This is a genomic window from Arthrobacter sp. NicSoilB4, from assembly GCF_019977335.1.
Taxonomy (GTDB): domain Bacteria; phylum Actinomycetota; class Actinomycetes; order Actinomycetales; family Micrococcaceae; genus Arthrobacter.
Genome location: NZ_AP024653.1, coordinates 3,832,453 through 3,944,668, shown reverse-complemented (window position 1 = coordinate 3,944,668; position 112,216 = coordinate 3,832,453). Strand labels below are relative to the sequence as shown.

The following is a 112,216-nucleotide window of genomic DNA, read 5'->3' as shown; positions in this document are numbered from 1 at the left end:
GGTGGGTCCGGCGTCGGCCCTTGTGGCGCTCCGTCCGTCCAGCGGCGCCGTCCTGGCCGCTGCCTCCGGCCCGGGCAGCAACGGCTACGACACCGCGCTGCTGGGCCAGTATGCCCCCGGATCCATCTTCAAGATCGTGGACTCCCTGGCCATGATCCGCAACGGCGGGACCCCTGATTCCACGGTGGACTGCCCCGCAACCCTGACCGTGGACGGCCGGACCTTCAAGAACGCCGAAGGCTACCCGGCGTCCTCGCTCGGCTCCGTGACCCTCCGCGATGCCTTCGCGCACTCCTGCAACACTGCCTTTATCAACGCCCGCGGCAACGTCAGCCAGGCGCAGCTGGAATCCGCTGCCACCTCCCTCGGTGTCGCAGTCGAAGCCCCTGCCCTGGGGGCCGGCGCGTTCCTCGGTTCGGTGCCGGGCGACGCGTCAGGGACCGAGCACGCCGCCTCCATGATCGGCCAGGGGAAGGTGCTCATGTCCCCGCTGGCGGCCGCCATCATGGCGGGCTCGGTCGCAAAGGGTTCGCCCGTGTCGCCGCAGCTCGTCCTGAATCCCGACGCGGGGAAGGCGGCTGCAGGCACCGAAACGAGCGCGGCCGCCACCCCGTCAGCCAGTTCGACGGCGTCGTCCGCCCCCGCCCCCGCGGCGACTTCCGGCACACCGGTCACCGCGGCGGAGGCCGCCGCCCTGGCGGACATGATGCGCGCCGTGGTGACATCCGGCCACACCGGATTCCTCGCGTCCGTCCCGGGCGCCCCGGTGGCGGCGAAGACCGGAACCGCCGAGTTCGGTTCCGACAACCCGCCCAAGACGCACGCCTGGATCGTGGCCGTGCACGGGGACCTCGCGGTCGCGGTGTTCGTGGAGGAAGGCGGGCTCGGCGCAACGGTCTCCGGTCCCCTGCTGAAGGAGTTCCTCACCGCGGCGGGGTAAGGCCGAGGCTCCCGCGGCCGGGCCGCCCGGCCGTGGGAGGATGGAAGTGTGGCTCATATTGACGTTTCCAATATCGATTACTTCCTCTCCGACGGCACCCAGTTGCTCAACGGGGTGACCTTCAAGGTCCCGGACGGCACCAAAACAGCGCTGATCGGACCCAACGGAACCGGCAAGACGACACTGTTCCGGATCATCTCGGGCGACCTCGTCGCGGACGAAGGCGTGATCGGGCGCTCCGGCAACATGGGCATCATGCGCCAGTTTGTCGGCCAGGTCCGTGACGACTCCACCGTCCGCGACCTCCTCGTCTCCGCGGCCCCGCCCGCCCTGGCGGCCGCCGCCCGCGCCGTGGACGAAGCCGAGCTGGCGATGGTGGAGCACGACGACGAGCCCACCCAGATGGCCTATGCCCAGGCCATCGTCGACTGGGGCGACGCCGGCGGGTACGACGTCGAAACCGTCTGGGACGAGGTCTGCATGGCGGCCTTGGGGCTGCCCTTTGACCGGGCCCAGCACCGCCCGGCGTCGAGCCTTTCCGGCGGCGAGCAGAAGCGCCTGGTGCTCGAGGCGCTGTTCGCCGGTCCCGACGAGCTCCTGCTCCTCGACGAGCCGGACAACTACCTCGACGTGCCGGGCAAGCGCTGGCTCGAGGCCAAACTCAATGAGTCCAAGAAAACCGTGTTCTTCATCAGCCACGACCGCGAGCTGCTGAACAACGCCGCGGGCCGCATCGTCACCCTGGAACCGGGCATCAACGGCGCCGGCGCCTGGGTCCACGGCGGCGGCTTCGGCTCCTACGTGGATGCCCGCGCGGACCGGAACGCCCGTTTCGAGGAGCTCCGCAAACGCTGGGACGAGGAGCATGTGAAGCTCAAGGAACTCGTCAACATGTACAAAAACAAGGCCGCGTTCCGTTCCGACATGGCCAACCGGTACCACGCCGCCCAGACCCGGCTGGCGAAATTCCTGGAGGCCGGCCCGCCCGAGGCGCTGCCGATCGAACAGAACGTGCACATGCGGCTCAAGGGCGGCAGGACGGCCAAGCGCGCCATTGTGGCGGAGAAGCTGGAGCTCACCGGGCTGATGAAGCCGTTTTCCACCGAGGTCTGGTTCGGCGACCGCGTCGGTGTGCTCGGCTCCAACGGCTCCGGCAAGAGCCACTTCCTGCGGCTGCTCGCCACCGGCGGCACCGACCCGGAACGGGAGCACCTGCCGGTGTCCGACGTCGAGATCGCCGAGGTCCCGCACGACGGCACGGTGAAACTCGGTGCCCGCATTCGGCCGGGCTTCTTCGCCCAGACCCATGTCCGGCCCGACCTGCTCGGCAAGACCCTGCTGGAAATCCTGCACCGCGGCGACGAGCACCGCTCGGGCCTGGGACGGGAGGCCGCGGCCGGCGCCCTGGACGGGTACGGCCTGGCCTCGCAGTCGGAGCAGAAGTACGAATCCCTTTCCGGCGGCCAGCAGGCCCGGTTCCAGATCCTGCTGCTGCAGCTCTCCGGTGCCACCCTGCTGCTGCTCGACGAGCCTACGGACAACCTGGACCTGCACTCGGCCGAGGCGCTGGAGCGGGCCATCGACCACTTCGAGGGCACGGTCCTGGCCGTCACGCACGACCGGTGGTTCGCCCGGACCTTCGACCGCTTCCTGATTTTCGGCTCCGACGGCAAGGTCTACGAATCGGCCGAGCCCGTCTGGGACGAAAAGCGCGTGGAGCGGGTCCGCTGACCAACACCAACGCGGGGTCACTTAGCGCCCATGCCCGGGGGATTTATGGGCGCTAAGTGACCCCGCGTTGCTGTCCGTACCGGTTGGCGCCATTCTGCAGCGGCGCGTCCGCACCTGCGCTCCTGCGCACGCGGATGATTAAATGATCATGATGCGTTAGCATTTGTGCATGAGTACTGAGGAGCGCCATCGCCGCATCGGTGAACTGTTGCGCCACCGGGAGCACGTAACGGTCGATGAACTCATGACCGAATGTGGCGCCTCGGGCGCCACGATCCGGCGAGACCTGGATGTCCTGGAACTCCACGGGGTTCTCCGCCGCGTTCACGGCGGTGCCCGAAGCCTGGTGCTGCGTGGCGGGAACCCGGAGTACGGCCAGCGCGAACTTGAAGACCACGCCGTAAAGGTCCGCATTGCGGCCGGCGTCGCCGCCCTGCTCAAGGACCGCAGCCACGTCTGGCTGGACAGCGGCACCACGGCCACGGAGGTGGCCCGCCAGTTGCAGCAGCGGGAAATGACCCTGATGCCGATGTCGCTGCAGGCCGTCAACGTGATTTCCGACGGCGGCACGGCTCCTGGCCGGCGTCCCGAACTGCTGTTGCCGGGCGGGAGCCTGACCCCCGGGGAATTGTCCTTCCGCGGGCCCATGACGGAATCCAACATCCGTTCGCTGCGGTTTGATACGGCTGTTGTGACGCCCTGCGCGCTGAACCTCCGGGACGGACTGTTGGCCCACGACCTCGACGATGCGGCGGTGAAGCGGGCGGGCCTGGAATCCGCGGGCAGGGTGGTTGTCGCCTGCTCCGGCACGAAATGGAACGCCAGCGCCGTCGCGCTCGTCGCATCCCTGGCCGCCGTCGACGTCCTTGTCACGGACAGGCACTTGAGCCCCGAAGAACTTGCCCAGCTCGCCCAACACTCGGTGGAAGCAGTGATCGTATGACCCAGACGGCAACCCGCCCGCAGCTCAAAGCCGCCGCCGCGGCGACCTTCCTGATTTTCGGGATCAACGGGCTTGTGTTCGCCAGTTGGGCCGCCCGGATCCCCGCAGTGACGGACATCCTGCACATCTCCTCGGGGCAGATGGGAACCCTGCTGTTGTGCGTGGCGGCGGGATCCCTGATTGCGCTGCCTACTGCCGGCCACGTGGTGGGCCGCATCGGCACGGCGAATGCCGTCAGGGCCGCCGGTCTGGTCGCCGCAGTGGCCGGCGTCGGCGTGGCGCTGGCGCTGCTGGCAGAGTCCGTCCCCGGGACCGGGGTCGCACTGTTCTTCTTCGGCATGGGGATCGGGCTCTGGGACGTGTCCCAGAACATCGAGGGCGCTGACGTGGAACATAAACTCGGGCGCACCATCATGCCGCAGTTCCATGCCGCCTTCAGCGGCGGCGCCTTCCTGGGCGCCCTGATCGGCGCGGGACTCGCGGGACTCGGCGTCGGGCTCCCCGCGCACCTGCTGGTGATCGCCGCCATCGTGGCGGTGCTGACGATGACCGCGCCGCGCTACTTCCTGCCGCATACCCCTGCCCCCGCCCGAGTGGCCGGGGAAGCGAGGGAACCCAAGGGCCGCTCAGCCTGGACCGACGGGCGCACGCTGCTGATCGGCGTCGTGGTGCTGGGCGCGACGCTTACCGAAGGCGCCGGCAACGACTGGATCGCCAAGGCCGCCGTGGACGGACTGGACGCCACGGAGTCCACCGGCGCGCTGCTGTTCGCCGCCTTTGTCCTGGCAATGACTGCAGTGCGCTTCTTCGGCGGCCGGGCAATTGACGCCTACGGCCGGGTGGCCGTCCTGCGCGCCAGCATGGCGGCCGCCGCCGCGGGGCTGGGGCTCTTCGTCCTGGCCGACGACCTCTGGCTGGCCACGGCCGGCGCGGTGCTCTGGGGGGCGGGCGCTGCCCTCGCGTTCCCGATGGGGATGTCCGCAGCAGCCGACGATCCGAAGCACGCAGCCGCCCGCGTGGCGGTGGTCTCCACGATCGGGTACGTCGCTTTCCTGGCCGGCCCGCCGCTGCTGGGCTACCTCGGTGACCTGATCGGCATCCGGCTGGCGCTGCTGGCCATCATGATTCCGATTCTTGGTGCGCTGCTGCTCGCCGGCGCCGCGAAGCCCTTGCACGCCAAGTAAGGAGCCGGCGGGCGTCTGCATTCTCCTGGATGCATATGTTCTCGAATAACAGCCAGAGCAGGAGCACCACCGGGACGGCCAGGCAGACGCCGCCGACGGTGTCAGCGAGCCAGTGGGCGGACAGGTACGTGCGGCTGACCATCATTGCGAGCACGCCAAAACCCGCCAGGACCCACACCCACCCGCGCCCCACGAGAAGAGCCACCACCACCAGGAACGCCGCGGTGCTGGCCACATGTCCCGAGGGGAAGGAACCCGTGTCGGTCAGGACAATCGTGTTTTCCGGCCGGTCCCGGAGAATCCCGGCCTTGAGGATCTGTGTAAAAGCCAGGACGGCGATACCTGCGGCGGCGGCGAAGATGGCCGTCTGCGGGCGTCTCCTCAGCAGGAGCGCCAGCACGAGCAGCCCGTGGACCACCAGGACTCCCCGGTACCCGGCCACGTTGAGGAAACCATTGATTCCGTCCCAGAACGGGCTCTGCAGCGACATGATCCAGCGGGACCAGCCCTCGTCCAGGCCCTGGAAGGGTGGCAGGCTCACGTCCGCCACCAGAAGTCCCCCGAGGACCGCGCCCAGAGTGAGCAGTGCGGTGCTGGCCGCGAGCACGCGGCCCGTTGACAATCGCTGGGGGTCCAGCACTCGGGTCATCGCACCATCCTAGCCAACCGGGCGGCCCTGCCGGCAGAACCTTGCCGGCGCACAATCCTTCGGCCCGCCCGCCCAAGTGACTGCCTGGCGGCCCGCGCCGGCAGTAAGGTGGTCGGATGCGTAGCATGCTGAGGAAAGCGCCGGGCCGGTTCGAGAGACTCGACCGGAAACTGGTCCGCGCCGTGTCCCGCCTCCCCGGTGGCAGCCATGACGAGTTCTTCCGGCGGCTCTCGGCCGCGGCGAACAAGGGCAAGCTCTGGATCGGCATCGCCGCCATCATGGCGCTGTTCCCCGGGAGGACGCGCCGTGCCGCACTCCACGGGCTGTTGGCGCAGGCCGTGGCCTCGGCGGTCACAAACATCGGCTTCAAGACGCTGCTGCCGCGGGCGCGCCCTTTGCCGGAGCACCTTCCGGCGTTCAGGTTTGTGCATCCCCAGCCAACCAGCTCCTCCATGCCATCGGGCCACTCCGCGTCCGCCGTCGCGTTCGCCCTCGGCGTCGGGCTCGTGCGGCCGGGCCTCGGCGCCGCGGTGGCCCCGCTCGCTGCTGGCGTCGCCTACTCACGAGTCCACACCGGGGCCCACTGGCCCTCGGATGTGTTCTTCGGTTCGGCGATCGGGGCGGGAGCGGCCTTGGCGACGCGCAAATGGTGGCCGGTGCGGCCGCCCTTCCCGGAGGTCCGGCGGACCGCAGTGAAAGCCGCGGAGCTTCCGGAGGGCCAAGGCCTGGCCATCGCGGTCAACACGCTTGGTGGCTCCTACGCGGAGGAGACCTCCGCCGCGCTCCAAGAAGTATTCCCCAAGGCGTATATAAAGGAGGTCGGCCAGGACGAGGACCTCGCGGAGGAGATCTCCCGGATTGCCACCCGGCCCGGGGTTGTGGCTTTGGGTGTCTGGGGAGGGGACGGCACGGTCGGCACCGCCGCTGCGGCCGCCGTCGAGCATTCCCTCCCGCTCCTGGTCCTGCCGGGCGGGACACTGAACCATTTTGCCCGGGATGCCGGAACCCCCAACCTCGCGGCCGCCGTAGCGGCCGCGTCCCGCGGCGAGGCCGCGCGGGCGGACCTTGGCCTGGTGGCCGTGGAGCGCGGGCTCCCCGACAGCCCCGAATTGCTGCATCTGACCATGCTCAACACGGCAAGCATTGGCCTCTACCCGAACCTGGTGCGCCGGCGCGAACTGCTGCAGCCGTCGCTGGGCAAACCAGTCGCCGGCGTTGTCGCGATGTTCCGGACCTTTGCCGCCGGAACACCCACCACCCTGATCGTCGACGGGGTGCGGCACAAACTCTGGATTCTGTACATCGGCCGGGGAAGGTACTACCCCCGCGACCATGCCCCGCTGGTCCGTCCGGTACTGGACGACGGTGTTTTCGACCTCCGGCTGATCACCGCCGACGAATCCTTCGCCCGGCTCCGCCTGCTGTGGTCGGTGCTGACTGGAACTGTGGCCACCTCCCGGATCACGCACCTCAGCGAAAGCAGCAGCATCCGGGTGGAACCAGGGGACACCAGCATGGTCCTCGCTGTGGACGGCGAGGTCATGCCGGGGGTCCGCGGCGTCGAATTCTCCGTCCTTCCCGGCGCGCTGACGTACTACTCACCGGCATCCTGATGACCGGCTCCGTCATCCTCCCGGACTACCCTGATTCGACCCTGAATCATCCCTGAGACCGGCGAATTCCGCCCTTCGCCTCGGTAGCGTGGTGTCTACACAAACCCCACTGCTAGGTAAAGGAACGCTTCCATGATCGAAGCAAGAGGCCTGACCAAGGTTTACGGCGAAAAGACCGCCGTGGCCGGAGTCAACTTCACCGTCGAAGCCGGCCGGGTCACCGGCTTCCTGGGCCCCAACGGGGCCGGCAAGTCCACAACCATGCGCATGATCATGGGGCTGGACCGGCCGACGTCGGGAACCGTCACCGTCAACGGCGCACCGTTCGCCCGGCACGCGGCGCCGCTGCGCGACGTCGGTGCGCTGCTCGACGCCAAGGCCGTCCACACCAGCCGCTCGGCGTACAACCACCTCCTGGCCATGGCCGCCACCCACAGCATTCCCAAGAAGCGCGTGCACGAAGTCATCGAGATGACCGGCCTGGCCGATGTGGCCAAGAAGAAGGTCGGCGGCTTCTCGCTCGGCATGGGACAGCGGCTCGGGATCGCCGCGGCGCTGCTCGGCGACCCGCAGACCGTCATCCTGGACGAGCCCGTCAACGGCCTGGACCCCGAGGGCGTCGTCTGGGTCCGCAACCTCGTCAAGTACCTTGCCTCCGAGGGGCGCACCGTGTTCCTCTCCAGCCACCTGATGAGCGAGATGGCCGTCACCGCAGACCACCTGATTGTGATCGGCCGCGGCAGGATCATCGCCGATGCGCCGATCCAGGACATCATCAACGGCAAGGGCCGGATCCGCACCCGGGTCCGCACCGACCAGCCGGACCAGCTGATGCACCTGCTCGCCGGGGACGGCGTCTCCGTGGAGCTGCAGGACCACGAACTGCTCGAGGTCACCGGCCTGGATCCGCGCCGGATCGCCCGCGCGGCCCTGGACAGCCACGTCATGCTCTACGAACTCACCCCGCTTCAGGCCAGCCTCGAGGAGGCCTACATGGAACTGACCAAGGATGAGGTCGAATACCACTCGCTGATCACCACGGGCGCTGCCGCCCCCGCCCAGACCGGAGGCAACTAAGCCATGAGCTCCACCACCCTTGAACCCTCCCGCCGCGGCGCCCACGCCGGCACCCCCGCCGCGACGGACGGCACCAGTGCCGGCCCGGGCCCCAGCTTCCTGCGGGTGCTGAACTCTGAATTCATCAAGTTCCGCACGCTTCTGTCCACACTGATCCTGCTCGGCTGCACCGTCCTGGTCGTTGTGGGCTTCGGTGCCCTCTCGGCCTGGGGCACCGGATCGTTCGCCGAGGCCGCGGCAAGCGATCCGCAGGCCGCCGCCGCGTTCGCCGCCCAGGGCGGGGACCTCGCCGTCGGCGTCCCCACGTCCGGCATCGCGTTCGCCCAGCTGATCCTGGGCTCACTCGGCGTACTGCTGATGAGTTCCGAGTTCACCACGGGCATGGCCCGCTCCACGTTCGCGGCCGTCCCCAAGCGGATTCCGGCGTTCGCCGCCAAGCTGCTCGTGGTGATGGTGACAGCGTTCGTCCTCACCGCGGCCTCCGTGTACCTGGCGGGTCTCGTGTCGCTGCCGATTCTGGACAACTACAACCTGAAACTGGACCTCTCCAGCTCGCAGTCGGTGAAGATGTTGTTGGTCAACAGCCTCTACGTGGCCGCGGTGGCCGCCATCGGCATGGCCCTGGGTTCGCTGATCCGCAACTCCGCCGGCGGCATCATGAGCCTGGTCGGCCTGTTCTTCGTGGCCCCGATTGCCTTCCAGCTGATCCCCGGCGACTTCTTTGTCGAGGCCCGCAAGTACCTGCCCGGGAATACGGTCGAACCGATGACAGCCGTGCAGCACGTTCCGGACACGCTGGAGGCCTGGCAGGCCGCACTGGTGCTGGGCGCCTGGGTCGTGGTACCGGTGGTCCTGGCCGCCGTGCTGCTGAAAAAGCGGGACGTCTAGGCCCTTCGCGCCCACCGTCTAGGCTCAGAGCATGATCGATGCAGTTGCAGTGAGGGACGCGCCGGCCGGCCAGGCCGACGCGTCCTTCGCCGAAATCACCGCCCGGCACCGGGGCCCTGTCCGGCGCTACCTGTTCCAGCACCCGCGGGCCATGGATGCCGTGGTCGTGGTCTGCTATCTGCTGCTGGTCACCCCCACCGCCGCGGAGTCAATGCGCGACGGCGTCTGGCCGGTCGCCGTGCTGCTCGCGGCGGCCGCGGCGGCACTGTCGTTCCGGCGGAGCCACCCCGTGCCCGTGGTGGTAGTGGTGACACTGCTCGAGGTGGGCGTGACGCTGCTTCACCCGTGGGGCTCCAACGTTTCCGCCGGGCTGTGGTTTGCGCTCTACGCCGTCGCGGTGGTGCGAAGCCGGCGTTTCGCGCTGGCCACCCTTGCGGCCGCCACGGCCCCGCTGTTGTTCCTGTACCTCCGGTTGGCAGTCGGCCCGCTGGATGGCCGGCTGCCGGACATGGGAGTCAACACGCCCGAGAACTTCCAGCTCATCACCAGCATTGCGGCCGCCGTGAGCATCGCCCTCTCCAACGTCATTGCCACCGGGATTGGCATCTCGGTCCGGCAGCGGCGCGAGCATGAGCATGAGATTGCCGCCTGGGCCGCGAGGGCCGCGCAACTCGGGTCCGTCACGGAACGCAACCGAATCGCCCGGGAAATGCATGACATCGTGGCGCACTCCCTGACGGTGATGGTCAGCCTGTCGGACGGGGCCGCCGTCGTAGTCAAGAAGGACCCGGCGCGGGCGGCGGACGTCCTCGGGGAACTCTCCCGCACCGGCCGCACCGCGCTGGCGGACATGCGGCGCGTCCTCGGCGTGCTCCGCGACGACTCGGCCATCGGCCGGGCCCCGCGGGAACCGCTCGTGGCCGGGGACAACCTGGGCAAGTTGCTGGAGGGCTTCCGCGCCGCCGGGCTCCCGCTGCACTATACGCACACCGGACCGTCGCTGCCGGACGACGCCGCGTTCCAGCTGACGGTGTACCGGATACTCCAGGAGTCACTGACGAACGTGCTGCGCTACGGCCGTTCGCTGGGCCGTGTGGATGTCGCCGTTGCCCGGGAAGGATCCACCGTCACCATCGACGTCGTCGACGACGGCCGGGGCTCTGTCGACGCGGGCGGCGCGGCCGCGGCGGCACGGGATTCCTCACGGTCCGTGGGCTCCGGCCGGGGCCTGGCCGGCATGCTGGAGCGGGCCCGGATCTACGCGGGCACAGTGGAGGCCGGACGGAGCTCCGACCGCGGCTGGCGCGTGCACGCCGTGCTGCACTGGAACGGCGACAACGAAAGTGAGGGCACATGAGTATGGGGGAACCGGTGAGCGGTAACGGACCGATCCGTATCCTGCTGGTGGACGACCAGCCGCTGCTGAGGATGGGCTTTCGCCTGATCCTGGAGGGCGAGGATGATATGGAAATTGTGGGCGAGGCGTCCGACGGTGCGGAGGCGGTGCACCAGGTCCGACTCCTCGCGCCCGACGTCGTGTTGATGGACGTGCGGATGCCGGTGCTGGACGGGATCGAGGCCACGCGTGCCCTGACCACCGCACGTGCCCGCGCGAAAGTCATTATCCTCACCACCTTCGACCTCGACGAATATGCCTTCGCCGGGCTCCAGGCCGGGGCCTCGGCCTTCCTGCTCAAAGACGTGGCGCCTGCCGAGCTGATCAGCGCCGTCAGGGTGGTGGCGAGCGGCGACGCGGTGGTGGCACCCCGCATCACCCGGCGGCTCCTGGAAACCTATGTCCGTGGCGGAGGGGCGGGTCCAGGGGCAGCGGCCGGCAGCGCCACGGGCAAAGAATCCTCCGCATCATCCGGCGGCGTCCGGGCGGCCGGGGATCCCCTGCTGGAGGACCTGACCCCGCGCGAAACCGAGATGCTTGGGGCGATGGCCGAGGGGCTCTCCAACGCCGAAATCGCGCACCGGTATTTCCTCTCCGAAGCCACCGTGAAAACGCACGTGCGCCGGATCCTCACCAAGCTGCACCTGCGCGACAGGGTGCAGGCCGTTGTGTACGCGTATGAGACCGGCCTGGTGGTGCCCAGCAATCCGGACTACTGATCCCGGGGCCGGTGCGGCCGGCTGGCCCGCGCGGCGAGTCTGAAGGCGTGGTTTCAGGCACATTTGAGAATTGCCTGTGAGGCAACTTCCCTTGCTTCATAGGCCCCATTTCTGGAGCTGTGCCCGGATTGCCCGTCCGTCATTTGTGGGATTGCACAGAACGGGCGGTTCCCCGCGCGGTCTAGGGTGAAACGTCAATGTGGTCCGCCACACAACTTTTATGCTCCACCCGCGGGCCGAACAATCCACGAAGGACGGCGCTTCATGCAGGCTGACCCACAGCTCTCCAAATCCCTGAAACCCCGGCATCTGTCCATGATCGCCATCGCCGGCGTGATTGGCGCCGGACTGTTCGTCGGCTCCGGCGCGGCGATCCAGCAGGCGGGACCCGGCATCCTGGTTGCCTACGCGGCGGCAGGACTCGTCGTCATTCTCGTCATGCGGATGCTGGGTGAGATGGCTGCGGCCAACCCGGAGACAGGATCCTTCTCGACCTATGCTGACAAAGCCCTGGGCCGCTGGGCAGGGTTCAGCATCGGCTGGCTGTACGCCTGGTTCTGGATCATTGTGCTGGGCATCGAGGCCACCGCGGGCGCGGCGATCATGCACCGCTGGGTTCCTGGGATCGACCAGTGGGTCTGGGCGCTGCTCCTGATGGTCCTGCTGACCCTGACCAACCTGGGTTCGGTGAAGTCTTTTGGTGAGTTCGAGTTCTGGTTCGCCTCCATCAAGGTCGCCGCGATCGTGCTGTTCCTGCTGTTCGGCGTCGCGGCGATCCTGGGCTTCATCCCGGGCGTTCCTGCCCCCGGCATGAGCAACCTGCTGGAAAACGGCGGCTTCATGCCCAACGGTCCGGGCGCGGTGCTGGCGGGGATCCTCGTGGTGGTCTTCTCCTTCTTCGGCGCCGAGATCGCCACCATCGCGGCCGGTGAATCCGAGAACCCCGTCGACGCAGTCAAGAAGGCCGTGAAGTCGACCGTCTGGCGGATCCTCGTCTTCTACATCGGCTCCATCGCGATCGTGGTCACCCTCCTGCCCTGGAACTCCGCCTCCGTGGCCAAGAGCCCGTACGTGGCCGTGATCGAGCTGTACGGCATCCCCGGCGCCGGCACCATCATGGACATCGTGGTGCTGACGTCCGTGCTGTCCTGCCTCAACTCGGGCCTGTACACGGCCAGCCGGATGCTGTTCTCACTCTCCCGCCGCGGCGACGCGCCGCGGTCCTGGATGCGGATCTCGAAGCGCGGCGTTCCGGCCGCCGCAGTCCTGGCCTCCACCGTGGTGGGCTTCATCACGGTCGGCCTGAACTACATCGCCCCGGATACCGTGTTCCTGTTCCTGGTCAACACCTCAGGTGCCATCGCCCTGTTCGTGTGGCTCGTGATCGCCGGCTCGCAGCTGATCCTGCGCCGCCGCATGGGGGCCGCGGCCAAGGACCTGCAGCTCAAAATGTGGCTCTTCCCGTACCTGACCTGGGTGGCGATCGTCAGCATCGTCGCGCTGCTGGTCGGCATGGTGTTCCTGGATTCCACGCGCGAATCCCTGCTGCTCTCCCTGGCCCTCGCGGCCGTCGTGGTCGGTGTCGGCGTTTGGCGCTACCGCAGGAACGGCGCGAAGGCCAGTGCGACCGGTGAACCGGGCGATGCCTCCGCCGTAGCGCCGGCAGAAGACGCCACGGTGGGTGCCGGCCCGGCGTCGTAGCTCCCGCAGGGACATGCCCAGTCCCGGGCACACGGCCCGGGGCCACTGGCGAGTCCGCACCACGGGACATGTCCAGTCCTGGGTCTCTGCGGTGGACATGATGGCATGATGTCCACCCGGCGCGGCCAGGGGAGGGCATGTCCCGCGGGTCGGCGGGACATGCCCAGCCTTGGCAGCCCGGGGAGGGCATGTCCGGCGCCCAGCCGCCGGCCGGGACGGCTCCGGCTCGAACCACAGCATGCTCACAGGAAGGCCCTAGCCAGGGCATAGTGCGTCGGTGTTCCATGGACGCATGACTTCAACGCCGCCGCCGCACGAACCGCACCCCAACCACGACCGCGGCCCGGAATTCGACCTCTCCACGCTCATGAGCCGCCGCTCGCTTGGCCTGTTCCTCGGCGCCGGCACGGCCGCGGCCCTCGCCGCCTGCACGCCGGGCGGTTCCTCCACGGGGGCCGCGCCCGCCACGTCCGCAGCCACGGCCGGGTCGACGCCGGCAGCCTCCGGAGCCGCCACAGCCTCCGGCACGGCCTCCGCCTCGCCGACCCTGACCCGCGCGATCGCCGAGTGCGGCGTCGAAATCCCCCACGAGACCGCCGGACCGGACCTTACCCCGGCGACGGCTCCAACGGCCCGAATGTGCTGGCGGCCTCGGGCGTGGTCCGGCAGGACATCACCTCCAGCTTCGGCACCTCCAGCACCACGGCCGGCGGAGTGCCTCTCGCCGTCACGCTGACCCTGCTCGACAACGCCAACGGCTGCGCGCCACTGGCCGGGGCTGCGGTGTACGCCTGGCACTGCGACAAGGACGGCAAATACTCCATGTACGACGCCGGACTCAAGAACGAGAACTACCTCCGCGGCGTGCAGGAGGCCGACGCCAACGGCCAGGTCACCTTCCGGACCATCTTCCCCGGCGCCTACAGCGGGCGCTGGCCGCACATCCACTTCGAAGTCTTCGAGTCGATGGACAACGCGACGGCGGCCGGCCAGGTCCTCGCGGTGTCCCAGATCGCGCTGACGGACGCCGCCTGCAAGGACGTCTACGCCTCGGCCGGCTACGAAGCCAGCGCCCGGAACTTCCCGCGGACCACGCTGAAGTCTGACAACGTCTTCGGCGAGGACGGCGGCATCTACCAGCTCGCCACGATGGCCGGTTCGGTATCCGGCGGGTACACGGCCGGACTCAACGTCACCGTGTAGAGCCCTTCCAGCCGACGGCACGGCGCTAGACTCGGAGCCATGCCTTCACAGCCCAACGCCGCAGCCCACATCCAGGACCTCGGCGCGTATGTCACCGCGTCGCCGTCGAGCTTCCATGCAGTCCACGAGGCCGCCCGCCGGCTGGACAAGGCAGGTTTCACGGCCCTGGATGAACTGCAGCCCTGGGATGCGGGCGACGGCGGCGGGAAGTTCTACGTGATCCGCGACGGCGCGATCATCGCCTGGGTGACGCCGGCGTCGGCCGGTCCCACCACGGGGTTCCACATCCTGGGCGCCCACACCGATTCGCCGTCGTTCAAGCTCAAGCCCAAACCCACCACGGGCAGGTTCGGCTGGCTGCAGGCCGGCGTCGAGGTCTATGGCGGGCCGCTGCTCAACTCCTGGCTGGACCGCGAACTGCAGCTCGCCGGGCGGCTGGTGATGCTGGACGGCACCCAGCACCTCACCGCCACCGGGCCGCTGCTGCGCTTCCCGCAGCTGGCCATCCACCTGGACCGTGCTGTGAACGACGGGCTGGCCCTGGACAAGCAGCAGCACATGAACCCGGTCTACGGCCTCGGGGATCCGGCGGGCGAAGACCTGCTGGGGCTGCTGGCGGACCGGGTGGCCGGCGCGGACGTGGACGCTGCGAAGATCGGCGGCTACGACGTCGTGATCGCAGACACCCAGGCCCCTGTCGTGTTCGGCGCGAAGGGCGAGTTCTTCGCCTCCGGCCGGCTGGACAACCTTTCGGCCACCCATGCCGGGCTCGCGGCGCTGATCAACCACGCCGCCGCTCCCGTGCCGGCCGGGACGCCGATTGCCGTGCTGGCAGCGTTCGACCACGAGGAGATCGGCTCCGCCTCCCGTTCCGGGGCGAGCGGACCCATCCTCGAGGACGTTCTGGTGCGCATTTCCGACGGTCTGGGGGCCTCGGCCAGCCAGCGGCGGCAGGCCTTCGCGGCGTCGTTCTGTGTGTCCGCCGACGCCGGGCACGCCGTCCACCCGAACTACGCCGAGCGGCACGATCCGGCCAACCGGCCGGCCCTGAACGGCGGGCCGCTGCTGAAGATCAATGCCAACCAGCGCTACGCCACGGACGCCACCGGCGCCGCCCTCTGGGCGCGGCTGTGCGCGGACGCCGGCATCCCGTACCAGGAGTTCGTCTCCAACAACGTGATGCCGTGCGGCTCGACGATTGGTCCGCTGACCGCGACGCGCCTCGGCATCCGGACGGTCGACGTCGGCGTGCCCCTGCTCTCGATGCACTCCGCCCGTGAACTCTGCGGCGTCGAGGACCCCTACCGGCTGGCGAAGGTGACCGAACTGTTCTTCCGGACTGCTGCCTAGCCTGGCGTTCCGGCGGGCACCACATACCTGGTGCGGATACCCACAGACCCCGGTGACTACAGCTATGAACAGGGGTTTGGCGTGTCTACGGTTGTCAGACACAGAGGCCAGCTTCGCGTGCAGCCCCCGGTTCCGGACTGCAAAGCGGTAAACCGGCTGGTCCGGTGCGTGGCCCGGCTTCTGCACCGGACGCCGGGGGGCCACGCACTGTTCGCTTTACCGGGACGCCGGCGCGCCATCCGGCCCAACGAGTGGGAGGGACGACACATCCCGTGAACAAGCTAAACGATCCCCGGAGGCTCGGGCGCGAACTCGTTACCCGAACTTTCCTGTTCATGCAGCGACATTCCACGCTCGTACCCGCCGGGGTCAGGCAGCTGGTGCGGGGGCACCTGAGCCGGTCCCTCACGCTGGAGATTGCGCCGGTGGAGGACTGGGCCAAGCCGCTCGTCCCCGCCAGTACTCAGGGGCAAATACAGTGGCCCGACCCGGTCACGGCTGAAGTGGCTCATCCCCCAAACCCTCCGCACGGCCAGGATCAGGGCAGCGCAAATGTCCGGTGCCTGATCGCGACCGAAACGCTGGATGCCGGTGGCATGGACGAGGTGGTCGGATTCCTGGCTCGGGGCCTGCCGCAGTTCGGCCTGAGTGTGGCAGTCCTGCATACTCCCAGGGATCGCGCGACTCCTCTTGGGCGCCTGGGACAGGTCCTCCGGAAGGAGGGCATCGAAATCGCCAGTGTGGGCCGGGAAAACTGCGAAGCTTGGATCCGGGACTGGAAACCCGACGTGCTCAGTATCCATGGCGCCCCCAACTGGGTTCTCGAGGCGGCAGCAAGGTGTTCGGTGCCTGCCATAGAGACGCTGCACGGGATGCATAACGAGTTCAACGCGGCCACGTCGGAAGTCGCGGGACGCCGTCAATTACTTGCAGGGCTGGTGAGCGTCAGCGAAATGGTCCGCCGGCAGTACCTGGCCATCCACAGCGGCTGCGATCCGGCCTCTGTGGTGACCATCCCCAATGGCCTTCCGGCGCACCGTCAGCAGGCGGTGCCACGTGAACAGGCCCGGAAGATACTCGGACTCAATGACGAATATCTGTTCCTGTCCCTGTCACGCCACTGCATTCAGAAGAACACGTACGGCCTCGCCTCGGCGTTTTCGCGGGTTGCAGGCACGGTCCCCCAAGCCCACCTGCTGATCTGCGGGCGCCCCGACGACACGGCCTATGCGGGGCAGGTGGTGGGGTTGAAGGACAGGATGCAGAACGGGGACCGGCTGCACTTGCGGGATCATTCGCCTCATCCGCGCGTCCTGCTGTCAGCAGCCGACGGCTTCGTCCTGGACTCATTTTTCGAGGGATGGGCCCTTTCGTCAATGGAGGCCCTGGTGGCTGGCGTGCCGGTAATCATCAGTGATGTGGGCGGTGCCGTTGAACAGTTGGCCGACCGCCCGGAATGGGGGCGGCTTGTCCCCAACCCGCTTGGCAACCCCCTGGAAGTGGACTGGGAAAGCATGACTGCGGCGCGATTCCAGCGCCAGACCAACGAGGACGAGCTGGTGGAGGCAATGGTCTCGTTTACCCGCGATCAAATGACGGACCGCACAGCTGGAGGCTTTGCAGCGGAGGCCGCGGCGAGATTCGACGGCGTGCTGTGCCTGAGGCGTCACGCGGACGTCCTTAAAGCCGCCGCCCTTGGAGATCCCATCAGCCTGCGACAGCCCGCACAGTGACCGGCGGTCTTGCTCCGTTCCTAGATGGCCACCTTGTACGTGTGGTGGGAGAACTCACTGGCGAAGGTATCGGTGAAGGATCCGTCCACAACACTTAGGGTCCGGTTTTCACCAACGACTTCCACGGTTGAACCGGTGACTCCCGCCGGGAGGGCGAAGGCTTTGGCGCCGGGTGACTGCCCCAGGCCGATGCCTGCGAAGATGTAGGCGGACCCCTTGTACGTCTTGAGCATGGTTTCCGTGGTGGTGTTGAACCTGTGCTGATACGACTGCGTGTTCAGGATCGGGGCGAGGGCCGTGATGCCCTTGTTGATGGCCCGGATAGCGCTGAGTCGTTCGGCATCGCAGTCCACTAGGGAGTAAAAACCGCATCGTGAGCCGTTGTTGTGCTGGAAGTACGCCAATCCCCTCGCCTCGTGAATGATGGCCGACCAGGCAGCCCCTTCCAACTGTTCCACGGAGATGGTCAATGAGCCTTGGTCCGTCAGGAGCGGCATGGCCGACTCGACGAAAATCCAGTTGGGGTGTGTTCCAGCCGGGTCCTGGTACGACCGCATCCGGTCCAGCAACCAGCCATATGCGGCTGAGGTGGCTGGCTTGGCGCCTTCGGGCCAATGCGGCGAATGGACGATCTGGCCATCGACGAAGGGACTGGTATACGCATATTTGTCCACGCTGGCAACGTCAACCACCTCCATCAGCCCCGCCATTGAACCCTGGGCCCAGTAGGTGTCCAGAACGCCATTGGAGTAGTTGGCCATGGCGAAGCGCCCGTCGTTGAGGCCGCGGGTCCTGGCGACCTTTCCCTGCTGGTCGACCAGGTTTGCGGCGGCGTCCGCCCCTGTGCAGCCCAGCCCGATGTCGCATTCGTCAGACACGAACCAACCGACGACGCGACCGTCATCTCCCACCTCGGCGGGTGACCATTCGTCCTGGGCGAGGACGAAGAGTCCGTCGTCCGTGATGGTCGACAGCGCCGAGCCGTCATGCTCAGCCCCCATGTACGTGTTGATGCCCACAGCTTTTAGCTGGGGGGCGTGCTCAGGTTTGCCCATGAAGACGGCGATGGGAAAAAATGCGGGATCATTCCAACCGGCGGCAGACGCTCTGGCAAACTGGTCAAAATACGCCGGTCCTCCTTCCCAGGGGATCCGTGGAAGCTCTGCCAGGGACGTGGCGGAAGTGTCCGCCGGCGCCACCTCGAAGGCCTGGCAGGCGCTAAGCGTCGCCGCTAGCGCAAGTCCGGCGATGGCTGTCTGCGCTACTCTCCGGGATTGGGGGCTCTTGGCGGCCGTTACTCCTCGGGGATGTGTGGACATCTCAACTCCCTGCTGATGCGCCGGACTCGATTACCCTGCGGCTCTGAAAAAATGAGCGGAATGCGATGGGTGGCCTGCGCCGGCTCCAACTTCGGGCTGCTCTGCCCTCGAGGCGATCTCTGAGCGGACCAGTTGCACCAGGACCTCTGCGCTCCGGCGGTGCCCGAAGGCGGTCGTGGCCCGCTCACGGCCGGCGTCGCCAAGGGCACCGCTCAGTTCCGGATCCGTCATCAGCCGCATGAGGGCGCCGGCCAGCTCCTTCGGATTCCCGGGACTGACCAGCAACCCGGTGCCATCCAACACGAGCTCAGGGACCCCTCCAGCAGCTGTTGCCACTACCGGAACCCCCATGCACATCGCCTCCATGATGGCTACCCCGAGAGGCTCTGCGTGGCTCGCGAGAGCGAAGGCGTGGGACCGGTCGAGTTCCTGGCGGATGCGTGAGGCCGGCACAGCGCCGAGGAGCCGGACATGGTGCTGAAGGACGTGAACGTCAATCAGGCGTTCCAGTTCGCGACGGTATCCGCCGCCGCCGGACTCATCCTCCCCGGCAATCGTAAGTTCGACGTCGGCACCGTCCCGCAGCATTTCCGCGACTGCGGCGAGAAGCACGTCGTGGCCCTTGCTGGGATTGAGGCGGCCGCAAGAGAAGAGCCGAAAGGCTTCCTGGCCGCGCCGGGGTGCGTATGGGGTTGCCCTGCTGAACTCTTCGGCATCCACGCCCATAGGGGCGACTGCAATGTGCCGCGGGATTGCCGCTCCCAAGGACCGCCTGACCTCGCCGTTCAATGCGTCGGTGATGACGATCGAGAAAGCGGCATTGGCCCACTTGGGCGCCTGGTTGGGGCCGTAATCGTCAAGGGGTCCGTGCAGAGTCAGACTGTACGGCAGGCCGGACAGGAGATGGGCATACAGGGCGATGTTTGCGGCGTTGCCGCAGGAATGGACGTGGACGTGCTGCCAGCCACGCTCCCGGGCCAGGCCCGAAAGCCGGGCGCCAAGGGCAATCCAGGCCAACTGCCTGGCAAGGGCGCGGAAGTGGCGAGGTCGGGGGAACGGGCGGAGCCGTTGCCCCGACATCTCACTGGCTGCCCGGATGATTTCCGCCATGTGGCTGGGACCCGGCGTCAGCAGCTCCCGCACCATGGACACAAGTTCCGGCAGGGAGGACGGCACCAGGTAGGTGGTGAGGCTTTCGGCCAGCCCACCCCACTCCTGGTTGGCGGAGCCATTACGGGGGCGTCGTGTGGACACGATGTCCGGTTGGATGCGGAGCCGTCTTAGGACGCCGATTTCACGCCAGAAGAAACCATGCGTCTGCCCCGGGAATTCAGGGACAAGGTATCCGAGGTGGACCGGATCCTCCGCAGTCACCTCTGTCATCTCTTGACCCCGGCCAGACGGTGTTCCCGCGCTGCCTTTGGGTTTTTGGATTCGTCCTGGCTGTGTCCTCCGTCAAAGTGTGGGCCCATCACCGCGGGGCTCGACGGACCTGTCTGTTCGTCCCGGAACCTGTCCACCGTTGGTCCCCGCCGACTGTTGGCCCGTCCTTCCGGTTTGGTTGATAGCAGCTTCCGCCGTTCCCTGGACACGGCCATCGAACGGGCAACCGACACGGCACCGAACATCAACACCGCGCCACACAATAAAACGACGATGAGTGCCCGAAGCCTGCTGGAGAATTGTTCCGTTGCTTTATCAGGGGTGGCCACCACGATGGAGGAAAAGAGGTAGGCATCGTCGGCACCATTGACCTTTTGCGCATCGTAGAGGTACTGCTGCAGGAGCTTACCCAGGGCCAGCGTTGTGGCTATGGACTTTTCCGGTGATTCACCCTCGCCGGTTATGTCCACCAGGAAGCCGTTGATACCGCCGACACCCCGACTGACGGTGTAGTGATCGCCCAGACCCTGGGAGGCCAGCAGGTCCGCCGTTGAGGTCGCATTCATCTTCGTCAGCATGACTTGGACAATCAGGGAGGGATCCGATGAACGCAAGTAGGGGTTCTTGGGGTTGAGGTCGCCCAGTTGCGGGTTCTTGACCACATCCAACTCGCTTGGAATGTCCGGATTGATCATGGCGTAGGTCGCGGACGACTCGTATGACCGGGGCGCGAACTGATAGACGTAGATGCTTGCCAGAGCGGTCAGCAAGACGATCGGAATCGCCACAATCCTGTGCTGCCATATCGTCCGGAAGACTGCTATCGGATCCATGGGCCTTCTCCTTTGGGGGGTCGGCCTGCTCCTACGTTTGGGACAGGCAGGGATAGGTATGACTCGTCTCGCACGGCGGACTTTGTCTCGTTCCTGATCATCAGCCACACGGCGCCGCCCAATCCCACGAGGACCGGGTAGGTGAGGGCAAAGACCGGGAAAGACATTGAATCGAACGTCAGGGAGCAGACACCCGCGACGATGGCTCCGGCCCCCACGGCACCGGCCAGTGACCTGAGCTGGGGATCACGAGTGCTGCGCGCAGCCATGATGTTGCTGACGCCGGGCAAAACGAGATAGACGGTAATGGCCACCAGCCCTACCAGGCCCTGCGTAACGGCCGCATTGAGGTACTGGTTGTCGAGGATGTGTATCGCCGAATCCGCAACGTAGTTGCCCGGGCCCAGGCCCAGCCAGGGGCGGTCGGATACCATCGCCTCGACTCGAGGGAAGTTGTTGGTCCGGGTCGTGATGGATGGGTCGGAATCCGACGACGTCACAGTGGAAGTGAGCGTACTGACCAGCCCCGGCACGCCCAGGAAGAGGGCTCCCAGGACCAGCGGTGCCGCCAGCAGGGCCCACAGCCGGGGCGTCCGCGGAAGGAGGGGAATGAACATCGCCAGACCTGTTATGAGCCCGAGGATCCCGGAGCGGGACACTGTGGATGCGATGGCGAAGATCAGCAGTGAGGGCCCCAGCAACCGAAGTATCAGTGGCCTGTGCCGATCGTAGATCACACGCCAGATCGACAGGGGCAGTAGCATCGCCGACACCACGGCCAGTTCGATGGAGTGGAACGTGCTGCCCGCAACGCGGAGCAGGGCTCCACGTGACTGGAACGGAGTGTCGCCGCCGTTATAGTCGAAGCCGGGCATCGCGATGCGGAACCATTCCATAGGGTTGAAATGGAAGAAGAACTGCACCGCTGCGACAAGGCAGCAGAACATGGCGCCGGCCAGCAGCGCCCGGATGAAGACAATGGCGTCGTCCATGGTCCGCACGACTTCGCCCAGGGCAATGACGATGCCTGAGCTGGCCAGCAACAGGATCATCCACCGGTCACCGGATGCGCGGGCCACTTCCGTGCTGCCGCCCGTGATGCCGGCGTACAGGGCCACATAGGACGCGCTGGTTGCGAGGAAGAGGACGCCCACAGCCAATCGGCCGGGATGCCTGACCCGGAGCGGATCATGCAGGCCAAAGATGCTGCTGCAAACCCACAGCCCAAATACAACGACGGCCAGGATCATTGGTACCGTCCCCGCGGCCCCAATGGGTTTGAACACCATTGAGGACGGGAAAAAGAAGATGCAAATAGCCATGGCGCGAATAAGGAACGGAACCCCGGTCGTTGCCTGGACGGCGGCAGGCAGACTGGAACGGCGTCCGCGGGCGGACCGTCCGGGCCCGTCCTCGACTGTCCGGCTCATTTGTGCGCTCCCAGTTCCCGGGCTTCGGGCCGGCTGGTGCCTGGCTCTGCGCAGACCGCCTCGATAGTCTCGGACACCAGCACTGCCGTGGTTGTCCAACCGCGGCCGCCCGGCGCGCTGAGGAGCCGGGCCCGCCCGTCGATATCCGGGGCCGTGACGGCGTTGGACAGCGCACGGGCGATCGCCCGGGGTGTGGGTTTTGCCCAGATGGCGTGCGGGGCGTCCAGGACCGCCCGGGAAAACTCGTGGTCGTTCATCACCGGGACGTTTCCTGCTGCCATCAGCTCTTCCGGGACAAGGCTGATGTTCGTGAAGGACAGAGAGAGGCTGGCAATGGTCCGGTTGTAGAGAACGTTCAGGTCCTTTGGGGTCAGGGACCCGTGGTTGGTGACCGGAACGGACCAGTTTGTAACGCGGTCGCCGACCACGTGGATCTCCTGGTCGGGGTGCTCACTATGGAACTCTTCGAGGGCGAGTTTGGCCAAGAGGTACCCCCGGCGGTCCACGCTGCGTTTCGCGTAATAAACCACGCCGGAGCGTGGTGCTGCCGAGTCGTCCCGTGGCAACAGCCTGTACTGAACGTCGTCGCAGCCGAAGGGCACGACGACGTCAGGTTCAATGCCAACTTCCGTCCGGAGCCTGGTCGCTATCATCTCGCCGAGCGCGATATTGGTGAATCCGAACCGGTACGTGTCCTCGGCGAAGCTGTAGAGCGCCCCTCTCGGGTAGAAGTAGGGCTCGAAGTCCTGGATGAAGTAGAACCTGCTGGCCGTTGTCGGGGCACGCATGGCCACCACGTGGGCGGCCCCCCAGGAACTGGCCACAACCGCGTCCATGCCGGCCATACCGGCAGTCGCGCTGTGGACGCCCGCCTTCAAGCCCGTCCAGTGCTCCCTGATGACAGCTTCGTGCCGGGACACATCATCGGAATTCTTATCGTAGAGGAACAAGGTGCACTCGTGGCCCCGCTGCTCGGCGATTTCAACCATCCGGAACAGCGTGGTGTGGCCGCCTGAACCGGCCGATGGTGGCGCGCAGACCCAGCCGATCCGCATTTTCCTTCCCCCGGCAGCCCTCGCTGCGGCAGGCAGCAGGGCACCGGAGTCGGCGAGGTCCTCGGGACGCACCGGCAGTTCAGCAACTGCCAGGTCCACGCGTTCGTTGATTCTGTCCACCAGGCGTTTCGCCACAGCCGTGGCCACGCCGGCCGTCCCCTGGGTCTTCAGAACCCTCAACAACCCGCTGACGCGGTGCTGGATCGCCGTCATCCTGCACCGCCAGTTTTGCTGCCACTGCCGGACACGAAGTCCGCGAATTCCTGCAGGGCCTGCGCCCGTACGTCGTAGGAGATCCCGGACTTCGCCGAGATCATCACGGACTGCACGGTACCGGCGCCGCGTAGCAGCGCGCTGATCTCGTCGAGATCCAACGGTGTTTCTGCCGAGTAGGCAACACTGTTCATTGACGAAGTCGTCGCTGGCGATCCGCCAAGAACGCCGTCAACATAGGCGCCATAGAGCATCATTTCGGAGAAGTGGAGCTGCGAAGCCGCGGCAGTCTGCCAGGGGATCTGCTGGACATCCTCCACGCGCCGGAGCAGGGACCGCACGGTTTCCCGGTCCCATACGCAGGGCCAGCAGATGTAGTCAGTGAGGTCCTCAGGCCCGGGCTCGTCCAGGCCCAGAAGACCGTGCGATGACTCCAGCCATTGGCGGTGCCGGGGTAGGCCCGCGTGGACGGCACCGGGCTGCCTGTAGAGCTCAAGGGTGCCGTCATGCTGGAACGACTCCAGGTCGGTGGGGGCCACGAGCACCATGTCCGAATCCATGAGCAGCACCGCATCAGCGTCAAGGGCCGCCGCGGCAGCGAGTTTGATCAGCTGCTGTGTGATCCAGCCACGCACGGGATGCCAGGGCCGCCGCGTATTGATCCACATGTTCAGCAGCGGCAGCCGACGGATCGTTGAGGGCAGGAATTCCCTGTCGTCGTGAATGATGGTCCGGTCATTGGCGAGCATCCGGAAGACTGGCATGTCCTGCTTGGGCACAATGATGTGGTGCCGGACGTCCTCCGGAGTCCACCGCAGGACGGAGCGGTTCAGGTCGCGGCAGAGTTCGCTGTCCGGCCCGTAACTGGGCGTGACAACGGCCATGCGCTTCATTCCGGTCGCCACTGATGCCTCCCCTTCACGGCCTGCCATGCGTGACGCGAGCGTCCCGCAAGGTATCGGCCTGAGACGTATGTTGCGTCCGCCGCCCGGCGAAAACTGGTGGTTCGCTCGAGGGCGATGTCATAAAACGTCAACAGTCTGTCGGCCGCTCTCGAAAGCGAGAAACGGGTCAACAGGATTTGGCGCCCCCACTGGGCAAGATCACTGGACCGGGCGAGTGCGAGCGTGGACACGATACTCGTGTGCAAGGAGCTGACTGGATCGTCGACGTTGCCGCGTCCGTAGAAGCCCTCATGCAGGAAGTAGCCAACCGTCTCGGGGGTGAACGGTTTCGAGAATCCACCTTCACCGAGTACCACTAGCGGCTTCTGGAAAGCGAGGGCCCTGAGAGCCGCGCCGCCCATGCCAAGGACGAGGTCGGCGGCACTGTAGGCCGGACTGGGATCTTCCAAAGGTCCGGTCATCACCACGGCGCGCCAACCGAGAGCGGTGTTCACCTCGTCCGCCAGCTGGGTAAGCGCGTGTTGGGCGTCGCCGCCACCAACCACTGCGAGCTGACGTGCCGGATCCCGCGAAAGCTCCATCGTCCGAATCGCATGGGCAATCCCCTCGGCCTTCATATCGAAGTCCAGGCGGGAAACAATGACAAGCAAGGTCGTGGTGCCGCCCACGGACCACTGGTCCCGAAACGCGGCACGCGCCCGCTCGTCGTGCTGGTCAGCGGTCGTGTCGACGGGGGGCTCGAGCAGCCACACCGGTGCTGAGCGCACCGCGCGGGCCGCCACCTCCCGTAACGACTCGGTTCCGAGGATCAGGGGTGTCATCGGTGGCAGGCCCTTGAAATTGTCCATTGTCCAATTGGTCACCACGAGCCCTGTTTCCGGCCGTGACCATAGCGCCAGCGTGGTCGGCTGGGCGAGCCAGGCTCCGAAGACATGGACGATGTCCAGTCGATGATCGCTGACGAGCGTGGCCACATGCCGCGCCTGCAGAAACGGGTTCTTCTCGGCGGGCAGGATATGCAGCGGAATGCCCAGTTTGTCCGCCAGGGGTGCCACTGAGATCAGAGGCGCATCGTGAACTGCAAATGCGACCACCTGGTGTCCCCGTCGGGTCAGCTCCTTAGCAAGATCGAGTGCATTGATCTGACAGCCACCGAACTGCATTCCCGCAAGGCCGATGCCGATTCGCAGGGGACGCTTCCGGGCTGATGTGACGCCCCGAGATTCCTGGTTTCGCACGCTTTCCCTGAGCGCATCGTCAGTATCTCGAACCCTGGGATAGAAGCTGTTTCTCACAGTTTTTTCCTCCGTAGGGTTAGCCAAGCTGTTGGACGGAATGCGGGGCCCCGAAGAAGGCCTCCTGCCGTACCGGGTAGCAGGTCGGCCAGGGCCTGGCGGTTCAGCAGGGTGTAGACAACCAAGCCCACGAATCCGCCAACAAGGAGGGATAGCCCCGTGCCTCGGAAGGGGAGGGTAATAATCCATGCGATGACGGCCGTGATTCCTGCTGACAGTGCCGGAGCCCGAATGGCCCTGAAGAGAACGCTGAGACGGAGAGACGAAGATCGGCGAAGGCCCAGAAGGTAGACCGGAGAAGTGACGGCACCGGCGACCACGATGTGGGCGATGGCGGCGCCCTCAAGGCCCCAGAGGGTTATGCCCGTCCAAAGTGCCGGGATGAGGGCGGCGAGGGCTGCCGCCTGGACGCCGAAAAGGATCACTGTTTTACCCATGGCGATCATGATGTTTGCCATAAACAGCCCAAAAACGAAGAGTACCCCGTAGGCCGCCAGGATCGACAGCACTGGACCGGCGGAAACCCAGGCCGGTCCATAGATGGTCAAGATGAGTTGATCTGCAAATGTAAAAAGGAACGCACCCAAAGGGAAAACGACCAGCGATATAGTCCGTGCGCCTTGCACCATCGCCACCGCCACGTCGCCTCCGTCACGCAGGACCCCGGACGCTGCAGGGAGAACCACGCTGTTGAGCATGGATCCGATCACGGACGTGGGCCACATCGCGATGCCGAAGGCAAGAAAGTAGATTCCGAGATCTGCTGCCGGCAAGAGTTGTCCAATAAAGACATAATCTGCGTTTAGCAGGACCTGGCTCAGGAGATTAGCCGCTGCAAGCGGCAGTCCGAAGGCGAGGAGCGGTCGCAGCAGGGAAGTGTTGAGTGCGGGTAGGTACAAGCGGGAGGAACAAGCGAGGATGACTCCGGCCGTGACCAACTGTCCAACGATTCTGGACCATGCGAACGCCTCTGTCCCGTCTCCCAAGATGGAAAGGACAATCAACGTGGCGCTGCCAGGAATGAACGCGGCCGCTGACGCCCAGAAGTGGATCTTTTGCCTGAATTCGCGTTGCAACAGTGCTCCGGGTACGGCCAAGGGTCCGATTAGGGCGACGCCAATCGAGAGGATTCTTAACGCCGTACCGGCATCTTCATTGCCGACAAATTGGGCGATCTGATCCGCGAAGACAGCCATCGGGGCCGCGAGGACCAAGCTGCTCACAACTGAGACAGTGACAATCGTTGGTGCAATCTTGTCCACATCAAGGTCTGACCGGGCGATGGCGCTGGCAACGCCAAGTTCAGCCATCGTGACGAGCACAGCGTGCACCGTGACGGCCAGGGCGAAGATGCCCAGTTCTTCAGGGGAGACAATCCGGGCGACCACCGCCATAAGGAGGATATTGCCGAGGCGGAGAAAAATCGTGGCTCCTGCGGACCAGATGGCACCCCGCCTCACCGATGCCGTGAGGTTGGATTCCGCTTCGGGGTGTGTGGTCAGGATGGGCAACTGATCCTTCCTGGCCCGGTGTTTGCTGGAATTCACGGTCATGCGGTGCTCACCTTGCCCCCAGGTAGCGCTGCGGGATGGAGCGAACGTTGGCGGGAGCCCGGGAAATCGGCGTATGCCGTCTCAAACGCGCCCTCGGCCTGTGCACCCAGTCCCGGGTTCATTTACCACTTCCGATGCAGAAGGACCCCCGGTCGATAGCATGGGCCGGCATGCACACCCATGTTTCGCCGTCGGGCACGTTACTGAGTACCGCGGCGCCCATCCCCACGGTGGCGAAGGCTCCCACCGAGGTGCGTTCCCGGACGCTGGAATTCATCCCAAGGGAAGCCGCCGTGCCAATCCGGACGCCGCCGCCCAGCGACGCTCCGGCGGCGAAGGTCGCGAAGTCCGCCACATCGTCGTCGTGTGTGAACGTTACCGACGGCATGGCCACCACGTGCGAGCCCAACGTGACGGAGGCTGTCAGCGTGACGTTGCGCAGCAGGATGCTGCCCCGGCCGATCCGGCACCCTTCCGGTATCCGGACCGACGGGTCAATCACCGTGGCGTAGCGGGCGTGGGCAATACCCATGGCGGCCAGGCGGTCCACCACGGTCTTCCGGGCCGGGCCGGAATCCAGGCAGACCAGCACGAACGCGTGCGCATAATTGACCGCGTCATCGATGCGTCCCAGGACCGGGGCGCCGTCGACGTCGATCCCGGACATCTCGTCGTCGAGAAAGCCGGCAACGTCGTACTGCCCGCTGCTGCGCACCGTGGCAAGCACTTCGCGGGCCAGACCGCTCGCTGCGATCAATAGGAGTTCGCTCACCGGGTCACCGCCCGGCTGCTGTCGACGACGTCCGGCAGCATCAGAACCCGGGTTCCGGCAGGCTCGGATGCTGCCAGCTCTCCGTCGTACGTCCCTCGTGCGCCAGCGGACCCGGCAATCCGGCCGGAGGCGGCCGGATGGAACCTGGAATAGGCGGTCCGGGGAGCGGTGCAGGCAAGGGAGGTCAAGGACAATGCAGGCCGAGTCTCCCCCCGCATCGTGTCCAGACGTGCCGCGCGAACAACCGACATTCCCCACCCGCTCTCGTGCCGAACCGTCGCGGCGCAGAGACGCACAGTGCCGGACTTCATTCCTCTTGGAGCCAAGCTAGCCCGGGACGGCGGGGAAAAACGGGAGAGGAGTACTCGGTGTGGTTCGAGCGCGGGAAGTATGTGGGATCTGCGGGATCCAAGTTCCGAGGACATTGGTACTGGCCCGCACCTCAGACGCCCACCGGGGACGTCCCGCGTGCCGGCTCGGGCACCGTTTCCCTGGCGGATATCAGGGAGGTGAGTTGGGACCGAGACTGGACGCCCAGCTTCCGGTAGATCCCGGTAAGCCGCACCTCAACTGTTCGAACGGATACGAACAGTGAGGTGGCGATTTCCTTGTTGCGCCGGCCACGGGCCACCAGTTGCACCAGTTCGCGTTCGTGGTCCGAGAGCAGTAGCAGGGCCGGGTTTTGAATCTCCGGAACAACGACGACGCGGTCGCCGAGGAGCAGCGTGTCCACTTGCTGCGTCCAAGCGGCAGCGCCCGCTTCTTCGAAGAGCGCCTTTGCCCTCAGCAGCGAGTTCTTCGCATCCTTGGGCCTGCCAGAGGTCTTCAGTCGCTCGGCATAGCAGAGCAGCGTCCGGGCCCGCTCGAATATCGAATCGTCCTTCTGCCATGTCTCCAGTGCCTGGGCGAAGAGCTCCAGGGATTGATCACCTTCCGCCACCAAGGCCCTTGAGCGGCATACCGCCAGGCGCAGCCATCTGGACTTCAGGCCGGAGGACCGGTATTCCAGCCTTGTCAGCGTCCGGGAGGCTTCGCGCCGATTGCCCAGCCTGACCAGCACTTCCACCAGATCGGACTCACAGCGCAGAAGCGCGGGGTTGGTGAAGTCCATGCCGATCTCCGCGGCCCGGGCAAGCAGGGCCCCTGCCTCGGCAAGGTCGCCACGCATCAGCGCGAATTGGCCCTGACACGCGAAGAGCTGCGCTGTGGCTTGCGGCGGGGCGTCAGCGCCGGCGAACCGTTGGGCCTCAGCGACCCGGGACCGGGCTTCCACCTCGTCTCCGGCTGCAAACGCGCGCCAAAGGAGGAGGTTTTTTCGCATGCCGCGGTGGTATTGCTGGCTCGTGACTGCGTCGGCAATTTCGTCTACCAGCGCGATGGCTGAGCGAAAATTCCCGGCGCGGATCTCATTGTCTGCTGCGAAGTACCGGGCTGTCTCGCTCCAGTTCGCATCGCTGGCCGTGCTCAAGTTCCGGACGAGGGCAAAGAGGTCACGGGCCCCCTCATAGTTCTCGGCATAGCTGAGGGCACGGCCCTTAAGGAGCATCGACGCCGCTGAGCTGTTGCCACCGACGTCAGCTGAACGCGAGATCCGCTCGATGCCCCCCTTCACGGCGTCGGTCAAAAGCCGGGCTCGCCTGTTCACGGCCAGGGCGTCGCCGGATGCTTCGCCCAAATACTGCTCCGCATCCCCGAGAAGGCCTTCGGCGTCCTCGATCTGCCAGCGTTCTGTCATATGCAGGGCGCCGATGGACAGGAGGCACGCGGAGTAGGCCGGGTCATGGTGCCCGAACTCCTTGATCAGCCGCAGCATCATGCTCGGGCGTACGGAATTGCCCTTCATCAGCTCGATCTGGAAATCGAGTCCGGTGAGGCGCAGGGTCAGGGCGCGGTTTCGCGTAATGCGTTGTGCCCAGTCCAAATAGCGTTTCGCGTGGACAAACTCGCCCCTATGGAACAGCACCTCGGCGATCGTAGCCAGCCGCGCGGCCGTTTCAGCCTCCCAAGGGTTGATCGTGAGCGCCCGTTCGATGTACTCCACCGCCGATTGCATCTCCTCCGCCCTCACCAACTCAATGGCCACGCGCAGCAGACTAAAGGACGTGTCCCGCCGCGCCGCAGGCGTGTAACTCAGATGCCAGGGCCAGGCCAAGGGATCCTCGGTTTCGGCGACCGCAGCCAACGCCTGATGGTTGACGGATCTTTGCTCCGGGGACATGGCCGAGAAAACATGGGAGCGCAGCATTTGTTTCCGAATTTTCACGTAGGAACCGGAGCGGACCGCCAACCCGGCCGAGACCAGCTCCTCAATCCCGGGCCACAAGTCACCGGGCATTTCTTCCAGGAGGCCGACGCGGCTGCGGTATGAAAGGGAAAGAAGGTCGAGAGCCCGCCGTGCGCGGGCCGAAAGTCCCGAAATTGAGGCGGCAAGTACAGCGTCGAAGCTGCCCTTCCAATGCAAGGGGACGGGCAGGGCGTAATGCCCTTGCATTTGGCGCTGCAGCAACTCCTGGTGGAGTTCAATCGACGCCAGCGGATTTCCCTCGGTAAACGCAGCCACAGCGTGCAGCGCTGCCGTGCTGGCTTGCCCTGCCGAAATGGATTCGAGCATAGTCACGGTGTCCCTGTGACTCAGGTCCTGCACGTTTAGGGAAGCAAGCCGGGCGAAGGGGCTTTCCGGCTCCTCGCTGCGCATGCTGACGACCAGTACGATGCCCGTACCCGCCAGTCGCCGGGCCAGGAACCCGAGCACCGTCTGGCTGGCGGAATCCAGTTCGTCGGCGTCGTCAATAACCACGACCGTCCTGGCCGCGGCCCGTCCCCTGAGTGCGGCGAGCAGCATCGGTGACCAGGCAGAAAGGTCCAGTTCGCCTGCCGGTGAGGCGGCGGCAAACTGATCGATGACGGGCCCGAGCGCTGCGTCGTCGATGCCGTTCAGAAGCGCGGCCAATCCGGACAAAGGCCAGGCGGCCTCTGAAGGACTGGCGCGGAAGACCACGGTCCGGTAGTCATGGATGTTCGGGATCTCCGCCAGCAATGCCGACTTGCCGCTCCCGTGGCCTCCCGTGACAGCCATCGCAGACTCCCTGGGACAGCGGATCAGCGCAAGGATCCGCGCAAGTTCCTTGTTGCGGCCGAACAGCACCATGGGTGCCCCCATTCCATCCCCACGAGACCATTCAGCCGGGGCCCCGATGAGAAGCATCAGGTCCCGAACTGACGTATGTACCTCCGCACGCCGATGTTTCCTGCAAAACGAAGGCCCGGGTCACGCTCGGGGATGGAGCGAAGGCCCTGACCAAATGGCTGTGCTTTTGCAAATATAGCCGGGGCCTGCCGGGGGGCCTAGGCCGCCCAAATAGTCGAGTAGGGCATGGGCTGAAGTCGAGTAGTTTTCGTGTGCAGTACTCGTTTTGTCCCGGAAACCGCCAAAGAACCGGAACTCGGGCGGCAGCGAACGGGCAATCTGCCTGACCCTTAGAAGGCCAGGCTGATCACGAGGCTGATGGTCGTGGCGAGGATAACGGTGCCAAAGAGGTAGGACAGCAGGCTGTGCTTGAGTGCCTCCGCCCGGATGCCATGGTTCTGGAGTGCTGTGTCCGAGACCTGGTAGGTCATGCCCAGGCTCGAGGCGAGGTAGGCGAAGTCGGTGTACTGCGGCGGTCCCTCCTGGTTGAAGTCGATGCCGCCCACCGCCGTCCCGGCTTTCCCGTCCGTGCTGTAGTACAGCTCGGCGTACCGCAGCGTGAATAGCGTCTGCACGAGCAGCCAGGACAGGGCCACTGACGCCAGCGCCAGAAGCGCGCCGCCGAGGCCGGACCTTCCCTCGCCGGCATGGGAATCAACGACGACGGCGGCCACCGCGCCCAGGCTGGCGACGTTGGCTGCCAGGATCAGCAGGTCGGTGATGCTGCGGGACGGGTCCTCTGTTGTTGCGTGCGCGCGGGTTTCGGCGGGGTCGAACCGTCCGATCGCTAGCCAGACCCACGCGACGTAGGTCAGGGCGGCGACGCTCCAGCCCGTGGCGGGAGCGGCCACCCAGTGCCCGGTCAGGCCGGTAACCGCGGCCGCCGCGGCGCCCGCGACGAGCATGGCGGCAAAGCGCAGCCGGCTGCGGCGGACAGGGCCGGCGGGCTGGTATCCGGTGGTCATTCCCCGATCATGGCACAGGGTTGTCCACATATAGGCCGACGCGGCTTCCCGGACCTGGCCGGGCGCGCCTACCCTGGACAGGCGTGGAATCGCGGAATCCGGCCCCGATGCACTAAGCTATTGAAGTCTGTGCTGCGCCCTGCCCCCGTTCTTGGGGGAATGCGGGCACATGGCACCGCAAATGAACCTCCTGTTACGGAAATGCCGTAACCGCTTAGCCCAAAGGAGGTGGGTTCACATATGCGTCCTTACGAATTGATGGTAATCATCGACCCCGAGGTCGAAGAGCGTACCGTTGAGCCAACGCTTCAGAAGTTCCTGAACGTCATCACGACCGATGGTGGAACCATCGAAAAGGTTGACATCTGGGGCCGTCGTCGCCTGGCTTACGAAATCCAGAAGAAGTCTGAAGGTATCTACGCCGTGGTGAACTTCACCGCTGAGCCGGCTACCGCCAAGGAACTTGATCGCCAGTTGAGCCTCAATGAGACCATCATGCGCACCAAGATCACCCGCCCCGAAGAGCAGAAGGTTGTTGCTGAGTAATCTCAGCTCCAAATTTCACTCTTCACCCCCGCAGGAACGAACAAGGAGGCAGTAGATGGCAGGCGAAACCACTATTACGGTTATTGGCAATCTCACCAATGACCCCGAGCTGAGGTTCACACCGTCAGGTTCGGCAGTAGCGAACTTCACCATCGCGTCTACTCCCCGCACCTTCGACCGCCAGTCCAATGAGTGGAAGGACGGGGAAACCCTGTTCCTCCGCGCGTCGGTATGGCGTGAGGCCGCTGAAAACGTTGCCGAGTCCCTGACCAAGGGCATGCGCGTGATTGTTTCCGGCCGGCTGAAGAGCCGTTCCTACGAAACCAAAGAAGGCGAGAAGCGCACCGTTATCGAGCTTGAGGTCGATGAAATCGGCCCCAGCCTGCGCTACGCCAACGCCAAGGTCAACCGCACCCAGCGCTCCGGCGGTGGGGGTGCCGGCAACGGTGCCCAGGGTGGCTTCGGCGGCGGCAACAGCGGCGGCGGCTTCGGTGGCGGTTCTGGTGGAAACCAGGGCGGCAACTCGGGCGGAACCTGGGGCGGCAACCAGCCCGCACAGCAGCAGGATGACCCCTGGGCCACGCCCGGGGTCAGCAATGCAGGCGGCGGCTGGGGCAACGGCCCGGATTCCGAACCTCCCTTCTAAACAACATCTAAGGTTCGACGACGGACCCCGCCGGACGCCGCAAGGCGGACGGGTGCTGACCGCCGTCGGATCACCACCATCCCGTGGATCAATATCCACGGGCTCCATCGAATAGGAGCTCCACGATGGCTAAGGCTGAACTCCGTAAGCCCAAACCAAAGTCCAACCCCTTGAAGGCCGCTGACATCACCGTCATCGACTACAAGGACGTAGCATTGCTGCGCAAGTTCATCTCCGACCGCGGAAAGATCCGCGCCCGTCGCGTCACCGGCGTCACGGTGCAGGAACAGCGCAAGATCGCACAGGCAATCAAGAACGCCCGCGAAGTTGCTCTGCTGCCTTACTCCGGCGCTGGCCGCGGCTAAGGAAGGGATTAACTAACATGGCAAAGCTCATTCTGACCCACGAAGTAACCGGTCTCGGTGCTGCAGGCGATGTTGTTGAGGTCAAGGACGGTTACGCACGTAACTACCTGCTGCCCCGCAACTTCGCCCTGACCTGGTCCAAGGGTGGCGAGAAGCAGGTTGAGTCCATCAAGGCTGCCCGCGCCGCCCGCGAGCACGCTTCCCTGGAAGACGCTCAGAAGCAGGCCGCTGCACTCTCCGCCAAGCCGGTCAAGCTCGTTGTCAAGGCTGGCGAGACCGGACGCCTGTTCGGCACCGTCAAGCAGGGCGACGTGGCCGACGCTGTTGAGGCCGCTGGCCTTGGCCGCATCGACAAGCGCAAGGTTGAACTGCCGACGCACATCAAGTCGGTTGGTTCCTACCAGGCCAACGTCCGTCTTCACAACGACGTTGCCGCTGTGATCGAACTCGACGTAGTCGCAGGCAAGTAGTCTTTTCGACTGACTGAACTGCTGGAAGGCCCCCGCCTCCGGATTCCCCTGGGAACCGGACGCGGGGGCCTTCTGTTTAACTCCAACGCGGGGTCACTTAAGGTCCATGTTGGACGGCGTCATGGGCTGTAAGTGACCCCGCGTTGCTTCGGCGGGACTCTCAGCCGTGGTGCAGGACCGTGGTCACGTGCCGGTATCCAATCCGGATCAGTTCGGCCAGCACCGCCTCGTCGACGTCCTGGAGTTTGTTGATGTACAGACAGCCCGCCCCGGTCTTGTGCTTCCCCAGCCGGCCCAGCAGGTCCGCCGCCCCGGGGCCGTACAGCAGTCCGTAGAGCGACAGGCTGGCCTTCCGTGGCGAGAAGCCGACGGCGGCGGCGTCGCCTTCGCGCCCGGTGTCGTATTTGTAGTGGTAGGTGCCGAAGCCGACAATCGTCGGGCCCCACATCTTCGCCGGCTGCCCCGTGATCCCGGACATCATTTCCAGCAGCCGGAGGCCGTCCTCCCGGCGTACGGGATGCTCGACGGCGGCCAGGAACTCCTCGACGGACGCACCGGTTGCCACGGTCTTGTTCTGCGTCTCGTTCTGGGCATCGTCGCGGGTTTTGTTCACAGCCATGTGGGCAGTCTCGCAGACCGCGGCAGCCTTGTCAGCCGCAACGGCGCCGATGATAGCCTGCTGCGGTGACCTCGAATACTGCCCCTGCGCCCCGCCTGCGTCACTTCGGGCAGGTGGATGTCTTCTCGGCCGAGCCCTTCCGCGGCAATCCGCTGGCGGTCGTCCTCGACGCCGAGGGGCTCCCGGCGGAGGCGATGCAGCAGTTCGCCAACTGGACGAACCTTGCCGAGACCACGTTCCTGCTGCCTCCCACGGACCCCGGCGCAGACTACCGGGTCAGGATCTTCACCGGCCGCGAGGAGTTCCCCTTTGCCGGCCACCCCACCCTGGGCTCGGCGCACGCCTGGCTTGAGGCCGGTGGGATCCCGCGGCAGGACGGAGTGCTGGTCCAGGAGTGCGCGGCCGGGCTGGTCAGGGTCAGGCGCGACGGCGGCCGGCTGGCCTTCGCGGCCCCGCCCCTGACCCGCTCCGGGCCCGTGGCAGAGGGGGACCTCGCCCGCATCGCCGCCGGCTTGGGGATGCCGCGGGAGGCGCTGCTGGATGCCTCCTGGCTGGTCAACGGCCCGGACTGGATCGGGGTGTTGCTGGAATCGGCGGAGGCGGTGCTTTCCGTCCGGCCCGACTACATGGCCCTGGCCGGACTGAAGGTCGGCGTGATCGGCCCCCATCCTGCAGGATCCGCGGCCGGCTTCGAGGTGCGGACCTTCATACCGGGCGACGCCGCCGCGGAAGACCCCGTCACCGGCAGTTTCAACGCCGGAGCGGCCCAGTGGCTGATCGGCAGCGGCAGGGCGCCGGAGTCCTATGTTGCGGCACAGGGAACGGTGCTGGGCCGGGCAGGCAGGGTCCACATTGATGCGGCAGGGGACGATATCTGGGTCGGCGGCAACTCGGTGAGCTGCATCGAGGGCTTCGTCCTGCTCTGAGGTCCCCGCGTTGCCCAGCCAGTCCTGGTTGCCATTCCGGCCGGTTGAGGCCCAAAGATGACAGCGCAACCGGGGCGGGAATAAACGGCATTCCCCCCGGCTTCTACAGGTAGATGCAAACGCATGTACCAAGGCTTCGGCCACCGCCTCACACCAGGAGCACCCCGTGGAAACCCGCCGTATCACCGTTCTTTCCGCCGGACTCGGCGTCCCGTCGTCGAGCCGCCTGCTGGCGGACCAGCTGGCCGCCTCCGCCGAACGCCAGCTCGCCGCGGCCGGATACGCCGCCGACATCGAGGTATTGGAGCTGCGGGACCTCGCGGTGGATATCGCGAACAACTTCGTGACCGGCTATGCGGCGCCGAAGCTGGCAGGCGTGATCGCCGGCGTCGAGGCATCGGACGGCATTATTGCCGTCAGCCCCGTTTTCAGCGCGTCCTACAGCGGACTCTTCAAGTCCTTCATCGACGTCCTGGACCCCAAGTCACTGGAGGGAAAGGCGGTCCTGCTCGGCGCCACAGCCGGAACGGACCGGCACCAGATGGTCCTGGACTTCGCCATGCGGCCCCTGTTCACGTACCTGCGCACCCGGACCGCCCCCACGGCCGTCTTTGCCGGTCCCCAGGACTGGGGCAACAACGACGACGGCGGCTCGGCCCTGTCCACCCGGATCGACCGGGCGGCGGGGGAGTTCGTCGGGCTGCTGCGGGGCTCGCAGCCGCAGCCCAGGCAGGCCGCCCTGGAGTCGTTGCCGTTCGAACAACTGCTCGCCGGCATCTCCGGCCGGCACTGATGCCGCCGTCCGGGCCGGCGAACTATTAGTCACGCCGGGTCGTTGTGCGGGACATGAAATGTCCTGTGGATTCAATTGACCTGATTATGAGCGAACGCAGTGGGGTCGAGATCGATTACTGCCCGCAGTGCCGAGGCGTATGGCTGGACCGCGGCGAACTGGACAAGATCCTTGACCGCGCTGCCGAGACCATGGGCCCCGCAGTCCCGGCTCCGCCGCCACCGCACGCTCCGGTGCCGCCCGGCCATATTCCGCCGCCGCTCTACGACCTGGACCCGCGCAGGGACGACCGGCGGCCTGATGACCGCCGCTACGATGACCGCCGCTACGACGAGCGGCGGGACCAGCCGCGCTATGACCAGCCGCGCTATGACGAGCGCCGCCGCCCCAGGAAGAAGGAGGGGTGGCTCGGGGAACTGTTCGACTTCTAGCCCCGCAGGGCCGGGAGGTCAGTCCTCGAGGAGGGCGATAAATTCGCGGGCCTGCTTGATGGAGATGTCCGAGTGGCGTGTGAGGGCCTCGGCGGCGGCCTCGGTATCGCCGCTCCTGGCAAGGGTGCGGATCCTGCCGTAGATCTCGTCGTTGAGCATGTTGCTGCTGACCTCACGCGTGACATCGCCCTTGCTGGCGATTGCCCGGTAACGGTAGGCGAACCGCTGCGGCGCGTCGTCGTCGTCCTCAGTGGGCGCCTCAGCGGGGGCCTCGGGCCGGAATGGCTGCGGATGCGCCGCCAGGGCGCCCACTGCGTCCCGGGAGGCCCGCAGTCCGTCTCCTGTCGCATCGAAGTACAGTTTGATGGCCGCCATGGCCTGCCCCTGGGCGATCAGCGCGTAGAGGCGGCGGTGTTGGTCCTGGCTGAGCTTGGCCGCGGCGGCGCGGGCGAGTTCAAGCGGGTCGCGTGGGGGCTGGGGGGCATTTTCCGGCCGGGGCCGGGCACCGATGCGGGCGAAAGCGCGGGCGCCGATCAGGACGCCGGCACCGACGAACGCCAGAATCAAGAGGGGGACTAGCAGGGATTCCATGAAGCTACAGCCGATCTACAAAATTCTTGGCGGTCAAAAGGTCTGAATGGGTGGCCTGCCGCAGCAGCTTAATGGCCTGGAGCTTCTTGCCGTTCCGGGCCAGCGACTGGAGCTGCAGGGCAAACTGGGGATTGAGCTGGCCTCCGGGCAGGACCGGGCCCTGGTAGCCGGGCTGCCCAACGGCGGGCGCGGACCCCGTCTGGGCGCGCAGCGCCTGTCGGGCGTGATCTGCCTGCTGGGACTGCTGCTGTTCGTTCTGGCTGGGGCGGGTGACCGCCTCCACGCGGGCGCGGGCGGCCGTGGCGGCCTGCACCTGTGCGGCGTAATGGGCCTGCGAACGCGCGGCGAGTTCGTGCTGGTAGCGTTCGGCGTCGGACATGCCGAAGTCGCGCGGCTTCAGGGCCGTGACAAACGCCCAGAGGACTGCCGCCAGGATGAGGGCAGGCAGTATGACCAGCAATACATCGCCCATATGAAGAGCTTATGCCAGATCGCAGTTATCCACAGCACATGCCGCGAAGGGCATCCGGTATGCCGCCGGTCCGGCCAAAGTCGGCCAGCGCCGCCCGCCCAACAGGGGCCACAGTGAGGACCATCACTTAATGTGCATATTTCCGGCCATGTGTGGCCTCATGTGCCGCGCGGTATCCCCAGCCGCGGGCCGGGGGCTGTGGATGAGCCTTGGCGAAAATACTTTTGTGTCCACACGGTAAATGCGGTGTTTCCGCAGGTCAGCGGCATATTACAGCGACAACAAATTTTCTATCCACAGCGGTTCCCACAGGCTGTGCACAAGCAGGGGGCATTAGTGCACAGCTTATCCACAGGGGCTGCGGCCAGTCGGGTTGGTGCCTGCCGGATGGGGGGATACCGTTGCTGGAGATCGACCCTTGGATACCGAAATCCGGTGCTGGCTGCACGACACCTTCCTTTCAACTTCCGGCCCCGCGGGCCGGAGCGGGCTGTGGAAAACCGGCAGCGCCGGAAGGCAGGCAAAGTGTCGGAGCTGGCTGATACTACTTAACCCGTCGGGATACGCCGGGTCGACACCAACGGATACCAAGGCCCTTGGCTACGCGCCGCCGGCGCGGACATTCGCCGCGGCACACAATGGAGGACGGCAGTTTTGTCAGTTACGCATCTGGACTCAGTCGAGGGGACCCGGGGAGCCGAAGGCAGCCGCAAGCCGCCGCAGGACATTCCCGCCGAGCAGTCGGTGCTGGGCGGCATGATGCTGTCCAAGGACGCCATTGCCGACGTCGTCGAGATCCTGCGGGGCGTGGACTTCTACCGTCCTGCGCACGAGACGATCTACGAAGCGATCATCGACCTCTACGGCCGCGGCGAACCTGCCGACGCCGTCACCGTCTCGGATGAACTGACCAAGCGGGGTGAGATCAACAGGATCGGCGGCCCCGCGTACCTTCACGAGCTCATCCAGACCGTTCCCACCGCCGCCAACGCCGGCTACTACGCCGAAATCGTGGGTGAACGCGCGGTCCTGCGCCGCCTGGTCAATGCCGGGACCAAGATCGTCCAGCTCGGCTACGGCCAGGACGGCGAGGTGGAAGACCTGGTCAACCAGGCCCAGGCGGAAATCTATGCCGTGGCGGAGCGCCGCACGGCAGAGGACTACGTGGTCCTCAAGGACGTCATGGAGTCCACCGTGGACGAGATCGAAGCGTCCGGCCACCGCGAGGAGGGAATGACCGGTGTCCCAACCGGCTTCTACGAACTCGATGAGCTCACACACGGCCTGCATCCGGGCCAGATGATCGTCATCGCCGCCCGCCCTGCCGTCGGCAAGTCCACCTTCGCGCTGGACTTCGCCCGCTCCGCTGCCATCAAGAACAACCTCGCCACGGTGATGTTCTCGCTGGAAATGGGCCGGAACGAGATCGCCATGCGCCTGCTGTCCGCGGAGGCCACGATTGGCCTCCAGGACCTGCGCAAGGGCACGATCAAGGACGAGCAGTGGTCCAAGATCGCCACCACGATGGGCCGGATGAATGAGGCCCCGCTGTTCATCGATGACAGCCCCAACATGTCCCTGATGGAAATCCGGGCCAAGTGCCGCCGCCTGAAGCAGCAGCATGATCTCAAGCTCGTCATCCTTGACTACCTTCAGCTGATGAGCTCCGGCAAGAAGGTGGAGTCCCGCCAGCAGGAAGTCTCCGAGTTCTCCCGTGCGCTGAAGCTGCTGGCCAAGGAACTGCAGGTCCCCGTCATTGCCCTGTCGCAGCTGAACCGTGGCTCCGAGCAGCGCCAGGACAAGCGGCCCATGGTCTCGGACCTGCGTGAATCCGGCTCCATTGAGCAGGATGCCGACATGGTCATCCTGCTGCACCGCGAGGATGTCTACGACAAGGAATCGCCGCGCGCCGGCGAGGCGGACATCCTCATCGCCAAGCACCGCAACGGCCCCACCAAGGACATTGTGGTCGCCTTCCAGGGCCATTACTCGCGGTTCGCCAATATGGCGGCCGACGCCGGAGGCGGCGGCTTCTAGCTGTACCCGGCTACGCGCCGCCGGTCCGCAGCAGGTGGTTGGGCAGCCGGTTCCCCGGCGCCCGGCCCCGGATCTCCAGCAGTTCGCGGGCATGGGCGTGGAGCCGCTTGTCCTCCTCGGACACCGGCACCCATTGCGGGATCGGGACGGACGTACCATGCTCGTCGCGCGCCACCATCACGGTCAGGCAGTAGGTCGTGAGCTCCAGCTCGCGCCCCTTCGGATCCCCCGAGCGGACATGGACCGCGATGTGCATGCCCTTGGTTCCGGTGTAGACCAGCCGGGCCTCAACTTCCACCACGTGGCCAATCAGCAGCGGCCGGTAGAAGCGCACCCCGCCGGAAAAGACCGCCACCGTGTCCATCCCGCAGTACCGCGAGGCGCACACGTAGGCCGCTTCGTCGATCCACTTCATGACGATGCCGCCATGCACCTTGCCGCCCCAGTTCACATCCGTGGGGGCGGCCATAAAGCGCAGGACGACGTTCTCCGCCGTTCCGGCATCGGTGTATTCCTGTCCGCTCATCGCCTGGACGATGTCCTCACGGACCTTGATCCGGGCCAGCGCATGGTCCCGCTGTTCGATTTCCTCCGGCGTCACCGGCTCGAACTGCGGCACCGGGATAGGCTTCCCGTCCTCGCCGACGGCCACGAAGATCACCATGCACTGGCTGCGCATCGTGGCCGGGCCGCCCTTCGGATCACCCGACGACACCACGGTGCGGATGTGCATGGAGGACCGGCCCGTGTAGACAATCGTCGCCTCAACGTCGACCATGTCCCCGCTGTTGACGGGATCCGCAAAGTGGATGTTCCCCACATAGGCCGTCACGCAGTAGGACTTGGCCCAGCCCACCGCGGCGGCGTAGGCGGCCTTGTCCACCCACTCCAGCACTGTGCCGGCGTCGACCGACCCGCTGTGGCCGACGTCCGTGGGGGCCGCAAGGAAGCGCAGGGTCACGGAATTGGCGGCGTTCTCGCTCATGGTCAGAGTTTACTGACCGGCCGGGGCTGCGTCGCGGGCGAGGACATAAACGCGGATCGGGATGCCACAAGTGCCCGGCGGGCGGGAACGGTACGACGGCGGGCGGCCACCCGGAGGTGACCGCCCGCTGCCGAGCGCCGCAAGGGCGCCGGGAAATTCCTTAGGCCAGGACGCTGAGCCTGGAGCCGCTGCGGCCGAACAGGGCCTTGTCCACGGAGACCTTTCCTGCGCCGACGAGAGCCACGGCCAGGGCGGCGGCGGCAAGGATCAGCACCAGTTCGTAGCCGCCCGTTTCGGCATAGATTCCCGCCGGGGCATGGACCAGGAACAGGGCGCCGAGCATGTTCACGGCGAGCAGGGCGGCGAACACGCGGGTGAGCACGCCGAGGATCAGCGCGACACCGCCGACGAGTTCCAGCGTGGCGATGACCGGGGCGGCGACGTTGGCGGCCGGCACACCCATCTGGGCGAAGGCGGCCTGGGTGCCGGCAATGGTGAACTCATTGAATTTCTGCCAGCCGTGGGCGGCGAAGAGGAATCCCGCGACGATACGCAGCAGGGTGCGGGCCGAGGTGGTGAGTGTGGACTGGTTCATGGGGGATGCCGTTCTGATGTAGGAAGGCGGCGGGGCGACCGCCACGGATTTAGTTGAAGATTCAACTTCCAGTGTTCCGGGGTGCACTTGAAAAGTCAACTAATGCGAAGCCGTGCGACGCCGGAAGTGCCGTTAGGGTGGTTCCGTGCCTGCCTCTGCCCCGACTCCCGACACACTGCCGTCCTCGGCGGGCCGGCGGCGGGAGATCCTGCGCCTCGCGGTCCCGGCCTTCGGTGCGCTGATCGCCGAACCGCTGTTCCTCCTCGCGGATGCGGCCATCGTCGGACACCTCGGCGTGGCCCAGCTTGCCGGTGTCGGACTCGCGTCGGCGGTGCTGCATACGGTCGTGGGCCTGATGGTGTTCCTCGCCTACTCCACCACTCCGGCCGTGGCGCGTGCGGTCGGCAACGGCCAGCTGGCCCGGGCCCTTGCGGCCGGGCGGGACGGCATCTGGCTGGCCCTTCTCCTCGGCATCGTCCTGGCCGCCGCCGGCTTCCTTGCCGCCGAACCACTCGTTGACCTGATGGGCGCCGGCGCAGAAGTGCGGATCTTCGCGGTGGAGTACCTGCGCTGGTCGATGCCCGGACTCGTGGCGATGCTGCTCATTTTCGCGGGCACCGGCGTGCTGCGGGGGCTGCAGGACACGCGCACCCCGCTCCTGGTGGCAGCAGCCGGTTTCACGTTGAACGTCGCGCTCAATCTCTTTCTGGTCTACGGGCTGCAGTGGTCCGTCGCCGGTTCGGCGATCGGCACCAGCATCGCCCAATGGGCCATGGCCCTGGTCTACGTGGTGATGGTCCAGCGAAACGCCCGCAACCACGGCGTGTCCCTTCTGCCCGATTGGCGGGGCGTCCGTGCCCTGACCAAAGTGGGCTCGTGGCTGATGCTGCGGACGCTCAGCCTGCGCATCGCGATCCTCGCCACGGTGGTGGTGGCCACGGCCCAGGGGTCGGTCAACCTGGCCGCCCACCAGCTTGCAATGACAGTCTTCACCCTCTTGGCGTTCGCCCTGGACGCCCTCGCGATTGCGGCGCAGGCGATGATCGGCAAGGAGCTCGGGGCGTCCCGCCCGTCTGCGGCGCGGGACCTCACCGGGACCATGGTCCGCTGGGGTCTCGCCCTCGGTGTGCTCACGGGAATCCTGCTGGCCGCCGCGGCGCCGTGGGCGGGACTGCTCTTCACCTCCGACGCCGACGTCCAGGCCGCGCTCACGCTGGCGTTGTGGGTGCTCGCCGCCGGCCAGCCGATCGCCGGCTATGTGTTCGTCCTCGACGGCGTCCTGATCGGGGCGGGCGACGCGAAATACCTGGCGATTGCCGGCGTCGTGAATCTCGCCGTGTACCTGCCGCTGCTGCTGGCCGTCGGACAGTCCGGGGCCGCCGGCGGCGCGGGCCTGCTCTGGCTGTGGGCGGCGTTCTCGCTGGGCTATATGGCGGCCAGGGCTGTCACCCTGGGACTCCGGGCCCGCACGGACCGGTGGATGGTCCTCGGTCTGCAGTGACGCACTAAACTGGACGGGTGACTCTCCATGCAGCCCCTGACGCATCCGCCGCCCTGCCCGCCGCGGCGGATCTTTGGAAACCGGTGCTGGTCCGGGCCGCCGTCGCGCTCGTCTTCGGTGCGCTGACCGTGTTCTGGGCTGCGCCGTCACCGGCGGGCATGGGCTGGGCGGGCGGTCTCTACCTGCTGGCCACCGGTGTAGTGCTGCTCTGGAGCGTAAATCGGACCGGGCTCCGGGCCGGGTCCGCGCCGAGCAAGATCCTTGCCGCTGCGGGTGCCGTGCTGACGGGGACCGGCGCCGCGGCCGCGCTCATCCCAAGCAGCCTCGTCTTCGGTGTACTTGCAGCCCTGGGCCTTGGCCTTGCAGGCGCAGCAGAGCTCTATCTCGGCATCACCCACCGCGGCCGGTCCGGGCTCGCGCGGGATTGGATGGCCTCCGGTGCCGTCGCGCTGGGTACCGCGGCCCTGCTGCCGTTCTTCATCGACCTCGGCCCGCACGCGCTTCTCGGGGTCGCCGGCGGCGGCGCCATCATCAGCGGAGTGCTCTGGATGCTTGCCGGCCTGACCTTGCGGCACGATGCGCGGGCCGATTCCGCGGAGGCCGTAAACTAGTAGGGACAGGTTCTACCTTGCGTAGAACGATTGCGGTATCACAACTGCCACGCCTGCCGGCGTCGGCTGCAGGAGGAAAGCACCTTGGCACAACAGAAATCAGGAGAATCGCGCAAGATGCGGACCTCGGTCAAGGGGCCGCTCATGTTCTCCGCTTTCTGGGCTGTACTGGCTTTCATTGCCACGCTCATTTTCGCCTCCGGCGGCACCGCCAAGACTCCCCGCTTTGACCTGGCGTTCATTGCCGCAGGCATCGCCTTCATCGTGATTCTGGTGGTGCTGGCCATGCTTGCGATGGGACACAAGCCCAACGCCGAGCATCTCGGCAAGGGATCCGGGGTCAACCTGAGTTCCAGGAACTCCGGCCACGGCGGCCATCCGGCCCAGACCCGCGCGGCAGCCGACGCCCCCGAGGCCGGCCCCGACAGCAGCAGCCCCCGCGACACCACGGGCGGCCCCCGCTAGCAACCGCGGCGCGCCGTCATCCCGGCGCAACCCTGGACCCGACTCCTGGGCTCCGGGCTCAGCTCGCCGCTTTCCGGGCCCGGTACGCTGCCACGTGGGCGCGGTTGGCGCAGTTCCCGGTGTCGCAGTAGCGCCTGGAGCGGTTCCGGCTGAGGTCCAGCACCACGGCGTTGCAGTCTTCTGCGGCGCACACCAGCATGCGGTCCATTTCCTTGCTGCGGATGACGTCCACCAGGGCCATCGCGGCCTCCGTGCTCATCCGGTCCGCCAGCGGCGCGTCCGGCGTGGTGGCGTGCACATGCCAGTCCCATTGATCGTGTTTGACCAGCTGGGGGAGTGCCCGCGCCTCCCGCAGCAGCCGGTTCAGCGTGTCCACTGCGGCGGATTCGTCCGCGATCCAGAGGGCGGCAAGCTCCCTGCGGAGGCGGTGCACGCCGGCCAGTTCGGCCGCGTCCCGGGTCCGTGAGCCGCCGAATCCCTCGGCCGCCAGGAACCGGTCCAGGTCCTGCGTCGTGGCGAGTTGGTCGTCCCCGTTGGCTGCGGAGTTAATCAGGTTGACGACGGACCGCAGGGCCACTTCTGTGTCAGGGGCAAAAAGCATCTTGACTCCTTACGTGGGCGTGGCGTACTGTCATGAGCATACCCCTACTTTACTCCTGACAGGAGGCAGCCGTGTCTGCCGCACGCCGCATCGCCGAAGCACCGGCCACGACGAATTCCGGAAAGCCCGACGCCGGAAAGCCTTACGCCGCAAAGCCCGGCGCGGCATCAGGATTCCTGGCTTCAGGCCTGGGGGTTGCGTTGTTTTCCTCGGCAGTTTTCGGCCTCTCCGGCTCCTTCGCCAAGGCGCTGCTGGAGACCGGCTGGACGCCCGGCGCTGCCGTCACCGCGCGCCTCACGGGGGCCGCGCTCATCCTGGCCATTCCCGCCATCGTGGCGCTGCGCGGACGCTGGCACCAGCTCAGGGACAACTGGATCACGATCCTGCTCTTCGGATTCATCGGTGTCGCGGCATGCCAGCTGTTCTATTTCAACGCGGTGTCCAGGCTGTCTGTCGGGGTCGCCCTGCTGCTGGAATACCTTGCCCCCGTCATCATTGTGCTGTGGCTCTGGGCCGCCAGCCGCAGGCGTCCGCGGCCCCTGACGATCGCCGGAACACTCCTGTCACTGGGCGGGCTCGTGCTTGTCCTCGACCTCACCGGAGCCGTCAAGATCGACGTCGTCGGCGTGCTGTGGGGAATAGCGGCCGCCGTCTGCTTGGCCATCTATTTCTTCATCACGGCCAAGGAAAACGACACCCTCCCGCCGATCGTCCTTGCCTCCGGCGGCCTTGTGGTCGGTGCCGTCACCATGTGGCTCGCCGCCGCAACCGGCCTGCTGCCGATGGCCTTCAGCGCCGCTGACACGCGCCTCGGCCCGTGGGTTACGCCCTGGTGGGTGGCCTTGGGCGGACTCATCGTGCTGGCCACGGTGCTCGCCTACGTTTCCGGAATTGTGGCGGCGCGGGCGCTCGGTTCCAAGGTGGCCTCCTTTGTCTCGCTGACAGAGGTGCTGTTCGCCGTCATCTGGGCGTGGCTGCTGCTGGGTGAGTTGCCCGGACCCATCCAGCTGCTGGGCGGGCTGCTGATTGTCGGAGGCGTCGTGCTGGTGCGGCTGGACGAACTCCGCACACCGTCCGGCGCCGGTGCCGAGGCGATGCCGGCAGCGCTCGACCACGCGAACGACGTCGAACCCGTCCCGTAAGCGGGTCCGACACAAAACCGGCCCGGACGCTGCTGCGTCCGGGCCGGTTCAATGTCTGCGGGCTTCCTGCCTAGCGGGAAGCGCTTTCCTGTTCGGTGGCGTTGCGGCTGGCCTGCTTGCCGGCCTCCTGCAGCGCCTGGGAAACCTTCGCCAGGGCGGCAACGTGCTGGCCGTTCCACTCGCTGCGGAACTTGTCGGCGTCCGGGCCCTTCCAGTCGGTGCCCTCGAGCACCTTGGTCAGCAGCGACTTCTGCTTGTCGATCTCTGACGAACCCGCCTGCAGCTTGGTCCCGAGAGTCTTGAGCTGAGCAATGTCTGCACCCCAAATAGCCATTCGAAAATCTCCTCAAGTGATAGAAAACGGACCCGGACCCTGCCGGCGTCCCCCTCGGATCCCGGCTGCTCCGGGAGATCCAGTGCCCCCAAACTATCCTGCCGTCCGAAAAGTGTCGATGGGGAGCCCTCCCCATGCCCTCGATCCCGGACGCAAGGACCCCTAGCATGGAGATATGTGCCGAAACATCCGGACCCTTCACAATTTTGAGCCCCATGCCACCTCCGCCGAAGTGGAAGCCGCGGCGCTGCAATACGTGCGCAAGATCAGCGGCAGCACCAAGCCGTCCAAGGCCAACGAAGAAGCCTTCAACCGTGCCGTGCGGGAGATCGCCCACGCCACCGAGCACCTGCTCGACGCGCTGGTGACGCATGCCCCGGCCAAGGACCGCGGGGAGGAAGCTGCCAAGGCCAAAGCCCGGGCTGCCGTCCGCTTCGGCGCGGCCTGAGGGCATCCCGCGGAGAACGCCTACTTGCCGAAGCTGCGCAGCCGCAGCGAGTTGGCCACCACCAGCACGGAGCTTGCGGCCATCGCCGCGCCGGCGATCATCGGGTTGAGCAGCCCCAGGGCGGCCACCGGGATCCCGACCGCGTTGTAAAAAAAGGCCCAGAAGAGGTTCGTTTTGATGGTCGCCAGGGTCCGGCGGGACAGCTCGATGGCCTGGGCGACCTGCCCCAGGTCGTTGCCCATGACCGTCAGGTCGGCAGCCTCGATCGCCACATCAGTGCCGGATCCCATCGCGATGCCGAGGTCGGCCTGCGCCAGCGCCGCGGCGTCGTTCACGCCGTCGCCGGCCATGGCGACAGTGGCGCCGGCGGCCTGCAGCTTCCTCACGGCCTCGACCTTTCCCTCCGGCAGCACCCCGGCGAACACGTCCTCCGGATCGATGCCGACGACGGCGGCCACCTGCGCGGCCACCGCGGCGTTGTCCCCGGTCAGGAGGATCGGCCGGAGCCCGAGCCCGCGGAGCCGTGAGATCGCGGCCGCGGAGCCGGGCTTGACCGTGTCGCGCAGGCTGATTACGCCGGCCGGCTCCCCGTCGACGGCGAGCCAGACCGCGGTGGCACCCGAGCTTTCGGCCTGGCCGAAGGCTTCCAGCTGCGCCGGAGCGGGGACGATGCCGTTCGCCTGCAGCCAGCCCGTGCGGCCGGCCGTGACCAGCCGGCCCTCGACGGTTCCCTGGACTCCGCCGCCTGGCGCGGAGCGGAAGTCGACGACGGCGGGCAGTGCGCCGGCGTCGTTGCCACGGCGTGCCGCCGACAGTGCTGCAGCTGCGACTGCGCGGGCGATCGGGTGCTCAGAGGCGTCCTCCACCGCTCCCGCCAGCCGCAGGACCTCCGCCGGGGTGACGGCCCCGAACGCCGCGGTGCCGTCCACGTCGAGGTGGCCGGTGGTTACGGTCCCGGTCTTGTCCAGCAGGATGGTGTCAACGGTCCGGGTGTCCTCGAGGACCTGCGGGCCCTTGATCAGGATGCCCAGCTGCGCGCCCCGGCCGGTTCCGGTGAGCAGCCCCACCGGCGTGGCCAGGCCCAGGGCGCAGGGGCAGGCGATGACCAGCACGGCGACGGCGGCAGTGAACGCGGCCCGAAGTTCGGCGTCGCTGATGACCGGTCCGGCCGCCAGCAGCCAGGCGCCGAACGTCAGCACTGCGATGGCCAGGACCACGGGGACGAACACCGAGCTGATCCGGTCCGCGAGGCGGGCAATTGGCGCCTTGCCGGTCTGCGCCTGGGCGACCAGCCGGCCCATCTGCGCCAGGGTCGTTTCAGCGCCGACGCGGGTGGCCCGCACCAGCAGCCGGCCGGAAGTGTTGATGGTGGCGCCCGTGACCGGGCTGTCCGGGCCGACTTCCACCGGCACGGATTCGCCCGTGACCAGCGAGGCGTCGACGGCGGACGAGCCTTCGACGACGACGCCGTCGGTCGCGATTTTCTCGCCGGGGCGGACCACAATGACGTCACCCACGGCCAGCTGTTCGGCCGGCAGCTTTTGCTCCCGGCCGTCCCTGAGAACCGTGGCATCCTTCGCGCCCAGGTTCAGCAGGGCCTTGAGGGCGTCTCCGGACTTCTGTTTGGCGCTGGCCTCCAGGTACCGGCCCAGGAGCAGGAACGTGGTGACGACGGCGGCAACCTCGAAGTAGAGCCCTCCCGAACCCATCCCCTCCATGCTGTCCATACCCTGCGGGTGGTCAGTCATCCGCGGGTCCGCCAAAAGCTGCCATGCCGAGAAGCTGTAGGCCGCGGTCACGCCGATGGAGACGAGCGTGTCCATCGTGGAGGCGAAGTGCCGGGCGTTGATGGCGGCGGCCCGGTGGAACGGCCACGCGGCCCAGCTGACTACGGGCAGGGCCAGAAGCCCCGCCACCCAGCCCCAGCCGGCGAACTGGAAGGCCGGGAACATCGAAATCAGGAACACCGGAATGGTGAGAATGGCCGCGACGATCAGGCGCGGGCGGAGCCTGGCTGCCGGGTGGGTTGCAGTGTCGCCGCTGCGCGCGGCCGGTCCGCCATGCTCGGCATGCTCGCTCGTGCCTCGCTTAGTCGCATGCTGCCGCATGCCGGCACCGTCCGCGCGCGTGGGATGCGCACCTCGCCCGGTGTTAACCGGCGCCCCGCTGGGCGCTGGACTTGCCGAACCCCCGGTACCGTCGCCGCGTTCGATGGGTTCACTCGCCGTGTCCGGGTACCGGGGGGTGCGGATTGTGGCCTTGTAGCCGGCTGCCGCTACCGTCGCGGTGATTTGGGTGTCCGTGATGGCTTCGGGGACTGTGACCCGGGCCGATTCCAGGGGCAGGTTGACGGTGGCTGTGACGCCGTCGAGCTTTCCGAGCTTGCGCTCGACGCGGCTGACGCAGGAGGCGCAGGTCATGCCGTCGATGTCGAGCTCAATGACCCGGGTTCCCGGTTGGTCCAGCAGCTGCTCTGTACTCACGGTGTTCCCTGTCTGTTCTGGTGCTGTGCGCCTGTCCGCTGCGCGGGGGCGGTCCGGCGGGTGGTGGTCAGGCCTCGTTGGCCACGACCAGGTAGCCCGCTTCGGCGACGGCTTCGCCAATTTCTGACGTGGACAGGGCGTCGGTCGACGTGATGGTGACGGTGGAAATGCCGCCGGAGTTGAGGTCGACGTCGACCTTCTCGACTCCGGCGAGGGTCTCAAGCTCTTCGCTGACGGAGGACACACAGTGGCCGCAGGTCATGCCGGAAACGTTGACGGTGGTGGAAACGGTGCTCATGGCTTGCTCCTGGTGGGTGGACGGCTGGTTCATCAGCCTGATCGTATGGTGAGTGGTGTTGCCGCTACCGCAGCAGGCGCCCGATGGCATCGGTTGCCTCCTTGACCTTGAAATCGATGGCCTCGGCCCGCAGCGCCGCATCCGGTTCGGAGGCGGCCCCGACGACGCAGTGGCCGATGTGCTCTTCCACCAGTCCGAGGCTGACTGCGTGCAGGGCCTTGGTGACGGCGGCGACCTGAGTGAGGATGTCGATGCAGTATTTGTCCTCGTCAACCATCCGGGCGATGCCACGCACCTGACCCTCGATCCGTTTGAGGCGCAGGAGGTAGGCCTCCTTGTGTGGTGAGTAGCCGTGCTGCGGATGCGGTCCGGCATCGGCGGACTCCATCACGGGGACCGGGGCTTCAGGCTCGTTCATAGGCCCAACATATACCCCATGGGGGTATACGGCAAGTACCCTGCCGGGGTATCGGTGTCTGGCGTCGCGGGTGAAGGTCCGGGCACAAAAAAGCTCCGGAGTGCGTTATTGGGGGATACGCACTCCGGAGCAGTCTTTGGGCAGACCGTCGATCTCTGGCCTACGGATTTAAGCTTACTTGGCAGTAGCCAGGGAAAGCCAGCACCTCGAATAACTACTTTCGCTTTATTTTCCGGGCCCTGCCGCTGGGCCCGGCGGCGCGTCGAAGGACAGTTGGGCGGCATGGAAATCGAAGTGCGCCACGGGGTAGGCGTAGACGTCGGCCAGCGTCATGGTCTCCTTGAAGAACGGGTCCCAGCGGGTCGGGAAGTACATCCGCCTGCCCAGTCCCGATTCCGCCTCCCGGTGCAGCCGCCGTTCCAGCGCCGAGGTCTGCCGGCGCAGCCTGGCTGCCATCCGCCGTCGGTTGAATATCAGGGCTCCTCCTTTGGACCCCCAGTAGTTGACCGCGTCGAACGGTGCCGTTCCGGCATTGAGGAGCCACGCGAAACCGCGATTGATCGATACCGGCAGCCGCCCGAAGATCCGTACCAGCGGAAGCAGGGCCAGCACCACGGTGTAGCCGAACACCATGTGGTACAGGAGCTCCTCGTTGTTCCAGCGGGTGCCCGCGCTGCGGCGCCGCAATGCCTCGGGTGATGCGGCCGCCAGGGCGGCTTCGAGCTCTGCGCAATTGCGCCGGTAGCCGGCGACGACGGCGGCCCGGTCAAGGGGGCCGGGCGCGGCACCCCGGCCGGCTGACTGGTCAGGAATCATGTTTTTGTCCGGTGGTGGACTGGCGCGCGGACTGGAACGATCAGGATTGGACGGTCCTGGTGGTGGCTGAGCCACGCCGCCACCGAACCGTTGAGGGCAGCGGAAATGCGGTGGCCAAGGCCAGGTTCGGGTGTGCCCACGACGATCATCGCGGCACCGACCTCCCCGGCCAGCCTGCCCAGGGCACGGGCGGGGTCCCCGGCCAGTAGCTGGAGGGTCCAGTCGATGCCAAGGGGACTGCAGGTCGAAGCGATGCTGTGCCGCAGCTCCTGGGTCACGGCCCTTATTTCGGCGTTGTCGGTCTCGGGATGGAGGGACAGCCGGTGCGCGGACCGCGCCGGATCCCACTCCACAAGATAGCTCGCCTCATCCACGTAGGCGCAGATCAGCCGGGTGGCGAGAGTCTTTGCGAGTGCGCTCGCAACCTGCAGCACTTCCGGGCTCTGTCCCGGAAGCACGCCGGCCACGAGAGGTGGCGCACCAGGCGTGCTTTCGTCGGACATACTCAATTGTGTTCCCGTCGCCGCGGGCTGAACAGGGACTTACTCCCCGGCCCGGGTTCATCGCCGGAAGATACATCGACGCCTGTCAATGTTGGTGCATAATTGACGTATGACAGCACTCCAGATTGTTGAGCCAGCGGCGGCGGACGCCTGCTGCGCGCCGTCGGGGCTGCCCGTGCTGGGCGCGGAAGAGGCGCAGGGCAGGGCCCAGCTGTTCAAGGCCCTCGCCGATCCGAATCGGCTGCGGCTATTGTCCATCGTCAAGGCGTCCGACGGCGGGGAGGCCTGCGTCTGCGACCTTACCGAGCCGCTGGACCTCGGGCAGCCCACGGTTTCCCACCACCTCAAGATCCTCGTCGACGCCGGCCTGCTGCACCGCGAAAAGCGCGGCACCTGGGCCTACTACTCGCTCGTGCCCGGCGCACTTGAGCGGACCGCAGGCCTGCTGTCGGATCTGTAGCCGGCCAGAGCCGGGCGGCTCTTGAACCCCTCTGGTGCGGGGCCTAACGTTGAAGAACTGACGAAAGGGTGACCGCCGTGGAAATCTTCATGTGGTGGCTGGATCTGGATCTGGCGAGCAAGGAGTGGCTGCGGGAAAACCTGCGCGCCGCCGAGCTGCCGCTGCCTGTGCTGCAGGGCATCGCCGAAGCCGGCGGCCCCCATCCGGATGACGTTGCCGGCGTGCTGACCGACGCCGACTGGGACTTCATCGAGACGCAGTCCGAATTCGTGGACTGACCCCGCCCCCGGGCGCCAATAGGCCGGAAAAACCATTGCGGCGATCTCCCCGGGATGGTTGCATGGGGGGCATGGCTACCGCAGAGAGTTACGTCCTGGCGATCGGCACCAAGAAAGGTCTCTGGCTGGCGACGAGCCCGGACCGCAAAGACTGGTCCCTTTCCGGCCCACATTTCCTGATGAGCGAAGTCCCCAGCATCGGCATCGACACCCGCTCCGGCCGGACCCGGATCCTGGTCGGCGTCCGTTCCGAGCATTGGGGTCCCACGGTCTTCCACTCCGATGACCTGGGCGAGACGTGGAGTGAACCAGAAGAGGGCGCCATCCGCTTCCCCGAGGGCACTGACGCCGCCTTGGAGCGCGTCTGGCAGATCCACCCCGACGCCGAGTCCCGCCCCGGCGTCGTCTGGGCCGGCTGCGAGCCGATCTCGGTCTGGAAATCCACCGACGGCGGAGAACACTTCGAACTCAACCGCGGCCTCTGGGACCACCCCCACCGCGGCGAATGGGGGGCCGGCTACGGCGGCGCCGCCGCGCACTCGATCGTCGTCGACCACACCGGGGAGAAGGTCCATGTCGCCATGAGCACCGGCGGCGTCTACCGCTCGCTCGACGGCGGCACCTCCTGGGAGCCGCGCAACAAGGGAATCTCGGCCTACTTCATGCCCGACCCCAACCCGGAATTCGGCCAGTGCGTGCACAAGATCGCGGCCGATGCTGCGGTCGACGGCCGCCTATACGCGCAGAACCACCACGGCGTCTACCGGAGTGACGACGACGCCGAGAACTGGGAATCGATCGCTGAAGGCCTGCCGGCGGACTTCGGCTTCGTGATGCTCACGCATCCCCGCCGGGCCGGCACCGCCTGGGTGATCCCGCTCAAAGCCGACGGCGAAAGGATCCCGCCGGAGGGCAAACTGGCCGTCCACCGGACCGACGACGCCGGCGCGAGCTGGAAGCGCCTGGACGACGGACTGCCCGAAGCCGAATTCAACTCCGTGCTCCGGGACGCCGCCTGCGTCGACGCCGCAGAGCCGGCCGGCGTGTACTTCGGCACCCGCGGCGGCAGCGTCTACGCCAGCGCCGACGAGGGAGAACACTTCACCGAGGTGGCCTCCCACCTGCCGGACGTACTGTGCGTGCGCGCGTCCGCCGTGTCCGCGGCCCTCGTGCCCGCTTCTTTGGCACCCGGCGTCACCGTGAATGCCTGAGCCCCGTGGCAGGGGTCAGTGTGGTTTTGCCCAGTGTGCTCCAGCCGCTCGCCGGCGGGCAGTCCTTCCTGACTGCGCCCGCAGAAACGGCGGTGACGGTGGAGGGGGTGCTGGACCTGGTGACCGGGGAGTACCCGGCGCTGTCGAGGCGGTTGCGGGATGAGACAGGGGCGATCCGACGCTACGTGAATATATACGTCAACGGGAATGAGATCCGTCGCCTGCAGGGCCTGGCCACCGAGGTTTCCCCCGGCGGGGAGGTTCTGATCATCCAGTCCGTCGCGGGAGGCTAGCCGCCTCAGGCGACCCGCCAGAGGCTGCATTCGTCCGTGTTGATGGCTTTCCGGGTGCCGGACTGCCGGTCCATGATCCATACAACGCCGATCCCGGGCGCGGTTTCCTGGACGCTGCCGCGGCGGATCACGACGTCGTCGTAGTTCGGGCCGACCTTCAGCCGCGCCTCGATCTCGTCGCCGCGGTGCAGCTGATCCAGGGCACGGATGCGGGTCACATGGGCTTTGGCTTCCTTCAACATGGCGGGGACCTCCTGGACTGGAGAGTGGTGCCTGCTCTTGCCGGCACTTCCAGTGTCCTGCGCCAATGTTGCCGCTGCGTTTCGGCCCGGTAAGGGGTGCGTAAGCGTTCGGCGCCGCGGCCGTTACCGGCGGCCGCCGTCCGGGAAGCCCGTCCGGGCGTCCAACTCTTACGTCAGGGCTGGGAGTCTCACGGGATGTGGCGCTCACCCGGCCGCTGGACCCGGAACCAGCGGTGGCCGTAGCGGCCCAGCTCCAGCTTGAAACCGCCGTCGTCCGCCAGTTCAATATCCTCACCGGCCAGCAGGTCCCGCAGGTAAGCGCCCTCGAACCCGGCCTCCGGATTCCCGGCCGCGGCCAGGCTCGCCGACACCGAGGCCGGCTCCGCCCCGAAATTGTGGGCCAGGACCACCGTGGAGCCGGCCCAGGAGCACTTGTGCAGGAGCACCTTCGAGGCAGGGTGCTTGATGAGTTCGAAGTCGCCCCATCCCAGTTCGGGACTCTCCCGGTAGCGCTGGATCAGGGTGGCCATGAAGTTCCACAGCGACTCCGGATCCCTCTTCGCCGCGGCCGCGTTGATGTTCTTCGGCCCGAAGTAGCCGTCCACGACCTGTGCCACCAGGTCCTTCGCCGGAGCCGTGGAAAACCCGCCGTTCTCGGTGTCGTTCCACTGCATGGGGGACCGCACGGCCGAGCGCCCCTTCGCCGAGAGGTCCTCGCCCATGCCGATCTCCTCGCCATAGAACAGCACGGGGGTTCCGGGCAGCGCGAACATCAGCGAGTAGACCATCCGGATCCGTGCGGGGTCGCCGTTAAGCATGGTGGGCAGCCGGCGGCGCAGGCCCCGGCCGTACATCTGCATGTCCTCGTCCGGTCCGAAGGCGGCAAAAACCTCCTCGCGCTCGGCATCGCTGAGTTTGTCCAGGGTCAATTCGTCGTGGTTGCGGACAAACATGGCCCACTGGTTGTCCGGGTGGATCTTGGGGCGGGAGCCGAGCGACTTGGCCAGCGGCCGGGCATCTTCGCGGGCCAGGGACAAATACAGGTTCTGCATGGACAGGAAGTCGAACTGCATGTTGAGTTCGTTTCCTTCCGCCCCGCCGAAGTACTTCAGCTGCTCTTTGTACGGGACGTTGACCTCGCCCAGCAGCAGGCCGCTGCCGTTGCGGCGGTTCAGGAAGCTCCGGAGTGCGCTGAGGTAGTCGTGCGGATCGACTTTGGCCGCGTCTTCCACGGACGTGCCCTGCAGCTCCAGGAAGAACGGGACCGCGTCGAGCCGGAATCCGTCCAGTCCCAGCTGCAGCCAGAACCCCATGGACTTGGCGATCTCGTCCCGCACCAACGGGTTCGCCACGTTCAGGTCCGGCTGGTGCTTCGCGAACATGTGCAGGTACCACTCGCCGGTGGCTTTGTCCTGGGTCCAGATCGACGTCTCCTCACCGGGAAACACCACCTGCTCCGAGGTGTCCGGGGGAGTGTCTTTGCGCCAGACGTAGTAGTCGCGGAACGGGTTGTCCACCGACTTGCGGGACTCCACGAACCAGGGGTGCTTGTCAGAAGTGTGGTTGAGGACGAAGTCCGCGATCACCCGCATCCCCCGGTCTTTGGCGGTCCGGATGAACTCGACGACGTCGCCCAGGTTTCCCAGCCGCCGGTCCACGCCGTACAGGTCTGTGACGTCGTAGCCGTCGTCCCGGTCCGGCGTGGGGTAGAACGGCATCAGCCAGATGCAGGTCACGCCCAGGGCGGCAAGATAGTCCACACGCTGGATCAGGCCGCCGAAGTCTCCGGTGCCGTCGCCGTCGTCGTCGAAGAAGGTCTCCGGGTCCAGGCAGTAGATGACGGCGTTCTTCCACCAGAGGTCCGAGGTCTCGGCGATTCTCACGGCAGGACCTCCGTGTCCTGCCGCGGGTTCCCGGACCCGCGGAGCTGGGGAAGGACGTGTTCGGCGAAAGCCCGGATGAATGGCGCCTGTTCCTGCCCGACATAATGCAGATACAACTCATCGAAGCCCAGGTCGGCGTATTCGGCCAGCCACTGCGCGTGCTGTCCGGTGTCCGCGGAGATGTTCACGACGCTCCGGACCTGCTCCTCGCCGACGCCGGCGCTGACGCCGTCGAAGTGTGCCGCCGTCGGGAGATCCCAGGGGATGGGCGGGGCAAAGACGTTGCTGCGCCACTGGTCCATGGCAACCGCGACGGCGTCCCGCTCCGTCGGCGCCCAGGACAGGTGGACCTGCAGCACGGCGTTGCCCCGGCCGCCGGCGCCGCGGTAGGCGGCGAGCAGATCCCTCAGCTTGGCGTGCGGCTGGTTCACCGTGACCAGCCCGTCCGCCCACGCGGCTCCGCGGCGCGCCGTTTCCACACTTACGGCCGGCGCGATCAGCGGCGGCTTGATCTCCGGCACATCCCAGATCCTGGCCTGCTGGACCGTGACCAGGCCGGCCCGGGTCACCTCCTTGCCGTCGTGGAGTTCGCGGATGATCTGCACCGCTTCCTCGAGTCGCAGCTGGCGGGTTGCCTTGTCCGGCCAGGCGTCCCCGGTGACGTGTTCGTTCATGTACTCGCCGCTGCCCGGCGCCAGCCAGAACCGGCCGGGGAACATGTCCGCCAGTGTGGCCGAAGCGTGCGCGATGATGGCCGGGTGGTAGCGCTGGCCCGGCGCCGTCACGACGCCGAAGCGCAGCTTGGTGGTGGCAAGCGCGGCCCCCAGCCAAGACCAGGCGAAGCCGGAATGGCCCTGCCGGGCGGACCAGGGCTCGATGTGGTCCGAGCACATGGCGGCGTCGAAGCCCGCCTGCTCCGCCAGCTGAACGTCCTCCAGCAGCCGGCCGGGGCTGATTTGTTCGTGCGACGCGTGGAAACCAAAGGTAGCCATCGTCCATGTCTACCGTCGTGTCCGCCGGTTGTCGAGGAAATGGGCCGCCGGTCTTCCCCTGCCCGCCCTCTGGCGGGCGGCGTGGCGGGGGACCAGAATGGGGCCTATGCAACTGCCCCTGATGCCCCCGATCGCGCCCATGCTGGCGAAGGCCGTGACGTCCCTGCCCGAGGGCGACGTGATGTTCGAGCCGAAATGGGACGGGTTCCGGTCCATCATCTTTCGCGACGGCGGGGACGTGGAAATCGGCAGCCGCAATGGCAAACCCCTGACCCGTTATTTCCCTGAACTGGTTGAGGCGCTGAAGGCCAACCTCCCGCCACGGTGCGTGCTCGACGGCGAGATCATCCTGGTCGGCGCCACCGGCGACCGTCTCGACTTCGACGCGCTGCAGCAGCGGATCCATCCCGCGGCGAGCAGGGTCCGGCTGCTGGCCGAACAGACCCCGGCGCGGTTCGTCGCGTTCGATCTGCTGGCGCTCGACGACGAGGACCTCACCGGGCGTCCCTTCGCCGAGCGGCGCGGGGAGTTGGAACGCGTGCTCGCCGGGAGTTCTGCGCCGATCCACCTCACCGCCGCGACCCGCGACAGGGGAACGGCCGAGGAGTGGTTCCACCAGTTCGAGGGGGCCGGCCTCGACGGGATCGTGGCCAAGCCGCTGGACGGGCAATACCTGCCGGACAAGCGCTCCATGTTCAAGGTCAAGCACGAACGCACCGCGGACTGTGTCCTCGCGGGGTACCGGGTGCACACCTCCGGACCGGACCGGATCGGTTCACTGCTGCTTGGCCTTTATGACGACGGCGGCACACTCGCCAGCGTGGGTGTGGTGGGGGCCTTCCCGCTGCAGCGCCGCAAGGAACTCTTCGAGGAACTCCAGCCGCTCGTGACCAGCTTCGAGGAGCACCCCTGGGCCTGGGCCCGGCAGGAGGAGGGGACCCGGACGCCGCGTAATGCCCAGGGCAGTCGGTGGAGCGGGGGCAAGGACCTCTCCTTCATCCCGCTCCGGCCGGAACGTGTGGTGGAAGTGAAGTACGACCACATGGAAGGCGAGCGGTTCCGCCACACGACGCAGTTTGTTCGGTGGCGCCCCGACCGGGACCCGCGTTCCTGCACCTACGGGCAGCTCGAAGAACCAGTCAAGTACGACCTGGGCGCGGTGCTGGCTACCCGCAAAGCCTGAAGCCCGGCCGGTCCTGTGGACACGCCGGGCTTCAGGAGGTGCGGCCCAGAGCAACCGGGCAGGAGCGCTGGACGCGGCTATTTGGCGCCGAGCTGCTTGGTGGGAATCTTGAAGGATTCCTTGGCGGTCAGGGCCGAGACAGCCGAGATCAGGCAGATGACGGCGGTGAAGATGCTGATCTGGACCCAGCCGCCGGGTTTGGTGCCTCCCATGGCTGCGACGATCGCCGGGGCGAAGCCTGCCATCAGGAAGCCGAGCTGGGTGCCGATGGCCAGGCCGGAGAAGCGGACCTTTGTGCTGAACATTTCGGCGTAGAAGGAGGGCCAGACGGAGTTGGCGGCCGCGTAGCCGAAGGAGAAGAAGCCGATGGCGGCCAGGAACATCAGCGGGACGCTGCCGGACTCGAGGCTGAGGAGGAACACCGGCGTCAGGATGGCGCTGGCGACGGCGCCGTAGATGAAGACAGGCTTGCGGCCGATCCGGTCCGCGAGCATGCCGAAGAGCGGCTGGGTGCCGAGGGCCAGGAAGTTCGCGCCGACGACGAGCCAGAGGGTGGTGGTGCCATCCACGCCGGCGACGTTCTTGGCGTAGGCGATGGCGAGCGTGCCGAACACTGTCGAGACGGCGGCGATGAAGGCGCAGGCGACCACGCGCAGGACATCGCGCCAGTGGTGCTTGAGCAGGTCCGCGACGGGGAGCTTGGAGATCTGGGCGTTCTTTTGGGCTTCCTCGAAGGCCGGCGGCTCGTGCAGCGTGCGGCGGATGAAGAACGCCACAATCACCACGACGGCGCTGAGCCAGAACGGGATGCGCCAGCCGATGCCGTACTTGATCTCGTCCGGAAGGGCCAGCACGGGGATAAAGACGAGGGCCGCGAGAATCTGGCCGCCCTGTGTCCCGGTGAGCGTCCAGGAGGTGAAGAACGCGCGGCGGTTGTCCGGGGCGTGTTCCAGTGTCATGGACGAGGCGCCGGCCTGCTCGCCGGCGGCGGAAAGGCCCTGGCAGAGTCGTGCCAGCACCAGCAGGGCGGGGGCCCACCAGCCGATGGTGTTGAAGTCCGGCAGGCAGCCGATCGCGAACGTCGAGGCGCCCATCAGCAGGAGGGTGAACATCAGGACCTTGCGCCGGCCCACCCGGTCACCGAAGTGGCCCAGAATGACCGCGCCGACCGGACGGGCGACGTAAGCGAAGCCGAAGGTCGCGAAGGACATGATCGCCGCGTTTGCGCCGGCGTCGGGGAAGAAGACCGTGGGGAAGATCAGCGCGGCGGCGGATCCGAAGATAAAGAAGTCGTAGTACTCGACGGCGCTGCCCAGGAAGCTGGCGAGGGCTGCCTTCTTCGGCGTCCCTGCGGGGGCGTCAGTGCCCGGAGTCGTAGACGGGAGTGTCTGGCTCATGGTGTTCCTTTGTGTGACGACATTGTCGCGGATGGATCAGGAAGGTCTCAGCCGCCGCAGGCTTTAAGTGTGTGGCAGCGGAAGGTTCGTGGAAAGACCCGGACGAGTAGCCACATGGTGGGAGCTACTTGTGCGATGTAGCAATCATGACTGTGAGGACGATCACTTGTCAACAAAAATAATCACCATCTAGAAATAGCTCTCACCATGTGAGAGCATTGAGCCATGAGTGTGAATCAAGACACAGCTGCCGCCGAAGCCGCAGACGCCCCGCCAGTCCCCGCAGCCAAGGGCACAACGACTCCCGGGAGGGATTCGAAGAATGAGCCCAAGGGGGATTCCCGGACGGACATGGTCGGCAAGGCCCTGGGCCTGCTGGTCCTGCTGGGTGACGAACCGCGGGGCGCGAGTGCCGCCGAGCTCTCCCGCCGGGCCGAGCTTCCCTTCAGCACCACTTACCGCCTCCTGGGATCCCTGACCCGGGACGGCTTCGTGGACTACGAGCCGGACGGGCGCCGCTACCACCTTGGCCTGCGCATTTTTCAGCTCGGGCAGCGCGTATCCAACCACCACGGATTCGCCGGCACGGCCCTGCCGATCCTGCGGCGCGTCACGGAGGAAACGGGGGAGGCCACCATCCTTTCCGTGCGGGACGGAAACCACCACCTCACCGTCAACAAGGTGGACGGCCCGCAAACGTTCCGCGTCACGAGCGACCCCGGGCACCTGGGCGCGCTTCACACCACCTCCGTCGGCAAGGCGCTCGTGGCCTTCGCCGATGACGCGACCCGCAGCCAGCTGGTGGACGGGCTTGCGCTGGAGCCGCTGACCGAGTTTTCGATCACGGACCGGGAGGCCTTCCGGGCCGAGATCGAGCTGGTCCGCAAACGCGGCTTCGCCGTGATGGATCAGGAAAACGAGCTGGGCATGCGGGCCGTCGCCGTCCCGGTGTTCAACGCCCAGGGGCACGCCTTCGCCTCGCTGGCCACCGCTGTCCCGGTCTTCAGGATGAGTGTCGAGGCCCTTGTGGCCCTGGTTCCGCTGCTCCAGTCGGCGGCGGCCGAGCTTTCTGCGCGGCTGCCGCAGCAGTGAGTGTGCCGTGAACTCCATCCATTTGTTCGCTAGTAGAACAACAGTGCAATATACGAACAATTGCGGTAATGTAATTCCCAACACCCGGTCCGCCGCCGGCGCCAAGCGCCTCTCCGCCCGCCGAGTGCCGTTGTCAAAGGAGCTATACGGATGAGCAATCGAGCAGAGTCCTTCCTCGTGGGCCTGATAGGCGATGGCGTAATGCCGTCCCTCACGCCCCCCATGCACGAACGCGAAGGCGATGTGCAGGGCCTCCGGTACCTCTACCGCCCCATCGACCTCACCGAACTCGGGCTTCCCGGCCAGAGCGTCGGCGAACTCCTGACCGGTGCCTACCGCCTGGGCTTCAACGGGCTGAACATCACGCACCCGTGCAAGCAGCTGGTCCTGGAACACCTGGACGAGGTCACCCCCGACGCCCGGCGGCTCGGCGCGGTGAATACGGTGACCATCAGGGATGGCCGCTTCATCGGGCACAACACCGATTTCTCCGGGTTCGCCGCCGCCCTCGCCTCCGGCCTGCCGGGAGCCAGTCTGAACCGCGTGGTGCAGCTGGGTGCCGGTGGTGCCGGCTCCGCCGTCGCCTACGCCCTGCTGACCGCCGGCGTCCGTGAACTTGACCTGGTGGACACCGATCCCGCCCGCTGCGCGGCACGCGCCGCCGAACTTGCCGGATTCTTCCCGGACCAGCTGGTCACTGCGCGGTCGACTGCGGAGCTCCCGCAACTGATGCCGCTGGCCGACGGCCTGGTGCACTGCACCCCGGTGGGCATGGCAGCCCACCCCGGCGTGCCGCTGGACATGTCCCTCGTAACACCCCGGCACTGGGTCGCGGACATTGTGTACCGGCCGATCGAGACCGAACTGGTCCGTGAAGCCCGCGCCAAGGGCTGCGATGTGCTCGACGGCGGCCGGATGGCCGTGGGCCAGGCGGCCGATGCCTTCCGGATCTTCACCGGACGCGAGGCCGACGCGGACCGGATGCGCGCCCACTTCCTGGAACTGGTCGCCTCGGAAGAGGTGGCCGCCTGATGCGCACCGGGATCGCCACCGTCTGCCTCTCCGGCACGCTGCGGGAGAAAATGCAGGCCTGCGCCACCGCGGGCTTCGACGGGATCGAAATCTTCGAACAGGACCTCGTCACCTCCCCGCTGAGCCCCGAGGACGTCCGGAAGATGGCCGCGGACCTGGGCCTGAGCCTGGATCTGTACCAGCCATTCCGCGATTTCGACAGTGTGCCCGCGGACGTGCTCGCCGCCAACCTGCGCCGCGCGGACGCCAAGTTCCGGCTCATGTCCCGGCTCGGCATGGACACCATCCTGGTCTGCTCCAACGTGGCCACCGCCAGCATCGATGACGACGGGCTCCGGGCCGAACAGCTCGCCGCCCTCGCCGCCCTCGCTCAGGACCACGGCGTCAAAGTGGCCTACGAGGCGCTGGCCTGGGGCAAGTACGTCAGCGATTACGAGCACGCCCACCGGCTGGTCGCAGCGGTGGACCACCCCAATCTGGGCACCTGCCTGGACTCGTTCCACATCCTCTCCCGCGACTGGGACACCGCCCCGATCGAAGCCTTCACCCCGGAAAAGATCTTCTTCGTCCAGGTGGCCGACGCCCCGAAGCTCTCCATGGACGTGCTGTCCTGGAGCCGGCACTACCGGGTGTTCCCGGGCGAGGGCGAGTTTTCCCTGGCAAAGTTCCTCGGCCACGTGGTCCGGGCCGGCTACACCGGACCGGTGTCACTGGAGGTCTTCAACGACGTCTTCCGCCAGTCCGACGTCGAACGCACCGCCGTGGATGCCATGCGGTCGCTGATCTGGCTCGAGGAACAGGGCGCCAAGTGGCTGGACGCGAATCCGGCCGCGGAAACCGTCGCTTCCGGTGCTGCGGCAGGCCGCCGCCGGTACCCGATGGAGCTGGCCACGCTTCCGCAGGTGGCGGAGCCCGCCGGCTTCAACTTCGCCGAGGTCGGGGCCGCGGACACCGCAGGCGTGGAAACACTCCTGGGCCAGCTGGGCTTCTCGTTCAACGGGCGCCACCGGACCAAGAACGTGCAATTGTGGACCATGGGCCACGCCCGCGTGATCATCAACGAGGACTCCGCCCGGGAGTCCCGCAACTCCGGGGCCGCGACGGCTCCCGCGATTTCCGCCCTCGGCTTCGACGTCGATTCCCCCGTGGTTGCCGCGGCCCGGGCCCAGCAGCTCAAGGCGCCGGCCGTGCCGCGCAAGAGCCAGGCCGACGAGGAAATCTTCCAGGGCTTCGCTGCACCGGATTCCACCGAGATCTTCCTGTGCCAGGGCAGCCCCGACGGCACCGCCGTGTGGACCCGCGAATTCGGCGAAGGACTCGACGCCGCCGCCGGCCGGGCAGGGGTGCAGAGCGCAGTGATCGACCATGTCAACCTCGCCCAGCCCTGGCAGCACTTCGACGAAGCCGTGCTCTTCTACACCAGCGCCCTTGCCCTGGAACCCCAGCCGTATGCGGAAGTCGCCAGCCCTACCGGCCTGGTCCGGTCCCAGGTGATGGCCACCCGTGACCGCGGTGTCCGCCTTGTGCTGAACCTGGCCCCGCTGGTCCAGCGCGAAGGCACGTTCCCGGACGCGCCCGCAGGCACGGGCCTTGTGGAAAGCAGCCAGCGCCGCACCTACCAGGAACACATCGCCTTCGCGGTGGATGACCTCGTGGCGACGGCCCGCGCCGCGAAGGCACGGGGCCTTGATTTCCTCCAGATCCCGGCGAACTACTACGAGGACCTCGACGCCCGGTTCGGCCTGGACCCGGCCTTCCTGGCGACTCTCCGGGAGCTCAACCTCCTCTACGACCGCGACGCCGACGGCGAGTTCCTGCACTTCTATACCGCCACCGTGGGCAGCGTGTTCTTCGAAATGGTCGAGCGCCGCGGGGCGTACGACGGCTACGGGGCGCCCAACGCCCCGGTGCGGCACGCCGTCCAGTACGACCACCTGCACCAGCTGAACCCCACCCCCTGACTCCCTGACCGACCCGGCAACACCAACACCCAACGAAAGGAGGCTGCTGTGCCTGAAGAAGTGAACCTCGAGACCTACAACGCGGATCCGCTCACCGAGGACGTGTCCGACGAAGCCACGGAGGCCGCACCGAAAACGTATGCGCCCCTCGATGCAGCCGCAGAGTCCCAGTCGGACCTCAGCGCCGAGATGAAGGCCCTCGGCGATGCCTACGCCCAGGCCCTCGGGAACGGCGCCCCGGCCGAGATCCAGCCACGGCTGGACTACGCCCCTTACCGCAGCAGCGTCCTGCGCCACCCCACCAAGAACCTGCACCACGCGGACCCGGAAACCATCGAGCTGCACTCTCCCGCATTCGGGCACATGGACGTGCACGCTCTGGAAGCCGACCTCACCATCGCGCACAACGGCGAACCGCTGGGCGAACGCATCGTCGTCTCCGGCCGCGTCCTCGACGGCGACGGCCGCCCCGTCGCCGGCCAGCTCGTGGAAATCTGGCAGGCGAACTCCGCCGGCCGCTACATCCATAAGCGCGACCAGCACCCCGCACCGCTGGACCCCAACTTCACCGGCGTCGGCCGCTGCATCACTGGCGCCGACGGCTCGTACAGCTTCACCACCATCAAACCCGGCGCCTACCCGTGGAAGAACCACCTCAACGCCTGGCGCCCGGCCCACATCCACTTCTCCCTGTTCGGCCAGGAATTCACCCAGCGGATCGTCACCCAGATGTACTTCCCCGGCGACCAACTCTTCCCGCTGGACCCGATCTACCAGTCGATCGTGGACCAGGACGCCCGCGACCGGCTCGTCGCCACCTACAACCACGAGCAGACCAGGCCCGAGTGGGCCCTCGCCTACAACTGGGACATCGTCCTGACCGGGTCCAAGCGGACTTGGACCGAGAACGAGGCCCTGGGCGCAGAAGGAGACGACGATGAGTAAACTCACCCCGACCCCCGGCCAGACCGTGGGCCCCTTCTACGGCTATGCGCTTCCCTACACCAAGGACCGCGAGCTGCTGGCCCCCGGCTCCCCGGGTTCCATCCGGCTGCAGGGCACCGTGTACGACGGCGCCGGGCACCCCATCCCGGACGCGATCCTGGAGATCTGGCAGGCCGACGCCGAGGGCAAAGTCCCGCACCGCACCGGCTCGCTGGTCCGCGACGGCTACACCTTCACGGGCTTCGGCCGCAGCGCGGTCGGCAACACCGGCGTGTTCACCTTCACCACGGTGAACCCGGGCCCCACCGAAGACGGCGCGGCACCGTTCATCGCCGTGGCGGTCTTCGCCCGCGGCCTGATGAACCGGCTCTTCACCCGGATCTACCTGCCCGAGAACGAGGCGGCGCTGGCCGCCGATCCGCTGCTGTCCTCGCTGGACCCGGAACGCCGCAGGACCCTGATCGCACGCCGCGACCCCGACGGCGGCCTGACCTGGGACGTCAGGCTCCAGGGCGAGGGCGAAACCGTGTTCCTTGACTTCGAGGGCGCCTCGAAGTGACCCCTCGTGAAACTAGTGGAGCCGCTGCTGGCGATGCCGGGGGCAAGGGTGACCTTGGCCTGGACGGTGACCTTGGCCTGCTGAGTCCTGTCTCGGCGTCGCCCCGCGTGGCGGCGCTGACCGGGGACCGGGCCGTCCTGGCCGCCATCCTCCGGGTGGAGGCCGGCTGGGCCGCGGTCCTCGAGGGCGCGTCCCTGGCTCCCGCCGGGTCCGCGGCGGTGGTCGCCGCGGCCGCCGAAGTGGGCCGCTACGACGTCGCCGGCATTGCCGTGCGCGCCCAGGACGGCGCCAATCCGGTGATCCCGCTGCTGTCGGACCTCCGCCGGCAGGTCGAGGCGCTCGACACTGCGGGGATCGGCGCGTCGAAGGCCGTGCACACCTCGCTGACCAGCCAGGACGTGCTCGATTCAGCCCTGATCCTGCTGGCCAGGGACGCCGTCAGCGGGCTGCTCACCGAACTGAAGGCAACGACGGCGGCGCTGGCCGGCCTCGCGGAACAGCATGCGGACACGCTCTGCGTGGGACGCAGCCTCACCCAGCACTCCCTGCCGTTCAGCTTCGGACTCAAGGCCGCCCAATGGTTCCACGGCCTCGCCGCGGCGGCCCGCCGGCTCGAGGCCCTCGAGTTCCCGGTGCAGACCGGGGGTGCGGCGGGAACCCTCGCGGCCGGCACGGTGCTGGCGGCAGGCTCGGGTGTCAGTCCGTTCGAGCTCTCCGACCGGCTGGCCGCCGAGCTCGGACTCGCCGCCGTCCCGGCGCCGTGGCACACGAACCGGCTGCCGGTGACCTCCCTCGGCGACGCCCTGGCCGCCGTGACCGACGCGGCCGGCAAGATCGCCTCCGACGTCCTCTTCCTGAGCCGCCCGGAGGTGGCCGAGCTCGCCGAACCCCGTGCCGCGGGCCGGGGAGGGTCCTCGGCCATGCCGCAGAAGCAGAATCCGGTGCTGTCCGTGCTGGTCCGCAGCGCAGCCCTGCAGGCACCCGGCCAGGCCGCCCAGCTGCACCTGGCCGCCGCCAACTTCAACGATGAACGCCCCGACGGCGCCTGGCACGGCGAATGGCCGGCGCTCCGCCAGCTCCTCCGGCTCAGCCTCGGCGCCGCCGTGCAGCTCCGGGAAATTACCGAAGGCCTGCAGGTCTTTCCCGACGCCATGCGGCGCAACCTGGAGCTCTCCGGACCGCTGCTGCTCAGCGAAGCCGTCACGGCCGCCGTCGCACCGCTCCTGGCTGTACCGGCCGCCGGACAAGCCGGACCGGCTGCCGGACAAGCCGCCGCGGACGGCAAGCAGCGGCTGCAGTCCGTCGTCGACCAGACGCTCCTGGTCCCGGCCGCGGACCAGGCCGCCACCTACCGGCGGCTGCTTCGCGCCGCCGTCCCGATGGAACTGCTCTCCGATGCCCGGATCGAGGAGCTCCTCGATCCGGCCCGCTACCTCGGCCAGGCCGCCGAGATCTCCCGCCGCATCCTGGCGGCCTACCCGGAGTACAGCGCCAGCGTCACCGACACAGGCGCCGGAATCCCCGAGCTATCACCGACCCCCGAGCTATCACCGACCCCCGAGCTGAATGGAGCCCCCCGTGGCTAGACCCACAGTCAAGGCAGTACTGCTGTCGCCCCAGCGTCCGCTGGGGGACAAACCCCTCCTGGTGGTGGGCCCGTCCCTGGGGACGTCCACGCTGCTGTGGACCCAGGCCGGCGCCCTGCTCGGGGACGACGTCGACGTCGTCGCCTGGGACCTGCCGGGCCACGGCATCTCACCGGCCGCCACGGAGACCTTCACCGTCTCCGAGCTCGCCGACGCCGTCGTCGAGCTGGTCGATTCCATTGCCCCCGGCGCGCGGTTCCACTACGCCGGGGTCTCCCTCGGCGGCGCCGCCGGGCTGCAGTTGGGCATCAAGCATGGCGAACGCCTCAAGAGCCTGTCCGTGCAGTGCACCGGCGCCAGGCTGGGCACTCCGGAGGGCTGGCTGGAACGCGCCGAAACCGTGCGCATCCAGGGAACCCCGGTGATGATCCAGGGCTCTGCGCAGCGCTGGTTCGCGTCCGGCTTCATGGAGCACCAGCCGGAGCTCAGCAGCCGGCTGCTGCACAGCCTGCGCGACGCCGACCGCTTCAGCTACGCCTTCTGCTGCGAAGCCCTTGCCGCCTACGACATCCGGGACGAACTCGGCAGCATCAGCGTCCCCACGCAGGCTATCGCGGGTGCCAAGGACGGCGTGGCACCGCCGTCGCTGGCCGCGGAGATCGTCGAAGGAATCACCGCCGGCGGCGGCACCGCCAGTGCCGCCACCCTCGAGGGCGTGGCACATCTGGCACCGTTCGAGGCGCCCGGCCACGTCGCCGAGCTGATGCGGAGCCTCATCAACTGGGCCGAATCCGCCGGAGCAGCAAAGTGAGCGGCGCAGATCCCAGCGGCGCGGCGCGGCACGGCGTTGTCCAGCCGGACGCCACCAGCCAGGAAATCTACGACGGCGGCATGGCGGTCCGCCGCGAGGTCCTCGGCGCCGCGCACGTGGACCGTGCCAACGCGAACAAGGATTCCTTCACCGAGGACTTCCAGGACATGATCACCCGGATCGCCTGGGGCGGCATCTGGACCCGGCCGGGACTGAGCCGCCAGATGCGCTCAGCGGTCACCATCACCGCCATGGTGGCCCACGGGCACTGGGAAGAGCTGGCGATGCATCTCCGCGCCGCCATCACCAACGGCCTGAGCCGGGACGACATCAAGGAAATCCTGCTGCAGACCGCCATCTACTGCGGGGTCCCCTCCGCCAATACGGCATTCAAGACCGCGCAGGAGGTGTTCCATTCCATGGACAACACAGAAATGGACCCGACAGCATGAACCAGGCTTATCTTTACGACGCCGTGAGGACTCCGTTTGGCAAGTTTGGCGGCGGGCTTGCCGGTGTCCGCCCGGACGACCTCGCAGCCCACGTGATCGGTGAGATGGTCCGGCGGGCCCCGGGCCTCGACGCCGGACGCATCGACGAGGTGGTGTTCGGCAACGCCAACGGCGCCGGCGAGGAAAACCGCAACATCGCCCGGATGGGCACGCTGCTCGCGGGGCTTCCCGTGTCCATCCCGGGGACCACGGTCAACCGGCTCTGCGGGTCCTCGCTGGATGCGGCGATCATCGCCTCCCGCCAGGTCAACACCGGCGACGCGGACCTGATGCTGGTCGGCGGGGCCGAATCGATGTCCCGCGCCCCCTGGGTGCTGCCCAAGACGGAGAAGCCCTACCCGGCCGGTGACATGGCCCTGGTTTCCACCACGCTGGGGTGGCGGCTGGTGAACAAGGCCATGCGCCCGGACTGGACCGTGTCCCTGGGCGAGGCCACCGAACGGCTGGCGGAGAAATACGGGATCACCCGGCAGGCGCAGGACGAGTTCTCCGCGAACTCCCACAACCTGGCCGCCGCGGCGTGGGACGAGGGTTTCTACGACCGGCTCGTCGCCCCGGTCCCTGGCACGGACCTGGTCCGCGACGAGGGCATCCGTCCCGGGTCCTCGGCGGAGAAGCTCGCCGGTCTGGCGACCGTGTTCCGGACCGGGAACGGCACCGTCACCGCCGGGAACGCCTCCCCGCTCTCCGACGGCGCGTCCGCGGCGTGGCTCGGCTCCGAAAACGCCGCCGGCATCCTGGGGATGGACCCGCTGGCCCGCGTCGCGGGCCGCGGCGCGCACGCCAACGATCCGCAGTTCTTCGGCTACGCCCCGGTGGAGGCCGCGAACAAGGCCCTCGCGAAGGCCGGGATCGGCTGGGACCAGGTGGGCGCCGTCGAACTGAACGAGGCGTTCGCGGCGCAGTCCCTGGCCTGCGTCAACGCCTGGGGCATCGACCCGTCGATCGTGAACAGGCACGGCGGCGCGATCGCCATGGGCCACCCGCTGGGGGCGTCCGGCGCCCGGATCCTCGGCACCCTCGCCCGGTCCCTGGAGGCCTCCGGGCAGCGCTGGGGCGTCGCCGCGATCTGCATCGGCGTCGGCCAGGGCCTCGCCGTCGTCCTCGAAAACGTCACCTCATCCGCCGCCCCGGCAAAAACACTGCCGGCAAACCAAGTAAAGAGCTAGGACATGCTGAACTTCGTAGACAGCGTCAACGAGGCCGTCGCCGGCGTCAAGGACGGCTCCACCGTGATGATCGGCGGTTTCGGCAACGCCGGGCAGCCGTTCGAACTGATCGACGCCCTGATGGACTGCGGCGCCAAGGACCTCACCGTGGTCAATAACAACGCCGGTCAGGGTGATCAGGGCCTGGCCCTGCTGATCAAGGAGGGCCGGGTGAAGAAGATGATCTGCTCGTTCCCGCGGCAGTCCGACTCCTGGCACTTCGACACGAAGTTCCGGGCCGGCGAGATCGAACTAGAACTCGTTCCCCAGGGCAACCTGGCCGAGCGGATCCGCGCCGCCGGCGCCGGGATCGGCGGCTTCTTCACCCCCACCGGCTACGGCACCATGCTGGCCGAAGGCAAGGAAACCCGCATCTTCGACGGCAAATGGCAGGTCTTCGAAACCCCCATCCACGCCGACGTCGCGCTCATCAAGGCGCTCACGGCCGATGCCAAGGGCAACCTCGTCTACCGCAAGACGGCCCGGAACTTCGGCCCCATCATGGCCGCCGCGGCCCGGCACACCGTGGTCCAGGTCTCCGAAATCGTCGAGGCCGGGGGGCTGGACCCCGAAAACATCGTGACCCCCGGAATCTACGTCAACAGCATTGTTAAGGTGGCCTGAGATGAGCGTCCAGACCCGTATCCAGACCTCCGACAAGCCGCTGGGCCGCGACGACCTGGCCCGCCTCGTGGCCCGGGACATCGAGCCAGGCTCCTATGTGAACCTCGGCATCGGCCAGCCCACACTGGTCTCCAACTACCTCGAGCCGGAGCAGAACATCACGCTCCACACCGAAAACGGCATGCTGGGCATGGGCCCCGAGGCCACCGGAGGCCAGATCGACGGCGACCTCATCAACGCCGGCAAGATTCCGGTGACCGAGCTGCCCGGGGCTTCCTACTTCCACCACGCGGACTCCTTCGCGATCATGCGCGGCGGGCACCTGGACATCTGCGTGCTGGGGGCCTTCCAGGTCTCCGCCACCGGCGACCTCGCCAATTGGCACACCGGCGCGCCGGACGCGATCCCGGCCGTCGGCGGAGCCATGGACCTCGCCACCGGGGCCAAGGACGTCTTTGTTATGATGACGCTCCTGACCCGCGAGGGAGTCTCCAAGCTCGTCGAAACGTGCACCTACCCGCTGACCGGGATCGGCTGCGTGACCCGGATTTACACGGACAAGGCCGTCTTCCTGACCGGTCCCGACGGCGTGAGCGTGCGGGAGACCTTCGGCTGCACCCTCGAGGAACTCCAGGAAATGGTCCCGGTACGGCTCAAGGCCGCGGCCACCGCGGGGAGCTGACCGGCGGCTCGCACGGATAGAGTGATGCGGGACCGGGAGGGGTGGAGATGATTGACGCAGCAAAGGCCGCCAGGGCCGATGGCGCGCCGGTGGCCAGCGACCAGTACGTGCAGTCGCTGGCGCGCGGGCTAGCGGTGATCCGCGCGTTCGACACGGACCATCCGAAGATGACCCTGACCGAGGTGGCGGCCCGGACAGACCTCACCCGGGCCACCGCACGCCGGTTCCTCTACACGCTCGTGGAGTTGGGCTACGTCCGCACCGACGGCAAGATTTTCGCCCTGACCGCCAAGGTGCTGCAGCTGGGCTACGCCTACTTGTCCGGGCTGTCCCTGCCGCAGCTTGCCCAGCCCCACCTCGAGGAGCTGTCCCTGCAGCTGGGGGAGTCGACGTCGGCCGCCGTGCTCGAAGGTACGGACATCGCCTACATTGCCCGGGTGGCGACGCGCCGGATCATGACCGTAGGCATCACCGTCGGCACCCGCTTCCCGGCCTACGCCACGTCGATGGGCAGGGTGCTGCTGGCGGCCCTGCCGCCCGCCCAGCTGGAGGAATACCTCACACGCGCTGACATCCTGCCCCTGACCCAGAACGCCATCGGAACACAGGAGGGTCTGCTTGCGGAACTGGCCAACGTGAGGACCCAGGGCTGGTGCCTGCTCAACCAGGAACTTGAGCCCGGCCTAATGTCCGTCGCCGCGCCGGTCCATGACGGGCCCCAGACGGTCGCCGCCATCAACGTGTCCATGCAGGCCCAGTCCGTTGCCGCCCGGCCGGACCCGGAGGCCTATCTGGACTCCGTGCGGGCAGCAACCGTGGCCGCCGCCGGACTCATTTCCGCCGACCTCTCCTCCGGACACTGACGCTTGCTAGGTGGAGCGCCCCGGAACCGGTGATGTGGAGACCGTGATGGTGACCCCCGCGGCGTCGTCACGGATCTTAAGGTGCAGGTCCTTGCCCACGAGCGAGGCATGGATGTCCTCGCTGTCCGCGGGGGCGAGCTGCTCTGCCAGCCGTGTGACCGCCAGCGCCATGGCACGGCCCCAGTCGTGGGGATCCATGCTGGACGCCTCGGCCTCGGCCGAGTAGTTCTCCTGTGGTTCGGACATGAGCTCCTGCTTCCCGCCCAGTACTGAGCATGGCCAGTCTAGTGACCCCTGCGCGCAAGCGTCCACGGTTCGCGCCCCGGCTGCCGGTGTTTAGCGCGGAACCCCGCTAGGATTTCAAACCGGGACACACCACGCCCCCCTGCCTTCGAAGGACGCCATGCCAGAGAACAATCCCGCGCTTGACAGCAGCACCGCGACTGACGGCAGCACCGCGCCCGACAGCACAACGCAGCCTGACAGCACAACGCAGCCTGACAGCACAACGCAGCCCAGGCGCGCCGCCGTCGTCATCAACCCCGCCAAATCATCCGGTCCGGCGCTCAAGGGCGCAATCTACCGGCTGTGCGAAACGCAAGGCTGGGCGGAGCCGCTCTGGCTCGAAACCACCGTCGAAGACCCGGGAACCGGGCAGGCGCGCGAGGCGCTGGAAGCGGGGGCCGACGTCGTGATTGCCGCCGGCGGCGACGGCACCGTGCGCTGCGTCGCTGAGGTGCTCGCGGGGACCGGAACGCCGATGGGACTGGTGCCGCTGGGAACCGGCAACCTGCTGGCCCGCAACCTCGGTGTTGACATCACCGATCCGGTATCCGCCTGCTACGACGTGCTCAACGGCAGCGAAAAGGCCATCGATGTCGTCAAGGCCCGGCTGGACCACTCGGACGACGAACAGGTCTTCCTGGTCATGGCCGGACTCGGCTACGACGCCGCCATCATGGCCGACACCGTTGATGCGCTGAAGGACCGGATGGGGTGGCTCGCGTACGTCGAGGCCGGCATCCGCAAGCTCCCCGGCAAACCGGTCAAAGCGAAGATCAGCGTCGACGGCGGCGAACCCGTCCGCCGCAGGATCCGCAGCGTCATGATCGGCAACTGCGGCCGGATCATGGGCGGCGTCGAGATCTTCCCGGACGCCAAGGTCGACGACGGCGCGCTGGACCTGCTGATCCTGGCGCCGCGCGGCCGGCTCGGCTGGCTGGGAGTTGTGGCCGGGATCTTCGGCCGGAACAAGAACGAGACCGAATCCGTGGAGTACTTCCAGGGCAAGTCGGCCGAGATCACCCTCGAGCACGAGCAGGAATTCCAGCTGGACGGTGACCACCTCGGCACCGGAACGCATCTCGCCGTCGCCGTTGAGCGCGACGCCCTGAAAATCCGGATGGCCTCCTAGCAAGAGCCGAAGCCGGCGCCGGCGATACTTGTCTGTCCGATATCCGGTGCCAGCCCAAGGGCGTGTGTCCGGGTAGTGAGTACTACCCGGACACCGCCGCCGGAGGGCTGTTCTCAAAGGCAAGTATCAACCCGGGTATCAACCACTCGTGACCGCGGTGGTCCCACCAACTTGGATTGGCTCAGGCATCAATTGATGAAGCCAATTGCCGTTTGGAGGGAGTCGCAATGGCACGCATATTCCTTGTCGTCATGGATGTTCGGCCAAATGACCGGACAGCCTTTTTTTATGCGGACAAAGCGTCGGTCCGCCCGCGGCCCGTTGACCCCTGCGGGCACCTGTGACACCCAAGACCGAGGGCACGCGCCTTACGCTCTCCCTCCATGGCGCCGGCCGCAGGGCCGTCCGCAATCCCGTCCGCAGTGCCGTCCCCAGTGCCCTCCCCAGTGCCGTCCCTACAGGGGGCACGGTTGCCGACCTCGCTTACGCGTCGCACGCCCTTCGCACACCCCTCGTCCTCCACGGCGCCAGCGCAACGCTGGCGCCCCAATGGCGGCCCCCCGCCCCTCGACCCACGGCGGCCGCTCCCGGCGTTCCGGCAGGCATTCCCGCCACGGCGCAGTCCACCCGGGCGAGGCCCTCCGGACGGGAATGGGTGCGGTTCCTGCGCCGCCTGCTGCGCGGCACGGACTCCGTTCTGGTCGTCGTCTCGGTCATGGCTGGATTCCTCGTCCCCTTCGAAGGCGGCCAGCCCTCCGCGGGAACGTTTGCAGACTTGAACGGGGCCTTCATCGCGGCTGTCCTTGGTGTGATGTGGGTTGCAGCCCTGAGCCTCTACCGCACCCGGGAACCGCAGATCCTGGGGGCCGGGAGCAACGAATACAAGAGGGTGGCTGCAGCCAGCGGTGCAGTCTTCGGGCTGCTCGCCGTCCTGCTGGTGGCGTTCCGCATCCAGCCGGCTTCGGCGTTCTACCTCGTGTCCCTCCCGCTGGGTCTCATTCTCCTGCCGGGCAGCCGCTGGATTGCCCGCCGCTGGTACAACCAGCGGCAGGCCCAGGGGCAGTTCCTCGTCAAGGCGATTGTGATTGGCCAGGCCGAGGATGTGCGGTACGTGCTCAAGCGGATCGCCCGCAACACCGGCGCCGTCTACGAAATCCTCGGCGTGTCCATGCCCGGCGGGAGGCGGGGGACGACGCTGGACGTCGACGGCCGCCGGGTGCCGGTCCTGTCCTCCACCGATGACGTCGTCCGGACGGTTGGCCGGTGCGGGGCGGAGGCGGTCATCGTGGCCGGTCCGGTGCCCGGCGGCAACCAATACATCCGCGAACTGGGCTGGGGGCTGGAGGAGCACCAGGCCGAGCTTGTGCTGGCATCGTCCCTGACCAACGTTGCCGGCCCCCGAATCCACTGGCGTCCGGTGGAAGGGCTGCCGCTTATGCACGTGGATGTGCCCCGCTACAACGGTGCCAAGCATGCCTGCAAACGGCTGCTGGACATTGCAGTGGCCGCGACGGCGCTGGTCCTGCTTTCGCCGGTGCTTCTTACCCTGGCGCTCATCGTCAAACACGATAGCCCGGGGCCGGTCCTGTTCAGGCAGGAGCGCGTCGGAAAAGCCGGAAATCCTTTCCGGATGCTCAAATTCCGGTCCATGGTGGTCAACGCCGAAGCCGGGCTGGCCGGGCTGGGAGCACAGAACGAGGGCGCCGGTGTGCTGTTTAAGATGCACAACGATCCCCGGGTCACCAGATGCGGGCGCTGGATGCGCCGCTACTCGCTGGATGAACTGCCGCAGTTCTGGAACGTCCTGACCGGCGAGATGAGCCTGGTTGGACCCCGCCCGCCACTGCAGCGCGAGGTCGGCGGCTATGAGCGCCACACGCACCGCCGGCTGCTGATCAAACCGGGAATTACCGGGCTGTGGCAGGTCAACGGACGGTCGGACCTGCCGTGGGATGAGGCCGTGCGCCTGGATCTCTATTACGTCGAAAACTGGTCGATCATGGGCGACGTCATCATCATGTGGCGCACCTTCAGGGCAATGTTCGCGCCCGCGGGCGCGTACTGACTGAGTAAGGAATCAAAATGACTGAAACACGTTCGGGGTACTCCCACGGCTTGGACCGGGTCGCATCCAACAGGCAGCTCAGGGCGGCCGTCATCGGCGCCGGCTACTGGGGACCCAACCTGGCCCGGAACTTCACGGCAAGCCCTGACTGGGAGTTGGCCGGAATCGTTGACCTGGACCTGCGAAGGGCCGCCAAGCTCGCGGCTGCACAGGGCGGGGTTCCCGTCTTCAGGTCCATCGACGAACTGCTGGACATGGCCGACGTCGACGCCGTTGCGATTGCGACGCCGGCCCACACGCACCACGGCATCGCCCTGACGGCGCTGAAGGCCGGGAAGCATGTGCTGGTCGAGAAGCCCCTCGCGGACAGCCGGGCCAAGGGGCTGGAGATGGTCGACGAAGCGGAGGAACGCGGGCTGGTCCTGATGGCGGACCACACCTACTGCTACACCCCGGCCGTGCTGAAGATCCGTGAACTGATCGCCGACGGGTCCCTCGGCGACATCCTTTTCATCGACTCTGTCCGGATCAACCTGGGACTCGTGCAGCCGGATGTGGATGTTTTTTGGGATCTCGCCCCGCATGATCTGTCCATTCTCGACTTCATTCTTCCCGACGGGCTGCGGCCGGTGGAGGTGACAGCCCACGGCGCGGACCCCTTGGGAACGGGTCAGGCCTGCGTCGGGCACCTGACGTTCGCCCTCGCCAACGACGCCATGGCCCACGTCCACGTCAACTGGCTGAGCCCAACCAAGATCCGTCAGCTCGTGGTGGGCGGTTCCCGGCGGACCCTGGTCTGGGATGACCTGAATCCGCAGCAGCGGCTCAGTGTCTACGACCGCGGGGTCAGCCTTGACCGGCAGTCGCCGTCGGCGGCGGACCGGAAGAACTCCGCCATCTCCTACCGGCTGGGCGACACGTGGTCGCCGGCGCTGCCCGAGCACGAGGCGCTTGGCGAGATGGTGGCCGAGTTCGCCAGCAGCATCTGGCAGCAGCGGCCCGCCCGGACCAGCGGCGCCTCCGGCCTCCGCGTGCTGTCCGTGCTGGAGGCCGTCAGCGACAGCCTCAGCGCCGACGGGAAAGCCAGCATCGTCGTCGGGAATGAACCCCAGCTGGAGGCAAGCAGATGAGCATCCTGCAGGGGGCGCAGGTCCTGGTCACAGGCGGAGCCGGGACCATCGGGTCCACGGTCGTGGACCACCTGCTCGACGCCGGCGCCGGCAGGGTCGACGTGCTCGACAACCTTGTACGTGGCCGGCGGGCCAACCTCGACCCGGCGATCGCCAGCGGGCGGGTCGAACTCGTCGAAGGCGACCTCAGGGACCGGGACCTGGTCCACGACCTGAGCCGGGGCAAGGACATAGTCTTCCACCAGGCCGCGATCCGGATCACCCAGTGTGCCGAAGAACCCCGGCTCGCCCTCGAGGTGCTGGTGGACGGCACCTTCAACGTGCTCGAAGCCGCGGCGGCGCAGCGTGTAGGCAAGCTCGTGGCGGCCTCCAGCGCCTCGGTCTACGGCATGGCGGAGACGTTTCCGACGCCGGAGCGCCATCACCACCACAACAACGACACTTTCTACGGCGCGGCGAAGTCGTTCAACGAGGCCATGGCCCGCAGCTTCCGGACCATGTCCGGCCTTGATTATGTACTCTTGCGCTACTTCAACGTGTACGGACCGCGGATGGACGTCCATGGCCTCTACACCGAAGTGCTGGTGCGCTGGATGGAACGCATCGAGGACGGGTTGCCGCCGCTGATCCTGGGCGACGGGCAGCAGACCATGGATTTCGTCCACACCCGGGACGTGGCCCGGGCCAATATCCTGGCCGCGGGCAGCGCGGTGGACGAGGGCGTGTACAACGTCGCCAGCGGTGCAGAGACCAGCCTGCTGGAACTGGCCCGGGCGCTGCTGCGGGCCATGGATTCGGAACTGCCCGTGGAGCACGGCCCGGAGCGGGCCGTCAACGGCGTCGTCCGGCGCCAGGCGGATACGACGGCGGCCCGGCGCGACCTTGGCTTCATCGCCGAAACCGGGCTCGAGGAAGGCCTGCGGGAACTCGTGGACTGGTGGCGGCCGCTGCGCGCTGAAATCGCGGACGCCAGGGTGGGCGGTGCGCTGTGACGGTCAACCAGGACCGGGCGCTGAGCCGGATCAACGTGATGAAGCCGTGGCTGGGACCGGAGGAAGCCGAGGCCGTGGCCGAAGTGATCGCCTCCGGCTGGGTGGCGCAGGGACCCCGCGTGGCGCGCTTCGAAGAAGCCTTCTCCGCCGCGCAGCAGGCCAGCCATGCCGTCGCGGTCTCCAACTGCACCACGGCCCTGCACCTGGCCCTGAAAGTGGCCGGCATCGGCCCCCGGGACGACGTGGTTGTGCCCTCCTTCTCCTTCATCGCCACTGCCAACGCCGTCACGTACGTGGGTGCCCGGCCGGTCTTCGCCGACGTCGAGGCGGAATCCGGGAACGTGTCAGTGCGGACACTCGCGGCCGCCCTGACGCCAGCCACCCGCGCGGTGATCGTGGTGGACCAGGGCGGCATGCCGGTGGATCTGGACCCGATCCGGGCCCTCTGCGACGGACTGGGCATCACCGTCATCGAGGACGCGGCCTGCGCCGCGGGCTCCACCTACCGGGGCCGGCCGGTCGGAGCGGGCGCCGAGCTCGCGGCCTGGTCATTCCACCCGCGCAAGATCCTCACCACCGGGGAAGGCGGGATGCTGACGATCCGCAACGCCGTCTGGGCGGACCGTGCCCGGAAGCTCCGCGAACACGCCATGAGCGTCTCGGCGAACGACCGGCACACCGCGGTCCTGGCCCCGGCGGAGGAGTACGGGGAGATCGGGTTCAACTACCGGATGACAGACATGCAGGCCGCCGTCGGGCTGGTGCAACTGACCCGGCTGGGGGAGGCGGTGTCCCGACGCCGGGCCATCGCCGCAGCCTACCGGAAGGCACTCGCCGGCGTGGAGGGCCTGCGCTTCAGCCAGGACCCGCTCTACGGCACCAGCAACTTCCAGTCCTTCTGGGTCGAAGTCCTGCCGGAATTCCCCCTCGGGCGCGAGGAACTGCTGGAACGGCTGGCACTGGACGGGATCTCGGCCCGGCGCGGCATCATGGCCGCACACCGGCAGCCCGCCTACGCCGGCCGGGACACCGGCGGGGCGGACCTGTCCGTGACGGAGCGGCTCACGGACCACACCCTGATCCTGCCCGTCTACCACCAGTTGACCCTGGACGAGCAGTCCCGGGTCATCCAATCGATTCTGAAGGCTGCGGGGGCAACTTATGACTGAACTGCTGCTGATCGGCGCGAGCGGCCTGGCCCGCGAAGTGCTGGCCTGTGTGCGCGAAAACGGCCAATTCGACGTCGTCGGGGTCCTCGACGACGACGAATCCAGGGTGGGGTCAACCCTGGACGGCGCCCCGATCCTTGGTCCCGTCAGCCACGCCCTGCGCTACCCGGAGGCGCGCGTGGTCGCCTGCATCGGTGCGGGGAGCGCCCGCGAACGGGTTGTCGCCAGACTCGGGGGCCTGGGTTTTCCGAGCTACCGCTTCGCGACGGTGGTTGAACCTTCGGTGCGGGTCCCGTCCTGCTGCGAGATCGGTCCCGGCAGCATCCTGCTGGGCAATGTCACCCTGACCACCGGGGTCACAGTGGGGAGCCATGTTGTGATGATGCCCGGGGTGACGATGACCCATGACGACGTCGTGGAGGACTTTGCCACCCTCGCCGCCGGCGTGTCGCTGGGCGGCGGCGTCAGGATCGGGCGTGCAGCGTATCTGGGCATGAACTCGTCGGTGCGGGAAGGCATCAGCGTGGGGGCAGGAAGCAGGGTCGGCATGGGAGCAGCCGTCCTGGCCGACGTGCCCGACGGCGAGACCTGGGCCGGGGTCCCGGCGCGCGTGCTCGAACCAGCGGCCGCAGTCGGCGGTGCGCGATGACCCGGCCCCTGAGTATCAAAGTCCCCGTCCCGATGGTTGATCTGGGCGCCCAGCAGGACGAGATTGCGGATGAAGTCGAGGCGGGGCTGAAGGACGTCTTCACGCAGGCCTCGTTCATTTCAGGACCCGCCGTGGCCGAATTCGAGCAGTCCTATGCCCGGTTCCTGGGCGCCGGGAATTGCGTGGGGGTGGCCAACGGAACCGATGCCCTGGAACTGGCGCTGCGCGCAGCCGGAGTCACGGCAGGCGGGGAAGTCATCCTCCCCGCCAACACTTTCATCGCAACCGCCGAGGCAGTGAGCCGGATCGGTGCGGTGGCGGTGCCCGTCGACGTCGACCCGGAGCACCTCCTGATCGATCCCGACCGGGTGGCTGCGGCCGTGACACCCCGGACGCAGGCCATCATCCCCGTCCACTTGCTCGGCCAAACCGCCTTTGTTGAGCGGCTGGTCCCGATTGCGTCATCCTGCGGAGCCGTCATTGTCGAAGATGCCGCCCAGTCCCAGGGCGCCACCCGGAACGGCCGCTTCGCCGGCACCCTGGGGCTGGTGGCCGGTACGAGCTTCTATCCGGGCAAGAACCTCGGTGCCGCCGGGGACGCCGGAGCTGTGGTGACGGACGACGCTGACATTGCGGCCCGCGTGCGGATGCTTGGCGCCCACGGCAGTGAGCAGAAGTACCGGCACACCGCCGTCGGCATGAATTCGCGCCTGGACACCATCCAGGCGGTGGTGCTCAACGCCAAGCTGCGCAGGCTGGCCGGCTGGAACGAACGACGGCGGCGGGCCGCGGACCGCTACCAGGAACTGCTCGCGGACCTGCCCGGCGTCGTCCTTCCCCGCAGCGCCGAGGGCAACACCGACGTCTGGCATTTGTACGTTATCCGCGTCGCAGAACGGGACCGCGTGCTTGCGGCCTTGAACGATGCGGGCATAGGCGCGGCCATCCACTACCCGGTTCCGGTGCACCTCAGCGGCGCCTACCGGGGACTGGGACTTGGCCCCGGATCCTTCCCTGTCGCAGAGCAGGCCGCCGGCGCGATCCTGTCGCTGCCGATCTTCCCGCACATCAGCGAAGCGCAACAGCAGTATGTGGCGGACCAGCTGCGGGCAGCCCTGGGCCTGCCGTGACGACGACGACCCCCAGGACACGACGGGGACTGCTCCTCACCGCCCTGGCCCTGTACCTGGTCGGACTGGCCTTTGTCGGCGTCTGGCCGGCGCCGGTGGACCGTCCCTTGGCGGGCCTCCTGCGGGATGTCATCGACGCTGTGCGGGGCCACCCCCTGACCTCCGGCATCACGTACGCGCACATCGAAGGGGCTGCCAACGTCCTCCTCTTTGTTCCTTTTGGGGTGATAGTCGCCCTCATCCTGCCGACCCGCTGGTGGTGGCTTGCGGCGGCCGGCGGCGCGCTGACATCCGCCGCGATCGAAACCGTGCAGTACCTGGCCTTGAGCCAGCGCACGGCGAGCCTGGGGGACGTCGTGAACAACTCGCTGGGCGCCCTGCTGGGGGCGGCGGCAATCCGGATCATCCGGACACACCCGGCCCGCGAAACTACGCCGCTCGTCGCCGGTGACCGCGAGACAGATCCAGCTGCAGATTCCTTACTGAGGGGGAGTTCCATGCGAACCATCGCCGAAACCGCAGACGTGGCAGACGCCGCCGTCATTGGAGATGGCACACGAATCTGGCACCTCGCGCAGATCCGCGAGGGCGCCACGGTGGGCAGCAACTGCAACATCGGTCGTGGCGCCTACGTGGGCCCGGGGGTCGTCATCGGTTCGAACTGCAAGCTGCAGAATTACGCGCTGGTCTACGAACCGGCGCGTCTCGCCGACGGAGTCTTCGTCGGGCCCGCGGCAGTACTCACCAACGACCTGCATCCCAGGGCGGTGACACCCGACGGAACGTTGAAGGACGCCGAGGACTGGGACGCTGTGGGCGTGACTGTCGGCAAGGGCGCGTCCATCGGCGCCCGTGCCGTCTGCGTCGCCCCGGTATCCATCGGCGCATGGTCCACGGTGGCCGCCGGAGCGGTTGTCACGCGGGACGTACCGGACTACGCCATGGTTGTCGGCATCCCCGCCCGGCGGGCGGGCTGGGTGGGCGAGGCGGGGCACCCGCTGAAACAGGACGACACCGGCCGTTGGCTGTGTCCCGCCACGGGCCGGCGGTATGTCGAGGACAACGGTCAACTGGCGCCCGCTGCGGCGGACTGAGAGGAAGTCATGGAGCAACCGGCAGGCAGCAAGGTGGTCCTGGGCGGAACGCCCGTCGACCTGACGGAATCCGGGCCCGCACTGGACCTTATTCTGCGGCGCGCCGCCATCCCCGGCCCCCGGCCGCTGGCCGTGGCCTCGGTCAACCTCGACCACCTCAACCACTTCGGCACGGGGGGCCGCTGGTCAGGAACGCTGCATGCCGATCCCGGCAGCGCCGTGGACTGGGTCTACCTGGTCGACGGCGCCCCTCTGGTGTCCCAGGCGCAGCGGCTGACCGGACGCCGCTGGCCCCGCCTCGCCGGCAGCGACCTGGCCTCCCCGCTCCTGGCCCGGGCCGAGGAACTTGGCCTGAAAGTTGGCTTCCTGGGCGGCACGGAAGATAACCAGCGCCTGCTGGCAGGGAAGCTCGCCGCCGAACGCCCACGGCTCCGGGTCGCCGGGATGTGGTCCCCGGCCCGCAGCGAACTGGAATCGGTCCACGGCTCTGAGAGGATCGCCGGGCAGATCGAAGACTCCGGCGCGCAGATCCTCTTTGTGGGCCTGGGAAAACCACGCCAGGAACTGTGGATAGACCGTTATGCCGCTCTCACCGGAGCAGGGGTCCTGCTGGCTTTCGGTGCCGCCGTGGACTTCCTGGCCGGCCGCGTGCAGCGCGCCCCCGAGTGGGTCAGTCGTCGCGGCCTCGAATGGGGCTACCGCTTGGCCCTTGAGCCGAGACGGCTCGCCGGCCGGTACCTGCTGGCCGGACCGCCTGCCTATCTGAGGCTCAGAACCGGCTCCTGCACCGTGCCGCAGGACCATCCGGAGGCAAAGTCCCTGCCCGCCGCCGCGCCCCGGACCCCAGGGCGGTTCACCGGGCCGGACGGGCCGGTGGATGCCGCCGTCGTGGTGGTCACCTACAACAGCGCCGGAGACATTGACGCCCTGCTGCAGGGCCTGCGGGCGGAGACGGCCGACCTGACGTTGCGGGTGCTGCTGGCCGACAACTCCTCCCGGGACGGCACCCTGGAGATCGTCCGCGACAGGCACCCGGATGTTATCGCCTTCGCGACCGGCGGCAACCTGGGGTACGCCGCCGGCATCAACGCCGCCCTGCGCAGAGCCGGTGACGCCGAGGCCTTGGTGGTCCTCAACCCGGACCTTACGGTGGCGCGCGGCTGCCTGAAGGCGATGCTGCAGCGCCTGCGCAGCTCGGACGCGGGCGCTGTGGTGCCGAGGATCCGCGCGGCGGACGGGGCCACCAGCCCCACGTTGCACCGCGAACCGGGCATCAGCCGCGCCCTTGGCGACGCCCTCGTGGGGCGGAGGGCGTCCGGCCGCCCCGGCTGGCTGGCTTCGACGGATTTTGACCCGGAAAGCTACGCCCACGCGCACCCCGTCGACTGGGCCAGCGGCGCCGCGCTGATGGTCAACCGCAGGCTGGCCGATGCTGTGGCGTGGGACGAGTCCTTCTTCCTCTACTCGGAGGAGACGGACTTCTTCCGCCGGCTGCGGATCTGCGGCGGGACCGTCTGGTACGAACCTTCCGCCACCGTGACCCATGAGGGCGGCGGCTCCGGCGCGTCGCCCGGCCTGAACGCCCTGATGGCCGTGAACCGGATCCGTTACATCCGTAAGTACCATTCCCCGGCGTACGCCACGGTGTTCCAGGGGGCCGTTGCCCTCGCCGAGCTCCTGCGCTGCTGGAAACCTGAGCGCAGGGGTGTGCTGGGCACGGTGCTCGATGAGGGGAGCTGGACCGCCCTGCCCGGCCCGAGCAGGGACGCTGCGGACAGCGCCGACCCCGGCGGGTTCCCGCGCGGTTCTGTCATCATTCCGGCGCACAACGAAGCCGCCGTGATCGCGCGCACGCTCGCGCCGCTGGCGCCGCTGGCCGCCACAGGGCAGCTGGAGGTCATCGTGGCCTGCAACGGATGCACCGACCGCACCGCCGCGATCGCGCGGGGATTCGACGGCGTCAACGTGCTGGAAATGGGGCAGTCGTCCAAGGCTGCCGCGCTCAATGCGGGGGACGCCGCCGCCTCACAGTGGCCGCGGCTCTATCTTGACGCGGATGTGCAGATCAGTCCGGGCGCGGTGCGCGCCGTCTTTGCGGCCCTCAGCTCGGGCCAGGTACTGGCCGCGCGCCCGGCGGCCCGCTTCGACCTGCAGGACGCCCACCCGCTGATCCGCTCGTACTACCGGACCAAACTCCGCCTTCCGTCCGCCCGCGGTGGTCTGTGGGGAGCCGGCGTCTATGGCATCTCCCGTGAGGGGCGGCAGCGTTTCCAGCAGTTCCCCGGGCTGACGGCCGATGACCTGTTCGTGGACCGCCTCTTCGAACCCGCGGAAAAGGCCGTTCTGGACGTGGACCCCGTGGTCGTCCGCCCGCCCCGGACACCGCGGGACCAGGTGGCCGTGCTGCACCGCGTTTACCGCGGCAATGCCCAGCAGAACGGCGCGCACAGCGGAGGGCACAGTACGGCCGGCCGCACGCTGTCAGAGGTTGCCCGCTCAATCCGAGGTCCGCTGTCCGCCGCCCATGCCCTGGTGTACGTGGCGTTTGCCCTGGCCGGCCGCCGCGGCAGCGGGCGCCGGGGGGAATGGGAACGCGACGCCAGCACCCGGCAGCCGGCCACGGGCGGCCATCGGGACTGACGGGACGCGAGCCACGGGACTGTGCCCGCCGTCACCGCCCGGGAACAGGGCGGTGCGCGAGGATCTCGGCGAGTTCAGCCAGCCGGTGGGCCCGGGCGGATTCCGCCGGAGTAAACGGCTCGCCGGGGCGGCTGAACGTGATCGGACCGTGCCACGCGGTCGGGATCCGCAGCACACTCCCGTCCGTTGGCAGCGCAGTGCCAGCTCCGGCCCGCGGGGCCGTGCCGGCGGCAGGTGCCGTATCCGTATCCGGCACAACTTCGATCCGTGCGTGCAGCAGCTCCGCCACCGCCAGCGGCAGCTCGTCGGGATTGGCTGCGATCCTGGCCGCGAGGCTCAGCGCCCCGGTCTGCCCGTCGGCCATGGCAAGCGCCGTGGTGGGCCAGACATGCGGGTCGCCTCCGCCGCCGTCGCGCAGCGCTTTGAGCAGTTCGGCTTCGCGCAGTTCGCCGGGCGCGGACAGGACAAACTCGTCCAGGACGCCGCCGTGGACGGGGTGGACATGGATGCTCAGGATGTTGGTGTCCAGCCGGGCCAAGGACTGCGTGAGTTTCTGCAGCGAACCCGGACGGTCCCGCAGCACGGTGCGTGCCCGCCACAGGGCCGGTGCGGCGCGGAGCCGGCTGCGGTGGCGCAACGCGGGGGCATGCAGCCAGGTCCGGAGCATGCGCGTCGCGGATGGTTCGGCCACCCAGATGACCAGGACGGTCGCGGTCAGCGTAAGGACGAGGACCTTGGCCACGTAGGGCAGGTGCGTTCCCACCACCGCCGCGTGGACCAGGAGCTCGATGGGCAGCATCACTGCAACGTTTGCCAGGGTCAGCCGGGTTTTGGTGGGTTCGGGCATCTGGCCGCAGACTTCGCAGCTCAGCTCGGTGGGGGCCGGCGTTCTGCCGTGTTCTCTGCGACGGGCCGGGGGCTTCATGAGTCCCATGATGTCCGCCCGCTGTTACGGCCCTATTGCCGGCCGGTGACGATTTCGTTCGGGCTAGCGGCTGCGTTCGACGGCGGCCCGGACCAGGTGTTCGTCCGCCCGCTCCGGCGCGGTGTGGTCGCCCGTCCGGCCGTGCTCCGGGCCGGCGATGTGGGTCAGCAGGTCACGGATCTCGGCCAGCAGGGCCGTGTCGGCCGGGAGCGCCTTCTCTTCCGGCTCCGCAGTGGCGAGGCGCTTCCTGACCATATGGTTGATCCGGTTCATCGGCGCCACGAAGATGAAGTAGACGACGGCGGCCGTGATCAGGAATGTGACGAACGCGGTGATCACCGCGCCGAAGTTGACGAACGTCTTGTCGTTGCCCGGCCAGATCCAGAAGCCCAGGCCTTTGGTCTCGACTCCGCCGGCCGCGGCGATGATGGGGTTCACGATGTTTGAAGTAAACGCGCTGACCAGGGCGGTGAATGCGGTGCCGACCACGACGGCGATGGACAGTTCGATCACGTTGCCGCGCAGGATAAAGTCCTTGAATCCTTTGAGCATGGGGGTCCTCCGTGTGCCTTGATTAACTCGGTGTGCCGTGATCCCGGCGCGGGGATCAACCGCTAGACGCTATCACCTCTCCCGCCTTGTCTCCGGGCCGGGACATATTCCAGCGAATGGATGACTTTGCCCGGTCCCCGCCCTTCCGGGCGTAAAATCGGGCGTGGATGCCAGCGCCGCCGTCGTACCGTCCGACCGCAAGAAAGGCGCCTCCCACCCGTGAAGATGCTCTCCGAGATGTTCACCATGGCCCCCGGCAACAAGGACCACCAGGTCGCCATCCGCTGCGCCGTTGGTGTCTTTGTGCCGCTGATCACGCTGGTGTTCCTGGACCGGCTGGACCTGGCCATCTTCGCTTCTTTTGGCGCCTTCGCCGGGATCTACGGCCGCAACGAACCGCACGCCAAACGGTTCCTCCTTCAGTTCCGCGCCGGGGCGTTGATGGTGGCCGTTATGCTGCTGGCCGCCCTGACCGCCCGCGCCGGAGTGGCTTTGGCGCTTTCCGCCGCGGACACCGTCTGGCTCCAGGTCGCCGCCACCACCTTCGTGGCAGGAAGCTGCTCGCTGATCGTCGCCTGGTGGCGGCTCCGGCCCGCGGGATCGCTGTTCCACATCTTTGCCGTCGCCGCGATCGCGTCCATCCCCAACCAGCCGCCGCTTTGGCAGGCCATGCTGGTGGCGGTGCTGACCGTCTCCTTCTCCCTGCTGGTCGGCTTGTCCTCCCGCGTGCTCCCGAGCCGCCGGACACCGTGGATCCTGCCGGCCAGCGCACCATTCACACCGGCGGAAACGCGGACGGCCCTGCTCGAAAGCGTCGGCTACCTCGTGGCGGCCGGACTCGCCGGAACCCTGGCGACGCTGCTGGGGGAACAGTTGGGCTTCGGACACAACTACTGGGCGATGGTGGCCGCCGTCGTCCCGCTGGTGGGCCACACCACCCGGCACCGGGTCAGCCGCGGACTGCAACGAATCGTGGGCACGGCGATCGGGCTGGTGCTGCTCGCGGGGATCCTGCTCCTTCAGCCCGTGCCCTGGCAGACCGTGATGGTGATCGCCGCCTGCCAGTTCGGAGCTGAGATGTTCATCGCCCGCCAATACGTCCTGGCCCAGATCTTCGTGACGCCGCTGGCCCTTGTTTCCACCCTGCTGGTGGCTCCGTCGGCGCCCGGCGTCCTGCTGCGCGACCGGATCTTCGACACCGTCATCGGCGCCGCCGTCGGCATCGCCGTCGTGCTGGCCCCGGCGGTGCGGCGCAGGCTCCGCACCGCGGCCCGGGAGGGCTAGGGGACCCGCACGGATTCGGCCGGCGCGGCTTCGACGAGGACCGGCGTCGTGCCTTCCTTCCCGTCCGGACCGGCCTTCGCCGCCCTCGCGGACTTCCTGCCGGCACGGCCGTAAACCAGATACATCGTCACTCCGGTGATCACCATCAGCAGGACCGTGTAGACGAAGGTGTTGGAGACGCCGTCGACGCCCTCGGCGCCGTCCGTGTTGGCCTTGATTACCAGGCCCAGGGGCTGGTACAGCGGGTGGGCCAGGAAGATGGCGGTGTCGTAGTCATCCAGCATGCTGTTGAAGTTGAGCGCCATGATCGCGGCGGCTGCCGGCAGGACGATCGGCAGCAGGACCCGGCGGAACATGTACAGCGTTTTGGCGCCCATGATGTTGGCAGCTTCTTCGAGCGAGGAGTTGACCGAGGCGAAGGAGGCTTTGAGCATCCGCAGGGTGAACGGGATCTTGACGGTCACGAACGCGATGAGCAGGATCACCGTGGTCCCGGTCAGGACGGTGCCGCCCACCAGCGGGTTCGGATGGTCGTAGCTGAGGATCAGGCCCAGGGCGAGCAGGGCCGACGGGAGGATCCACGGGATGTGGAGGAGGTACTCGAAGACCGACGTCACCCAGTTGCGGTACTTCTGCAGGAGCCGCGCAACGAAGAGCAGGCCTCCGACGGCGATCAGCGCGGCGAGTGCGCTGTAGACGGTGCTGATGATGAACGGCTGCAGGCCCGAAGGCTGGGTGAGGACCCGGACGTAGTTGTCGAAGGTAAGGCTCCCCGGCAACAGCTGGCCGGTCTGGATCGCGGCGCCGTCGGCAAAGGAATACAGCACGATCAGCACCACGGGCAGCGTGTAGACGGCGAACAGCAGGTACGCGGCGACGTGGACGGCAGTGTTGGCCACAGGGTTGCGGATCTGCTGCTTCTGCAGTCCGGAGGAGACTTTTGAAACCGAAAAATAGGTCCCGCCCTTTTCCATCCGGGTCATGGCAGCCAGCATCAGCATGGTCGCCACACCGAGGATCACGGCGAGCAGGGCGGCGAGGTCCCTCGACGTCGGGCTGTTGCTGAAGGTGAGAATCATCGGCGTGATGGTCTGGAATTCCCGGCCGCCCAGGACCTGCGGTGCGCTGAGGGCTCCAAGGCCGGTCAGGAACGAGAGGATGGTGACGGCGAAGAGCGTCGGCTTAAGCATCGGCAGGACGATCCGCCGGAGGATGGTCCAGGTGGAGGCCCCCATGTTCCGGGCCGCTTCGATGGTCTGGTAATCCACGCCCTTCAGCGCGTTGGTGACGAACAGCATGTGGTTCGTCGTGGTGGCGAACGTCATGACGGCGAGGACGGCAAGGAAGCCGGAAAACCAGCCGGGATCCATGCCGGGAAACAGTCCCAGCAGGAAGCCGGTCACGATGCCCTTGTCCCCGTAGATGAATTTGTAGCCCGCCGCCAGCACGATGCCGCCGTAGATGAACGTGGTGGCGTAGCCGAGGAACAGGATCCTCGAGCCGCGGATCTTGAAGTACTGGGTGACCAGCACAATGAAGATCCCCACCACGTTGACGGTGATGGACAAGGCGACCGCCAGCAGGAAACTGTTGCCCAGTGATTTCATGGCCCGCTGGGAGGAGAAGAGCTTCTCGGCCGCGCGGCCGGAGAAGGTCCCGTCGGGGAAGAAGGTCTGGATCAGCACATTCGCGTTGGGCCAGACGAGAAAGGCCGCGATGAACCAGGTCAGCACCACCCCGACGATCAGGACTGCGGGGGAGCGGAGCATGCTCCTGGTGCCGCCGCCGTTCGAGCCGCCAGCTGTGCTCACAGGCTGGTCACTTCCTGCAGCCGGTTCCGGAGGGAGGCTCCGGTGTCCGGGTGGTACTGGAGGACGTGGGTGGGCTGGACGTAAACCGTAGCCTTGCTGCCGGTGGCGGGGTGGATTCCACCGTCTTCCTTGACCAGCAGCCGGATATCGGCGCCGTGGCAGCGGACGACGTACCGGCTGTGCAGTCCGTGATAGGTCTTCGAGACCACGGTTCCCTGCACCGGAACGGCTGTACCGTTGCCGCCGGCGGGGTCAAGTGATGCCTTTTCCACGCGCAGGTAGGAGTTGGCCGCGGGATCGAGCTCGTGACTTGATTGCCGGTTCAGTTCCGCGACGAACCCGGCCGTGAGCCGGGAGCTGTCCCCAATGAAATTGCAGACGAATTCGGTGGCCGATTCGTCGTAGATGCTCTGCGGGGTGCCAATTTGCTCCACTACGCCCTTGTTGAAGACGGCTACCCGGTCGCTCATGGCGAGGGCCTCGTCCTGGTCATGGGTGACGTAGACCGTGGTGATGCCGAATTCGCTTTGAAGGTCCTTGAGCTGCTGCCTTAGCTGGTGGCGCAGCTTGGCGTCCAGATTGGAGAGCGGCTCGTCGAGCAGCAGAATCTTGGGCTGCAGCACGAGCGCCCGGGCGACGGCGACGCGCTGCTGCTGCCCGCCGGACAGCTCGGCCACGTTTTTTCGCAACTGGTCTTCGGACAGGTCAACCCGCCGGGCGATGTCGCGGACGAGGCGGTCGCTCTCGGCAGGTTTCTCCTTGCGGACGCGGAGACCGAACGCGATGTTCTCCCACACGCTCATGCTGGGGAAAAGTGCATAGTTCTGGAACACCATGCCGACCTGGCGCTTGTCGCTCGGCAGCCGGGTGACAGCCTTCCCGTCCACGTAGACCTCTCCTGCTGACGGCTCGATGAACCCTGCCAGCGTGCGCAGGGCTGTCGTCTTTCCGCAGCCGGACGGCCCCAGCAGCGTGAAGAATTCCCCCGGTTCCACCTGGAGATCAAGGTTGGGGATGGCGGTGAAATCGCCGAAGGTGACTTCGATGTTCTCGAAACGGATCATGGCAACCTGTCTTGGGCTTAGCGGCGAAGCGGGGGTTTCAGCAATGAAGGGCACGGGCAGCAGCCGGCTCGCCGGCCGCTGCCAGTGCGAGGGTCAGCTCATGTATTCCAGTTCGATCTTTTCAACCCACTTGCCCATGTTTTCCTGCACGAAGTTCCAGTCGATGTCCTGCTGCTTGAGCGTGTTGAAGAACTCGACGACCTCCGGCTTGGCCTGCGCGACCGCCGCCTTGTTGACCGGCATCGAGTTGAACTGCTGGGACCATTCCCCCTGCGTCTTCGCGCTGCCGAACCAGTCGATGAACTTGAGGGCCTCGTCCTGCTTGTCCGTTCCCTTGACCAGGGCCACCTGCTCGATGGCCAGCGGCACACCCACGGACGGCATGACGGTCTCGACGTTGACCTTGAACGTCTTTTCGCGTTCGGTGATGATCGATGACGGCATCTGCCCCATGTCCGTCTCTCCCGAGGAGATGCGGGCGAAGAGGTCGGTCTTGGCGACCGCCGGGGTGCCGTTCTTGAAGTAGCCTTCGATCTGTTTCCAGCCCTCGTCCGAGACGCCCAGATCGCCGCCGTCGTCCTTGTAGCGGGTCAGGATGCTGGCGAAGACCAGCTGTGCGGTGGCGGTGCCGACGCCGGTGACGCGCTCGTAGCGGGACTTGAACCTGTCCTGGGCCCACAGGTCGGTCCAGTCCTTGGGGGCCTCGTCCTTGCTGAACTTCTCGGAGTTGTAGCCGAGGAGGATGGCCTGCTGCACCAGCGGCCAGTAGGCCTTGCTGTCCGACTTGTCGCCCTTGCCGGCGTCGACGTCACCGGACCAGGAGGGCGTGTACGGCTCGATCGCGCCGGCGGCCTTGATCTGCTCGAAGTACATGTTGTTGAGCCCAAATGCGACGTCCGCGATCGGGTTGTTCTTCTCCGCAATGAGCTTGTTGGTGGCGTCCGCGCCGCCGGCGCCGACGATTTCGATCTTGAAGCCGGCCTCTGCCGCCTTCTTCGTCAGCCACTCGCCACGGCCCTCACCGTTGGAGTTCGTGTAGACGATCAGCGTTTGGCCGGAGGGCGGCCCTGAGGGGGCGACGGCGGCCGGCCCGGTAGCTGGTCCGGACGAGGCGGGCGCTGCGGCGCCCGCTCCACAACCGGAAAGAAGGGCGACGGCGACGGCGCCGGCAACCATGGTTTTCAATCTGCGCACGAGTGAGACTCATTTCTGAACGGGGCCAGATGGCATTTGTCCGGCCAGCCTATAGCGGACGCCGCCCAATCCGGGGGTTATGACTATCAAATCGATGAAATAGCCTGTCCTGGCCAATCGAGTCTGGTGTATCCGGGTGAACGTCGTGCGCCCCGGGCCCCAACACGGCGTGAACATCCGGCCCATCGACAGGCCCCCGGGCCGGGAATAGCCTTAAGCCGTCCCAAAAACCCGACAAGGAAGACGGAGGTGCCCGAAATGGGAACCGTCATCACGTTCGTGGTCCGCGACGGGAAGATCGCCGAGGGCCGGGAGTACTTCGATGACTCGGCGAAGGCGGACGAATTCTGGGTCTAATCGCTGGCCGGGCTCAGGACACAGGAGCGGGATCGGAGCGCCCGGCTTCCTGTTAGTCCTCTTCGAGCGTCTCGGTCAGGTGGTGCGTCGGGATCCGGTCCCGGTCGTAGGTGATCTCGGTGTATCCGTGCGGTGCGGGCTTGCCGTGCGGATCGAGGTTCACAAAAACAATTTCCTCGATAGTGAGGATGCTCTGCCGCGTGATCATGTTCCGGACCTCGGCGCGCATGGTCAGTGACGTCCGGCCGAAGCGGGTGGCGGTCAGCCCCATCTCGATCAGGTCGCCCTGGACTGCCGAACTGACGAAGTTGATTTCCGAGATGTACTTGGTGACGGCCCGGCCGTTGCCGAGCTGCAGGATTGCGTAAATCGCGGCTTCCTCGTCGATCCACTTCAGCAGGCTCCCGCCGAACAGCGTGCCGTTCGCGGTGAGATCTTCGGGCCGCACCCACTTGCGGGTGCGGAAAGTGATGTCGGCCGGTTCCATAGTGCGAGATTAGCCGACGGCGGCGCGGCGGGCCCTGTGTGACGGGGCCCCGCCCACCCTGGTGCCGGCCGTAGACTCTGGGCATGGAGGCTGTAAAGGTTGTCGGCGGCGGCATCGCGGGGCTGGCTCTGGCCGCTTGCCTTGACCCCGGCCGCTTTCGGGTGACCGTCCACGAGAGGCTGGCAGAGCCGCCGTCGGTGGAGACGTCACTGGCCATGTGGCCGGAGGCCCAGCGGGCCCTTGATGAGGTGGGTATTCTCCCGGCGGTCCGGGCGGCCGGCTCAGATTTTGGCGGCATGGCGCTCCGCGACGGATCCGGAAACGTTGTGCTCACGGCCAGGCCGTCGCGAGTTCTCGGGGTGTCCCGCGCCGACCTGCTCCGGCTGTTGGACGCCGCGGTCCCCGCCTCCGTGGTCAGAGCCTACGGCACGGTGGCATCGCCGCCGGGGCCCGGCCTGGTGGTCGGCGCCGACGGCGTGCACAGTATTGTCCGCCGTAGCGTCTGGGGCGAACGCAGCGGGGCCCGGCTCACGCCCTATCTTGCACTGCGCGGCATCATCGATGATGCGGTCCCGCCCGGCGTCGGCGGTGAATACTGGGGCCGCGGGCAACTGTTCGGCATAGCTCCGGCGTCCCGTGGCCGGACCTACTGGTATGCCTCGTACCGGTCGGACCTGGGCCCCGGCGGCATCGACGTCGGCGAGGCACTGGCGCTGACCCGCGGGCGTTTTTCCGGCGGGGCCGCCGAGATTGGCCGCGTCCTGGCGGCCGCGGTGCCGGGGGAGACGCTGGCGCAAAGGGTCTGGACGGTGCCATTTCCGGGCAGCTACCGGCGGGACAGCGCGGTGCTGGTAGGGGACGCGGCGCACGGCATGGCGCCGAATCTGGGCCGCGGCGCCTGCGAGGCGCTGATCGACGCGGCCACTCTCGCGGGTCTGCTCAACTCGCGCCCGCTCCCGGAAGCCCTGCGGTTGTACAACAGGCGGAGACTGCTGCGCAGCCAGTCATTGCGTGTGGCCTCGTCCGGCATGGCACGGCTGGCGCTCGCGGAAAGAGGACAGCCGCTGCGCGACGGGCTGCTGCGGCTGGCCCACCGGCCAGGGGGCGCTGGCGCCGTCGAACGCTGACCCCGGTCAGGCCATGGCCGTGTGCGCGGCGCTGTGCGAATCGATGGCCTTCGCGTAGCAGTAGGAGTGCTCCACCCCGATGTACGGCCCGAAGTTCGGCACCGGGACGAAGCCCGAGTTCTCGTAAAACTGGCGCCCGTCAGTCTGCACCGAGCCGGCCTCCGCAGTGATGGAGGTGATGCCGAGCGAATGGGCATGCGCCTCCAGCGCAGCGAGGATGGAGCTGGCAACCCCCGAACCGCGGGTGTACGGGAGCACATAGAGGCGTTTGATCTCGGCCGTGTGCGTGTCCAGGATGCGCAGGCCGCCGCAGCCCACGGGCTGCCCCGACGCCTTGTCGTGGGCGACCAGGAAGACTGCCGTGTCAGCCTCCGACGGCGGCGGTCCGGGTTCGTGGTCGTTCGTGCCGAAGCGGGCATCGAGTTCGGCCTGCTGGGCGGCGCGGAGGTCCGCGCCCACCGGGTTGGCCCAGGTGACCTGCCGGATGTTGAGCCGCGGATTCGTCTGCATGGCTGCCTCGCTTCGCCGAAGGGTTATGCAGATTAAGGCTAGGCAGCGCCGGTTTCGGCTGTGTTTCCTGCGCGTTAGGGTTCTGAGAATTCTGCTACGGCGTGCGGCCGGTGGGATCCTCCGCCGTCGGATCCAGCAGCGCCAGGCCGCCCACGGGGCTGTCGTCCCAGTGGATGAGCCGCCAGCCGGCGTCGGGGTCCCCTTCCAGCGCCACAATCCCGGTGTTGGCGAGGACGTGGCGGGCGGCGAAACCCGGCTCCACATTGCTGGCCCGAAGGCCCGCCCAGACGCGGATCGCGGCGCCGTGGCTGACCACGGCCACTGCCCCGGCGTCGCCGGACGCCGCAGCGGCGGCGATCCGGGCGATCGAGGCATCGTAGCGTTCGAAGAAGTCGTGCCCGCTGGGTCCGCCCGGCATCCTGCGGTGCAGTTCCCCGTCGGCCCAGCCAAACACCGTTCCGAGATAGCGCAGGTGCGATGCCTTATCGGTGAGCTTCTCCAGGGACCCGGCTTCGATCTCGTGCAGACCCTCCAGCACCTCGATCTTCAGGCCGCGCACGGTCGAGAGCGGCGCGGCCGTGATCTGGGTGCGGATCAGCGTGGAGGCATAAAGGAAGTCGATCTGCTCATTCGCCAGCGACCGCGCCAGGGCGGCGGCCTGCCGCTCGCCGAGCTCGGTCAGCCCGGGGCCCGGGTGGGCGGTGTCCAGCTGCCCCAGGACGTTTCCCGGCGTCTGGCCGTGGCGGATGAGCAGGAGCCTCATGCGAGGTGGTCCACCAGCTTGTCAGCAATGCCGGTGTACTTGCCGGGGGTGAGCGCCAGGAGCCGGGCTTCGGCGTCCGCGGACAGGCCCAGGCTCTGGACGAACTCCTGCATCCTGGCAGAGTCGACGCGCTGCCCGCGGGTCAGGTCCTTGAGCCGCTCGTAGGGGTTTTCCATGCCTTCGACGCCGGCGATGGCCTCCGCGCGCATGACCATCTGGATGGCCTCGCCGAGGACTTCCCAGTTGGTGTCGAGGTCGGCGGCCAGCACGTCCTCCGCCACCTTGAGCCGGTCCAGGCCCTTGGCCACGTTGGAGATGGCGAGCAGCGAGTGGCCGAACGCCACGCCGATGTTGCGCTGCGAGGAGGAATCGGTGAGGTCGCGCTGCCAGCGGGAGGTGACCAGGGTGGAGCCCAGCACGTCCAGCAGGCCGGAGGAGATCTCCAGGTTGGCCTCAGCGTTTTCGAAGCGGATCGGGTTGACCTTGTGCGGCATGGTGGAGGAGCCGGTGGCGCCCGCGACCGGAATCTGCACGAAGTAGCCGATCGAGATGTAGCTCCAGATGTCCGTGCAGACATTGTGCAGGATCCGGTTGAACCGCGCGACGTCGGCGTACAGTTCGGCCTGCCAGTCGTGGCTTTCGATCTGTGTGGTCAGCGGGTTCCAGTCCAGGCCCAGCGTTTCGACGAAGGTCTTGGCGACCTGCTCCCAGTCGGCGCCGGGGACCGAGGCCACGTGGGCGGCGTACGTGCCGGTGGCGCCGTTGATCTTGCCGAGGTATTCGGTCCGGGCGATGCGGTCCAGCTGGCGGGTCAGGCGGTGCGCGATGACTGCCAGTTCCTTGCCGAGCGTGGTGGGGGTGGCCGGCTGGCCGTGCGTGCGGGAGAGCATCGGCACGGCCCGGTTGGCTTCTGCCATGGCGCTGATCTGCGCAACGAGCTTCCGGGCTGCGGGCAGCCAGACCTCCTCCACGGCGCCCTTGACGCCCAGGGCGTAGGACAGGTTGTTAATGTCCTCGGAGGTGCAGCCGAAGTGCACCATGGCGGTCAGGTGTTCGATCCCGATGCCGGGCAGGCGGCGGCCGATGTAGTACTCGACGGCCTTGACATCGTGCACCGTGACGGCTTCGATGTCCGCCAGTTCGGCGACCGACGCGGCGTCGAACTCGGTGACGATGGCGCGGAGCTTGTCCTGCTGTTCCGCGGTCAGCGGTCCGGCGCCGGGGAGCACACTCTTGCCGGTGAGGTGGATGAGCCACTCGACCTCGACGGCGACCCGGTCACGGTTGAGGGCGGCTTCGGAGAGGTAGTCGACCAGCGGCGCGACGGCGGACTGGTACCGGCCGTCCAGCGGGCCGAGCGCGATCTGTTGTGCGGACGCGGCGAGGGCCCGTCGTCCGGACGGCGTGCGGGTATCAGCTGTGGCGGCAGTTTCAGGCATGTGCCGATTCTTTCACGAAGTCCCGCCGGGCCTTAAGCGCGCTGATTCATGTGACTTCCGGCCGGGCTCGCACCCCGTTCGCCGAGCGGTGCACTGCCCGGGTTGTCCACATGGAGAGGCGGGGAACTTCAGCCCGCCCGGCAGGGACCCTAGCGTCGTTGGTATGTCCACCGGAGTAACCAACATCAGCGCCGCCGCGGCAGGAAACCCGGCCAGCAACGGCGACGGCAGCGGCGGAGCGGGCGGGGGCGTCCTGGCTTCCGACGCCGCGGCGTGCGCATCGCGGAGCTTCGAGATCCAGCAGTTGGCCGCCCGTATGGCCGCCTGCGCGGACAACACCGACGCCGTGCTGGCCCGGCTGGCCAGTGTGGAACTGCGTACCTGGCAGTCCCCGGCTGGCCGGGCCTACCGGACTGCCCTGTCCCTGCAGGCCGCATCCCTGCGCCGCAGCCGGACGGCCCTCGAAGAGTCCGTCGCCGTCGTCCTCCGGCACGCCCGGAACGCGGCGCAGGCCTCGGGCCGGCCGGGCTGATGGCCGAAGCCACACCGGCCGGCTCCGGCGCAGCGCCGGTCCCGGTCCCGTCCGTGGACGGGATGCTGCGCATCCGGGGCGGGGTGGGCGGTCTCAGCTTCCAGTTCGAGGAACTGCTGGCCGGAGCATCGGCGCTGGACGGGATTGTCCGGGAGCTGGCGGCCGTGGACGAGGAGGCCGAAGCCGTGCGCCGCGCCCTGTTTCCGTACCAATATGACTCGTACACCAGCGGCAGCAATGCGATTACTGCCGTCGGGGAGGCGGCCCGGGCCGTCCGCCGGGTCCGGACGGAGCTGGAGCGTCTGGGCAGCGCTGTCCGTGCGAGCCACCGGGAGTACGAGTTCGCGGAAGCGCGGAACACCCTGATCCTGCGGATCGGCCGGACCGGCCCGGCATTCGGGCCCCTGTGGGGGCTGTTCGGCCTGCCTCCGGTCACGCTGCTTGACACCGTCGAGGACGGGCTCGACGTGGCGCCGGAACGGCTGTCGCGGCTACTCGGACTCCCCGCCGGCCAGACCGGGTCAGGAGGACCCGGCGGCGGCGTCCGGGACGCGGTCCGCGGATTGACGGACGCTGCCGGCCTGGATTTCCTGCACCCCCGGCCGGTCCGGATCATCGGCAGGGACACCTGGCGCGAGGAGGCCGACGTGTCACCGGCCGGGCTCCTGCTTCGTGCCGAGGCCGTCGGCCGAGACAGCGGGGCTATCGAGGTCCTCCGGCTGGGGGAGAGCGGCAGCCGCGCCTGGGCGGTGATCTTCCCCGGAACGCAACTGGACGGATTGCCGCAAGGCACCAACCCCTTCGACGCCGGAGGCATCGCAGAGGGCCTCGGCTACGACTCGGCCGAGACCGCCGCGGCCGTCCGCCGGGCGCTGGCGGAGGCCGGCGCCGAGGCCGGGGACCAGGTAGCCGCCGTCGGCTACAGCCAGGGCGGCATCCACGCCATGAACCTCGGCAGGGACAAGGCGTTCCTGGCGGACTACGAGCTGAAGTTCGTGCTCACGGCGGGGTCCCCGGTGGGCGGGATCGAGCCCCCGGCCGGCACCAGCAGCCTGCATCTGGAGCACGAAGCGGACTGGGTTCCCGGCGCGGACGGGCAGCCCAACCCGGACACGAAGGACCGCGTGACCGTGACCCTGACCAGTCCGATCCCCGGGCCGGAATGGCTGGGACCTGGTCTTGGCCCCGGCCACGCCATGGGACGCTACGCCGACGCTGCCCGGGACGTCGCGGCCAGCCGGGATCCCTCGCTGGCGGCCTCCACCGCTGCGCTCGCTGCCGTGGTCGGCGCCGGCGGTACGGCTACGGTGACGCGATTTTCCCTGCGGCGTGAACCGATGCCGCCGGGCCGGGGAGGAAGGCCCGGGGCGGCTAGCGGTCTACCGCGGGAAGAAAACTCGCCACGAGGGAAATTGCGCTGATTATGAGTGCCGCAAAAATCGCGGTCCAGAAGAAGCTGTCAATCGTGAAATGCACGGTGGTGTAGCTGCTGATCCAGGACGTCAGGTAGAGCATCCCGGCATTGATGACAACCGTGAAAAGGCCCAGGGTGAGGATGGTGATCGGCAGCGACAACAGGCTGACGATGGGTTTGACGAACGCATTGACGAGCCCGAAGATCAGGCCGATGAACAAGTAGCCCAGGATGATGCCCATGGTGCCGTTGCCTGCCGTGGAAATATCCAGACCGGTGAGGATCCAGCACGCGATGGCCAGGGCCAGCCCGTTGATGATGACGCGAACGATGAATGAGCGCATGGGCCCATGCTGTCATATCCCCGCCGGCAGCGGCAGGGACCATATCCCCCTCTTGCGGCCAACTACTGCGGCGCGGACCCGAAGTAGGCTGGTTGGCATGACTTCATCAGAGAACACGGCCGGGGGCATCCGGCCCCGCCCGGTGGTAGACCTTCTTCCCCGCTACGCGGCCGGCAAGCCGCCGGTCCCCGTCGAGGGTCTGGCCAGCTACAAGCTTTCCTCCAACGAAAACCCGCTCCCTCCGATCCCTGCAGTGCAGCAGGCCATCGCGGCGCAGACCGACTTCAACCGCTACCCGGATCCACTGAGCAGCAGGCTGCGCGGAAAGCTGGCCGAATTCCTGGACGTACCCGCCGAGGACATCGTCACCGGTGCCGGAAGCCTCGGGGCACTCAACCAGCTGCTGGCCACGTTCGCGGGACAGAACGACGACGGCAAGCCCGACGAGGTCATCTACGCGTGGCGCTCCTTCGAGGCGTACCCGATCTGCGTCGGGCTTGCCGGCGCCGAGAGTGTCCGGATTCCGCTGACCGGCGACGGCCGCCACGATCTCGACGCCATGGCCGAAGCCGTGACCGCGCGGACCCGCATGATCCTGCTGTGCACGCCCAACAACCCCACCGGCCCGATTCTCACCACCGAGGAAACCGAGCGCTTCATCAAGCGGGTCCCCTCCGACGTCGTGGTGGTCATCGATGAGGCCTACCAGGAGTTCGTCCGCGACGAGCATGCCGTCGACGGCATCGAAATGTACCGGAAGTACCCCAACGTTGTTGTCCTGCGGACCTTTTCAAAGGCCCACGGCCTGGCGGGGCTCCGGGTCGGCTACAGCGTGTCCCGCCCCGACCTGACGCAGCACCTGCGCGTCGCGGCCACGCCCTTCGCCGTCTCCCAGATCGCCGAGACCGCGGCCGTGACGTCGCTGGAGCACTTCGGCGAGGTTGTAGAAAGGGTACAAAGCCTCGTGGACGAACGGGACCGCGTCACCGCCGGTCTGCGGGACCTTGGCTGGTTCGTGCCGGAGGCCCAGGGCAACTTCGTGTGGCTCAACCTCGGGGCCGACAGTGCGGAGTTCGCCGCCCTGGCGGGGGAGCGGGCACTCTCCGTTCGCGCCTTCGCCAACGAGGGGGTGCGGGTCAGTATCGGCGAAACCGAAGCCAACACCCGCTTCCTGGAACTCTGTGCGATCTATACAAAACCACCGCGGCGTTCCTAGCGCTTAACATGACGGCCGCTGACGACCCGCTGCGGCTAAAGTAGGGACGAGTAAGCCAAAATATATGCCGGACCGGGAATGTATAACCGGTCCGGCATATATCCCAGCGATTGCGGCGCATTCGGATGCGGCAAGCAAGGAGACGGTATGGGCGCCACACATCTGCCCTCTACCGAGTTCGACGGAACCGGCATTGACGACCGGCTCGAGGCGGAAGCCGAGGCCCGCCTGGGCGACCCAGTCGAGCCGATGGTGCAGCTGCTCGCTCCCGACGGCACGCTCGGATCCGATCCCGTTTTCTCGGAATACGCCGAACGGCTCGACCCGGCCGAACTGCGCGGTTTCTATGCCGACATGGCGAAAATCCGCCGCTTCGACGTGGAGGCCACCGCCCTGCAGCGGCAGGGCCAGCTGGCCTTGTGGGTTCCGCTGACCGGCCAGGAAGCGGCCCAGATCGGCTCCGGCCGTGCCAGCCAGCCGCAGGACTACATCTTTCCTACCTACCGCGAGCACGGCGTTGCGCTGACCCGCAACGTTGATCTTGCCGAGCTGCTACGGCAGTTCCGCGGAGTCTCCAACGGAGGCTGGAACCCCAAGGACACCAACTTCCACCTCTACACGCTGGTCCTCGCCGCCCAGACCCCGCATGCCGTGGGGTACGCCATGGGCATCCAGCGCGACCAGAAGTTCGCGGCGTCGGCTGCACTCGCGGACGGAACTGCCGGCCAGGCAACGGAGCCCAAGGCTGCCGTGATGGTCTACTTCGGCGACGGGGCCAGCTCCGAAGGTGACGTCCATGAGTCCATGGTGTTCGCCTCCTCCTACAAGGCCCCCGTGGTGTTCTTCTGCCAGAACAACCACTGGGCGATCTCCGTCCCCAGCTCCGTGCAGACCCGCATTCCGCTCGCCAACCGCGCCAAGGGTTACGGCTTCCCCGGCATCCGGGTGGACGGCAACGACGTGATCGCCGTCCACGCCGTCACCGAGTGGGCGCTGGAACGCGCCCGCCAGGGCGAGGGCCCCGTACTGATCGAGGCCTTCACCTACCGCGTCGGCGCACACACCACCGCCGACGATCCCACCAAATACCGGGAATCCGCCGAGGAAGGCCGCTGGCGGGCGAAGGACCCGCTGGAGCGGCTCGAGAAGTACCTCCGCGCGGAGGGCGTGGCCGACGACGCCTTCTTCGAGCAGGTCAGGGCGGACGGCGACGAACTCGCCGCGTACGTCCGCAAGACCACCCACGATCTGGAGACCCCGGACATCCGGACGGCCTTCGCCAACACGTACGTGGAGGCCCACCCGCTCGTGGCGGAAGAGCTGGCGTGGTTCGAGGAGTACAGCGCCGGATTTGCCGATGAGGCGGAACCTGCCGACACGGAGGCGGCCAACTGATGACCACCATGACCATTGCCAAGGCCATCAACGAAGGCCTGCGAGCAACCCTGAACAACAACCCCCGTGCCCTGCTTATGGGCGAGGACATTGGACCACTGGGCGGCGTCTACCGGGTCACCGACGGCCTCATCGCCGAGTTCGGCGCGGACCGCGTCGTGGACACCCCGCTCGCGGAGTCCGGGATCATCGGCACCGCCATCGGGCTGTCCCTGCGCGGCTACCTGCCGGTCTGCGAGATCCAGTTCGACGGCTTTGTGTTCCCGGCCTTCAACCAGATCACCACCCAGTTGGCCAAAATGCATTCGCGCAGCAACGGCAACCTGACCGTGCCGGTGGTCATCCGCATCCCGTATGGCGGCGGCATCGGCTCGATCGAGCACCACTCGGAGTCCCCGGAGGCGTTGTTCGCCCACACGGCCGGCCTGCGCATCATTACCCCGTCCAACCCGCACGACGCCTACTGGATGATCCAGCAGGCCGTTGACTGCCAGGATCCCGTGATCGTCTTCGAGCCGAAGCGCCGCTACTGGCTCAAGGGCGAGGTCGACACGGAATCCCCCGGACCCTCCGCGGACCCGTTCAGGGCGCACGTGCTCCGTGAAGGCACCGATGCCACTGTGGTGGTCTACGGGCCGCTGGTTCCGGTGGCCCTGGCTGCGGCCAACGCCGCTGCCGAGGACGGCCACAGCGTGGAGGTGATCGACCTGCGGTCCATCTCGCCGATCGACTTCGATACCGTCACGGAATCCGTGCAAAAGACAGGCCGGCTGGTTGTGGCCCACGAGGCCCCGACGTTCGGCGGTATTGGCGGCGAAATCGCGGCCCGGATCAGCGAGCGTGCCTTCCACTCACTCGAGGCTCCCGTCATCCGGGTCGGCGGCTTCCACATGCCCTACCCGGTGGCGAAGGTGGAGGAAGACTACCTTCCGGACATTGACCGCCTCCTTGAGGCACTGGACCGCGCCCTTTCCTACTGACCGGCCCTTTCCTGCTGACCGCTTCCCGCTGAGGCGCCTTTCCCGAACAAGGACAACATGACTCTCCACAAGTTCAACCTCCCCGACGTGGGCGAAGGACTGACCGAGGCCGAGATCGTCGCCTGGAAGGTCAAACCCGGCGACACGGTGGCCATCAACGATGTCCTGTGTGAAATCGAGACAGCGAAGTCCCTCGTCGAGCTGCCCTCGCCGTTCGCCGGGACCGTCACCGAACTGCTCGTGCCCGAGGGCCTGACCGTCGACGTCGGGACCCCGATCATCAGCGTAAGCGACGCAGCGCCCTCCGGCGCTGCGCCCGTGGCTGCGGCCCCCGCTGTCGAAGCAGCCCCAGCCCCGATGTATGGAAAGCTGGAAGCGGACACGTCCGACGCCGGTGAATCGGCCGGGCGCCCGGCGGGCGGTCCGCTGGTTGGTTCCGGCCCCAAGGCCGACGCCGTCAAGCGCCGCCGGCGGGTCGCCGCCCCGGCCGTGACGACTGCGCTTTCCACAGGTGCGGTCGCCGCTCCCGTCCCGCAGGCCGAACCCGTGGAGGCGCACGACATCTGGATCAGCCCGGAGGCTGTTGCTCATGCGGAGCGCCCCGCCGCCGCGGAGGGCATCGACCAGCGCCCCACCCTCGGCGGCGCCATCAGCGGCCTCGTCAGCAAGGTCCTGGCCAAGCCCCCCGTCCGCAAGATCGCGCGCGACCTTGGCATTGACCTGACCGACGTCATCCCCACGGGCGCCCGCGGCGAAGTGACGCGCGGGGACCTGATCAGCTACCAGGCCCAGCGTGACGCAGAGGTGGACAAGGCGGACAGCTTCTGGGGCAAGACTGGCCGGCCGCAGGACCAGCGGGTCGAACGGATCCCGGTCAAGGGCGTCCGCAAGGCCACCGCGAGGGCCATGGTCGAGTCGGCCTTCGCCGCCCCGCACGTGAGCATCTTCGTTGATGTCGACGCCAGCCGGACCATGGAGTTCGTCAAGCGGCTCAAGGCCTCCCGCGATTTCGAAGGCATCAAGGTTTCCCCGCTGCTGATCCTGGCCAAGGCCGTCATCTGGGCTGCGGCCCGCAACCCCAGCGTCAACGCGACCTGGGTGGACAACCCGGACGGCAGCGACTCCGCCGAGATCCACGTCAAGCACTTCATGAACCTCGGGATTGCCGCCGCGACACCCCGCGGACTGATGGTCCCGAACATCAAGAACGCCCAGGATCTCTCGCTCAAGGAGCTGGCCCTGGCGTTGAATGACCTCGCCACGACCGCCAGGGCCGGCAAGACCCAGCCGGCCCAGATGCAGGGGGGGACCCTGACCGTCACCAATATCGGCGCCCTCGGGATCGACACCGGCACGCCAATCATCAACCCCGGCGAAGTCGCCATCGTGGCCTTCGGCACCATCAAGCAGAAGCCTTGGGTCCTGGACGGCGAAGTGATTCCGCGCTGGATCACCACCCTTGGCGGTTCCTTCGACCACCGGGTGGTGGACGGCGACCTCTCGGCACGGTTCATGGCCGACGTCGCATCCATCCTGGAGGAACCTGCCCTGCTGTTGGACTGAACTGACTGCCCGGCGCAGACGACGCTCCTGCCCAGTTACTTCGGCCCTGCCCGCATGGCGCCCGCGTATTTCCGCTGCACGCCGGGGCTGGAACGCTTACCCGGGCCCGGTAACCGGGCACGAACGCCGCGAGGCCCTCCTCCCCGCTAGGCCCACCGAGGCCTTTGATATGCAAAACGTCCCAATAGCTTCCAAATAGATATTTCCCCTTACTAATAGGTCCTCCTAAGCTGAACTGAGCACGGCATATCGCCTGCGCCGAGCTGCCCGGGAGCTTCAATGGAGACGCGCCACCTCAAGTACTTCATTGCCGTGGCCGAGGAGCGCCATTTCGGCCGCGCGGCCCAGCGGCTGCACATGGCCCAGCCGCCGCTGTCCCAGCAGATCAAGCAGCTCGAGGAACAGCTCGGCACGCCCCTGCTGCTGCGCACCACCCGCAAGGTTGACCTCACCCCTGCCGGGCAGGTCCTCCTGGACAGGGGGCGGCTGCTGCTCCAGGAACTGGAGTCTCTCGAGGAGGACGTCAAGCAGGTCGGCGCCGGCGCCACCGGCGTCATCCGCGTCGGCTTCACCGGGACCGCCACCTACCGGCTCATGCCCAGCATCGTCCAGGCCGCCCGCCGCACCCTTCCCGGCCTCCGCATCACCGTCCAGGGCGAGATGCTGACGCCGCAAATGGAGTCCGCGCTGGAGGAGGGCCGGATCGACGTCGCTGTCCTCCGGCCGCCGGTCCGTTCCGGAGATGTCGCGCTCAAACTGCTGGAACAGGATCAGCTGGTCGCCGCGCTCCCGGCCGATTCACCGTTAGCTGACACCGGGATCCTCGAGCTGGCGGACCTCGCCGGCCAGGACTTCATCGGCTATCCCAGCTATTCCGCCGTCAGCAGCATCGTGGTGGACGCCTGCCGCAAGGCCGGGTTCCAGCCCCGGCTTGTCCAGGAAGCGAGGGAGACCTCGACTCTCCTCTCGCTCGTTGCCGCCGGGATGGGGATCGCCCTGGTGCCCATGACGTCCAGGATGTTCTCCTTCCAGGGCGTGGTGTTCCGCCCGCTGCGCAATCCGCCGCCGGTCGACCTCGCGGTCGCGTGGAACCGCAACACCGAAACGCCCCTCCTGCGCAGTTTCCTGCAACTTTTCGACTCTCTGCCCACAGCCGCGCCAAAGGAACCCAGCCGTGAAAATTGAACGCATTGAGGCCATCCCGTACTCGATTCCCTACGCGCGCCCGCTGAAGTTCGCCAGCGGTGAGGTGACCTCCGCGGACCACGTGCTGGTGCGGATCTACACGGATAACGGCATCTGCGGTGTCGCCGACACCCCGCCGCGGCCCTACACCTACGGCGAGACCCAGGACTCGATCGTCTCGGTGGTGACCAAGGTCTTTGCCCCGCAGCTCATCGGGCTGGACCCACTGGACCGCTCAAAGGTCCAGCAGCTGCTCCGTCGCACAGTCAACAACCCCACAGCCAAGGGCGCCCTGGACATCGCACTCTGGGATGTCATCGGAATCTCCCTGGGCACGCCGGTGCACAAACTGCTGGGCGGCTTCACGGACAGCATGCGGGTCTCCCACATGCTTGGCTTCAAGCCCGCCGCCGAGCTCCTCGAAGAAGCGCTCCGCTTCCGCGAAACGTACGGCATCAACACGTTCAAGCTGAAGACCGGACGGCGGCCGCTCTCCCTCGACGTCGAGGCCTGCCATGTCCTGCGGGAGGGACTCGGAACGGACACAGAAATTTACCTCGATGCCAACCGCGGCTGGACGGCGAATGAGGCCATGGAGGTCCTCCGCCGGACCGAGGGCCTCGGCCTGTCCATGCTGGAGGAACCGTGCGACGCCGGAGAGGCCCTGGGCCGCCGCCGGCTGGTGCAGAACTCGAGCATCCCGATCGTGGGCGACGAAAGCGTGCCCACCCTGGGCGACGTCTCCCGGGAGCTGCTTTCAGGCGGCAGCAACGCGATCTGCATCAAGACCGCGCGCAGCGGTTTCACCGAAGCCCAGCAGATCCTCGGCCTCTGCGAGGGGCTTGGTGTGGACGTCACCATGGGCAACCAGATCGACACCCAGGTCGGCAGCCTCGCCACGGTCACCTTTGGAGCGGCATTCGAGGCCACCTCCCGGCGTGCAGGGGAGCTCTCCAACTACCTGGACATGACCGACGACCTCCTCGCCGAACCGCTGAAGATCGCAGACGGCGCCATCCGGGTCCGCGAGGTCCCCGGCGTCGGCGCGGCCATCGACGCCGACAAACTGCGGAAGTACCGCCAGGACTAAGCCGTTCTGCCCGCATCCGTCCCTCCGATTTCCCCACACCGCAAGGAGAACCACATGCTGTACCTGGTCCGCATGGACGTCAACATTCCGCTGGACATGCCCAAGGAGCGCGCAGACGCCATCAAGGCGGAGGAACGGGACTACTCCCAGCAGCTTCAGCGCGACGGACGCTGGGCCCATTTGTGGCGGGTCGTGGGCGAGTACTCCAATTACTCGGTGTTCGACGTCGAGGACAACGACGAGTTGCACACCCTGCTCTCCGGACTGCCGCTCTTCCCGTTCATGGACATCAAGGTGACGCCGCTCGCCAAGCACCCGTCCGCCGTCGAATAGGCCTCATCGGATTCATATCCAGAAGCTTTCAATGAGACGGAAATAGGTATTTCCCCCCGATCAATTCGGGGCCTACCGTGGAAACAACACCGGATGTGATGCACCGCACGACGCGCAGTCCGGCGCCCATCGACAAGCGTTTTTACCATCGTTCTTTTGACAAGGGAGTCACCATGACAACGGAAACCGAAGCCACAGCAGCCTCCTCGGGCGCGGGGGCAACTGCCCGCTTCCGGGAGAACAAGCACATCGCCACCAGCACGAGCCAGGAGCGGGTCAGCACCCTCGCCGGCCGGGTCATCAAGGCAATCAACGACACAGTCCTGGACGAGAAAGTCACCTACGACGAGTACAACGCCTTCAAAGCCTGGCTCATCCAGGTCGGCGAGGACGGCGAATGGCCGCTGTTCCTGGACGTCTGGGTGGAGCACTCCGTCGAGGAAGTCGCCAACGCCAACCGCCACGGGTCCAAGGGCAGCATCGAGGGGCCGTACTACATCCCGGACGCCCCCTCGCTCAAGACCCCGGCCACCCTGCCGATGCGCGACGACGAACCCGGCACTCCGCTGCTGTTCCAGGGCCAGGTCACGAACGTCGACGGCGAGCCGCTCGCCGGAGCGCTGATCGAGCTCTGGCACGCGGATGACCTTGGCTTCTACTCCCGGTTCGCCCCCGGGCTGCCCGAATGGAACCTCCGTGGTTCCATCATCGCCGACGCCCAGGGCCACTTCCAGATCAACACCATGCAGCCCGCGCCGTACCAGATCCCCACCGACGGCGCGTGCGGTGCCCTCATCGCGGCCGCCGGCTGGCACGCCTGGCGGCCCGCCCACCTGCACCTGAAGGTGTCGGCCCCCGAGCACCAGCTCATCACCACCCAGCTCTACTTCGAAGGCGACGAGCACGTGGCCGACGATATCGCCTCGGCCGTGAAGCCTGAACTCGTCCTCGCGCCCACCGGGCGGGCAGACGGCAAGGGCCGCGAGGTCACCTACAACTTCGTTCTCGACCCCCAGGACTAAGCCCCTTTCCCGATCCCGGGGCCGGAATCTTCCCGCCCTGGGGTCGACCCAAAATTCATTCCCAACACCCGCCGTGATGCCCCCTGCCCAAAATGCAGTTGCCGCAGCCGCACGGATCCCGGATCAGTCGGGTCAGAACATTCACACGAAAGTGAGTTACCGGTGACTAAACCCGCCTATAACGTCCAGGACGTTATCGACAACACGCCCATGGGATTCAAACGATGGTCCATCGTCGTCCTCTGTTTCGTGATCGCACTGCTGGACGGATTCGACACGCAGTCCATTGCATTCATCGGTCCGGCGATCGCCGAAGACTTTGGCTTGCAGGCCACTGACATGACCTGGGTGATCACCGCCAGCACTGTTGGCATGTGCGTGGGCGCCATGTCCCTTGGCACGTTCGGGGACCGAATCGGTCGGAAGAAAACCATCCTGCTCGCCCTGGCACTCTTTGGCGTGTTCTCCCTTGCTGGCGCATTCGCCCAATCGCTGGAACAGATTGTCATTCTGCGCTTCCTCATTGGCCTCGGCATGGGCGGCGCCACGCCCGCCCTGCTGGCTCTGACGGCAGAGTACAGCCCCAAATCCCGTCGCGGCACGTTCATGACATTGGTGCTGCTGGGCCTGCCTGGCGGCGCACTGCTTGGTGGGCTTGTGGCAGCGGCCTGGCTCCCCGTCTTGGGCTGGCGCGGAATATTCCTGGTCGGGGGCGTACTGCCCCTGGCCATGGTCTTGATTTGCATGAGGTTGCTCTCCGAATCGCCGGTCTTCCTGGCAGCCAAGGGCACGCCCGCAGCCGACGCAGAGGCGCGCCAGATCATGGCAGCGGTCTCCGGCGGACCGGTCAGCCCGGACGCCGTACTGACGACAAATGACAAAGCGGAGGAGCGCAGTTCCGTTGCAGCACTCTTCTCAGCCAAGTACCGGATGGTCACCATCGCAGTCTTTGCCACCTACCTGCTCAACTGGATCGCGTGGTTCCTGCTCCTGCTCTGGATGCCCACCGCACTCAAGATGCTGGGGCTGGCAGGCTCCCAGGCCGCCATGGGCACCGTGACCGTCAACGGCGCGTTCATCCTCTTTGCCATCCCGCTGTCCATCATCTTGCCCAAGGTAAACCCCCGGAAGCTGCTGCTGGTCATGTTTGGCGCAGGGATCGTCATCGCGATTGGACTCGGATTGGCCGGCTCCAACTTTGCGCTGGTGTTCGTGTTGATCGGGCTGGCCGGCTTCGGCATCGGCGGCCAGCAGTTGGCCCTGAATTACCTGATCGCCAACGCCTACCCCACGCAACTTCGTGCCACGGCTACCGGCTGGGGCATCGGCATCGGCCGCCTTGGTTCCATCGTGGGCTCTGCCCTCGGCGGCGTCATCCTTACGGGACTGGGCGTCTCCGGATATTTCATGGCTCTCGCTGTTCCGCTGGTCCTCGCCGGACTGGCCACTCTCCTGGTGCGAAGCAAGGCTGTCCAGGCCGAGCCTGCACCGACGGCGACGCCACTGGAACGTGAAGCCGTCAGCTAGGGCGGGCAGGAGACCTACCGGCAGTGCCCGCCGCAGCAGTATCAAGATACGCGCGGCGGGCACCTGCCAGCCATGAACTGGCAGCAACTGACAAGCAAGGACACACAGCAATGCGCTTTACCAACAAGGTTGTAGTAGTTACAGGTGCCGCCCAGGGGATCGGCGCAGTCGTCGCCCGGAAGATTGCCGCCGAGGGCGGCAGCGTGGTGCTGGCGGACCGGTCGGAGCTGGTCACGGAGGTGTGTGCCGAGCTGACTGCCGGTGGTGCTCCCGCCCGGTATTTCCTCTGCAACCTGGAAACTTATGCGGGCGCCGCGGATCTGATGGCCTACGCGCTGGCGGAGTTCGGACGGATCGACATCCTGATTAACAATGTTGGCGGCACGATCTGGGCCAAGCCCTACGAGCACTATCAGGAGGACGAAATCGAGGCCGAAGTGCGGCGCTCCCTTTTCCCCACATTGTGGTGCTGCCGCGCCGTGCTGCCGCACATGGTCGAGCGGACAGCCGGGGTCATCGTAAACGTCTCCTCGATAGCCACGCGCAGCATCAACCGCGTGCCGTACGCGGCGGCAAAGGGCGGGGTCAACGCGCTGACCGCGTCACTGGCGTTCGAAGCCGCATCGCATGGGATCCGCGTAGTGGCGACGGCGCCCGGCGGCACAGCGGCCCCGCCGCGAAAGGTGCCCCGCAATCCCAACGCGCAGTCGGACCAGGAAGCGATCTGGTATCAGCAGATCGTTGACCAGACCACCGAAAGCACCCTGTTCAAGCGGTACGGCACCCTTGACGAGCAAGCCGCCCCGATCTTGTTCATGGCCTCTGACGACGCCAGTTACATCACTGGTGTTGTCCTGCCGGTGGGCGGAGGGGACCTCGGATAACTCCGCCCGGTCCGAACAAACAGCAGGAAGGAGACATCGATGACGCAGGACGTCATGGGAGGCATCGAAAAGCGTGAATTGCGCCAGATATTCGGCACGTTCGCTACTGGTGTCACCGTAGTCACCACCCGGACGGACGACGGCGTTCCGCACGGCGCCACGGTCAACGCTTTCGCCGCGGTATCCCTCGACCCGCCCCTTGCCCAGGTCACGCTGACCCGGGCCTCGCGCGCCGCAGCGTACCTGGAGGGTGCACCGTTCGCCATCAACATCCTCTCCCTCGAACAAATCGATGCGGCCCGGCACTTTGCCGGCAACGTTGCCGGCACGGAACCGCAATGGACTCTGGACGGCAACGTACCGGTGCTGGCCGGGAATGCCGCCACGCTTGAGTGCCGGCCTTGGAACATCTACGACGGCGGCGATCACATCATCGTTGTCGGCGAGGTCATTGCCATGGAGATCACCCAGCGGGAACCGCTGGTGATCTTGGGCGGTGAGTTCCGCAGGATGGGACGCCGCGTCGAGGGGGCCCGGTGGGATCACACCGGAGACGACCCTGAATCGGGCTGGTTCGCGGGGTCCAGCTCCTTCAAGCCGCTGCATGCCCCAAAGTCCCCCTAGCCCTGCCCGGGTCATGGAGGGTTACAACAGCCTTGGCGCGATGCTCCTGCCCAGTTACCTCGGCCCTGCCCGCCTGGCGCCCGCGCATTTCCGCTGCACGCCGGGGCCGGCACGGCTATCCCCTGCCGGCAACCGGGCAGGAACGTCGCGAGGCCCGGGCAGTCGGCGCAAACGCAGAACCCCGCCGTTGAGCATGCTCAGCGGCGGGGTTCGTGGTTGAGGCGGCGGTGAGGGCTAGGTCCCCGAGTAGGTTGTCAGCAGCTCGGCCATGGCCGGATCGCTGCTGAAGCCGGCCAGGGCGACGGCGGCGGCAGTCATCGCGCCGGCGAAGCCTGTGGTGCACGCGGCCATCACGGCAAAGAATGTCCAGTCTTCCCGGAGGATGCTCCGCAACGTGTCGGGCATGCGCAGGCCGGGGGAGATCATGTTGGGGGCGCTGTCCGTGGACCCGTCGTCCAGATAGGCGACGACCCGGCCGGACTGGCGGTCGACGCGCATGGTGCTGATGTGGTTGCCGTGCCGGGCCAGGAGAATGTCGTGGCCAACGAGTTGGCGGCGCTGAAGAGTGAGCATTTTTCATCCCCTGAACTGTGAAAGTGTGACGTCCACGCCGTTGGGGCACCTCCAATTTTACCGCCGGCACTGTGCGGAGGAGGGTCTGATTCCGCGTGAGGCTGCCCACTGCGCGTAGTGACGCGTGTCTACGCCGGCCTGTCCCGGACGGCACGGCGGCACTAGAGTGGCACCAGCCCCCGCCAGCCCGGCGGACGCGGATCAAAGGAGATGTTGCGTGTTTTCCAGCCCGTTCCCCGATGTGGAAATTCCCGATGTCAGCCTCTACGACTACCTCTTCGGCGGCCTGGAGGAGGCGGACCTGGACCGGACCGCCGTCGTCGACGGCACGAGCGGTGCGGAGACGAGCTACCGGACGCTGGTGGCGCAGATCGACGCCGTCGCCGGGGCCGTGGCGGCACGGGGCCTGGGCGTCCACGGCGTTGCGGCGATCCTTTGCCCCAATATCCCGGCCTTCGCCGTGGTTTTCCACGGACTGCTGCGGGCCGGCGCGACGGTCACCACCGTCAATTCCCTGTACACCGAGGATGAGATCGCCCTCCAGTTGGCCGACGCCGACGCGGAGTGGATGTTTACCGTCTCGGCCCTGCTCCCCGCAGCCCGGGAAGCCGCCGCCCGGGCCGGGATCCCGACCGAACGGCTCGTCGTCCTCGACGGCGCCGCGGGCCACCCGTCGCTGCAGGACCTGCTGACCGCGGGCGCCCCGGCTCCGGACGTCAGGTTCGACCCCGCCACCCACGTGGCCGTGCTGCCGTACTCCTCCGGGACCACCGGCCGGCCCAAGGGGGTGATGCTCAGCCACCGGAACCTCGTTGCGAATGCGGAGCAGTCCCGCGGGCTGTTGAAGGTCACCCCCGAGGACAGGCTGCTGGCACTGCTGCCGTTCTTCCACATCTACGGACTGACCGTGCTGCTGAACCTCGCCCTGCGCCAGCGTGCCTGCCTCGTCACGATGCCGAAGTTCGATCTGGCCGAGTTCCTGCGGATCATCCAGGACCACAAATGCAGCTACTTGTTCATCGCCCCGCCGGTGGCCGTGGCCCTGTCCAAGCATCCGATGGTGGCCGGCTACGATCTCAGCTCGGTGCACACCACACTGTCAGGAGCGGCGCCACTCGACGGCCAACTGGGCAGCAGGCTGGCCGAACGCCTTGGCTGCCGGGTCCTGCAGGGCTACGGCATGACGGAGATGAGCCCCGTGTCCCACCTGATTCCGGTGGATGCGACCGATGTTCCTGTCAGCTCGGTCGGCTACACCGTCCCCAACATGGAGTGCCGCCTGCTGGATCCGGCCAGCGGGGAGGAGATCGACGTCCCGGCCGAGGGCACCAGCGCGCCCGGCCACCTGCTGTGCCGTGGTCCGAACGTGATGCTGGGCTACCTCAACCGGCCCGGGGAAACGGCGGACACGCTCGACGCCGACGGCTTTCTGCGCACCGGCGATATTGCCACCGTGAACGCCGAAGGGGTTGTTACGATCGTCGACCGGCTCAAGGAACTGATCAAGTACAAGGGATACCAGATCGCTCCGGCGGAGCTGGAGGCGCTGCTCCTCACGCACCCCGGCATCGCCGACGCCGCGGTGATCGGAACGCCCGACGCCGACGGCCAGGAAGTGCCGATGGCATTCGTGGTGCTCCAGCCCGGGGACGGTGGCGAGCCGCTGGACGAGGCCGCGGTGATGGACTACGTGGCGGCCAAGGTGGCGCCCTTCAAGAAGATCCGCCGGGTGGAGTTCATCGACGCCGTGCCGAAGTCCTCCTCCGGCAAGATCCTGCGCCGGAAGCTCAAGACGGCAGGCGCGGCGACCGGGTAGACCCGGCGCCGCTGCTAGGCAGCGCCGGCCCGCGCTGCCTAGCTGGACGAGTCGGTCTTGGCGATGTAAACGTCGCAGGGAGCGTTGTGGGCCACGGAGTTGGCAACGCTTCCGAGCACGCGGCCCAGCCCCTGCATCCGCCGGTTGCCGACCACGATCAGCTGGGCACCGGAGCGCGCCGCTTCGTCGATCAGGGCCTCGGCCGGTTTGCCCCGGGCGGCCGCGTAGGTGACATGGAGTGCAGGGGTGCGCAGGCTGTCGGCGACGCTTCGGGCGACCTTCTCCGCGTCACCCGCGTCGGAAACGATCCACTTGTCGCTGCCGCTGCCGTAGACCTCGGTCCTGTCGCTGTCGAAGGCGCTGACCACGTGGAGGGTCGCCCCGAGCGAAGCGGCCAGGTCACGGGCGGTGTGCGCGGCCTTCAGGGCAGTCTCGCTGCCATCAACACCGACAACAATAATTCCGGTCATGAATTGCTCCTTGAGGTCAACGAACGGCTGGCCATGCACCAGACTCAGGCTACAGCGCGGTGATGGCTTCCCGCAGGACCGGTGCCAGCCGGCGGACTCCTTCGCGGATGGACTCCGGCGGGACGGCGCTGAACGCCAGCCGGATCTTGTTGGAGGGATCATCGGAGTGGGTGAATGCCGCCCCCGGAATGAAGACCACCCCGGCGTCGATTGCCTTTTTCAGCAGTGGGTATGTGTCCACGCCCTCGGGAAGGGTGACCCAGACAAAGAATCCGCCTTCCGGTCGGGTCCAACTCAGGCCCGCCGGCATGTACTCGTCAAGGGCGGCCAGCATCGCGTCGCAGCGTTCCTTGTACAGCCCCCGGTAGGTCTCGATCTGCCCGCGCCAGTCGTAGTCGCGGAGGTAGGCGGAGACCAGCATCTGGTTGAGGGTGGGCGGGCACAGGGTGACAGCCTCTGAAGCGAGGTAGTAGCGGCGCTGCAGGTGTGCCGGGACGAGGGCCCA

General features: G+C 67.2%; 109 protein-coding genes and 2 pseudogenes (2 of these 111 running past the window's edge). 69 read left to right on the top strand and 42 right to left on the bottom strand.

Going from position 1 to position 112,216, the window contains the following annotated elements; translation table 11 throughout:
• From LDO13_RS18135 to LDO13_RS18120, 4 genes are all read left to right on the top strand, one after another.
• Positions 1-940: the 3' end of a penicillin-binding transpeptidase domain-containing protein gene (locus LDO13_RS18135; protein ID WP_224048042.1), read on the top strand. Its footprint begins 1,049 nt before the window's first position; the window shows 940 of its 1,989 coding nt (coding positions 1,050-1,989); its start codon lies beyond the left edge, outside the window; the stop codon is at positions 938-940.
• 48 nt (positions 941-988) lie between these two features.
• Positions 989-2,671 carry an ATP-binding cassette domain-containing protein gene (locus LDO13_RS18130; protein WP_224048041.1) on the top strand — a complete coding sequence of 561 codons (1,683 nt, stop codon included), beginning with the start codon at positions 989-991 and terminating at the stop codon, positions 2,669-2,671.
• A gap of 169 nt (positions 2,672-2,840) precedes the next feature.
• The gene (locus LDO13_RS18125; RefSeq protein ID WP_224048040.1) at positions 2,841-3,614 is read left to right on the top strand and encodes a DeoR/GlpR family DNA-binding transcription regulator; all 774 of its coding nucleotides are present in this window, start codon (positions 2,841-2,843) and stop codon (positions 3,612-3,614) included.
• Entirely contained in the window at positions 3,611-4,798 is a 1,188-nt protein-coding gene (locus LDO13_RS18120; protein WP_224048039.1) for an MFS transporter, read from the top strand. Before LDO13_RS18125 ends, LDO13_RS18120 begins: the two co-directional genes overlap by 4 nt.
• Here the strand turns inward: LDO13_RS18120 and LDO13_RS18115 are convergent.
• Entirely contained in the window at positions 4,734-5,447 is a 714-nt protein-coding gene (locus tag LDO13_RS18115) for a phosphatase PAP2 family protein (protein WP_224048038.1), read from the bottom strand. The genes LDO13_RS18120 and LDO13_RS18115 overlap by 65 nt on opposite strands.
• 116 nt (positions 5,448-5,563) lie before the next feature.
• Between LDO13_RS18115 and LDO13_RS18110 the strand changes: the two genes are divergently transcribed.
• The 9 genes and pseudogenes from LDO13_RS18110 to LDO13_RS18070 all read left to right on the top strand — a co-directional run bounded on the left by LDO13_RS18110 (position 5,564) and on the right by LDO13_RS18070 (position 17,127).
• Positions 5,564-7,060: a bifunctional phosphatase PAP2/diacylglycerol kinase family protein gene (locus LDO13_RS18110; RefSeq protein WP_224048037.1), complete on the top strand. Its 1,497-nt coding sequence runs from the start codon at positions 5,564-5,566 to the stop codon at positions 7,058-7,060.
• A gap of 132 nt (positions 7,061-7,192) precedes the next feature.
• On the top strand, positions 7,193-8,137 hold the full coding sequence (locus tag LDO13_RS18105) for an ABC transporter ATP-binding protein (RefSeq protein WP_224048036.1): 945 nt from the start codon (positions 7,193-7,195) through the stop codon (positions 8,135-8,137).
• 3 nt (positions 8,138-8,140) lie between these two features.
• Entirely contained in the window at positions 8,141-9,025 is an 885-nt protein-coding gene (locus LDO13_RS18100; RefSeq protein WP_224048035.1) for an ABC transporter permease, read from the top strand.
• 31 nt (positions 9,026-9,056) lie between these two features.
• The gene (locus tag LDO13_RS18095) at positions 9,057-10,382 is read left to right on the top strand and encodes a histidine kinase (RefSeq protein ID WP_224048034.1); all 1,326 of its coding nucleotides are present in this window, start codon (positions 9,057-9,059) and stop codon (positions 10,380-10,382) included.
• A 14-nt stretch (positions 10,383-10,396) separates the two neighbouring features.
• Positions 10,397-11,140 (top strand): response regulator transcription factor, encoded by a 744-nt coding sequence (locus LDO13_RS18090; protein WP_224048033.1) that lies wholly within the window; start codon positions 10,397-10,399, stop codon positions 11,138-11,140.
• A gap of 264 nt (positions 11,141-11,404) precedes the next feature.
• Complete coding sequence (locus LDO13_RS18085; protein ID WP_224048032.1) at positions 11,405-12,841, top strand: amino acid permease; 1,437 nt, start codon at positions 11,405-11,407, stop codon at positions 12,839-12,841.
• Positions 12,842-13,133: 292 nt separating this feature from the next.
• Positions 13,134-14,044: pseudogene (locus LDO13_RS18080) on the top strand (intradiol ring-cleavage dioxygenase).
• A gap of 39 nt (positions 14,045-14,083) precedes the next feature.
• A complete protein-coding gene (locus LDO13_RS18075) occupies positions 14,084-15,394 on the top strand; it encodes a M18 family aminopeptidase (RefSeq protein WP_224048031.1) in 1,311 nt (436 codons plus the stop codon).
• A 272-nt stretch (positions 15,395-15,666) separates the two neighbouring features.
• A complete protein-coding gene (locus LDO13_RS18070; protein WP_224048030.1) occupies positions 15,667-17,127 on the top strand; it encodes a glycosyltransferase family 4 protein in 1,461 nt (486 codons plus the stop codon).
• 20 nt (positions 17,128-17,147) lie between these two features.
• On the opposite strand, the gene LDO13_RS18065 is transcribed toward LDO13_RS18070, so the two are convergent.
• The 11 genes from LDO13_RS18065 to LDO13_RS18015 form a co-directional block, all read right to left on the bottom strand.
• Complete coding sequence (locus LDO13_RS18065) at positions 17,148-18,182, bottom strand: hypothetical protein (protein ID WP_224048029.1); 1,035 nt, start codon at positions 18,180-18,182, stop codon at positions 17,148-17,150.
• 294 nt (positions 18,183-18,476) lie between these two features.
• Positions 18,477-19,829, bottom strand: coding sequence for an exopolysaccharide biosynthesis GT4 family glycosyltransferase EpsE (gene epsE / locus LDO13_RS18060; RefSeq protein ID WP_224048028.1), 1,353 nt, complete (start codon positions 19,827-19,829; stop codon positions 18,477-18,479).
• Positions 19,826-20,662: a chain-length determining protein gene (locus tag LDO13_RS18055; RefSeq protein WP_224048027.1), complete on the bottom strand. Its 837-nt coding sequence runs from the start codon at positions 20,660-20,662 to the stop codon at positions 19,826-19,828. The genes epsE and LDO13_RS18055 overlap by 4 nt, the downstream gene beginning before the upstream one ends.
• On the bottom strand, positions 20,650-22,092 hold the full coding sequence (locus LDO13_RS18050; RefSeq protein WP_224048026.1) for an O-antigen ligase family protein: 1,443 nt from the start codon (positions 22,090-22,092) through the stop codon (positions 20,650-20,652). Before LDO13_RS18050 ends, LDO13_RS18055 begins: the two co-directional genes overlap by 13 nt.
• Positions 22,089-23,360 (bottom strand): glycosyltransferase family 1 protein, encoded by a 1,272-nt coding sequence (locus tag LDO13_RS18045; RefSeq protein WP_224048025.1) that lies wholly within the window; start codon positions 23,358-23,360, stop codon positions 22,089-22,091. The genes LDO13_RS18050 and LDO13_RS18045 overlap by 4 nt, the downstream gene beginning before the upstream one ends.
• Positions 23,357-24,244 (bottom strand): DUF6492 family protein, encoded by an 888-nt coding sequence (locus tag LDO13_RS18040; protein WP_224048024.1) that lies wholly within the window; start codon positions 24,242-24,244, stop codon positions 23,357-23,359. The genes LDO13_RS18045 and LDO13_RS18040 overlap by 4 nt, the downstream gene beginning before the upstream one ends.
• Positions 24,245-24,249: 5 nt before the next feature.
• On the bottom strand, positions 24,250-25,560 hold the full coding sequence (locus LDO13_RS18035; protein WP_224048023.1) for a glycosyltransferase: 1,311 nt from the start codon (positions 25,558-25,560) through the stop codon (positions 24,250-24,252).
• Positions 25,557-27,113 carry an oligosaccharide flippase family protein gene (locus tag LDO13_RS18030; RefSeq protein ID WP_224048022.1) on the bottom strand — a complete coding sequence of 519 codons (1,557 nt, stop codon included), beginning with the start codon at positions 27,111-27,113 and terminating at the stop codon, positions 25,557-25,559. Before LDO13_RS18030 ends, LDO13_RS18035 begins: the two co-directional genes overlap by 4 nt.
• A 118-nt stretch (positions 27,114-27,231) precedes the next feature.
• The gene (locus LDO13_RS18025; protein WP_224048021.1) at positions 27,232-27,885 is read right to left on the bottom strand and encodes an acetyltransferase; all 654 of its coding nucleotides are present in this window, start codon (positions 27,883-27,885) and stop codon (positions 27,232-27,234) included.
• Positions 27,886-28,327: 442 nt separating this feature from the next.
• Entirely contained in the window at positions 28,328-31,033 is a 2,706-nt protein-coding gene (locus LDO13_RS18020; RefSeq protein ID WP_224048020.1) for a LuxR family transcriptional regulator, read from the bottom strand.
• Between the two features lie 329 nt (positions 31,034-31,362).
• On the bottom strand, positions 31,363-32,037 hold the full coding sequence (locus LDO13_RS18015) for a DUF1345 domain-containing protein (protein ID WP_224048019.1): 675 nt from the start codon (positions 32,035-32,037) through the stop codon (positions 31,363-31,365).
• A 240-nt stretch (positions 32,038-32,277) separates the two neighbouring features.
• On the opposite strand from LDO13_RS18015, the gene rpsF reads away from it, so the two are divergent.
• The 4 genes from rpsF to rplI all read left to right on the top strand — a co-directional run bounded on the left by rpsF (position 32,278) and on the right by rplI (position 34,064).
• The gene (gene rpsF, locus LDO13_RS18010; protein ID WP_056428835.1) at positions 32,278-32,583 is read left to right on the top strand and encodes a 30S ribosomal protein S6; all 306 of its coding nucleotides are present in this window, start codon (positions 32,278-32,280) and stop codon (positions 32,581-32,583) included.
• A gap of 55 nt (positions 32,584-32,638) precedes the next feature.
• On the top strand, positions 32,639-33,229 hold the full coding sequence (locus LDO13_RS18005) for a single-stranded DNA-binding protein (RefSeq protein ID WP_224048018.1): 591 nt from the start codon (positions 32,639-32,641) through the stop codon (positions 33,227-33,229).
• Positions 33,230-33,354: 125 nt separating this feature from the next.
• Positions 33,355-33,594 (top strand): 30S ribosomal protein S18, encoded by a 240-nt coding sequence (gene rpsR / locus LDO13_RS18000; RefSeq protein WP_003800144.1) that lies wholly within the window; start codon positions 33,355-33,357, stop codon positions 33,592-33,594.
• Positions 33,595-33,611: 17 nt separating this feature from the next.
• The gene (gene rplI, locus LDO13_RS17995; RefSeq protein WP_224048017.1) at positions 33,612-34,064 is read left to right on the top strand and encodes a 50S ribosomal protein L9; all 453 of its coding nucleotides are present in this window, start codon (positions 33,612-33,614) and stop codon (positions 34,062-34,064) included.
• A 160-nt stretch (positions 34,065-34,224) separates the two neighbouring features.
• Here the strand turns inward: rplI and LDO13_RS17990 are convergent, their stop codons facing one another.
• On the bottom strand, positions 34,225-34,683 hold the full coding sequence (locus tag LDO13_RS17990; RefSeq protein WP_224048016.1) for a DUF1801 domain-containing protein: 459 nt from the start codon (positions 34,681-34,683) through the stop codon (positions 34,225-34,227).
• A 65-nt stretch (positions 34,684-34,748) separates the two neighbouring features.
• Here LDO13_RS17990 and LDO13_RS17985 point away from each other — a divergent pair, with 65 nt between their 5' ends.
• The 3 genes from LDO13_RS17985 (at position 34,749) to LDO13_RS17975 (ending at position 36,833) form a co-directional block, all read left to right on the top strand.
• Positions 34,749-35,609, top strand: coding sequence for a PhzF family phenazine biosynthesis protein (locus LDO13_RS17985; RefSeq protein ID WP_224048015.1), 861 nt, complete (start codon positions 34,749-34,751; stop codon positions 35,607-35,609).
• A gap of 166 nt (positions 35,610-35,775) precedes the next feature.
• Complete coding sequence (locus LDO13_RS17980) at positions 35,776-36,402, top strand: FMN reductase (protein ID WP_224048014.1); 627 nt, start codon at positions 35,776-35,778, stop codon at positions 36,400-36,402.
• Between the two features lie 53 nt (positions 36,403-36,455).
• Positions 36,456-36,833 carry a zf-TFIIB domain-containing protein gene (locus tag LDO13_RS17975; RefSeq protein ID WP_224048013.1) on the top strand — a complete coding sequence of 126 codons (378 nt, stop codon included), beginning with the start codon at positions 36,456-36,458 and terminating at the stop codon, positions 36,831-36,833.
• Positions 36,834-36,851: 18 nt separating this feature from the next.
• Here the strand turns inward: LDO13_RS17975 and LDO13_RS17970 are convergent, their stop codons facing one another.
• Both LDO13_RS17970 and LDO13_RS17965 read right to left on the bottom strand, forming a co-directional pair.
• Positions 36,852-37,424 carry a hypothetical protein gene (locus tag LDO13_RS17970; RefSeq protein WP_224048012.1) on the bottom strand — a complete coding sequence of 191 codons (573 nt, stop codon included), beginning with the start codon at positions 37,422-37,424 and terminating at the stop codon, positions 36,852-36,854.
• Positions 37,425-37,428: 4 nt separating this feature from the next.
• Positions 37,429-37,896 carry a hypothetical protein gene (locus tag LDO13_RS17965; RefSeq protein WP_224048011.1) on the bottom strand — a complete coding sequence of 156 codons (468 nt, stop codon included), beginning with the start codon at positions 37,894-37,896 and terminating at the stop codon, positions 37,429-37,431.
• 654 nt (positions 37,897-38,550) lie between these two features.
• Here LDO13_RS17965 and dnaB point away from each other — a divergent pair.
• Positions 38,551-39,933, top strand: coding sequence for a replicative DNA helicase (gene dnaB / locus LDO13_RS17960; protein WP_224048010.1), 1,383 nt, complete (start codon positions 38,551-38,553; stop codon positions 39,931-39,933).
• A 10-nt stretch (positions 39,934-39,943) separates the two neighbouring features.
• Here dnaB and LDO13_RS17955 read toward each other — a convergent pair whose 3' ends face one another.
• Both LDO13_RS17955 and LDO13_RS17950 read right to left on the bottom strand, forming a co-directional pair.
• Positions 39,944-40,918 (bottom strand): acyl-CoA thioesterase, encoded by a 975-nt coding sequence (locus LDO13_RS17955; protein ID WP_224048009.1) that lies wholly within the window; start codon positions 40,916-40,918, stop codon positions 39,944-39,946.
• Positions 40,919-41,078: 160 nt separating this feature from the next.
• Complete coding sequence (locus LDO13_RS17950; protein WP_224048008.1) at positions 41,079-41,513, bottom strand: DoxX family protein; 435 nt, start codon at positions 41,511-41,513, stop codon at positions 41,079-41,081.
• 145 nt (positions 41,514-41,658) lie between these two features.
• On the opposite strand from LDO13_RS17950, the gene LDO13_RS17945 reads away from it, so the two are divergent.
• The 3 genes from LDO13_RS17945 to LDO13_RS17935 all read left to right on the top strand — a co-directional run bounded on the left by LDO13_RS17945 (position 41,659) and on the right by LDO13_RS17935 (position 44,090).
• Positions 41,659-43,014 (top strand): MATE family efflux transporter, encoded by a 1,356-nt coding sequence (locus LDO13_RS17945; protein ID WP_224048007.1) that lies wholly within the window; start codon positions 41,659-41,661, stop codon positions 43,012-43,014.
• Positions 43,015-43,031: 17 nt separating this feature from the next.
• Complete coding sequence (locus LDO13_RS17940) at positions 43,032-43,625, top strand: hypothetical protein (protein WP_224048006.1); 594 nt, start codon at positions 43,032-43,034, stop codon at positions 43,623-43,625.
• A gap of 84 nt (positions 43,626-43,709) precedes the next feature.
• The gene (locus LDO13_RS17935) at positions 43,710-44,090 is read left to right on the top strand and encodes a hypothetical protein (RefSeq protein WP_224048005.1); all 381 of its coding nucleotides are present in this window, start codon (positions 43,710-43,712) and stop codon (positions 44,088-44,090) included.
• A gap of 58 nt (positions 44,091-44,148) precedes the next feature.
• On the opposite strand, the gene LDO13_RS17930 is transcribed toward LDO13_RS17935, so the two are convergent.
• The gene (locus LDO13_RS17930; protein WP_224048004.1) at positions 44,149-44,691 is read right to left on the bottom strand and encodes a CGNR zinc finger domain-containing protein; all 543 of its coding nucleotides are present in this window, start codon (positions 44,689-44,691) and stop codon (positions 44,149-44,151) included.
• 176 nt (positions 44,692-44,867) lie between these two features.
• On the opposite strand from LDO13_RS17930, the gene LDO13_RS17925 reads away from it, so the two are divergent.
• Positions 44,868-45,833, top strand: coding sequence for an EamA family transporter (locus LDO13_RS17925; protein ID WP_224049838.1), 966 nt, complete (start codon positions 44,868-44,870; stop codon positions 45,831-45,833).
• A 70-nt stretch (positions 45,834-45,903) separates the two neighbouring features.
• On the opposite strand, the gene LDO13_RS17920 is transcribed toward LDO13_RS17925, so the two are convergent.
• Entirely contained in the window at positions 45,904-46,167 is a 264-nt protein-coding gene (locus tag LDO13_RS17920) for a hypothetical protein (protein WP_056432770.1), read from the bottom strand.
• Positions 46,168-46,342: 175 nt separating this feature from the next.
• On the opposite strand from LDO13_RS17920, the gene LDO13_RS17915 reads away from it, so the two are divergent.
• Complete coding sequence (locus LDO13_RS17915) at positions 46,343-46,615, top strand: DUF2277 domain-containing protein (RefSeq protein ID WP_224048003.1); 273 nt, start codon at positions 46,343-46,345, stop codon at positions 46,613-46,615.
• Between the two features lie 20 nt (positions 46,616-46,635).
• On the opposite strand, the gene LDO13_RS17910 is transcribed toward LDO13_RS17915, so the two are convergent.
• The 5 genes from LDO13_RS17910 to LDO13_RS17890 all read right to left on the bottom strand — a co-directional run bounded on the left by LDO13_RS17910 (position 46,636) and on the right by LDO13_RS17890 (position 51,133).
• A complete protein-coding gene (locus LDO13_RS17910) occupies positions 46,636-49,098 on the bottom strand; it encodes a heavy metal translocating P-type ATPase (RefSeq protein WP_224048002.1) in 2,463 nt (820 codons plus the stop codon).
• 67 nt (positions 49,099-49,165) lie between these two features.
• Complete coding sequence (locus tag LDO13_RS17905; protein ID WP_224048001.1) at positions 49,166-49,396, bottom strand: cation transporter; 231 nt, start codon at positions 49,394-49,396, stop codon at positions 49,166-49,168.
• A gap of 64 nt (positions 49,397-49,460) precedes the next feature.
• The gene (locus LDO13_RS17900; RefSeq protein WP_224049837.1) at positions 49,461-49,784 is read right to left on the bottom strand and encodes a metal-sensitive transcriptional regulator; all 324 of its coding nucleotides are present in this window, start codon (positions 49,782-49,784) and stop codon (positions 49,461-49,463) included.
• A gap of 255 nt (positions 49,785-50,039) precedes the next feature.
• Entirely contained in the window at positions 50,040-50,630 is a 591-nt protein-coding gene (locus tag LDO13_RS17895; RefSeq protein WP_224048000.1) for a DinB family protein, read from the bottom strand.
• Entirely contained in the window at positions 50,627-51,133 is a 507-nt protein-coding gene (locus LDO13_RS17890) for a universal stress protein (protein WP_224047999.1), read from the bottom strand. Before LDO13_RS17890 ends, LDO13_RS17895 begins: the two co-directional genes overlap by 4 nt.
• Before the next feature lie 109 nt (positions 51,134-51,242).
• Between LDO13_RS17890 and LDO13_RS17885 the strand changes: the two genes are divergently transcribed.
• The 4 genes from LDO13_RS17885 to LDO13_RS17870 all read left to right on the top strand — a co-directional run bounded on the left by LDO13_RS17885 (position 51,243) and on the right by LDO13_RS17870 (position 53,375).
• A complete protein-coding gene (locus LDO13_RS17885) occupies positions 51,243-51,593 on the top strand; it encodes a metalloregulator ArsR/SmtB family transcription factor (RefSeq protein ID WP_224047998.1) in 351 nt (116 codons plus the stop codon).
• A gap of 77 nt (positions 51,594-51,670) precedes the next feature.
• The gene (locus LDO13_RS17880; protein ID WP_224047997.1) at positions 51,671-51,871 is read left to right on the top strand and encodes a hypothetical protein; all 201 of its coding nucleotides are present in this window, start codon (positions 51,671-51,673) and stop codon (positions 51,869-51,871) included.
• Positions 51,872-51,933: 62 nt separating this feature from the next.
• On the top strand, positions 51,934-53,082 hold the full coding sequence (locus LDO13_RS17875) for an exo-alpha-sialidase (RefSeq protein ID WP_224047996.1): 1,149 nt from the start codon (positions 51,934-51,936) through the stop codon (positions 53,080-53,082).
• 5 nt (positions 53,083-53,087) lie between these two features.
• Positions 53,088-53,375 (top strand): MoaD/ThiS family protein, encoded by a 288-nt coding sequence (locus LDO13_RS17870; RefSeq protein ID WP_224047995.1) that lies wholly within the window; start codon positions 53,088-53,090, stop codon positions 53,373-53,375.
• 5 nt (positions 53,376-53,380) lie between these two features.
• On the opposite strand, the gene LDO13_RS17865 is transcribed toward LDO13_RS17870, so the two are convergent.
• The 3 genes from LDO13_RS17865 to LDO13_RS17855 all read right to left on the bottom strand — a co-directional run bounded on the left by LDO13_RS17865 (position 53,381) and on the right by LDO13_RS17855 (position 56,492).
• A complete protein-coding gene (locus LDO13_RS17865) occupies positions 53,381-53,617 on the bottom strand; it encodes a hypothetical protein (RefSeq protein WP_224047994.1) in 237 nt (78 codons plus the stop codon).
• A 188-nt stretch (positions 53,618-53,805) separates the two neighbouring features.
• A complete protein-coding gene (locus LDO13_RS17860) occupies positions 53,806-55,500 on the bottom strand; it encodes an alpha-amylase family protein (RefSeq protein WP_224047993.1) in 1,695 nt (564 codons plus the stop codon).
• Positions 55,497-56,492 (bottom strand): TIGR03885 family FMN-dependent LLM class oxidoreductase, encoded by a 996-nt coding sequence (locus LDO13_RS17855; RefSeq protein ID WP_224047992.1) that lies wholly within the window; start codon positions 56,490-56,492, stop codon positions 55,497-55,499. The genes LDO13_RS17860 and LDO13_RS17855 overlap by 4 nt, the downstream gene beginning before the upstream one ends.
• Positions 56,493-56,598: 106 nt before the next feature.
• On the opposite strand from LDO13_RS17855, the gene LDO13_RS17850 reads away from it, so the two are divergent.
• Positions 56,599-57,675, top strand: coding sequence for an ATP-dependent DNA ligase (locus LDO13_RS17850; protein WP_224047991.1), 1,077 nt, complete (start codon positions 56,599-56,601; stop codon positions 57,673-57,675).
• A 77-nt stretch (positions 57,676-57,752) separates the two neighbouring features.
• Here the strand turns inward: LDO13_RS17850 and LDO13_RS17845 are convergent, their stop codons facing one another.
• Positions 57,753-59,072, bottom strand: a complete 1,320-nt coding sequence (locus LDO13_RS17845) for an MFS transporter (RefSeq protein WP_224047990.1) — start codon at positions 59,070-59,072, stop codon at positions 57,753-57,755.
• Positions 59,073-59,297: 225 nt separating this feature from the next.
• On the opposite strand from LDO13_RS17845, the gene LDO13_RS17840 reads away from it, so the two are divergent.
• The 12 genes from LDO13_RS17840 to LDO13_RS17785 all read left to right on the top strand — a co-directional run bounded on the left by LDO13_RS17840 (position 59,298) and on the right by LDO13_RS17785 (position 70,947).
• On the top strand, positions 59,298-60,164 hold the full coding sequence (locus tag LDO13_RS17840) for an IclR family transcriptional regulator (RefSeq protein WP_224047989.1): 867 nt from the start codon (positions 59,298-59,300) through the stop codon (positions 60,162-60,164).
• 150 nt (positions 60,165-60,314) lie between these two features.
• A complete protein-coding gene (locus tag LDO13_RS17835) occupies positions 60,315-61,196 on the top strand; it encodes a shikimate dehydrogenase (RefSeq protein ID WP_224047988.1) in 882 nt (293 codons plus the stop codon).
• On the top strand, positions 61,196-63,157 hold the full coding sequence (locus LDO13_RS17830) for a sugar phosphate isomerase/epimerase and 4-hydroxyphenylpyruvate domain-containing protein (RefSeq protein ID WP_224047987.1): 1,962 nt from the start codon (positions 61,196-61,198) through the stop codon (positions 63,155-63,157). The genes LDO13_RS17835 and LDO13_RS17830 overlap by 1 nt, the downstream gene beginning before the upstream one ends.
• Positions 63,158-63,259: 102 nt before the next feature.
• A complete protein-coding gene (gene pcaH, locus LDO13_RS17825) occupies positions 63,260-64,102 on the top strand; it encodes a protocatechuate 3,4-dioxygenase subunit beta (protein WP_224049836.1) in 843 nt (280 codons plus the stop codon).
• A complete protein-coding gene (gene pcaG / locus LDO13_RS17820) occupies positions 64,095-64,661 on the top strand; it encodes a protocatechuate 3,4-dioxygenase subunit alpha (RefSeq protein WP_224047986.1) in 567 nt (188 codons plus the stop codon). Before pcaH ends, pcaG begins: the two co-directional genes overlap by 8 nt.
• A 59-nt stretch (positions 64,662-64,720) precedes the next feature.
• The gene (locus LDO13_RS17815) at positions 64,721-66,247 is read left to right on the top strand and encodes a lyase family protein (RefSeq protein ID WP_224049835.1); all 1,527 of its coding nucleotides are present in this window, start codon (positions 64,721-64,723) and stop codon (positions 66,245-66,247) included.
• Entirely contained in the window at positions 66,240-67,058 is an 819-nt protein-coding gene (locus LDO13_RS17810; protein ID WP_224047985.1) for an alpha/beta fold hydrolase, read from the top strand. Before LDO13_RS17815 ends, LDO13_RS17810 begins: the two co-directional genes overlap by 8 nt.
• Complete coding sequence (gene pcaC, locus LDO13_RS17805) at positions 67,055-67,510, top strand: 4-carboxymuconolactone decarboxylase (RefSeq protein WP_224047984.1); 456 nt, start codon at positions 67,055-67,057, stop codon at positions 67,508-67,510. Before LDO13_RS17810 ends, pcaC begins: the two co-directional genes overlap by 4 nt.
• Positions 67,507-68,739 (top strand): thiolase family protein, encoded by a 1,233-nt coding sequence (locus tag LDO13_RS17800; RefSeq protein ID WP_224047983.1) that lies wholly within the window; start codon positions 67,507-67,509, stop codon positions 68,737-68,739. Before pcaC ends, LDO13_RS17800 begins: the two co-directional genes overlap by 4 nt.
• Before the next feature lie 3 nt (positions 68,740-68,742).
• Entirely contained in the window at positions 68,743-69,402 is a 660-nt protein-coding gene (locus LDO13_RS17795; protein WP_224047982.1) for a 3-oxoacid CoA-transferase subunit A, read from the top strand.
• Position 69,403: 1 nt separating this feature from the next.
• The gene (locus LDO13_RS17790; RefSeq protein WP_224047981.1) at positions 69,404-70,084 is read left to right on the top strand and encodes a 3-oxoacid CoA-transferase subunit B; all 681 of its coding nucleotides are present in this window, start codon (positions 69,404-69,406) and stop codon (positions 70,082-70,084) included.
• 47 nt (positions 70,085-70,131) lie between these two features.
• Entirely contained in the window at positions 70,132-70,947 is an 816-nt protein-coding gene (locus LDO13_RS17785) for an IclR family transcriptional regulator C-terminal domain-containing protein (RefSeq protein ID WP_224047980.1), read from the top strand.
• A gap of 6 nt (positions 70,948-70,953) precedes the next feature.
• Here LDO13_RS17785 and LDO13_RS17780 read toward each other — a convergent pair whose 3' ends face one another.
• On the bottom strand, positions 70,954-71,193 hold the full coding sequence (locus tag LDO13_RS17780) for a hypothetical protein (protein WP_224047979.1): 240 nt from the start codon (positions 71,191-71,193) through the stop codon (positions 70,954-70,956).
• 157 nt (positions 71,194-71,350) lie between these two features.
• Here LDO13_RS17780 and LDO13_RS17775 point away from each other — a divergent pair, with 157 nt between their 5' ends.
• The 10 genes and pseudogenes from LDO13_RS17775 to LDO13_RS17730 all read left to right on the top strand — a co-directional run bounded on the left by LDO13_RS17775 (position 71,351) and on the right by LDO13_RS17730 (position 83,230).
• Positions 71,351-72,361, top strand: coding sequence for a diacylglycerol kinase family protein (locus tag LDO13_RS17775; RefSeq protein ID WP_224047978.1), 1,011 nt, complete (start codon positions 71,351-71,353; stop codon positions 72,359-72,361).
• Positions 72,362-72,701: 340 nt separating this feature from the next.
• On the top strand, positions 72,702-74,426 hold the full coding sequence (locus tag LDO13_RS17770) for a sugar transferase (RefSeq protein WP_224047977.1): 1,725 nt from the start codon (positions 72,702-72,704) through the stop codon (positions 74,424-74,426).
• Between the two features lie 17 nt (positions 74,427-74,443).
• On the top strand, positions 74,444-75,556 hold the full coding sequence (locus LDO13_RS17765) for a Gfo/Idh/MocA family oxidoreductase (RefSeq protein WP_224047976.1): 1,113 nt from the start codon (positions 74,444-74,446) through the stop codon (positions 75,554-75,556).
• Positions 75,553-76,548, top strand: a complete 996-nt coding sequence (locus tag LDO13_RS17760; protein WP_224047975.1) for an NAD-dependent epimerase/dehydratase family protein — start codon at positions 75,553-75,555, stop codon at positions 76,546-76,548. Before LDO13_RS17765 ends, LDO13_RS17760 begins: the two co-directional genes overlap by 4 nt.
• Entirely contained in the window at positions 76,545-77,717 is a 1,173-nt protein-coding gene (locus LDO13_RS17755; RefSeq protein WP_224047974.1) for a DegT/DnrJ/EryC1/StrS family aminotransferase, read from the top strand. The genes LDO13_RS17760 and LDO13_RS17755 overlap by 4 nt, the downstream gene beginning before the upstream one ends.
• Positions 77,710-78,366: an acetyltransferase gene (locus LDO13_RS17750; protein WP_224047973.1), complete on the top strand. Its 657-nt coding sequence runs from the start codon at positions 77,710-77,712 to the stop codon at positions 78,364-78,366. Before LDO13_RS17755 ends, LDO13_RS17750 begins: the two co-directional genes overlap by 8 nt.
• 32 nt (positions 78,367-78,398) lie before the next feature.
• Positions 78,399-79,496 carry a DegT/DnrJ/EryC1/StrS family aminotransferase gene (locus LDO13_RS17745; RefSeq protein ID WP_224047972.1) on the top strand — a complete coding sequence of 366 codons (1,098 nt, stop codon included), beginning with the start codon at positions 78,399-78,401 and terminating at the stop codon, positions 79,494-79,496.
• Positions 79,493-79,843 (top strand): annotated as a pseudogene (locus LDO13_RS18665) (VanZ family protein); the annotation flags it as partial. The gene LDO13_RS17745 and the pseudogene LDO13_RS18665, both read left to right, overlap by 4 nt.
• Before the next feature lie 150 nt (positions 79,844-79,993).
• Positions 79,994-80,590, top strand: coding sequence for an acyltransferase (locus LDO13_RS17735; RefSeq protein WP_224049834.1), 597 nt, complete (start codon positions 79,994-79,996; stop codon positions 80,588-80,590).
• A gap of 9 nt (positions 80,591-80,599) precedes the next feature.
• Positions 80,600-83,230 carry a WecB/TagA/CpsF family glycosyltransferase gene (locus LDO13_RS17730; protein WP_224047971.1) on the top strand — a complete coding sequence of 877 codons (2,631 nt, stop codon included), beginning with the start codon at positions 80,600-80,602 and terminating at the stop codon, positions 83,228-83,230.
• A gap of 31 nt (positions 83,231-83,261) precedes the next feature.
• On the opposite strand, the gene LDO13_RS17725 is transcribed toward LDO13_RS17730, so the two are convergent.
• Positions 83,262-84,155, bottom strand: coding sequence for an ACT domain-containing protein (locus LDO13_RS17725; protein ID WP_224047970.1), 894 nt, complete (start codon positions 84,153-84,155; stop codon positions 83,262-83,264).
• Positions 84,156-84,218: 63 nt separating this feature from the next.
• Entirely contained in the window at positions 84,219-84,707 is a 489-nt protein-coding gene (gene mscL / locus LDO13_RS17720) for a large conductance mechanosensitive channel protein MscL (RefSeq protein WP_224047969.1), read from the bottom strand.
• 219 nt (positions 84,708-84,926) lie between these two features.
• Here mscL and LDO13_RS17715 point away from each other — a divergent pair, with 219 nt between their 5' ends.
• The gene (locus LDO13_RS17715) at positions 84,927-85,991 is read left to right on the top strand and encodes an FUSC family protein (protein ID WP_224047968.1); all 1,065 of its coding nucleotides are present in this window, start codon (positions 84,927-84,929) and stop codon (positions 85,989-85,991) included.
• Here the strand turns inward: LDO13_RS17715 and LDO13_RS17710 are convergent.
• The 4 genes from LDO13_RS17710 to LDO13_RS17695 form a co-directional block, all read right to left on the bottom strand.
• A complete protein-coding gene (locus tag LDO13_RS17710; protein ID WP_224049833.1) occupies positions 85,988-87,760 on the bottom strand; it encodes an iron ABC transporter permease in 1,773 nt (590 codons plus the stop codon). The genes LDO13_RS17715 and LDO13_RS17710 overlap by 4 nt on opposite strands.
• 38 nt (positions 87,761-87,798) lie before the next feature.
• Positions 87,799-88,866, bottom strand: coding sequence for an ABC transporter ATP-binding protein (locus LDO13_RS17705; RefSeq protein ID WP_224047967.1), 1,068 nt, complete (start codon positions 88,864-88,866; stop codon positions 87,799-87,801).
• A 93-nt stretch (positions 88,867-88,959) separates the two neighbouring features.
• Positions 88,960-90,060, bottom strand: coding sequence for an extracellular solute-binding protein (locus LDO13_RS17700; RefSeq protein WP_224047966.1), 1,101 nt, complete (start codon positions 90,058-90,060; stop codon positions 88,960-88,962).
• A gap of 409 nt (positions 90,061-90,469) precedes the next feature.
• Positions 90,470-90,904 (bottom strand): hotdog domain-containing protein, encoded by a 435-nt coding sequence (locus tag LDO13_RS17695; RefSeq protein WP_224047965.1) that lies wholly within the window; start codon positions 90,902-90,904, stop codon positions 90,470-90,472.
• Positions 90,905-90,987: 83 nt separating this feature from the next.
• On the opposite strand from LDO13_RS17695, the gene LDO13_RS17690 reads away from it, so the two are divergent.
• A complete protein-coding gene (locus LDO13_RS17690) occupies positions 90,988-92,031 on the top strand; it encodes an FAD-dependent monooxygenase (RefSeq protein WP_224047964.1) in 1,044 nt (347 codons plus the stop codon).
• A 6-nt stretch (positions 92,032-92,037) separates the two neighbouring features.
• Here LDO13_RS17690 and LDO13_RS17685 read toward each other — a convergent pair whose 3' ends face one another.
• The 3 genes from LDO13_RS17685 to purB form a co-directional block, all read right to left on the bottom strand.
• Positions 92,038-92,541 carry a GNAT family N-acetyltransferase gene (locus tag LDO13_RS17685; RefSeq protein ID WP_224047963.1) on the bottom strand — a complete coding sequence of 168 codons (504 nt, stop codon included), beginning with the start codon at positions 92,539-92,541 and terminating at the stop codon, positions 92,038-92,040.
• Between the two features lie 94 nt (positions 92,542-92,635).
• Entirely contained in the window at positions 92,636-93,304 is a 669-nt protein-coding gene (locus LDO13_RS17680; protein ID WP_224047962.1) for a histidine phosphatase family protein, read from the bottom strand.
• The gene (purB, locus tag LDO13_RS17675; RefSeq protein WP_224047961.1) at positions 93,301-94,743 is read right to left on the bottom strand and encodes an adenylosuccinate lyase; all 1,443 of its coding nucleotides are present in this window, start codon (positions 94,741-94,743) and stop codon (positions 93,301-93,303) included. The genes LDO13_RS17680 and purB overlap by 4 nt, the downstream gene beginning before the upstream one ends.
• Before the next feature lie 163 nt (positions 94,744-94,906).
• Between purB and LDO13_RS17670 the strand changes: the two genes are divergently transcribed.
• A complete protein-coding gene (locus LDO13_RS17670) occupies positions 94,907-95,275 on the top strand; it encodes a hypothetical protein (RefSeq protein WP_224047960.1) in 369 nt (122 codons plus the stop codon).
• Positions 95,275-96,696: a hypothetical protein gene (locus LDO13_RS17665; RefSeq protein ID WP_224047959.1), complete on the top strand. Its 1,422-nt coding sequence runs from the start codon at positions 95,275-95,277 to the stop codon at positions 96,694-96,696. The genes LDO13_RS17670 and LDO13_RS17665 overlap by 1 nt, the downstream gene beginning before the upstream one ends.
• Here the strand turns inward: LDO13_RS17665 and LDO13_RS17660 are convergent.
• Positions 96,647-97,033, bottom strand: coding sequence for a phage holin family protein (locus LDO13_RS17660; RefSeq protein WP_224047958.1), 387 nt, complete (start codon positions 97,031-97,033; stop codon positions 96,647-96,649). The genes LDO13_RS17665 and LDO13_RS17660 overlap by 50 nt on opposite strands.
• A 97-nt stretch (positions 97,034-97,130) precedes the next feature.
• On the opposite strand from LDO13_RS17660, the gene LDO13_RS17655 reads away from it, so the two are divergent.
• The 11 genes from LDO13_RS17655 to LDO13_RS17605 all read left to right on the top strand — a co-directional run bounded on the left by LDO13_RS17655 (position 97,131) and on the right by LDO13_RS17605 (position 108,852).
• Positions 97,131-98,249: a histidinol-phosphate transaminase gene (locus LDO13_RS17655; protein ID WP_224047957.1), complete on the top strand. Its 1,119-nt coding sequence runs from the start codon at positions 97,131-97,133 to the stop codon at positions 98,247-98,249.
• Positions 98,250-98,396: 147 nt separating this feature from the next.
• Positions 98,397-99,644: a pyruvate dehydrogenase (acetyl-transferring) E1 component subunit alpha gene (pdhA, locus tag LDO13_RS17650; RefSeq protein ID WP_224047956.1), complete on the top strand. Its 1,248-nt coding sequence runs from the start codon at positions 98,397-98,399 to the stop codon at positions 99,642-99,644.
• Positions 99,644-100,624 (top strand): alpha-ketoacid dehydrogenase subunit beta, encoded by a 981-nt coding sequence (locus LDO13_RS17645; protein ID WP_224047955.1) that lies wholly within the window; start codon positions 99,644-99,646, stop codon positions 100,622-100,624. The genes pdhA and LDO13_RS17645 overlap by 1 nt, the downstream gene beginning before the upstream one ends.
• A gap of 57 nt (positions 100,625-100,681) precedes the next feature.
• Positions 100,682-102,187: a dihydrolipoamide acetyltransferase family protein gene (locus LDO13_RS17640; protein WP_224047954.1), complete on the top strand. Its 1,506-nt coding sequence runs from the start codon at positions 100,682-100,684 to the stop codon at positions 102,185-102,187.
• 279 nt (positions 102,188-102,466) lie between these two features.
• Complete coding sequence (locus LDO13_RS17635) at positions 102,467-103,372, top strand: LysR substrate-binding domain-containing protein (protein ID WP_224047953.1); 906 nt, start codon at positions 102,467-102,469, stop codon at positions 103,370-103,372.
• Positions 103,362-104,462: an enolase C-terminal domain-like protein gene (locus LDO13_RS17630; RefSeq protein WP_224047952.1), complete on the top strand. Its 1,101-nt coding sequence runs from the start codon at positions 103,362-103,364 to the stop codon at positions 104,460-104,462. The genes LDO13_RS17635 and LDO13_RS17630 overlap by 11 nt, the downstream gene beginning before the upstream one ends.
• 54 nt (positions 104,463-104,516) lie before the next feature.
• Positions 104,517-104,795: a muconolactone Delta-isomerase gene (gene catC, locus LDO13_RS17625; RefSeq protein WP_224047951.1), complete on the top strand. Its 279-nt coding sequence runs from the start codon at positions 104,517-104,519 to the stop codon at positions 104,793-104,795.
• Positions 104,796-104,968: 173 nt separating this feature from the next.
• Complete coding sequence (gene catA / locus LDO13_RS17620) at positions 104,969-105,817, top strand: catechol 1,2-dioxygenase (RefSeq protein ID WP_224047950.1); 849 nt, start codon at positions 104,969-104,971, stop codon at positions 105,815-105,817.
• A gap of 162 nt (positions 105,818-105,979) precedes the next feature.
• The gene (locus tag LDO13_RS17615; protein WP_224047949.1) at positions 105,980-107,344 is read left to right on the top strand and encodes an MFS transporter; all 1,365 of its coding nucleotides are present in this window, start codon (positions 105,980-105,982) and stop codon (positions 107,342-107,344) included.
• A gap of 110 nt (positions 107,345-107,454) precedes the next feature.
• Complete coding sequence (locus tag LDO13_RS17610; protein ID WP_224047948.1) at positions 107,455-108,228, top strand: 1,6-dihydroxycyclohexa-2,4-diene-1-carboxylate dehydrogenase; 774 nt, start codon at positions 107,455-107,457, stop codon at positions 108,226-108,228.
• A 39-nt stretch (positions 108,229-108,267) separates the two neighbouring features.
• Positions 108,268-108,852, top strand: a complete 585-nt coding sequence (locus LDO13_RS17605; RefSeq protein WP_224047947.1) for a flavin reductase family protein — start codon at positions 108,268-108,270, stop codon at positions 108,850-108,852.
• 234 nt (positions 108,853-109,086) lie between these two features.
• Here LDO13_RS17605 and LDO13_RS17600 read toward each other — a convergent pair whose 3' ends face one another.
• Positions 109,087-109,425: a hypothetical protein gene (locus LDO13_RS17600; protein WP_224047946.1), complete on the bottom strand. Its 339-nt coding sequence runs from the start codon at positions 109,423-109,425 to the stop codon at positions 109,087-109,089.
• Between the two features lie 217 nt (positions 109,426-109,642).
• Between LDO13_RS17600 and LDO13_RS17595 the strand changes: the two genes are divergently transcribed.
• Complete coding sequence (locus LDO13_RS17595; RefSeq protein WP_224047945.1) at positions 109,643-111,241, top strand: AMP-binding protein; 1,599 nt, start codon at positions 109,643-109,645, stop codon at positions 111,239-111,241.
• A 38-nt stretch (positions 111,242-111,279) separates the two neighbouring features.
• Here LDO13_RS17595 and LDO13_RS17590 read toward each other — a convergent pair whose 3' ends face one another.
• Entirely contained in the window at positions 111,280-111,711 is a 432-nt protein-coding gene (locus LDO13_RS17590) for a universal stress protein (protein WP_224047944.1), read from the bottom strand.
• 49 nt (positions 111,712-111,760) lie between these two features.
• Positions 111,761-112,216: the end of a PLP-dependent aminotransferase family protein gene (locus LDO13_RS17585; protein WP_224047943.1), read on the bottom strand. 837 nt of this gene lie beyond the right edge of the window; 456 of the gene's 1,293 nt are visible here — the last part of the coding sequence; the start codon falls outside the window, past its right edge — the gene reads right to left on this strand; its stop codon occupies positions 111,761-111,763.

Excerpts from the sequence above, each read along its gene's own strand:
- LDO13_RS18100 (WP_224048035.1), top strand. The coding sequence starts at position 8,141 with ATGAGCTCCACCACCCTTGAACCCTCCCGCCGCGGCGCCCACGCCGGC.
- LDO13_RS17835 (WP_224047988.1), top strand. The coding sequence starts at position 60,315 with ATGAGCAATCGAGCAGAGTCCTTCCTCGTGGGCCTGATAGGCGATGGC.
- rpsF (WP_056428835.1), top strand. The coding sequence starts at position 32,278 with ATGCGTCCTTACGAATTGATGGTAATCATCGACCCCGAGGTCGAAGAG.
- LDO13_RS17640 (WP_224047954.1), top strand. The coding sequence starts at position 100,682 with ATGACTCTCCACAAGTTCAACCTCCCCGACGTGGGCGAAGGACTGACC.
- LDO13_RS18125 (WP_224048040.1), top strand. The coding sequence starts at position 2,841 with ATGAGTACTGAGGAGCGCCATCGCCGCATCGGTGAACTGTTGCGCCAC.
- LDO13_RS17655 (WP_224047957.1), top strand. The coding sequence starts at position 97,131 with ATGACTTCATCAGAGAACACGGCCGGGGGCATCCGGCCCCGCCCGGTG.
- LDO13_RS18045 (WP_224048025.1), bottom strand. The coding sequence starts at position 23,360 with ATGACGGCGATCCAGCACCGCGTCAGCGGGTTGTTGAGGGTTCTGAAG.
- mscL (WP_224047969.1), bottom strand. The coding sequence starts at position 84,707 with ATGCTCAAAGGATTCAAGGACTTTATCCTGCGCGGCAACGTGATCGAA.
- LDO13_RS18055 (WP_224048027.1), bottom strand. The coding sequence starts at position 20,662 with ATGGATCCGATAGCAGTCTTCCGGACGATATGGCAGCACAGGATTGTG.
- LDO13_RS18020 (WP_224048020.1), bottom strand. The coding sequence starts at position 31,033 with ATGGTGCTGTTCGGCCGCAACAAGGAACTTGCGCGGATCCTTGCGCTG.
- LDO13_RS17735 (WP_224049834.1), top strand. The coding sequence starts at position 79,994 with ATGCGAACCATCGCCGAAACCGCAGACGTGGCAGACGCCGCCGTCATT.
- LDO13_RS18050 (WP_224048026.1), bottom strand. The coding sequence starts at position 22,092 with ATGAGCCGGACAGTCGAGGACGGGCCCGGACGGTCCGCCCGCGGACGC.
- LDO13_RS17795 (WP_224047982.1), top strand. The coding sequence starts at position 68,743 with ATGCTGAACTTCGTAGACAGCGTCAACGAGGCCGTCGCCGGCGTCAAG.
- LDO13_RS17895 (WP_224048000.1), bottom strand. The coding sequence starts at position 50,630 with ATGATTCCTGACCAGTCAGCCGGCCGGGGTGCCGCGCCCGGCCCCCTT.
- LDO13_RS17830 (WP_224047987.1), top strand. The coding sequence starts at position 61,196 with ATGCGCACCGGGATCGCCACCGTCTGCCTCTCCGGCACGCTGCGGGAG.
- LDO13_RS17955 (WP_224048009.1), bottom strand. The coding sequence starts at position 40,918 with ATGAGCGAGAACGCCGCCAATTCCGTGACCCTGCGCTTCCTTGCGGCC.
- LDO13_RS17775 (WP_224047978.1), top strand. The coding sequence starts at position 71,351 with ATGCCAGAGAACAATCCCGCGCTTGACAGCAGCACCGCGACTGACGGC.
- LDO13_RS17750 (WP_224047973.1), top strand. The coding sequence starts at position 77,710 with ATGACTGAACTGCTGCTGATCGGCGCGAGCGGCCTGGCCCGCGAAGTG.
- LDO13_RS17865 (WP_224047994.1), bottom strand. The coding sequence starts at position 53,617 with ATGTTGAAGGAAGCCAAAGCCCATGTGACCCGCATCCGTGCCCTGGAT.
- LDO13_RS17840 (WP_224047989.1), top strand. The coding sequence starts at position 59,298 with ATGAGTGTGAATCAAGACACAGCTGCCGCCGAAGCCGCAGACGCCCCG.
- LDO13_RS17800 (WP_224047983.1), top strand. The coding sequence starts at position 67,507 with ATGAACCAGGCTTATCTTTACGACGCCGTGAGGACTCCGTTTGGCAAG.
- LDO13_RS17965 (WP_224048011.1), bottom strand. The coding sequence starts at position 37,896 with ATGGGCGATGTATTGCTGGTCATACTGCCTGCCCTCATCCTGGCGGCA.
- LDO13_RS17600 (WP_224047946.1), bottom strand. The coding sequence starts at position 109,425 with ATGCTCACTCTTCAGCGCCGCCAACTCGTTGGCCACGACATTCTCCTG.
- epsE (WP_224048028.1), bottom strand. The coding sequence starts at position 19,829 with ATGACAGAGGTGACTGCGGAGGATCCGGTCCACCTCGGATACCTTGTC.
- LDO13_RS17685 (WP_224047963.1), bottom strand. The coding sequence starts at position 92,541 with ATGCAGACGAATCCGCGGCTCAACATCCGGCAGGTCACCTGGGCCAAC.
- purB (WP_224047961.1), bottom strand. The coding sequence starts at position 94,743 with ATGCCTGAAACTGCCGCCACAGCTGATACCCGCACGCCGTCCGGACGA.
- LDO13_RS18110 (WP_224048037.1), top strand. The coding sequence starts at position 5,564 with ATGCGTAGCATGCTGAGGAAAGCGCCGGGCCGGTTCGAGAGACTCGAC.
- LDO13_RS17875 (WP_224047996.1), top strand. The coding sequence starts at position 51,934 with ATGGGGGGCATGGCTACCGCAGAGAGTTACGTCCTGGCGATCGGCACC.
- LDO13_RS18015 (WP_224048019.1), bottom strand. The coding sequence starts at position 32,037 with ATGACCACCGGATACCAGCCCGCCGGCCCTGTCCGCCGCAGCCGGCTG.
- LDO13_RS18115 (WP_224048038.1), bottom strand. The coding sequence starts at position 5,447 with ATGACCCGAGTGCTGGACCCCCAGCGATTGTCAACGGGCCGCGTGCTC.
- LDO13_RS18075 (WP_224048031.1), top strand. The coding sequence starts at position 14,084 with ATGCCTTCACAGCCCAACGCCGCAGCCCACATCCAGGACCTCGGCGCG.
- LDO13_RS17680 (WP_224047962.1), bottom strand. The coding sequence starts at position 93,304 with ATGAGGCTCCTGCTCATCCGCCACGGCCAGACGCCGGGAAACGTCCTG.
- LDO13_RS17845 (WP_224047990.1), bottom strand. The coding sequence starts at position 59,072 with ATGAGCCAGACACTCCCGTCTACGACTCCGGGCACTGACGCCCCCGCA.
- LDO13_RS17665 (WP_224047959.1), top strand. The coding sequence starts at position 95,275 with ATGGCCGAAGCCACACCGGCCGGCTCCGGCGCAGCGCCGGTCCCGGTC.
- LDO13_RS17930 (WP_224048004.1), bottom strand. The coding sequence starts at position 44,691 with ATGCTTTTTGCCCCTGACACAGAAGTGGCCCTGCGGTCCGTCGTCAAC.
- LDO13_RS17765 (WP_224047976.1), top strand. The coding sequence starts at position 74,444 with ATGACTGAAACACGTTCGGGGTACTCCCACGGCTTGGACCGGGTCGCA.
- LDO13_RS17920 (WP_056432770.1), bottom strand. The coding sequence starts at position 46,167 with ATGGCTATTTGGGGTGCAGACATTGCTCAGCTCAAGACTCTCGGGACC.
- catA (WP_224047950.1), top strand. The coding sequence starts at position 104,969 with ATGACAACGGAAACCGAAGCCACAGCAGCCTCCTCGGGCGCGGGGGCA.
- LDO13_RS18030 (WP_224048022.1), bottom strand. The coding sequence starts at position 27,113 with ATGACCGTGAATTCCAGCAAACACCGGGCCAGGAAGGATCAGTTGCCC.
- LDO13_RS18065 (WP_224048029.1), bottom strand. The coding sequence starts at position 18,182 with ATGGGCAAACCTGAGCACGCCCCCCAGCTAAAAGCTGTGGGCATCAAC.
- LDO13_RS17975 (WP_224048013.1), top strand. The coding sequence starts at position 36,456 with ATGAAATGTCCTGTGGATTCAATTGACCTGATTATGAGCGAACGCAGT.
- LDO13_RS18040 (WP_224048024.1), bottom strand. The coding sequence starts at position 24,244 with ATGGCCGTTGTCACGCCCAGTTACGGGCCGGACAGCGAACTCTGCCGC.
- LDO13_RS17690 (WP_224047964.1), top strand. The coding sequence starts at position 90,988 with ATGGAGGCTGTAAAGGTTGTCGGCGGCGGCATCGCGGGGCTGGCTCTG.
- LDO13_RS17760 (WP_224047975.1), top strand. The coding sequence starts at position 75,553 with ATGAGCATCCTGCAGGGGGCGCAGGTCCTGGTCACAGGCGGAGCCGGG.
- LDO13_RS17645 (WP_224047955.1), top strand. The coding sequence starts at position 99,644 with ATGACCACCATGACCATTGCCAAGGCCATCAACGAAGGCCTGCGAGCA.
- LDO13_RS17725 (WP_224047970.1), bottom strand. The coding sequence starts at position 84,155 with ATGAAGCCCCCGGCCCGTCGCAGAGAACACGGCAGAACGCCGGCCCCC.
- catC (WP_224047951.1), top strand. The coding sequence starts at position 104,517 with ATGCTGTACCTGGTCCGCATGGACGTCAACATTCCGCTGGACATGCCC.
- pcaG (WP_224047986.1), top strand. The coding sequence starts at position 64,095 with ATGAGTAAACTCACCCCGACCCCCGGCCAGACCGTGGGCCCCTTCTAC.
- LDO13_RS17730 (WP_224047971.1), top strand. The coding sequence starts at position 80,600 with ATGGAGCAACCGGCAGGCAGCAAGGTGGTCCTGGGCGGAACGCCCGTC.
- LDO13_RS17605 (WP_224047947.1), top strand. The coding sequence starts at position 108,268 with ATGACGCAGGACGTCATGGGAGGCATCGAAAAGCGTGAATTGCGCCAG.
- LDO13_RS18120 (WP_224048039.1), top strand. The coding sequence starts at position 3,611 with ATGACCCAGACGGCAACCCGCCCGCAGCTCAAAGCCGCCGCCGCGGCG.
- LDO13_RS18005 (WP_224048018.1), top strand. The coding sequence starts at position 32,639 with ATGGCAGGCGAAACCACTATTACGGTTATTGGCAATCTCACCAATGAC.
- LDO13_RS18085 (WP_224048032.1), top strand. The coding sequence starts at position 11,405 with ATGCAGGCTGACCCACAGCTCTCCAAATCCCTGAAACCCCGGCATCTG.
- LDO13_RS17990 (WP_224048016.1), bottom strand. The coding sequence starts at position 34,683 with ATGGCTGTGAACAAAACCCGCGACGATGCCCAGAACGAGACGCAGAAC.
- LDO13_RS17610 (WP_224047948.1), top strand. The coding sequence starts at position 107,455 with ATGCGCTTTACCAACAAGGTTGTAGTAGTTACAGGTGCCGCCCAGGGG.
- LDO13_RS17590 (WP_224047944.1), bottom strand. The coding sequence starts at position 111,711 with ATGACCGGAATTATTGTTGTCGGTGTTGATGGCAGCGAGACTGCCCTG.
- LDO13_RS17970 (WP_224048012.1), bottom strand. The coding sequence starts at position 37,424 with ATGGAATCCCTGCTAGTCCCCCTCTTGATTCTGGCGTTCGTCGGTGCC.
- LDO13_RS17635 (WP_224047953.1), top strand. The coding sequence starts at position 102,467 with ATGGAGACGCGCCACCTCAAGTACTTCATTGCCGTGGCCGAGGAGCGC.
- rpsR (WP_003800144.1), top strand. The coding sequence starts at position 33,355 with ATGGCTAAGGCTGAACTCCGTAAGCCCAAACCAAAGTCCAACCCCTTG.
- LDO13_RS17890 (WP_224047999.1), bottom strand. The coding sequence starts at position 51,133 with ATGTCCGACGAAAGCACGCCTGGTGCGCCACCTCTCGTGGCCGGCGTG.
- pdhA (WP_224047956.1), top strand. The coding sequence starts at position 98,397 with ATGGGCGCCACACATCTGCCCTCTACCGAGTTCGACGGAACCGGCATT.
- LDO13_RS17695 (WP_224047965.1), bottom strand. The coding sequence starts at position 90,904 with ATGGAACCGGCCGACATCACTTTCCGCACCCGCAAGTGGGTGCGGCCC.
- LDO13_RS17705 (WP_224047967.1), bottom strand. The coding sequence starts at position 88,866 with ATGATCCGTTTCGAGAACATCGAAGTCACCTTCGGCGATTTCACCGCC.
- LDO13_RS17785 (WP_224047980.1), top strand. The coding sequence starts at position 70,132 with ATGATTGACGCAGCAAAGGCCGCCAGGGCCGATGGCGCGCCGGTGGCC.
- LDO13_RS18105 (WP_224048036.1), top strand. The coding sequence starts at position 7,193 with ATGATCGAAGCAAGAGGCCTGACCAAGGTTTACGGCGAAAAGACCGCC.
- LDO13_RS17745 (WP_224047972.1), top strand. The coding sequence starts at position 78,399 with ATGGTTGATCTGGGCGCCCAGCAGGACGAGATTGCGGATGAAGTCGAG.
- LDO13_RS17855 (WP_224047992.1), bottom strand. The coding sequence starts at position 56,492 with ATGGCTACCTTTGGTTTCCACGCGTCGCACGAACAAATCAGCCCCGGC.
- LDO13_RS17905 (WP_224048001.1), bottom strand. The coding sequence starts at position 49,396 with ATGAGCACCGTTTCCACCACCGTCAACGTTTCCGGCATGACCTGCGGC.
- LDO13_RS17660 (WP_224047958.1), bottom strand. The coding sequence starts at position 97,033 with ATGCGCTCATTCATCGTTCGCGTCATCATCAACGGGCTGGCCCTGGCC.
- LDO13_RS17790 (WP_224047981.1), top strand. The coding sequence starts at position 69,404 with ATGAGCGTCCAGACCCGTATCCAGACCTCCGACAAGCCGCTGGGCCGC.
- rplI (WP_224048017.1), top strand. The coding sequence starts at position 33,612 with ATGGCAAAGCTCATTCTGACCCACGAAGTAACCGGTCTCGGTGCTGCA.
- LDO13_RS17900 (WP_224049837.1), bottom strand. The coding sequence starts at position 49,784 with ATGGAGTCCGCCGATGCCGGACCGCATCCGCAGCACGGCTACTCACCA.
- LDO13_RS17850 (WP_224047991.1), top strand. The coding sequence starts at position 56,599 with ATGCAACTGCCCCTGATGCCCCCGATCGCGCCCATGCTGGCGAAGGCC.
- LDO13_RS17950 (WP_224048008.1), bottom strand. The coding sequence starts at position 41,513 with ATGAACCAGTCCACACTCACCACCTCGGCCCGCACCCTGCTGCGTATC.
- LDO13_RS17710 (WP_224049833.1), bottom strand. The coding sequence starts at position 87,760 with ATGCTCCGCTCCCCCGCAGTCCTGATCGTCGGGGTGGTGCTGACCTGG.
- LDO13_RS17780 (WP_224047979.1), bottom strand. The coding sequence starts at position 71,193 with ATGTCCGAACCACAGGAGAACTACTCGGCCGAGGCCGAGGCGTCCAGC.
- LDO13_RS17915 (WP_224048003.1), top strand. The coding sequence starts at position 46,343 with ATGTGCCGAAACATCCGGACCCTTCACAATTTTGAGCCCCATGCCACC.
- LDO13_RS17885 (WP_224047998.1), top strand. The coding sequence starts at position 51,243 with ATGACAGCACTCCAGATTGTTGAGCCAGCGGCGGCGGACGCCTGCTGC.
- LDO13_RS17670 (WP_224047960.1), top strand. The coding sequence starts at position 94,907 with ATGTCCACCGGAGTAACCAACATCAGCGCCGCCGCGGCAGGAAACCCG.
- LDO13_RS18095 (WP_224048034.1), top strand. The coding sequence starts at position 9,057 with ATGATCGATGCAGTTGCAGTGAGGGACGCGCCGGCCGGCCAGGCCGAC.